The organism is Mucilaginibacter sp. GW821-FHT07G05 (genome assembly GCF_059418565.1).
In genome coordinates this window covers 1-115,343 of the sequence record NZ_JBWKQC010000010.1, presented here as the reverse complement: position 1 = coordinate 115,343, position 115,343 = coordinate 1, and the positions used below count along the sequence as shown (strand labels likewise).

The following is a 115,343-nucleotide window of genomic DNA, read 5'->3' as shown; positions in this document are numbered from 1 at the left end:
CTTCAGGGGGTTGGGGGGAATATCAATTTTTATAGCTATTTTAAGAGCCTTAAAATACAGCGAGGTACGGTTAAACATAAATGCAGCTTACACGGTTAGAAATCAAGGGGTTCAAGAGTTTCGGGGATAAGATCACTATTAATTTTAATGATGGTGTTACCGGTATTGTTGGGCCAAATGGTTGCGGAAAATCAAATGTGGTTGATTCGATACGCTGGGTATTGGGCGAACAAAGCACACGCGCGCTGCGGTCGGAAAAGATGGAGAACATCATTTTCAACGGTACCAAAACCCGTAAGGCAGCCAACCTTGCCGAAGTGTCGCTTACTTTTGATAACACAAAAAACATACTGCCTACCGAGTTTTCGCACATTACTATTACCCGTAAGCTTTACCGTACCGGCGACAGCGAGTACCGCCTCAACGATGTGCAATGCCGATTGAAGGACATTACCGACCTTTTCCTCGATACAGGTATCGGCTCCGACTCCTACTCTATCATCGAGCTGAAAATGATCGACGAGATCATTACCAACAAAGAGGGTTCGAGGCGTAATTTATTTGAGGAAGCATCGGGCATATCGAAATACAAGCTCCGCAAAAAGCAAACCTTTAATAAACTAAAGGACACCGAGGCTGACCTGGAACGCGTGGAAGACCTGCTTTTCGAGATAGAAAAGAACCTAAAAACGCTGGAAAACCAGGCTAAAAAAACTGAGCGTTATTATCGTCTAAAGGATCAGTATAAAACACTCAGCATAATGCTGGCTTCGTTCCGGATAGCTTCGTTCAGTGAATCGCTGGCCAAGATAGAAGATCTGGAACAGGCGCAACGCGGGGATAAATCGGGCATAGTAGCGCAGATAGATACGCTGGAAGCCACCGTGCAGCAGCAAAAACTGGATAGTATAACCCGCGAAAAAAACCTATCGTTACAACAAAAAACCACTAACGAGTACGTATCAAAAATACGTGCTTACGAGAGTGAAAAGAAGATAAAGAACGAGCAACTCAAGTTTCAACAGGATAAAGAAAAACGCTTAAGCGAAGAGCTTGAACGCGACCGTGGTCAGCTGAACCATGTGTTGTACAACCTTAAACGCCTGGCCGAAGAAAAAGCGCAGGAAGATGAAAACCTGCTCACCGTACAAAGCAAGGTTGCCGACCTGAAAGAAGCCGTTGACGAGCTGCGCGAACAGCAAACCAACGACCGCAACCAGCTTACCGAAATCACCAACATCAACAACAGACTGCAAAGCCAGGTATACAAGGCCGAAAAAGATCTTGATATATTGCAGATACAGCAGCAGGCTTTAGAGCAGGAAAGCCAGCGCAATATGGAGGATGCCACCAATAAGGAGGCCGAACTTTCGCATTTCAACGAGGCCGTTGCCGAACTGCAAGGCCGTACCGAAGCTTTAGAAAGCGAATACCAGCAGGCGGTTGATTTTGAAACGAAATTACAGGAGCAAATTGCTGAAACCGAAAGGAACATCGGCACGCTGAAAGATACCATTACCGCTGATAGCCGCAAGCTGGATGCCAAACAGAACGAATATAACCTTACTAAAAGTTTGGTTGACAACCTCGAAGGTTTCCCGGAATCGATACGTTTCCTGAAAAAGAATACCGATTGGGCTAAAAACGCGCCGCTGTTTAGCGATGTGCTTTTTTGCCGTGAGGAATACCGCATTGCCATTGAAAACTATTTAGAGCCACTGATGAACCACTATGTGGTTGACACGTATGACGAGGCTATAAAAGCGATCAACCTGTTGAGCAATGCCACCCGTGGCCGTGCACAGTTCTTTATATTGAGCAATTATACTACCGATAGTGTTGCCGATTCGGGCAGTGTGGATAGTAAATGGATTCCGGCGCTTAGCGTTACCGAGGTGGAGAAACGCTATCAATCGTTATGTAACCACCTGCTCAAAAACGTGTATCTGGTAAACGACGATAACGAAGAAGAACTGAACAGCGCCGACCTGCCGCCCCACGTAATTATACTGGGTAAAAGCGGTAAGTTCAATAAATCAAAGCATACCATGGCCGGTGGCTCGGTTGGGTTGTTTGAGGGTAAACGGATTGGTCGTGCTAAAAACCTGGAGAACCTGCAAAAAGAGATCAAACAGCTCGACGCGCAGGTGAATGCTGCCAAACAGCAACAGGAAGACCTGCAAGGCAAAGTAACTTCGATGAAAGCCGCCGGCAAAGCCAACGAAATTAAACAGCAGCAACAGGAGCTTAACCGCCTGAATACCGAATTTATCACCATAAAAACCCGGCAGGAACAATACCAGGAATTTATAGTGAATAGCCTTAACCGGAAGGAAGATATTGCCCGCAAGATCAACAGCATTCACGAAGAGATGCAATCGCTGCACCCGCACCTTGCCGAGCTGAAAGAGCAAAAGCTGATGCAGAATGATTTGCTGGTAGATAAACAGGCTGAGTTTACCGAACTTACCGAACTGGTTACCGTACGCTCAAACGCTTACAACCAGGAGAACATCCGCTTCCATCAGCAGCAAAATAAAGTATCGGGCCTGATGAAAGATTTGGAATACCGCGAATCGCAGCAAGAAAGCTTGGATACCCGCATCAGGCAAAACAATGCCGAGATGGAAAAGGTAAAGGCTGCCATCCAGGAAAACTTACAGCAATCGGGCCACTCGGATGATGACCTGCTGGAGATGTATGCCCAAAAAGAAGAATTGGAAAAAGCAACTCAGCAAGCCGAGCAGGAATACTACGCGTGGCGGGGCAAGGTGGCTGAAACTGAAAACGAAATATCGGCACTACGCCGCAAAAAAGACAATGCCGAACTGATTGAGAATGAACTACGGGAGCAGCGCAACAGCCTTAAACTGGAACTGAACGCACTGAAAGAACGTTTATCGGTTGAGTTTAACATTGATATACAAGACCTGCTGGAAACCGAAGTACCGGCAGACGAGAATGAAGCCGAACTGCGCGAGAAGACAGAAAAGATGAAAAAGCAGCTGGATGATTTCGGCGCTATTAACCCGATGGCGGTAGAAGCCTATAACGAGATGAATGAGCGTTATACCTTCATCCAATCGCAAAAGAAAGACCTTGCCGAAGCTAAAGCCTCGCTGTTGGCTACCATACAAGAGATTGACGATACGGCGAAAGAGAAATTCATGTCGGCATTTATTATGGTACGCGAAAACTTTATCAAGGTATTCCGTTCGTTGTTTAATGAAGAAGATTCCTGCGATTTGGTACTCACCGATCCGCAACGCCCACTGGAATCAGACATCGATATTATCGCGAAGCCAAAAGGAAAACGCCCGCTTTCTATTAACCAGCTATCGGGTGGTGAAAAAACATTGACGGCTACGGCTATCCTGTTCTCGCTCTACCTGTTAAAACCAGCCCCCTTCTGTATTTTTGATGAGGTGGATGCGCCCTTGGATGACACCAATATCGATAAGTTCAACAACATTATCCGTGCGTTCTCAAAAGATTCGCAGTTCATCATCGTATCGCACAATAAGCGCACCATAGCCAGTAACGATGTTATTTATGGCGTTACCATGGTTGAACCAGGTATATCGCGCGTAGTGGCGGTCGATCTGCGTGAACTGGCTGATTAACAAAAAAGGCGAAAACTTTCGTTTCCGCCTTCAATATCTCTTTTAAATTTGATCAGCCTACTTACGCGGGCGATCAAGCACCATACCTTTAAAGCCATGGTTATTTAAAGCGGCGTTAACCGAAGTCATGCGTTTTAATGATTGTGTGCTTAGCGTACTTTTTTGTTTTGCTATAGCTACGTGGTTTAACGAACCTGTTGTGATATAGCTCAAAGCATTTTTCAGCATTTCTTCATTGGTATCACCAAAATCTTTAGATACATCGTCATTTGCCGCTATACCCGGAAAATCAGACGAGCCAGGTATCATACCCTGATAATAGTTAGCATTGCCTAAAGAATTTTTGGTTTCAAACTGGGCGATATACAGATCGTACTTGCCGATAGGGATAGAGAAAAAACCAACCGGTTTACCATAAGATTGCTCACCTATCACCTTAACATCCATTTGTGGCAACAGGTTGTTAATAGCCAGTTCGCTCGCTGATGCGGTACCACCTGTTACCAGGAAGCAGGCCTTATTTACGTTTAATGTGAGCTTCTTTGAGAAATTACGGGTATTGCTGGCTATGCTGAAATAACCATTAGGTATATTATATATTTGCTCCAATAATGGATATTTTCCGTTTTGAAGATTAGTATTATAATACGTTTTATACATCAGGCTACCATTTTTTGCAGTAGGTACAATAAGGTTAGCCAAATACTCCGAAGTAGCTACAGAGCCACCGCCGTTGTAGCGCAGATCCACTACCAAATCGGTAACACCTGCTGTAACAAACGAATTAAATGCTTCATCAAGCTTTGGAGTAGCATTAGCAGGCACTGTAAAAGTGTTGAATACCACGTAACCAACCTTATGGCCGCCGGTTTCAATTACCTTGTAAGTTAGTACAGGGTTTATAGTATATTCTGCTACCGCTATAGTGGCGTTAAAAGTACTACCGTCAGGCTTTTCGAGGTTAAGCGTAATATTATCGCTCGAATAAAAAGCCGTAACCAATGCGTTATCAGATAATGAAGCGGTTGTGGCACCGTTAACCTTTACAATTTTATACCCGCGTTTTAAACCCGCGGTTGCAGCAGGCGAACCCGGGTAAACATATTTTACATACAGGTTATCATCGGCATTGTAGCGTGGTAAAAAGCCGAAATCGCCATTGGTACCGCCTAACTCGCCGGATACCGAACCATCATCAATAAAAGAATATTTTGAGGCACCGGGGGCATTAACATTATACTCATAAGGTTTTAATGTAGCAGGGTTAATCTTATACTGCGAAATGGCATCTACCTCATTTTGCAAAGCTGCACCATCGCTACTACCGGTAAATGAGCGGGGTTTAAAGGTTTTATAATCGGGCAAAGCATCATACCACAGGTAATCTTCTTTTGAAAATAAAAATACCGAATCCTTTATTTTATCTAATGCCGATCCCGTAGTTGGAGGAATATTGCCGTCACCTTCTTCTACCGGATCAGGAGTATCCTTTTTACTTTTGCTGCAAGCGGCCAACAGCACTACCAGCGCTATACCTGCAAGGCGTAAATTTTTCTTCATTTGTCAGTGTTATAATTTGAATGTATTAACGGAAGATACGAAATATTGTTACATACAGGTTTACAAAAACAACGCAGAACTAAAATAATCTGTTCCAGCGGCTTGCGCGCATAATTCGTCGGCTTCGGAGTTGCCTATCATCACCACATCCCGGCGCTCCAATTGGTGATCTTTTAACAATTGGTTAATAATGTCGGGCTCGGGTTTGGCGCTTACTTCGTCGGCAAAGTAGCAGGTTAAATACGGCTCTAAACCGTTCCACTCGGTATGCTTTATTTTATTGAGTTGCTGCTGCGGGTTGCCATTGGTTACAATGAAGATCTTTTTGCGGTCGACCACAATAGCCTGCAACAAATCGAGCATGTTCTTATACAGTAACAGCATCAGGGGCACCTTGGCGGTTAGCAGCATATCATCAAAGTTGGCGCGGTATTTTTCGTCGACATTAAACTTTTGCTGCAATTCGTTGAATACCTCATCCTTACCTTTTTCTTCGTAGGTTTTAGCCATGAGGCTTACCATGGCTTTGGCATCCCATAGTTCGGTATATTCCAGCAAGTTGGCATACAGGTAATAAACCTGGTACAGGTAATCTTTTTCGGGATAAAGCACATTATCCAGCTCAAATATAAAGGCGGTTTTACGCGGATCTATATCGCTATATTTCATTAGCGGGTGTTAGTATATAAATATTGTATTCGTTAAATAATAGTTCGGCCTCTTTTAAAAGCAGCATTTCTTCCTGTTTTAAAGGATATAATGCTTCAATATCATTATCAAGGCAAAGGGTAAGCATCAGGTGCGCGTAACTGGCCGCCTGCGGATCGGGCAGTTTGATCATAGCGCCGGGTTTCAGCATAAAATCGGGCAGGTCTTTATAGTCGCCCAGTATTACTTGCTTGCCGGTTAATGCATTCTTTATTTTATGCGCTGCCGCAGATGTTGCATGGGTTATTAAGGTATAAGGCATAGGTTACTTTGCAATCAATCCGTCTTTCATTAATACCTTACGGTTTGATAGGGCCGCGAGGTCTTCGTTATGGGTTACGATAACAAAGGTCTGGTTGAAATCGTTCCGCAGCCTTACAAAAAGTTCGTGGAGTTCGCGGGCATTGGTGGAGTCGAGGTTACCTGATGGTTCGTCGGCAAATATCAGTGCCGGATTATTAACCAGCGCCCTTGCCACGGCTACCCTTTGCTGCTCACCACCCGATAACTGGTTGGGTTTGTGGTGCAACCTGTCGCCAAGGCCTAATAGTTCCAATAGTTCTGTAGCCCTTTTGCCTGCTTCAGCTTTTGATTTACCGGCAATAAAAGCCGGGATGCATACATTCTCCAGCGCATCGAACTCGGCCAGTAAGTGATGAAACTGAAAGATAAAACCGATCTCGCGGTTACGGAAACCGCTTAATGCTTTATTGTTCAGTTTATTTACCTCGATATTGCCAATGAAGATACTTCCCGAATCGGGTCTATCCAGCGTACCTAATATATTAAGTAGCGAACTTTTGCCTGCGCCGGACGCGCCAACTATAGTAACAATTTCGCCGCGGTTAACTTCCAGGTCGACACCCTTAAGTATTTGCAGCTGACCGTATGATTTATGTATGGATTGTGCTTTGAGCATGTTGCAAAGGTAAAAATTTAGTGAGTAGTTAATCTGCCCAATTAATGATGGGCTTAAATTAATAAAACAGTAATATAGCCTGTCAGTTTAATCTAACAAATCAACTTAATAACACACTAAACTTTCACTTAATACAAAAAAGTGTAGATTTACCGCAAATACTTTAAAAGACTATGAATATTCACGAATATCAGGGTAAAGCCATATTAAAAAGCTTTGGTGTAAGGGTTCAGGAAGGTATAGTTGCCGACACTGTTGACCAGGCTGTTGAAGCTGCACAAAAGCTAAAGGATGATTATAATTCAAGCTGGGTAGTTGTAAAGGCACAAATACATGCCGGTGGCCGTGGTAAAGGCGGCGGTGTTAAACTTGCTAAAAACCTTGATGAGGTAAAAGAAAAAGCAGGCGCTATTTTGGGCATGCAATTAGTTACTCCGCAAACCGGACCTGAAGGTAAAAAAGTAAGTAAAGTATTAGTAGCACAGGATGTTTACTATCCGGGCGAAAGCGAAACCAAAGAGTTTTACATCAGCGTTTTGCTTGACCGCGCTAAAGGCCGCAACATTATCATGTACTCTACCGAAGGTGGTATGGACATTGAAGAAGTTGCAGAGCACACTCCGGATAAAATATTTAAAGAAGAAATAGATCCTAAAGTTGGTTTACAGGGTTTCCAGGCGCGTAAAATTGCCTTCAACCTTGGTCTTTCGGGCGATGCCTTTAAAGACATGACCAAGTTTATCACCGCGCTTTACAAAGCATATATAGCTACCGACTCATCAATGTTTGAGATTAACCCGGTACTAAAAACATCTGATAACAAAATATTAGCGGTTGATGCTAAGGTAAACCTTGACGATAACGCGTTATACCGCCACCCGGATTATGCCGCCTTACGTGATACTGCCGAAGAAGACCCAACCGAGGTTGAAGCAAGCAAATCAAACCTTAACTATGTAAAACTTGACGGTAACGTTGGTTGTATGGTTAACGGTGCCGGTTTAGCTATGGCTACCATGGATATTATTAAACTTGCCGGTGGCGAGCCTGCCAACTTCCTTGACGTAGGCGGAACGGCTAACGCGCAAACTGTTAAAGCGGGTTTCAACATCATCCTGTCTGACCCTAACGTTAAAGCTATCCTGATCAATATTTTTGGTGGTATAGTACGTTGCGACCGTGTTGCACAAGGTGTTATTGATGCTTACCAAGAAATTGGCAACATCCCTGTACCTATCATTGTACGTTTGCAAGGCACCAACGCTGCCGAAGCAAAAGAACTGATAGATAACTCAGGCCTGAAAGTATTCTCAGCTATTTTGTTAAAAGAAGCTGCTGAAAGAGTTAAAGAAGTTTTGGCTAACTAAAGTTAGATTCGAGATATTAGATGTGAGATAGCATCTTTTTAACAAGAAAAGCCACGCATCAGCGTGGCTTTTCTTGTTAATGTATAATGTTTGCTTGAGAGGGGTAAATATTATAACGTTATACCGACTCACCCCGACATCGCTTCGCTCGTCACCCCTCTCTCCGCAAGCGGAAAGAGGGGTTTTGTTATTATTATTTTTTAATCCCTCTTTACGGCAAAGCCGAAGAGAGGGAGGTCCAGCGAAGCGTAGACCGGGTTAGTTAATTATACGCTTTGCTTAAACCCTTAACTTAGCAGCTATCTTCTTTACAGAGGACTTAGGTGAGGCAAATAATGCATGCGCTCAACCTAAATATTATTGTGTATAAGCGCTCGCTCCGCCATATTCCACTGCACCCACCTTATTATAATCGGGTACAAAGGTATGTTCGCTGCTGATGGCCATATCCAGTTCGTATTGTAATGGATAAGGGGTTTTAAGCAGGCTGCCTATCGGGATATAAGGGAACAGCTGGGCATACGTTTGAATTTGGTTAGGACTTATCCTGCGGTAAATGAACTGGCGATGCAGATCGCAGGGCTTTTGCAGACCTGCCGCGCCAATCATTTGTATGGCGCTGCTTACCGTTAGGTTATGGAAACTGGCCACCCTTGTTTTTTTATCGTCAACCACCAAGCCTTTCATCAGGCTTTTATTTTGTGTGGCTACGCCTGTAGGGCAGGTATTGGTATTGCACTCCAAAGCTTGTATACAACCCAGGGCGAACATCATTCCGCGGGCGCTGTTGCACATATCGGCACCTAAAGCAAAGTTCTTCACCAGGTCAAAACCCGTAGCCACCTTGCCCGAAGCGATCAGCTTGATATGCTTTTTAATGCCGAATCCCGTAAGGGCATCGTACACAAAAGCCAGCGCTTCACGCAGCGGCATGCCTACCGAGTTTGAAAACTCCAGCGGTGCCGCGCCTGTGCCGCCCTCTCCACCATCAACCGTTATAAAATCAGGATAGATCTGTAACGCGATCATCGCTTTACAGATAGCTAAAAACTCACTTTTATGGCCGATGCACAATTTAAAGCCTACCGGTTTACCGCCCGAAAGTTCGCGTAGCTTTTTGATGAACTGCATCATCTCCGTAGGGGTGCTAAACGCGGTATGGTATGGCGGCGATACCACGTCCTCTCCCGTTTCCACCAGGCGGATGCGTGCTATCTCCGGCGTTACCTTGGCCGCGGGCAAAATACCACCATGCCCCGGCTTCGCCCCTTGTGATAGTTTGATCTCTATCATCTTCACCTGCGGTAGTACGGCTCGCTGGGCAAAGGCTTCTTCGTTAAAAGTACCGTTCTTATTGCGGCAGCTAAAATAGCCTGTACCTATCTGCCAAATAATATCGCCGCCGGGTTTAAGGTGATAATCGCTCAGGCCGCCTTCACCAGTATTATGGGCAAAGCCGCCTATTTGCGCGCCGCTGTTAAGGGCCAGTATGGCGTTCTCACTCAGCGAACCAAAACTCATGGCCGATATATTATAAATGCTGGCCATATAAGGTTGAGCGCATTGCTCATTACCCACTTTAACCCGCGGATGCAAATTGAGCTTTGAATGATCGATAGCGGCAATGCTGTGGTTTAGCCACTCGTAACCGTTTTGGTATACATCTAATTCGGTACCGAAGGGGCGGGTATCATCTACCTTTTTAGCACGCTGGTATATTACGCTGCGGTACTGCCTGTTGAATGGCGTTCCGTTGGTATCGCTCTCAATAAAGTACTGGTATATTTTAGGGCGAAGATCTTCCATCACAAAACGCAAATGCCCGAATACCGGGAAGTTGCGCACAATACTGTGCCTCGGCTGAAACATATCGTAAACGCCTAATGCAAAGATGGGTAGCAGTATAACCAGCGCCCAGGCAGCCGGTGGCCAGATAATAGTCCACGCGCCTACCAAACCCAGTATTACAATGGCCGATATAACGAAAAGCTTTCTCATAAATAATAATTAAAAAATGTAAATCTAACCATAAGGTTAAACATTTTATGTACTTATGTGGTTAAACACCTACCCCATTGTCTGGCAAATGTAAATTAGAAAAATCAAATTACGTGTTTAAACATCTATTTGTATATTTGTATCATAAAACAATTTAAAAACAACAATCATTACAATCATGGCAACTACAAAATGGGCATTAGACCCAACCCACTCAGAAGTACAATTTAAAGTAAAACACTTAGTAATTTCAACCGTAACAGGTTTTTTCAAAACATTTGAAGGCACTTTGCAAACCGAAGGTGACGACATTACAGGCGGCGAAGTTGATTTCTCTTTAGATGTTGACAGCATTGCTACCAACCAGGAGCAACGCGATGGTCATCTGAAATCGGCAGATTTCTTTGATGCTGAAAAATATCCAAAGATCACTTTCAAATCAACTGCTATAACCGCGGCAGGTGACGACGAATATAAAGTAGAGGGCGACCTTACCATTAAAGACGTAACCAAACCGGTAACATTAACCGCTGAATTTGGCGGCTCGGCTGATGACTTTTATGGTAATACCAAAGCTGGTTTTGAAGTAACCGGTAAAATTAACCGTAAAGATTTCGGTTTAACCTGGGATGGCGTAACCGAAGCAGGTTCTATCGTTGTAGGTGAAGACATCAAATTGATCTTCAACGTACAATTCGCTAAACAAAAATAATTTTTCTGAAGTTGATATATAGGAATGAGGCCATCTGTTTTGCAGATGGCTTTGTTATTTTAAAACCTTTTTAGGAGTATATTTGCTATACTATTATGTTAATAAAAATATACCCCGAAAATCCTAACCCTAAAGCAATTGAACAGGTGGTGGAAGTACTGCGTAAAGGCGGCCTCATCATTTACCCTACCGATACCGTTTATGGTTTGGGTTGCGATATTACCAACCATCGCGCTATCGAGGCTATTTGCCGCATTCGTAACATCAAACCCGAAAAGGCGAATTTCTCGTTCATCTGTTACGATCTCAGCCATATATCCGACTATATAAAGCCTATCGATAACACCACTTTTAGGGTGTTGAAAAAGGCTTTGCCTGGACCGTTCACCTTTATTTTTAACGCCAGCCACATGGTGCCCAAGCTATTAAGCTCCAACAAAAAAACAGTAGGTATCCGTGTGCCCGATAATGATATTGCGCGAGAAATTGTACGTGTTTTAGGTAACCCTATCCTGTCAACCTCCATTAAGGATGAAGACGAGATCATCGAATACTCTACCGACCCGGAACTGATCTACGAGAAGTATGAAGACAAGGTGGATATAGTGATTGACGGAGGATATGGCGGCAACGTGGCTTCAACCGTAATTGATTGTACATCCGGCGACTTCGAAGTGATACGTGAAGGTAAAGGCGACCTGGAACTGTATCTTTAACTATCCTGTTTAACGGCTTCGTATTTTTCTAACTGCTGTTTTATTTTGCTGTATAGTTCTGTTGTGCTAAATGGCTTTGATACATAATCGCTCATGCCTATTTCCAGGCAACGCTCGTATTCCCCTTTTATGGTGTGCGCCGTCATGGCTATAATGGGTATATTCTTTTTGGCCGATGCCATATTGCGGATGTATACAGTAGCCTCATAACCGTCCATCTCGGGCATTTGCAAATCCATCAGTACAATATCGTAATGGCCTGCTTCTAATTTTTCAACGGCAATTTTACCGTTGTCGGCAATGTCAATTTCAAATTCCTGTTTTTTAAGCACCTTTACCACCAATAACTGGTTAATCTTGTTATCCTCAACTACCAGCACCTTTTTCCCCTTACCTATCCTGTTAAAAATATCCTGGCGTTCAACAACCGCTGTTTCTGCCGGCGCAAAGGGATCTTTCTTTTTAGCTTTTTTAAATGATAACCTGAAATGAAATGCCGAACCCGCGCCGGGATGGCTGTTCAGGAATATGGTACCGCCCTGCATTTCAACCAACTGCTTAACTATACTTAGACCCAGGCCTGTACCGCCAAACTTACGAACGCTACTGTTTATGGCCTGTTCAAACACCTCAAATATCTTATCCTGCTTATCCAGCGGTATACCTATGCCGGTATCCTTCACTACAAACTCAACCACTATGTCATCGGCTGTTTCTTCGGCACATACTACGGAGATGCTTACATCCCCGTTATCGGTGAATTTTATAGCATTTGATATCAGGTTAAGCAATATCTGGTTCAGGCGCACGGCATCGCCAATTAATACGGCAGGTACATCGCTGCCGGTTTGGTAAGTGAGGTTGATGTGTTTTTCAAGCGCCTTCGGCTGCATAATATTATAGGCCGAACTCAGTATATCCTTCAGTTTAAACGGCAGGCTTTCAAAAATGATCTTACCTGCTTCAATACGCGAAAAATCGAGGATATCGTTCAATATCACCAGCAAATTATCGCCCGAACGGATGATCGTCCGGATAAATTCGTGCTGTTCTTTATTCAGCTTTGATTCATCCAGTAAACGCGCGAAACCAAGTATCGCATTCAGCGGCGTGCGGATCTCGTGGCTCATATTAGCCAGGAACAGCTGCTTTACCTTTTCAGATGCCTCGGCTTTTTCCTTCTCACGGGTCAGGTTTTCCTCTACCACTTTAAGGTCGTGAATGTTTTTTTCAAGCTTATCGGTCATGGAGTTGAACGAAGTAGCCAGCTGACCGATCTCGTCACTTGAGTACACCTTAACACGGGTATCTAAAATACCCTGCCCTATCAGCCTGGCCCCGTCAATAATAGCCTTTATACCCCGCTCAATACCATTACTTACCGATACCGTTATAATGATGCTGGTAGTACCAATAGTTAACGAGAGTGTAAGCAGCAGCTTCAACACAATACCCTCGAGCCAGCGGGCACCTTCACCAAGCGTGTAGGAGAATACATCCTCCAGTTTGGTCACCTCGTTGTTCATTGATGCCAGTTTTTGCAACTGCACATCAATTTGCGCTTGCGGGGCGCCTGCCAATATCATGCTATGCATTTTTTCACCAATGGGGATCAGTTGCGACATCATGGCTTCGGCTTTAGACCAGGCGGTGAATGCTTTTTCGAGATAAGATACATCGTGAAAATTCCTGATAAGCCTGATCATGCCGTCAATATCGTCCGGGTGATTACGCCCTTCTATAAAACCCTGGCGGGTGATGGCCATATCGGGCTCTTGTTTAAGCAACTCTTTACGGGCTTTACTATCGCCAAGCGGCACATTCAAAAAATCTTTAAACGCGGTATAATCTTCTTCCTTGTGCGAATAGGCATAAATACGCAGCCTCAGCACAGCGTCCTTCTGCGATTTAGACCACAGGCCCTCACCATTTACATACGAGCGGACAGAAGACAGCGTAGTAATAGCAAACCATAGGGTACACAATTCGAGCGTGATCAGCACCGCCATGATCGCTATTGTGAAATATAGTTTTCTTGATATAGAAATGTCATTCAGCTTTCTTTGCAGAATTGATATCATATCGTGCTTAGATATACGTAAGCAGTACACATAGTGCCTTACCCGTTAATTTTAATTTAGTTAATAGTGATAATATAGGATGTTAATTGATTTCAAACGGCAGATGCATACGGCACCCTAATGTGAAATAAAACTATACTAAAAGAAGGGAAAAAGCAACTTGTTCTGCATGCAGATGACCGTTCATTATAACCATTTTGATATCGATTGCCTAATAATTTAAATAAGCAAACCGATATCAATCTTTGGTTAATAAATATTATGGCCGTATGGATTTCACAAAGGCGGGAATATTTTCGAGGTAATTTTCGGTGCCTAAATGTTTAACAAAAGCACTGCCTACAATAGCGCCGTTGGCATGTTCGCAAGCTTTTACAAAGGCCGCGTTGCCCGAAATACCGAAGCCGATAATAGCAGGATTTTTCAACTGCATGGCTTCTACCCGCTTATAATAATCTTCAATAGCGGTAGATACTTGCAGGCTGCTGCCGGTGATGGATGATGACGACAAGAGATAAATAAAGCTGTTACTTAAATCGTCAATCTTACGGATACGCGCTTCGGCAGTTTGCGGGGTAACCAAAAACACGTTGCTCAGGTTATTATCAGTAAAGTAAGATGAATAGAGTTTTTCGTACTCGTACATAGGCAAATCGGGTACTATCACGCCGTCTACCCCAACTTCGGCGGCTTGCTTGCAAAAACGCTCCACACCATATTGTATAATGGGGTTTACATAACCCATTAATATTACGGGGATGCTTACACGTTTGCGCAGTTCTTTCAATTGCTCAAAAAGGATGTTCAGCGTCATGCCGTTTTCAAGCGCCTGTTCAGAGCTGTGCTGAATGGTTGGCCCGTCGGCAACCGGATCAGAATACGGGAAACCTATTTCAAGGAAATCAACCCCGGCTTTTTCAAGCGCTTCAGCAATATCAACGGTAGTATTCAGTTCGGGATAACCTGCCGTGTAATAAATGGATAACAGGTTATTAGTTTTTGACGCGAAAAGGTTTTGTAAACGATTCATTAATATCCAAAGTGCTTTATGTATGTATCTAAGTCTTTATCTCCCCTGCCCGATAAGCAGATCACCACGTTATCGGTAGGTTTAAAGGTCATTTTTTCGAGGTAGGCTATGGCATGCGCGCTTTCAATAGCCGGGATGATGCCTTCGAGTTGTGAGCATAACAAACCTGCCGCTAACGATTCATCATCGGTAATGCTTACGTATTGCGCCCGGCTGGTTTTGTACAGGTGCGCATGCTGCGGACCAATACCCGGATAATCCAAACCTGCCGAAACCGAATAAGGTTCAATCACCTGTCCGTCGTCGGTTTGCATCAGAATGGTACGTGTACCATGCAGCACCCCTTCGCGGCCTAAAAAGGTAGTAGCTGCCGAGTGGCCACTGTTTACACCTTTACCGGCTGCCTCAACGGCTACCAGCTCTACCGATTCATCATCTAAAAAGTGATAGAACATCCCCATGGCATTGCTGCCGCCGCCAACGCAGGCCATTACATACTCGGGCAATTCCTTACCGGTTTGTTCCAGCAGTTGCTTTTTGGTTTCGAGGGAGATAATGGATTGAAAACGGGCTACCATTTCGGGGTAAGGGTATGGGCCAACTACCGAGCCTATAATATAGTGGGTATCTTCAGGGTTACCTATCCAATCGCGCAGAGCCTCGTTAGTGGCGTCCTTCAAGGTTTTGCTGCCCGATTTTGCCGGAATTACCGTGGCACCCAGCATTTTCATACGCGATACGTTTGGCGCCTGGCGTTCCATATCAATTTCGCCCATGTAGACTACACACTCAATACCACGCAAGGCACATACGGTAGCAGTTGCTACACCGTGCTGACCGGCACCGGTTTCGGCGATCACCCGCTTTTTACCCAGGCGTTCGGCCAATAAAATTTGGCCTATGGCATTGTTTATTTTGTGCGAGCCGGTGTGGTTCAAATCTTCACGTTTGAAAAATATGTTGGCGCCATATTTCTCCGAAAATCTTTTGGCCAGGTATAGCGGCGATGGCCTGCCTACATAATCGCGCAATAGCTGATCGTATTCGTCTTTAAAGCTGTCATCTTCCAACACCTGCAAATATTGCTTGCGCAGGGCTTCAATATTGGGGTATAACATCTCGGGGATATAAGCCCCGCCAAAATCACCGTAATATCCGTCTTCGTTAACTCCGTAATTCATGGGTACCAAGTTCCTTAATTATTTTAAAAGCTGTTCTTAAATCTTCAATATTCTTTACTCCCGGAGCTATTTCAAACCGGCTGTTTAAATCAACACCATACAATTGCGGGTGTTCTATTTTTGCTATCTCACCTAAATTATCAAGGCTTATACCGCCCGATAAAAAGAATGGCACATTCAGCGTGTACTTATTCAGCACCCGCCAGTTAAAAATTTTGCCCGAACCGCCATGTTTATCCGTCTTAGTATCGAACAGAAAAAAGTCGACATGGTTTACATAAGGCTTCAATAGCTCAAAATCAAATTGCTCATCTACACCAAAAGCTTTCAATACGGTTACTTTACCTTTAAACTGCGCGCAAAACTCCGGGCTTTCGTTACCGTGTAATTGTATGGCGGCAAAATCGTATTTGGCAATCAGGTTGGCTATTACCTCTGCTGTTTCATTTACAAAAACGCCTGTTTTTTGTATGGCAGCAGGTATGGCCAGCGTTACCGCTACCGACAATACATCAATATAGCGTGGCGAAGGTTCATAGCATATAAAACCCATATAATCGGGCGCGAGTGTGGTTAGCGCTTCAATATTACCGGGTTCACGCATGCCGCAAACTTTTATCTTCATGGCCTTAATTAGCAATTAAAATTTTGAAACTGTTCAGCGCTTTTTTCGATAGCAGCGACTCTTCGGCCTCGTAAAAGCTATCGGCAAAGCTTTTTTCGGGATTGATGGTTTTGATGGCCAGCGCCGCGTTACACAGCACCACATTGTTTTGGGCCGATGTGCCTTCGCAGTTCAGCACGCTTGTAAATATCCCTGCCGATTCGGCAACGGTGTGCCCGCCTGTAATTTCGCTCGCGTTCAAGCGCTCGAAACCCAAAGCATCTATCTTGTTGATCTTTTCGCCATCTGCCGAAAATGTTTTAAAATCGCCGGTAAGGGAAACTTCATCATAGCCATCCAGTGCGTTTACTATCGTATAGTTAGCATCTGATTTTTGGTACAAGTAGGCATACACCCTTGCCAGTTCGAGGTTAAACACCCCTACTAATTGGTTTTTAGGCTTCGCCGGATTTACCAGCGGTCCCAGCATATTAAAGAAGGTTTTCACACCCAGTTCGCGGCGAATAGGTGCTACAGTTTTCATAGCCGGGTGAAACAATGGCGCGTGCAGAAAGCTAATATTAGCCTTATCGGTACTTTGCCTCAACTTATCCATATCGCTGGTGAACTGGTAACCCAAGTATTCTATCACGTTTGATGAACCGCAGCCCGATGACACACCGTAATTGCCGTGCTTAGCCACCTTATAACCCGCGCCGGCCACCACAAAGGATGCAAGGGTTGATATATTAAAGGTATCCTTACCATCGCCACCTGTACCGCAAAGATCTATCAGCGAATCGGTTTGCAGGTCAACCGGCAGGCAAAGTTCCAGCATGGCATCGCGGAAACCTTCCAGCTCGGCAACGGTAATGCTGCGCATGCAATAGGCCGTCATGAACGCTGCCATTTGCGAGGTGTTGTACGCACCCTGCGCTATGTCGGTAAGTATTTGTTTTGACTGCTCCCTTGTGAAGGTTTTGTGCTCAAATAAATGATTTAATATAGCTTTCATCAGTACCGCTCTCGTTTGGAGATTTATTGTTAATCAATTTCCTGCTGTTATGGCCCTGCCAGGATAAAGGGCATAAAAAAAGGGTTACCTTATGGCAACCCCTCTGTATATTATTTAAAAAACAAACATGGTTTTGCCTTACGATTACTCGTTAAGCCACCACCAGTTGTTGTTTAATACTTTCATTATTTTTTGAATGGCACAAATATGGAAATATTTTTCTGAAAAGCAAGCAGAATGATAATTTTACAGAAACGCTTCAGCAATCCGCAAAAAACACACATGGCCGACCACATCTCCAAAGAAAACCCCGAAGACGATCTTGGCTTTGGCCCGCAGCCCGTACTTAAAAGTCAGCCGCTGTTAAACAAGGATGGTTCGGTAAATATCAGACGCACCGGCATCCCCTTTTTCAACACGGCCGATAACTATCATTCGCTTATTACTATGAGCTGGGCCAAGTTTTGGGCGATAGTATTGAGCGGCTACCTGGTAACCAATTTGATTTTCGCCTGCATATATGTAGCATTGGGCAGCACTTCGCTCGATGGGCATAGCGGCCCAACCATGGTCGACCGCTTTTTGGATGCCTTCTTTTTTTCGGCACAAACCATATCAACGGTGGGTTACGGGCATATCAGTCCGCAGGGAATTGCGGCAAACACCGTAGCCGCCATTGAATCAATGATGGGTTTGCTGGCCTTTGCACTGGCAACAGGTTTGCTTTACGGTCGTTTTTCGCGCCCAACGGCCAAGATCATCTACAGTAATAATATCCTGATCGCCCCGTATCGTGATGGCGGCAAGGGCGTGATGTTCCGCCTGGCTAACTTAAGGCGCAATGTATTGCTCGACCTGGAGATTGAAGTGATCTTCTCTTATAACGAACTTGTAAACGGCAAACCTACCCGCCGTTTCTTCCAACTTGAACTGGAACGCAAAGCCGTAAGCCTGCTCACCATTAACTGGACGGTAGTACACCCTCTGGATGAGAATAGTCCGCTGTACAATATGCCGCCTGCGGAAATGGAAGAAAAGCAAGCAAGTTTTTCGGTATTACTGAAAGCATTTGACGACACCTTTTCCCAAACCATCCACTCCCGTACAGCCTACCGCCATTGCGACATGGTATGGGATGCCAAGTTCGTACCATCATTTGATCGTGATGAAGACGGCCGTATCGTGTTTGATTTAAGTAAGATCGGGAGTTTTATGAAGGGGTAAGTGGTTAGAAGCGTTGGGCGTCAGTTTGTAAGCAAATTCTAATTAGGTTGTGCTTTTGCTGTAATTAACGTTAGTCTGCTCTTGGGCGCAGGGCCCCATTACTTTTGAGGGCAAAAGTAACAAAACCCTTGTCCAGCAAAAGGCTTCTTTGCCGCACAGGCCATACCCTGCAAAGCGTGCAGAACTTTGGGCTGGAACTTTTGCCCCGCCGCGCTATCCATCCCACATGCAACAAGTTCACTATGCCCGCCTTTGCGCTCCAAGCCAACACAGTTCTGCCCGCTTTCACCCGAAGCTGTTTGCTGACGATGAAAAAGCCCTCTCCTTTGGAGAGGCAAACACTCCATTGCGATGAATGAAGCAATAACAAATCACCTTTATTTCAATAACGAATTACGCTCTTTAGCGAACAAATCATACACCTTTCCATCTAACCAGGCCGGTAATATTTTATTGAGTAATACGGTGAGTTTGCCCTGCCTTGTCAAAATTAATGTGCGTGACCTATTTTCAACCGCGTCGGCTATAGCTTTTGCTACCTCTTCGGCGGTCATCATGTTAGCTTCATCGAGGGTGCTTTCACCTTGCGATTCCCCGTTTTTGTTTAAGGCGGTGTTACGGATGTTTGATGCCGTAAACCCCGGAGAGGCGGTTAATACATGAACACCGGTTTTTAAGTTCTCTACCCGCAGCGCATCCAGAAAACCATTCATAGCAAACTTTGATGCCGAATAGCCTGAACGTCCCGGTAAACCTTTATACCCTGCAATGGAGGATACGCCTACTATACTACCCCGGGTTTTCAACATTTCGGGCAGGGCATATTTAGTACAATAAACTGTACCCCAAAAGTTTACATCCATTAACGTTTTTAAAACTTTAACATCGGTATCCTTAAATAAAGCCCGCATAGTTATGCCCGCGTTATTGATCAATATATCAATCCGGCCAAAAGTGGTAATGGCCTGCTTAATTAAATGCGCGCAGTCCTCTTCAACAGCTACGTCGCAGCTAACAGCTAAAGCACGTATAGGATATTGTTTTTCGAGCGATTCGGTGATTTGGCATAAGGTGACATAGCGGCGTGCGCCTAATATAAGATTAGCGCCTCTTGCGGCAAACTCTGTTGCCAATGCTTTACCTATGCCTGATGACGCGCCTGTAATTACAACGATCTTATCTTTCAACTTCATATTGTGCCTGGTACATTTGAGGAATGCCGCCAAGGTTTATTTTTGGCACCTCAAACAAGTATTTGGCTACGAATATAAACATCGCCCCATAAAAATGGCGGACGTAGTTCCAGCTAAATTTATGCGCTTTATGCACATTAAAGTTGATGATATATGTTTTGGGGAAGTAGTAATTTTTAAAACCTTCCATTTTTAAGCGGAAAGAAATATCAATATCGTACCCGTATTTAAAGAAACGCTCGTCGAGCAAACCGGTAGTGTTGAGCGCTTCGCGGCGCAATAAAAAGCAGGCGCCATTTAGTACATCAACCTCGGTAGTTTCAAACTCTTCGGCCCAGTTGGCGTATTTACGGTTGGCGATATGCGATTTCGGAAAATATTTGGCCAGGCCGGTAAATTTAAAAAGTTTAGCCCAGCCCCTGTTAAACCCATATTTTGATGATGCCAGGAAATGTCCCTGCGGGTTAACCATGCGTACGCTTACGCCACCGGCATACTGGTGACTATCCATAAAATTAATTATTTTTTCGAGCGTATCGCTGCCGGTAATCGTGTCCGGATTGATCATGAGGATGTACTCTCCATGAGACACTTTGATGGCCTGGTTGTATGCTTTTGCTACACCTATGTTTTTATCGTTCTCGATAAGCTTTACTTCGGTAAATTCTGCCTTCAGCATGCTTACCGATCGGTCTGTTGAGCCATTGTCAACCACAATTAATTCACAATCAAAACTATTACAAGCTTTAATTAAAGAACTGATTGACTGCCTTAACCAGGCACATACATTATGGTTCACCACAATTACAGACAACTTCATACTTACCGGGTTAGCGAGTTTTCATACGGAACACGTGTAGCGATGGATCGTCCAAGGGTGATCTCATCCACGTACTCTAATTCCCCACCAAAGGCTATGCCACGGGCTATTGTTGAAATGCTTATTGCAAAATGTTTTATCTTTTTATTGAGATAGAAGATGGTGGTATCACCTTCCATAGTGGCGCTCAGCGCAAAAATGATCTCTTTCACTTCGTTACCCGCCAGGCGTTCTACCAGTGTATCCACCTCCAGATCCGATGGCCCTACCCCATCCATGGGTGATATTAACCCGCCCAAAACATGGTATACACCATTATATTGATTGGTATTTTCAATAGCCATCACGTCTCGGGTATCTTCAACCACGCATATCAGGCTTTTATCGCGCCGAGGCGACGAACATATCTCGCACACCGGCTGATCGGCTATGTTATGGCAAACTTTACAAAACTGAATTTCGTTACGAAGTTTGGTAATAGCCTTACTAAACTGGTTAACCTCCTCTTTATCGCGGTTAAGCAGGTGCAACACCAACCGCAAAGCGGTTTTTTGCCCCACACCCGGTAATTTAGCAAACTCGGTAACAGCATCTTCAAGCAACTTCGACGAAAAGTTCATGGCGCGAATTTACGGAAAAGTCTTAGAAGTCGGAAAGACCGAAAGTCGGCAAGTCCGGAAGTTAGAAAGGACGAAAGACATGATAGTTGGAAAGACCGTAATTCTGGAAGTTGAAAAGTGACGACCTTTAGCACTCCTCCGAAAATTAAATTGTTATTTATAGAAAAACTTTCCGACTTTCGAGAAAGAGCTAAAATGCTTCCGGACTTACCGACTTTCGGTCTTCCGGACTTAAAAAACTAAAACACTTCCGGACTTACCGACTTTTCGGACTTCCGGACTTAAAAACTAAATAAAACCCTATGTCGCCCGGTATACTGCTTACTTTTATAATTGGTTATTTTTTAGTGCTAATGGTTATTTCGTGGATCACCTCGAAAAAATCGTCGGATAACGATACTTTTTTTGTAGCCAATCGTAACTCCAAATGGTATTTGGTAGCCTTCGGGATGATAGGCACTGCCCTGAGCGGCGTAACCTTTATATCGGTACCCGGTAAGGTAGGCGCGCCAAACGGCGATCAGTTCGCCTATTTCCAATTCATATTGGGCAACGCGGTAGGCTTTATTATTATAGCGACTGTATTATTGCCGCTTTATTACCGCATGCACCTCACCTCTATATACAGTTATATTGAAGGCGCACTGGGCAAATGGAGCTATAAAACTGCCGCAGGTATATTTTTAATAAGCCGCACAATTGGCTCATCCTTCAGGCTTTATCTCGTGGTGATCGTGCTACAGCGTTTTATTTTCGATAGTTATGGAGTGCCCTTTGCCGCAACGGTGCTGATATGTCTATTGCTGATATGGTCGTACACGTTTAAGGGGGGCTTAAAAACCATTATTATTACCGATAGCCTGCAAACGTTGTTTTTGGTATCGTCGGTTTTCCTGTCTATCTACTTTATTTGCCGCAGCCTTAATTACGATATTTTCGAGGCGGCAGAAGCCATCAAGAACAGCAGCTATTCAAAGGTGTTCTTCTTCGAGAACTTTTTAACCAGCACCTTCCACTTCAGCAAGCAATTTTTAGGCGGATTGTTCATCACCGTAGCCATGACAGGGCTTGATCAGGACCTGATGCAGAAGAACCTGAGCATGAAAACCATCGGCGAAGCACAAAAGAACATGTTCAGCTTTACGGCTATTTTCGTGATCATCAACATCTTCTTTTTAAGCGTTGGTGCCTTACTCTACATTTACGCCAGCCGCAATGGTATCAGCGTTGAAAAAACCGATTACCTGTACCCCACCATCGCCTTAAAATACCTGGGCATACTACCCGCCATGGTGTTTATGCTGGGTTTAACCGCAGCCACTTTCGCCACTACAGATTCGGCCTTAACAGCGCTTACCACCTCTTTTTGTGTAGATTTTTTAAACTTTAATAAACGCGATGATGTGAATAGCAAAAAGATGGTTAATGTGCGCCACTATGTACACATCGCCTTTTCGGGGCTCATGTTTTTAACCATTATCATCTTCAACTCCATTAATAATGATGCTGTGGTTGGCGCAATTTTCCGGGTGGCATCATATACCTACGGTCCGCTGCTTGGCTTATATGCTTTCGGGCTGTTTGTGAGCAACAGGCAGGTAGCTGATAAACTGGTGCCTTTTATTTGTTTAATATCGCCGGCGGTATGCTACTTTTTAAAAGCACACTCGGCCACTTGGCTGGGCGGTTATGTTTTTGATAACGAACTTATTATTGTAAACGGTTTAATTACATTCGCCGGACTATTCCTCACCTCCAAAACCAAAACAACGGTAGCTGCTTTGTAGTTTACTATACTTAAAATACTTTGTGAAAGAACGATATGACTAATGACGAAAAAATAAGACTCGCCTTTGAAAATAAAAACTGGCAGGAAATTAAAGTGACCGACTCCTGGCAGATCTTCAAAATAATGGCCGAATTTGTTGACGGCTTTGAAAAAATGGCCAAAATAGGCCCTTGTGTATCCATCTTCGGTTCGGCACGTACGCATAACGACCATGACTACTATAAAACCACCGAACACATAGCCCGCCTGCTTACAGAACGTGGCTATGGTGTAATATCGGGCGGCGGACCGGGTATTATGGAGGCCGCCAATAAAGGCGCTTACGAAGCCGGTGGCAAATCGGTAGGGTTAAACATCGAGTTACCTTTTGAGCAATTCCATAATAAATATATCGACAGGGATAAGCTGATGGAATTTGATTATTTCTTTATCCGCAAGGTGATGTTTATGAAATACTCGCAGGGCTTTATCATACTGCCGGGTGGTTTTGGTACCATGGACGAATCTTTTGAGGCCATCACCCTGATACAAACCGGTAAAATTGCCCGTTTCCCTATCGTTTTTGTAGGTACCGATTACTGGGGTGGCCTTTTCGACTGGGTAAAACAAAAAATGCTCGACCAGGAAAAGAACATCAGTCCGGATGATTTGAACCTGTACCGCGTAGTTGATACCGCCGAAGAAGCGGTAGAACACATCTTCCGTTTTTATGATAAGTATGTATTGAAGCCGAATTTTTAAGACCAGAATATCATTGCATGAAAAAACCTATAATAATACTTGCCTGCTTATTTGTTTTCATCATAACGGCGTGGGTAGTTGCAAGAATGACTAATGTGATCACCTTTCTGAGCATGCAAGGATATGCGAATAACCCAACACTGCCTTATCAAGGTAAAATGTTTGCAACACGATTGAAAGATCCTGAAAGGGGTAGTTTTATTTGTTTTAAACTTGGCGGTGAATCTTCTGTTTTTAGATGTATTGCCAAAGCAAATGATATTGTTGAAATAAAAGACGCGGTAGTTTACATTAATGGCAAAAAACAAAACGAACCTTTTGTATGGAACGAGTATTTAATTTCAACTGCTCAGCTAAATAGCATACTGGGTTATATAGAAAAAAACAATTATAAAACCGATATTATTAATGATAGTACTAACACTATTATATTAAGTGAGAATGATTTAAAAACGTATCACCTCAACCTTAAAAAGTACATTTTAATGAAAGATACTCTAAGTGCTTTATATCCGGCGTTTAAACAAGCTGGCTATAGCCCTGATAATTTTGGCCCAATAAAGGTACCCGAGAAAAGTTTCTTCGTATTGGGTGACAACAGGCACGAAGCCGCTGATTCAAGATATATCGGTTTTGTTAAAGAAGATGATGTATTTGCCACAGTAATAAATTAGTACTCCTCGGGCATTTCATAAAAAAAGCGATAGTTTTCACTATCGCTTTTTTTATGATTGATTAGCTTGCTTAATTCATACTCACTTTAGGTGCTGCCTTCACCGCTTCGGGGTTACCGGTCATCTCTATCATGTTGCTCACCTCTTCTACAATAGCCTCTGATGAACCTGAGAAACCCACCACTTTAAAGCGGATGTTTCCGTTTTTATCAATGATGAATTTGGTTGGGATACCCTCTACCTTAAATTCAGATACCACTTTACCATGTTTGCCTTCGGATGTTTTATCATCTATCAATACTTCAAATGTGTATTTATTATCATCGATGAATTTCTTTACGCCCGGTAAAAAGTTATCGCCATTTTCCCAGGTATCCACAAACAGGAACTGTACGTTGGCATCTTCCTTAAACTTGGTTACCGCCATTTGCATGCCCGGGAACGAAGCTTTACAAGGACCGCACCAAGTTGCCCAAAAATCAACCACTACTACTTTACCTTTTAAATCGGCCAGTGAAACGGTTTTCCCGCTAAGGTCTTTCAGCGCGAATTTAGGTGCAGGCTCATTGATCATTTGCTTGGCAAGGTCGGCACGTAGTTTTTCTTTAGATGCATTCTCTAACGATGCAAGGTATTCTTCGTAGCCTTTTTCGCCTTTTACCTTGGCGTAAGCCTTTTTAAGTTCTTCTTTTAATATCGCGGAGCTTTTACCATTGGTAATTGATTTCGAAGCGATATCAAGTACCTTATCATTTTGGCCGTTAGCGCCTAATATTTGCACATAATGCTCGGTGATCTCCACATCAGGAGTTTTGTTATTATCGTACACCTCTTGCTGATATTTTAAAGCATCCGCAAACTTGCCTTGTTTAAATAAAATGAAGGCATAGGTATCGGCATCGTTATAATAAGAGCTGCGATTATTCAGTTTAGCCTGTTTTGGCGACGCGTACATAGCACCTTCGCCGCTGTTATATTCGGCATTTAATATATCTAAAGATTGTTTCGACAGATCGGCCGCTATTTCAAGCTTTTCGCCTTTTAGTGCCAAATCCCAGGCGGCGCTGTTTAATGGCGTTGCCAGCGATGCTTTGTTTTTCACCAGTGAAGCCCATTTTTTGTAAGCCTCATAATCACCTGCCTTCAATGCTGCCGATGCCAGCTGCACCCTGAAGTTATCCTGAATGCTGTTCTTCTCATCCTTTTTTTCAGGATATTGAGCGATGTAGGCTTTGTACAACGAATCTTTTTTAGCCAGGTTTTTCTCTGTATTGAAATCAATGCCTAATTCGCCCTTAACAAAATCACCTTTAGGGTATTTAGCTTTTATTATGGCGTTTACCGAATCAGCCTGTGCGGTTTTACGCTGCCTGCTAAATAAAAAGGCCTGGGTCATCAAATCTTTTTCGTTGGTGCTCTTTTTAAGCTCGGCCATTTTTGCTTCGGCCAATGCTTTGGTTGGCGCATCTTTGGCGTTCAGCAAAAACATCATATAGTTGTTGCGATACTCTCTTTCGCTGGCAGGGTATAATGCAAACTCCTGCTTGTATAACGAAGTAACCTTATCATTATCCGCCCCGATCTTGGCAAAGTAGCCACCCATACCCGATTGTATCAGGTAGGCTTCAGAAGCATAAGCGCCCTCAACTGGCTTAGCGCCTTTATATACCGGGTAAACATAACCTTTGGCTCCGTTATCATCTACCTTTTCGCCGCTGCTTATTTTAATAAAGAAGGCTTTGGCTACGGCAGGTATAGTAAACTCACCTTTTAACAGGTTACCTTCGGTTTTCAGGTCGATATCGCCTACCGGGTAAGTTTTATTATCCAGAAAATATACTAAGGCTTCGGGCTTTTCGCCGGCTACGGGTGTACCCGCCGGATCATACGTAAAGCTTACTTTTTGGCCAGCCGCAGGGGTAGCGGTTGATAATTTAAGATGATCGGTTGTTTGCGCGAAACTGCTTTGCGCGGCTACCAGCAAGGGTATCAATGATAAGAGTTTGTAACTTTTCATGAGGTCAACTAATTTTTTAGTGAACTTAGAAAAAATTAAATAATTTTTATCAAAAAACTTTACTTTTTAGTTTATTACTTTGCAGGTTATGGATCAACCTGTACAACAGAAACGCCAGGCCGCTTTAGGCTTTATTTTTGTAACATTATTAATTGACGTTATTGGCCTGGCAATCATTATTCCGGTTTTTCCGAAACTGATAGAGAAACTCATACATGGCAATATCAGCGAAGCTTCCAGAATATCAGGACTTTTACTGGTGGCCTACGCGGTAATGCAGTTTCTATTTTCGCCATTGGTGGGTAATTTGAGCGATAAATACGGTCGCAGGCCGGTATTGTTGTTATCCCTGCTTGGCTTCGGTATTGATTATCTTTTTCTGGCTTTCGCGCCAACTATAGGCTGGCTGTTTGTGGGCCGTATTATAGCAGGTATTACCGGAGCGAGTTTCACCACGGCGTCGGCCTATATTGCCGATGTTAGTCCGCCTGAAAAGCGCGCGCAAAACTTCGGGATGATTGGTGTAGCCTTTGGTTTGGGTTTTATTATAGGCCCGGTTATAGGTGGTATTTTGGGTAAGATAGATACGCACTATCCGTTTTATGCCGCGGCTGCTTTGGCTTTGCTGAATGCGGCTTACGGCTTCTTTATTTTACCCGAATCATTGGACAAAGAACATCGCCGCCCGCTTGATCTTAAAAGATCTAACCCATTGGGCAGCTTGTTACAACTGAAAAAGTATCCGGCGGTTATAGGCCTGGCGGTTTGCTTGTTCATCGTTTACTTTGCGGGGCATGCCGTACAAAGCGTGTGGACGTTTTACACCATGGAAAAATTTAAATGGAATGAGGCCACAGTTGGTTACTCCTTAGGGTTTGTGGGCCTGATGGTGGCCTTGGTGCAAGGCGGCCTGATAAGGATAGCTATACCTAAACTGGGACAGGAAAAAAGTATTTGGATTGGTTTATTATTATACGCGGTAGGGATGTTCTTGTTCGGTACGGCTAACCATGGTTGGATGATGTTTGCCTACCTGGTGCCTTACGCCCTTGGCGGTATAGCAGGCCCGGCATTGCAGGGCGTAATGACCAATGAGGTACCCGCCAACGAGCAAGGCGAACTACAGGGCGGACTTACCAGCTTAATGAGTTTAAGTTCGATATTCGGGCCATGGTTTATGACCTACATATTCTATTACTTTACCAGCCCTAAAGCGCCTGTACATTTACCCGGCGCACCTTATTACGTCGCGTCAATACTGATGCTGATCAGCGCCATACTTGCCATCAGAAGTTTCAGGAAAGAGAAAGCGTAGTAAGCGCTGAATTACAGCATATATTAATCTAACCCGCTCACCCCGCCGGACACCACGAATTTCATTACTTCAGCGGCACTTTTGTTGATGGGTTTAACTTTATCGGCAGCTATAATGATCACCTGCCCGGCAAACGAATAAGATAACGGAAAATATACCGCTACATCGCCAGGAAGATCAAGTGATTTAAGGTCTTTCTTTACCAGGAAGCCAATTTTCTTCAGCCCGAACTCATTTACTTCTACCAAAACAGGTTCGCTGAACTTCTTTTCTTCGCCCACGAAAGCTTCGGTAAGATCTTTTATAGATGAATACAGGAATTTGAAAATAGGCAGGCGGTTTACCCAGCGGTTAAGCCAGCGTTTTATAGGATCGGTAATTACGTTGGTTACTAAAATACCCGCCAGCATAATAATAACGATAACGTTAACAATACCCAAACCCGGAATATAAACCGGCTTGCCGTGCTTATCAGTCCACAGGATATCGCTCAGGTTTAACGCATTATCAATAGATGAAACCGCCCAAAACATTAAAAAAATGGCGGCGCCAAGCGGCACCACAATGAGCATTCCCTTAACAAAGTAATTAAGTAAAGCCCGTCCTAACCTCTTCATGATAATTGTTTAATAACCGCAAAAGTACATTCTTTTAAATTTAATTGAAGAAGTAAAAGATAGCTCTTACAGGAGAGATTGGATTTGTCGCTATTCAAATCAAACTAAGTTCAAAGCACAGATGTTTTTAGAACTTGTTCTTCGAATTAGTTAGCAACACTATGAGCCTATTACTCTTTTATTTTAAGCGAATCAACAGTTGTATAACCTGTATGATGAATAACATAGCAGGTATAAGACGCATGCTTCTTTTCTTTAAGTTCATTAGTCCGGTCGAAATAGCTATCCACATAAAAAACTGAATCATTGATTTGGTTTACGCTTTTTTCCGGTTCTTGATTGAATATAATGGAGTCTTTAGGGCTCGTTTCCCGCCTTATATAATCAAAGGTTAACAGCAACGCCTTTTGCTTGGTAAGGGTATCAGGGGCAAAAGAATATTTTACGTTACTATTGCCGCCGCAGGCAAATAAGAACATAAGGGGTATTGCAATAAAAATTAGTTTCTTCACTATTTATAAATTAAAATTTGCCCAATGTACACCCTGTTATTTAAAATTGCTTAATTTAAATAATATATTTACTTCATGCTCAAATTACACCTAACCGCATCACTATTACTGATAGTTTTCTTACTATCAGCCTGTACAACTACTTATCAAGTATCTGACAATAAATTATCTTACAGGAAAGACATCGACATCGAAATTGTCAAAATCATGGCTACTCCTACACAATCAACGTGGGGAGGTTCATACGCGCCAAAATCTAATAAACTTACGCTGCTCAGAGTTACCATGAAACTTAAAAACAACCTTGCAACCGAGCAGGAAGTAAATTTAAAAGATATTTACTTGGTTGATGCTGATTACAATGTAAAATATAGCGTAGAAAAGATATTTCAGGCTACCACCGTTGTTATTCCGGCACGGGCTAACCTGAAATTGGATGCCAATGAAGAAGTAAAAAGAGTATTAATGTTCACCTATCCCAAAAAACACAGACCCGATATGTTGGAGGTAAACGGCACGCCTTATGCAATCAAATATACCGATATGATAAAAAACGGAGCTTCAGCTAAGTAGCAAGATCCGTTTTCTAAATTATTTAGAAACGCTATTCGTAAAAGTACACCCTTTTTACCCGTTGCGAAACATTGGTTAATATCTCGTAAGGAATAGTGCCTATTTGGGCGGCTAATTCTTCTATTCTTTGTTTTTCGTTAAATATGATCACTTCGTCGCCCTCTTTTACATCGGGCACTTCGCTCACATCAATCATACACATATCCATTGATACATTGCCTACCGTTGGCACCAGCACGCCCTTTACCAGCATGGTGCCTACCCCATTGCCAAACGCCCGCAAGTAACCATCTGCATAGCCTATACGAACTGTGGCAATGCGGCCATCTTTGCTCAAAGTGCCGTTCCGGTTGTAGCCGATAGTGTCGCCGGCCGCTATTTTTTTGATTTGGGAGATACTCGTTTTTAAACTCCCGATAGGTTGCAGCGAGGCATCAGATGCCGGCACAGCGGCATCAATTCCGTACAAACCAATGCCTACCCGCACCATGTCGTACTGGGCACCCGGCCACCTGATGATACCCGAAGTATTGCAAATATGCTTGATTACCGTGTAGCCAAGTACCTCTTCTATTTGTTTAAATGCAGTTTCGAAAGTATTGATTTGCTTTTGAGTAAACTCATCATGCTGTACCGCGTCGCTGGCCGAAAGATGCGAAAATACCGACTGGATACGTACGTAAGGATTATCCTCCAGCATATCGCACAGAGTTTCAATCTCATAGTCTTCAAAACCGAGGCGGTGCATGCCCGTGTCTATTTTTAAATGGATAGGGTAGTTAAAAATATTGCTGTCCTGCACGTACTTCACAAATTCTTCAAATAAACCGAAGCTGTACAATACCGGTTGCAGTTTAAATTCCGTTAGTTTTTCAAACGCGCTTACCTCCGTATTCAGCACCACCAAAGGCAGTGTTATTCCCGCCTGGCGCAGTGCTACTGCTTCGTCGGCATAGGCAACAGCCAGATAATCAACTTTGTTATATTGCAGCATATTGGCCAGCTCGTAGGTACCGCTGCCATACGAAAACGCCTTTACCATGGCCATTACCTTTACACCCGGCTTTAGTTTGGAGCGATAAAAATTGAGGTTATTGAGCAGCGCGTTCAGGTTTATTTCCATCACGGTTTCGTGCGCCTTTTGTACCAGCACCCGGCTTATGCGTTCAAACTCAAAGTTACGCGATCCTTTAAGTAAGATCGTTTCACGTCTGAATCCTAAATTATTAAGCTGTTTAATTAAAGTAATGGTATCGGTAAAGAAATATTTTTCCGGAATATCGAAATATTGCTGATGTGCCACCAACGCCTCCCCTACCCCGATAAACTTATCAACCTGCCTGGCTTTTACCAGGTCGGCCACCTGCCTGTACAATACATCCTGCTGTAAACCCGACTGGTAAATATCACTCAATATCAATGTCTTTTTCTGATACTGGTTTTGCTGGTTTAAAAAGTTCAGGGCTATCTCTAACGATTGTATATCGGAGTTGTACGTATCATCAATCACCGAGCAATCGTTGATGCCATTCTTCAGCTCCAAACGCATACTCACAGGGGCCAACCGTTCTATGCGCTCGTCGGCTGTTACCGGGCTGTAATCCATAGCCAGCATGGTTGCCCAGCAAACAATGGCATTCTCAATAGAAGCTTCATCCCTGAACGGGATAAGGCATTCTATTTCCTCGCCCTTGTAAATGGCCCGCAGGTAATAATTCTTCTCGATAGTGGTTTCGCTGAACACATACAGATCGGCCTGGTTAAAAAAGCGGCTCCATATAAAGCGTTCGGGTGTTTTTATCTCGTCCTGGTAATCCAGCAACTGCTCGTAATTGTGGATGAGTAAACGGCAATTGGCGAATAGCTTCAGCTTTTCACTGATCTTTTCCTCGCGATCATTAAAGCCTTCATCGTGCGCGGAACCTATGTGGGTAAGTATCCCTATCTCGGGCTTAATAATAGCCTCCAGCCGGATCATTTCGCCTGTGGTAGATACTCCGGCTTCGAAGATACCCAAATCATTCCTGTCGTTTATTTGCCATACCGAAAGCGGCACGCCAATTTGCGAATTGTAGCTTTTAGGGTTGCGTACAATGGTTTTATCGGCACTAAGTAATTGATAAAGCCATTCCTTTACAATGGTTTTACCGTTGCTGCCCGTTATACCAATTACCGGTAAATGGAATTGCGAACGGTGATATGCAGCCAGTTTTTGCAGCGCCATCAGTACATCGTCAACCACCAGCAGGTTGGCTTCGGGGAAATAACCCTCGGGTTGCTGCTTCAAAATAAAGTCGCGTACACCGGCATTATAAGCCTCGGCAATAAACTCGTGCCCGTTGCGCCTGCCGCTCAGCGCGAAGAATAATCCGCCTGATGGATTGCTGATTCGGCGGCTATCGGTAAGCAGTATATTGATGCTGTTGTCGTTAACTATTTCGCCTGTAGCGTTTACTATTTCTTTTATCTGGCTGGAGGTATAACGGCTTTTGTGCATAGTGGTACGAATTTGGTTATATTTCTGTACATACAAGAATTTTAGCGAATTTTGGTTTGAATGGAACGCCCGAACGCTATAAAAATTACCGACGAAAAAGTGGCCCTTGCCAAAGCCGAAAGTTACTGTGCTTACCAGGAGCGCTCGCAGCAGGAAGTACGCGATAAACTATATGAATGGGGCTTGTGGACCGATGCCATTGAGCACATCATCAGCCAGCTGATCACCGATAATTTTTTGAACGAAGAGCGTTTTGCCAAAACTTATGCCCGCAGTAAGTTCAACCAAAAACAGTGGGGCAAAATAAAGATAAAACAGGGCCTGAAATTGAAACGCGTGCCCGATGTATTGATAAAAAAGGCACTGATGGGTATTGATGAGGACGATTATTTGAGCACCCTTACCCATATTTTAGAGAAAAAGGCTACCCTGTTAAAGGAAAAAGACAAGTTTAAACGTCGTTATAAACTACAACAATATGCTTTATCACGTGGTTTTGAAAGTGACGCTATATCGGGCATTTTGAAAGTCAGCGACTTATGAAAAACTTTCAAATATTTGCATTTTTTGCTTGCAGGGAATAGTTTTCTCTCTATATTTGCACCCACAAACAGCAAACATCTCGTTTAAAGTTTGAAACACCAATGCGAAAGTAGCTCAGTTGGTAGAGCACGACCTTGCCAAGGTCGGGGTCGCGAGTTCGAATCTCGTCTTTCGCTCAAATCCCTTCGGTTAAATGAAGGGATTTATTTTTAAAAGGTTTAGACACCTGCTCAGATGGTGGAACTGGTAGACACGCAGGACTTAAAATCCTGTTCCCGTAAACGGAGTGCGGGTTCGATTCCCGCTCTGAGTACTGAATGACGTTCAGTCACTGCAAAAAGCCCGAAATTCTAAGGAATTCGGGCTTTTTTGATTTAAAACCCTCCCTATTCTTTCAGTTTTTAGTGATTCTAAGGTCTCAAATTCGGTGCACCTGATTTTAAAAAATTTCGGTGCACCGAATTGGCCTTAATTAATTGATTATCAAGATGTACACATCACGAACATCTTGATAAAAAAACTTGATTAAAGTACCTTTAAAATCAATAAAAAATGGAGACAAAACTGAGCATATTATTTTTCATTCGTTCCGGCAAAGTAACTAAACTGAATTTGATGCCGATTTACCTTCGGGTAACTATTAATGGAAATAGATTTCAGGTCAGTACGCAGCGGTACGTGGAATCTTCAAATTGGCTGGCTGTCGCAGGACGCGTGAAAGGAAAAGGTGACGATGCTGCCCGTATCAATAAATATTTAGACATTATTCGTTCAAAAGTTTACGATTACCATCAGGAATTAGTTCAATCAGGTAAAAAGATTACCGTGGAAACATTCAAGTCACTCTGGCATGGAACAGAAAATAAGCCAGTAATGATCATGGAGCGATTTAAAGAGCATAATGAAGCGTTAGAATTATTAATTGGCAAAGACTTCACACAAAGAACGCTGGATCGTTATAAAACCACTTATGAACATACGAGCGCTTTTTTAGAATACAAATTTAACGCCCGTGATTTCGAAGTAAAACAATTAAATTATGCATTCATAAACGATTATGAACTTTATTTAAAGGCTGTGCAAAATTGCAATCACAATACAACGATGAAATATTTAAGTAATTTCAAGAAGATCGTACTGATATGTAAAAAACGAGGGGACATAAAGGATGATCCGTTCAGCGACTTTAAACTAGCCCGACGCGAGGTTACCAGGGAAATACTTACTGAACATGAGTTACATAATCTGATGAATAAAAAAATCGATATTGTCAGAACTGCACAGGTACGAGACATTTTCATATTCAGCTGTTACACGGGTCTTGCATATGCCGATACAAAAAATTTAACTCCAGCAAATATTGAAATCGGGGTCGATGGTAGGCGATGGATCTTCACCAATAGGCAAAAGACCGGCTCTCCTACCCACATCCCCTTGCTACCAACAGCTGAGAGAATTATTGAAAAATACAGGGAACACCCAAAATGTCTTGCGGAAAACAAACTATTACCCGTATTGAGTAATCAAAAGATGAATAGTTATCTAAAAGAAATTGCTGATCAATGCGGAATCACGAAAGATCTAACATATCACATTGCACGTCACACATTTGCGACGACAGTTACCTTATCAAATGATATTCCAATGGAAACTGTCAGTAAATTATTAGGTCATAAAAGTTTGAAGACGACTCAGCACTATGCTAAAATTCTGGATGTGAAAGTAGGCAGAGATATGGAAAAAATCAGAAACAGGTAAAAGTCCACTGCACAATCCTGAACTTATTTTTTTATCAAATTTATCTTCCACATCCAGAAATTATTTATGCTTCGGATGTCAAAAGATATAAGGTATCAAGTAACGGATTAGTAACATCACAATTATTTGAAATGTTCTTGAAGCCCATACTGGACAGATCTCGAACATTTTCTTGGAAGATTTACGTAAAATGGCGTTTTAAAAATTAGTTCGATGTAGGTAATTAAAGCCCATGCAGAAGAAACAGATCATAAATTTAGCATGATCGAGCAGACGATGCCTTATGGCTCCGGTCCGCCGCCTCATTATCATCCGGATATGGACGAAATGTTCTATATACTTGAAGGTGAACTGACTTTATGGTTGGATGGAAATATCTCAAAACTCGTAAAAGGTTCCTTTGCCAGGATTCTTAAAGAAATGACGCATTACTTCAAGATCACCAGTAAAGAGCCTTGCAAAGCTTTAAATATGTATACTCCCGGAGGCTTCGAGAAAGGCATCATCCGGAACGCCACCAAAGCAGAAACGCTGACCCTGCCACCGGAAGATCTGGTTTATAAGGGAAGTAAGGACAAAGATGATATGCACATTTCGGTGGATCTTTCGCCGGTCAACTTATTTAGGTAGCTCAATTAGATTTTGCTTATTGTGGATTAACAGGATCTTTATACTATGCTTATTTCAATAATTCAAATTCTAATTACTTCCATTACAATAGTTACTACCAATCATCTATTCTATTTATAGATAATTGGTAGCAATTTAATTGGAAAATATACCATAAAGTTATTTAAACTGTCGGAATCGTTCCACCATCAATCACGAACTCTGTTCCTGTAAGATATCCTGCGCGTGGCGAAGCCAAAAATCCTACAAGTTCAGCGACCTCTTCGGGTTGAGCTGGCCGACCAACAGGTATCCCGCCTAATGCGTCCATGATGCTTTTCTCCGCTTCCTCGATGGTTGAACCCGAACTTTTGGAGATCCGTTCCACCATCCTGATGGCTGCAGTCGTTTTTATCCATCCGGGAGAAACAGTCAACACGCGTACGCCTTTAGGTGCAACTTCGTTAGACAAACTTTTGCTGTAATTGATCAATCCAGCTTTGGCAGCGGCGTACGGTAAAGTGGAATCATACAAGGGTAACTTACCCTGGATAGAGGCAATGTGAATGATCACGCCGTTACCGCGTTCGATCATCTGCGGTAAGAATCCCTTATCCAACCGGACGGGTGCCAGCAGGTTCGTGCGGATGGTGGACTCCCAGTCGTCATCCGACAATACGGCAAAGCCGCCGCCGGGAGTTTCGGAAGAACCCAGGTTATTGACCAGGATATCGAGCTTTTCAAATTTGTGAAGCACTTCTTCGGTTACTTTACGTGTATCCTGTGGAAGGCTCAGATCGGCGGCGATAAAGTATAAGCCATCGTTCTTAATTTCGGGTATATTTCTCGCCGTGATGATCACGGTCGCACCAGCCTTAAATAGACGCTCAGCGATCGCCTTACCTGCACCTTTCGTGCCGCCGGTCACTAAGGCGACCTTGCCGGTTAATTCATTATCATAATTAAATTGCTGTTCCATATAGTTCTTGTTTTGTACAAATCTCCGTAGTATGAGCGGTATGCACAATTACGGAATTACGATTCAGATAGGGATAAATTTCACCCATATTGCCGGCAGCCGACCATTGCGTTACATTTGTATATGTATGAAAAGAAGACATTACCTAACTTAAACTGCGGACTCGACCTCGTCGGCGAAGTCTTGTATGGTAAATGGAAGATGCGCTTACTTTGGTTCATTAACGAAGGTCATCAGCGCCCGAGTGAGTTGCAGCGCAAGATCCCTGATGCTTCCAGGCGGGTGCTCAACATGCAGTTAAAGGAACTGGAAGCGCACGAACTGGTTTCCAGGGTTATCTATCCGGTCATGCCGCCTAAGGTGGAATATAGCCTGACCGAATTTGGGCAAACCCTGATACCGGTCATTGGTGCTATCGGTACCTGGGGCGACACACATGAAGAAAGGTTGCGTTCGCTCATCCTAAGATCCATCGGAAGATCAGACATAGGTATCACTCCAAATACAGGATCAAAGTGACCCGCCTTTCGACGGGTTACTTTGGTTCATTTTCAAAACGGATCGGCTTATAAGGTGGCCATATCGATCACAAAACGATATTTCACGTCGCCTTTCATCATCCGGTCGAAAGATGTGGTGATATCTTTGATATCAATCAGCTCAATATCAGCTACGATGTTATTTTCCGCACAGAAATCCAGCATTTCCTGGGTTTCAGCAATCCCTCCCACAGCCGAACCGGCAATGCTCTTGCGGCCTAACTGGAACATGACCACATTTTTAACCTCGAAACCCTTAGGCGGGATACCCACCAGAATATGAACTCCGTTCAGTCTTAATAAAGATCCGTAAAAATCAAAGTCGTGTTCTGCGCTGACCGTATCGATGATGAAATCAAACGAGTTCTTTACCTTTTCTACCTCCTCCGCATTAGTGGTCACCACGAAATGATGTGCTCCCAGCTTTTTGGCGTCAGTCTCTTTTTTAGGAGAGGTACTCAAGACGGTCACTTCCGCACCCAGGGCCACACCGAACTTAACGGCCATATGTCCTAAACCACCCAGGCCTAATACGGCCAGTTTATGCCCTTTGGCAACGCCCCAATGTTTTAACGGGGAGTAAGTGGTGATACCGGCACACAATAAAGGTGCCGCGGCGGCCAGATCCAGCTTCTCGGAAATGTGAAGGGCAAATCCTTCGTTGATCACGATCTGGTTGGAGTAGCCTCCGTAGGTTGGCAAACCGTCATTGTATTTATCTACTGCATTGTAAGTCGGCACCACACCATTTTCACAATAAACTTCCAGGCCTTCGTCACAGTGAGCGCATGATTTGCAGGAATTGGCAAGCGCTCCTACACCGGCGAGATCACCGGATTTGAACTGCTTTACGTGTTCACCGACACTTACCACGCGCCCCACGATCTCATGGCCCGGAACCATGGGAAACAAGCCCGGGAACCATTCATTATTGATCTGTGCCAGGTCGGAGTGGCATACCCCGCAATAGAGTATCTCGATCTGCACATCGTGTGCGCCGACATCCCTTCGTTCAAAGGTCCATGGCTGTAATTCTTCATGAGCGCTTTGCGCTGCGTATCCTTTTGTTGTTATCATTGTATCATTCAGGTGTGTTAAAATTGTGAGAAGAATGCTTTTAGATCCGCAGCATATAATTCCGGCGCTTCCCATGCGCCGAAGTGTCCGCCTTTGGCCATAACTGTATAGCGTTGCAGGTTCAACCGGCTCTCCACCCATTCTTTGGGCGGCACGATCGGTTCTTTAGGAAATTGCGCATAAGCTGACGCCACCTGAAGTTTTGCTGTAGGCTGAAGCCTTGTCCAGTCGTAATAGGTATGCAGGGACGACTGCACCGTATCGGATACCAGGTAGAGCATAATGTGTGTCAGTAACTCATCTTTGGAGAACGTTTCCTCTTTTGCACCGTTATTGTCCGTCCAATCGTTAAATTTTTCGGTCACCCAGGCAGCATAACCGACCGGCGAGTCATTTAAAGCAAAAGCTAAGGTTTGTGGTTTGGAGGCCTGCAATAACAAAAATGCGCCTACCTTCATCAGTCCTTGTGGAATTGCGGCAGCAAACTCCCTGACTGTCGGTGAAGTTTGCAGGATCGGCTCACTCCCGGTGGGAAGCCCAACATCGGTTAAATGTATCGCTTTAACATTTGTAGGATGATTTTCAGCCAGCTGCATGGTAATGGTGCCGCCGATATCTCCACCAGCTGCATAAAAACTTTCATAGCCCAGTTCCTCCGTCACCAGTTCTTTCCAGATATCAGCCGTTATTTCCAGCGGGAAACTATCCGTGAAACCAAATCCCGGCAAAGAGGGAATGATTACATCAAAACTCTGGCTACCATCTTTAGGATCGGTCAGCAAGTCGATCACTTTATCAAAGCGATAAAAGCTGTCGGGCCAGCCATGGGTCAGTATCAAAGGCTTTGAATCATTTCCTTTACCTTTTTGATAGATAAAATGTACCTGGTGCCCTTGGATCTTTATCGTATAGTGATCGAACCTGTTCAATGCCCTTTCCTGTTTACGCCAGTCATAGCTGGTTCGCCAATAGTCGACAAGTTCCTTCAGATAATTAGCGTCGGTGCCTCTTTGCCAGCCGGATTCGGCATGTGCCAGCGAGATATTTGCATTTGCCAGTTTGGCTTCAATAGTATCCAGCACGCTTTGCTGGATGTTAAATTTAAATGATTCCCTTTTCATAGATAGTTGTTGATTGACAGGTGAAATTTTAGACAGTAAAGTCAAGTAAAATTTTTTCGCCCCTGATGGAATGCTCTACAGCTTCCCTGATCGCGCTTAGCGGATAGGTCGCTGCAATAGGCACATTGATCGCGCCTGAGGCGATGAATGAATCTGCTTCCTTAACGGCAGCATCCAGTTTAGGCAGGAATTCCGACAGGTACATCCAGAAACCGTGAACCTTTAACCGTTTGACGATGAGATCAACCTGGCTGACCACCATAGGCTGTCCGCTTAAAATGGCATAAGCCACTAAATGGCTTTCCTGGCCGAGGATCTGGGCCAGTATGGCCGAAGATTGCCCGCCTACTGCATCAAGACCCAATTTGATATTCGCGCCGCCGGTTGCCTTTTTAACTTCATGCACTGTCGTCGGGCTTTCTACCACAACCACGTCCGCACCCGCGATCTTAGCTGCTGCAACCGCTTCCGGTCTTCTAACGATCGCAACGCTTTTTACACCGCGCGACTTAGCTACAGTGATCAGGGTATTGGCCACGCTGGAGTTACCTGCATTCAGGACGATCCAGTCACCCTGCGCTAATTTGACATACTCATCCAATAATAAGATGGCCGTCGGCGGATTGATCGAAGCCATGGCCGCTTGTTTGGGATCTGAATCCGGCGACAAGGCAAATAGTTTTTCGGCAGGCGCTTTTACATATTCGGCCCAGGCATAAGTGCCGAAAGGCAAAACCACCCGGTCACCGACTTTTACCTGATCTACTCCCGGGCCCGCTTCTGTTATCACGCCGACACCTTCGCCGCCGATCACGGCAGGCAATTCCGGTTGTATAAAGTAAATGCCTTTCGCCACCATCAGGTCGCTGAAGTTGACAGGGCTGTATTCCATTTGAATGATCACCTCGCCCGAACCGGGTGATGTAGGTTTTGGAAGGTCTACGAGTTTCAGGTTTTCTACCGGATTCCCGGTCGCTGTTAGTTGAATTGCTTTCATGATTTTTTTGTTCTTAGCGTTAAGTTCCACTACAAAGTCATATTATAGTGCCTGATAAGCATATGTCCTGAAATTTGACGGTGCCATGTAGGCGGTTATTCTTATGAAGTACATTTATTTATAAATTTGCAGTATTGATTTAATACTACAAACATAGACACAAAGTAGTACTAAAGTAATACTACTTTACTTAATGACATTATGAAAACAATTGGAAGCAGGTCGACTTGCCCGGTGGGTTATACCCTGGATGTTTTTGGCGATAAATGGACCTTGTTATTACTGCGGGATATGATCTTCGAGGGCAAAAACTCCTGGCTGGAATGGAAGGCCTCCGCGGAACATATCGCCCCATCTGTCTTATCAGACCGGGTTAACTTGCTGATGGATGAAAACTACCTGATCAAAAAGGTCTCGGAAAGCAATGCCTCCAAGTTTCTTTATTATCTGACCGATAAAGGGCTGGACCTGATACCGCTGATGGTAGAATTAATGGAGTTCGGGTGCAGATATAATCCAAAGGGAGGTTCTGCTTACTGGATGAAAAAGATCGAAGCCAGCAAAAAGAGAACGATCGCGGAGTTACATGAGAAAATGCTGACAGCACGTCAGGAGGCGTTCCCTTCGGTTTGATGCTATGATTAACATAGCGGATGTGAGACTTTATTCCAATCGTATAATTTTTGAAAGATCATGGCCTTTATAGCAAAGTAAAATCGGCCTTTAAAACAAACCGAGCCTACTCAACGAGCGCCTACCTTAGCATCATATTAAAATCAAAAATATGATCGATCACATTATTCTCACAGTAAGCGATTTCGAGCGCTCAGTCGCTTTTTATAATACCATTTTTGAGCCCCTTGGTGTAACCCTGTCAATGGACTTCAAAGGTGAAGATGGCCATCCTGATCTCAAAGGATTTGGTGACAATAAAAGCATCTTTTTCTGGCTGAAGCAAGGAGAGCCGGTTTCCAATGGCGTACATATCGGCTTAATTGCGAAAGACCATGCGCAGATCCATGAATTTCATGAAACGGCTGTTGCAGCCGGAGCGCATATTATCGATGCTCCACGGGTTTTCTCCGAATATTATCCGGGTTATTACGCCACATGGATAACCGATCCTGATGGTTATGAGATCGAGCTTTCACATAAAAGTTAATTAACAGAGTTGAATTAAAATGGAAGCTAATAATTATTACGGTGCATTACAGCACCCCAGGTTCAGGCTTTGGCGCCGCATCTACTGCCACCTATGTGATCAAAGGAATTGACCTCAAAGGAAAAACAGCTATTGTTACAGGCGGTTATGCAGGCATTGGGTTAGAAACTGTAAAAGCATTGGTAGCAGCCGGCGCTACGGTAATTATACCTGCAAGAAATTCAGCGAAAGCGAAAAAGAGCCTGGCTGGAGTATTTAATATAGAACTGGAAACGATGGATCTGATGGACCCGGTTTCCATTGACGCCTTTGCTGCTAAGTTTCTGGCTTCAGGGAGGCCGTTACATTTGCTCATTAATAATTCAGGTATCATGTGATACATCATTTTGAATATTCACCTAAAAACTCAGACCAGTTTATCCTTTTTTCCAAGCACTATTCTATGTGAATTGACATACCTTCAGTAAAAAATATATTTATAATTTAGCAAGCGAAATGCATGAGTATTTTTCTGTTTTTAATGTTTATTATGGTTTCATTTGCCCTAAAGACCACCGGCACCTACACTGCTGATGACATTTTACTTTTCGAAAAAGAAGCAAAGCTCCGCCACGTCTCAAAAAACGAAATGTTACAAGGTAAGGGAGAAACAGCCAAGTCAATTTTTTTCGTGGTTAAGGGGGCTTTGTATCAACATGACCTAAAGGATGAAACTGATGTCAACATCATTGATCTTTACATCGAAAATGAATGGTTTTTAAATTATAAAAGCTTTATTACCCAACAACCGTCAGACACCGCCATCTCCGCATTCACGGATGGCCTGGTGCTGGAAGTTAAAATCGATACCATTCACTATTTAATTGGCCGGTCTTCCTCCTTTCTTCAATTAGGAAGCATATTGGAACGGTCTACTTCACGGGTTCATTTCTTTGATCATTCACTTACGCCATTACAAAAATACCAGCTGATATTAGATAGCAAACCGCTGCTGATACAACAATTCCCATTAAAAATGATCGCATCTTATCTTAAGGTGACACCCGAGACCTTAAGCAGGGTCAGGGAAAAAATTGTAAGGTCAAAAACCGCATCTTGATTTGAATCAAGTGACACAGGGTCCGTTTTCCCTTATTTTTGTTCAACATTCTAACAAAGATCTGTGGAAAATCAATTTCAAAAACTTTCTGGTATTTGCCTGATCATCGGGCCGCTTTTAGCCATCCTGACTATGGTTCTTCACCCAAGCGGAGGGAGTACTGAACATATCCTGAAAATACGGTATGTCATGATGGTATCCCACTCACTGGCAATTTTGAGTTTACCATTCCTTGCATTCGGCTTTTATGGACTTTCTGTTTTTTAATGACGAAAAGCAACATCTCCATCTTTGCATTCATCATCAGTGCGCTCGGTATTATTGCTGCTTTGATCGCCGGAACGATCAATGGCCTGACGATACCGATGTTTTTGTCGAACTTAAGTGGTAAACAGCCAGCCGTAGTTATTGAAAGTGTTGTCAATTACGGGTTGATGATCAGCCGGCCAATGGCTTACATTTTTATCATAGCCAGTTCCCTGGCTATTCTGGTCTGGTCCATCCTGATCATTGTATTTTCCCGCCTTCCCAGATGGATAGGGTATTATGGGGTGCTTTTTATCCTGCTGGCGATAATAGAGCTACTACTCCGGTTTGACTTTGCCAGTCTCTTTGGGTTCAGACTTTTTCTCTTTGCGATGGTATGCTGGATGATCTTTACAGGTTACCTCATGACCACACGAGCGATTAAAGATCACTTCATTGCATCTTCACCTGTATAAAACACCGATCTTTTGCACTAACCGACACTTATTTACATGCTAACTTATATCAATATGAACCATAAAGCAATATCGATCAGGCCCTTCATTGGTGCCGAAAACTTTGAACTTTCGAGAAAGTTTTACCGCGACCTGGGATTTGAAGAAACAGTAATATCACCTAAGATGTCCGTATTTAAAAGCGGAGTAACCTCCTTTTATTTACAAGATGCGTATGTAAAGGATTGGGTAGACAACACCATGATCTTTATGGAAGTCGATGACGTCGAAAGGTTTTGGAAAGAACTCTCTGATTTGAACTTACCGGTTAATTATGAGAAAGTAAGAATAAGCCCTGTCAAAAACTTAGATTGGGGAAAAGAGTGCTTTGTACATGACCCTTCCGGAATACTATGGCATTTTGGTGAGTTTTCCAGTTAGACGGAATGTCCTTGTAAATTAGCTAATAGAACTATGCAAGAAACAGAAGCCGGACAATATTGAGACAACTACGCAAAAGCCTGGACAGTATTATCGAGATCTGGATATGATGTGTACCGGGATCATCTGAATACGCCATCCTTAGTTAAAGATGCCGCCCCATATCCGAGGTCTTTCAGGCATTGATATCGGTTGTGGAGAGGGATCAAATACCCGACTATTAGCTCGCAATGGTGCAAATATTAAAGGTATTGATATTTCCGCACGATTTATCGAACACGCAATATCTCCATTTCTGCCAATTTTGTAACTTCAATTCTCACCAACAGTAATATCGCCTTTGTTCTCACTATTTATTTTTAATTTTTAAGTTCAAAAAATCGTTCATCATTAGTGTCCTTAAGTGTCCTTAAGTGTCTTTAAATATCATTAGATGTCATTATGTGCACTAATTTCGCCTCATTTTTTTTCAGTTACAAATATTCATTTGAGTCACAACCCAGTTACAAAAAAATCCAAACAAACAGCGCCGACCAAGAATAAACGCAAAGAAAAACGCCTCAACTATTTGATAGTGAGGCGTTTATTTGTTTTGTTATATGTTTATTTTGCGATACTTTGCTGCATTATTTGCCGATACAGAAAGTACTTAGGTAGTGATTATCAGTAAGTTATGAGATTTCAGTACCAAATTAGAAACAATTTTTTTGACCTAATTTTAGGTCATTTTTGATACTATCTTGTTACCGGGGTGTGGATAACTTTGCAATAGTAGGCATTATTTTTCCATTTTATACGATCATTACTGTACTTTTTAAAATTTTATTTGAAACCTATTGATATTGACGTGCTCGTGGAAAAGATCGAGCGACTAATTGCTTAGATGATAAGCGTAAATACCGTTTGCTGTTCATCCGACCGGACTTCAATCCTACCGCCGTGGGCTTTAGCGATCTCAGCTGAAATATAAAGCCCCAAACCCAATCCTTCCTTTCCGTCCTCATGGCCTCGGGAAAACGGGAGAAAAAGGGATTTCAGGTTTTGTTCGGGGATAGGTTCGCCGCTGTTGCGGACGTGTAACAGGAATTGACCGTTCTTTATCAACGCCTCCACGCTGACAGGCCGGTCTGCCTGCCCGTGGGTCAGCGCATTGCTGAGCAGGTTACTGAACAACTGAGCGATGCGGGTGGTATCGAGGTCATGCGGGTCGCTGATCTGGAAATTCGTTTCGATGGCGCGTTCCGGCCAGATCAACTGTAGTTCTTCCGTCACATGCTCCAAAACAGGCTGGATCAGGGTCTTTTCTTTACTGAGGAGGATACCGGAACCCATACGGCCGCGGGCAAAATCCATGATGTTGTCGATCAGCCCGATCATGCGGTGGGAAGAATTTAACAGGACATTGGCAAAATGCGCGATCTTATCCGGCCCCAGATCACCACGTTTAAGCAGTTGGGCGACATTTCTTACAGCGCCGACAGGGTTGCGGAGGTCATGGCCCAGAATGGCGATGAATTGTTCGCGCAGTTCCGCCAGGCCTTTTTCTTCCTGCAGACGTTCCTCTGTTTGGGCCAGCTGTTCGGTGGTACTGAGGTGAAAGGCCAGCAGTTCCGCATAAAATTTGAACATGCCCATAACTTCCCGGTTTTTCAGGGCATGGGGTTTAGGGTCGATGGCACAAAGTGTTCCGAAGAAGCGGCCATCTTTGAGCACAATGGGAACAGAAATATAACTCCGTAAACCGTAAATTTCAGGGGTATGGTGATTTCGGTAGGTTTCATCGTTCAGTGCGTCATCAAAGACGACTGCCTCCTCCATTTGACGAACCTCGTGGCAAAGCGTCGTTTCCACTTTTAGTTCGCCGCCTGGTTTTAGCCCGAAATTGATCTTGTCCGCTACCGCGCAGGCGATCCAGCGGTCTTCCGTCACCCTGGCTACTGCGGAATACCCCATGCCGGTAGTACTGCAGATAATATCCAGCAATTCGTCGATGATCGGGATACGCTGTACGTCATCTAGGTCTTTACGAAAGTGTACTTCAAGAAAATCGGTCATTTGCGCAAAAATAAGGTATAAATTATAAAACTCCAATAACCTGCTTCTTATGGCATTAAGGTGATAAGCGATGGCGATTTGCTAACTTCAAATTTACCTCTGGCCAATGTGTGTAATAAATAACCTATCGTAGGGAATAAGCTACAGTTCACCATAAGTCAGCCCCGCAGGTGAGCCTTAATATTCACGGCATGGTATTTAACGGATTTATAGCATGAAAGCAACTGCCATGACCACTGTATTATTAATATCTTTTGACTTACAACCTATGGCTATGCTGAAAAGCGAATTAGAAAATTTAAAAGGCCCGAAAAAAGCGGCATAAAAATATTTACAAACATCTACCTACGAAGAGAGTGCGCTTTTGGGCTCATTTTTTAATTAGTGCGATGCTTAAAACACTAATTATAATGGAAACTCCTAAAAAAATACTGGTCGTCGATGATGACAATGACATCCGCGAGGTGATCCACCTGATCCTGGAAACCGAAGGTTATGCCGTCAATGAGATGGACAATGGCCATGGTATCGCAGCGTTAGTGGAACAATTGCATCCTGATGTGATCCTGCTCGATGTAATGCTCGGCGATATGGACGGTCGGGACATCTGCCGGGAACTGAAAGCCGCTGCCCAAAGCCGGGATATCCCGATCATCATGGTTTCGGCCACGCATGCGAAGGATGTCCTGCAGGACAATGGCTGCCAGGCGAATGATTTCCTGGCGAAACCTTTTAATATTGACGACTTAATCGAAAAAGTTGGCTATTATGCCGCGGCTTAAATACCCCAATGAAAAAGAAAATGAATTTCATGGAGCGGTTTTCCAACTGGGCGACCGCTGCTACCGGCAGTTCGGCGGCATTTATTTTTGCGGCCCTGACGGTTGTCGTCTGGGCAGTTTGCGGCCCTTTGTTTAAGTATTCCGAGACCTGGCAGCTGGTGATCAATACCGGAACGACCATCATCACGTTTTTAATGGTGTTCCTGATCCAGAAATCCCAGAACAAAGATTCCAAAGCGATCCACTTGAAATTAAATGAACTACTGGCTTCGCATGAAGGCACCAGTAACCGCATAGTGGATATTGAGAACCTGACCGAAAAAGAGCTGGACCATTTACATAAATTCTACGCGCAATTATCGGCCTTGGCGGAAAAAGAGGATGATATCACCTGCACGCATTCGATCGACGCGGCCGAAGAAAACCAGAAACGCAAATCCAGCAGGCGTACACCGCTGAAAAAGCAAGCTTAAAGATTTTTTAAGCTTGCTGCTTTTATATGGCCTTTTGTTTCGGGCAGGCGAATAGTGTACCTGCTACGCTGACCCGTGCCATGGCTGATCATGTAGCGAAATGTGACACCACAATTGAGTCAGATACCCGCCAACGACAGCCGCAGCCGGCAGTACATGGACTTTACCTTTCCTTATAATTTCTGAAGCGGCACAGTGTGAACAAACAGCGCAAGAAGGCGGCGCAGGTCAGCGATAATTAATTTGATGATGATTAGCATACGGCTTCCCGCAACGACGGCCTGAGTGCCCGGATCACCGATCTCTTCGGCAGCTTACGTTTTTTGTGAGTGTGTATCGCTTATATAGTTTTTACTTTCTCTGGAACCTGGGGCTGCTGAGGCTGAAACCTGTCGAGCCTTACCTTTTCGGCGGACTGGAGCTGGGTGTATCTATCTTTGCGATTTTTCTTTCGGTTGCGGTCCTGATCAGCCAGCACCGTCAACGTCAGCTCGAAAAAGTGCGCAAAGCCTTGGAATTCAAAACCAATGTGCGTGCGGAGATAGAAATCACCAAGATCCTGCGTATGCTGGAAGTAATTCAGAAAAAGCTCGGCATCGATGCACCTGATGTGGAACTGGAACAAATAAAACAAAATACCGATCTCGATCACATGCATGCGCAAGCGCACCAACAGGCCAAAGAAGATCAGTATAAAATGTTATGCAATTATTGTTTTAGAACCCATACGGCAACCAAACCGGCTTGTACTTTAAATTCTGCCCAGCCGTTCTCGTTAATTGTGATTTCGTCTTCAACTTTTTGCAGCAGGTCTGTCAATATTTTACCGGCAAACCGGCTGCCGATCTCCATATTTTTTGTACCGGCTTCGCCATTAGACAAGATGACCGCGCAACCGGAGTTGGGATGTTCTTCATCGCCTGCACGTGTCCAGCCGATGCAGTTCGGATGATCGAAATAATCGCGCTGTTCGCCATAAGCAAAATGTTTACGCGCATACAGCAAGGCTTCCATTTCGTTGACCTTATCAAGGGTCACCTTGTGGTCTTCACCGTCACCGCCTTTGTCTTTATACCGCGCACCGTACAGATCGGTATAGAATACGCAGGGATACCCCTCGTTACGCAATAAGATCAGCGCATAAGCTAAGGGTCGGAACCAGGCCTGCACGGGTTGTTCCAAAGATTGTAAGGGCTGGGTATCATGATTCTCCACCAGGGTGACCGCCAGACCGGGATTGGTCTGTACGAGTGTGCCATCGAAGATCGTGCACAGGTTATAATTGTTCCCTTCGTTGGAAGCTTTGTGAAAGTTGCCTTGTAAAGGCGCGTCGAACAAAGACAAACGGCCACAGGTCGCTTCGATATAATCCAGCATGGGCTGCAGGTGATAAGGCTCCCAGTACTCTCCTACCGTAAAAAATTCATGGCCTAATTCCGCGCGAAGGTAATCCAGCCATTCATTAAAAAAGGTCGGGTCCATATGCTTAACGGCGTCCAGTCGAAAGCCGTTAAAGCCTACGGTCTCATAATACCATTTGCCCCAGCGTTTAAGTTCTTCGCGCACGTTCAGATTACGAAAGTCGATATCGCAAAGCATTAGGAAATCATAATTACCGTTCTCATCGGACATCACCTGCTGCCAGCCATCACCGGATTCGTTCTGGATGCTGAAAATGGCTGTTTCCTCGGTACGCGCATCATAATCCACACCGGCAAAACACTGGTGATTCCAGATGAACTGCGAATATTGACCCTTGCGACCGGGGAAGGTAAATTTGGTAAAGGCTTCGATCTCGTAGTGATCGCTGATAAATTCATTGCGGTTCTCCGGGTTAACTTTACGAACCGTAATGGTCTCCTTTTCATCCGCGCCGCCCATATGATCCAGCACGATATCGGCATACACCTTTAGACCGGCGGCCTTGGCTGCGGCCACCGCATCGATCAATTCCTGTTTGGTGCCGTATTTGGTGGCTACCGAACCCTTTTGGTCAAATTCCCCCAGGTCGTACAGATCGTAAGAATCATAACCATTGGCTTGATTGCCCGCCATGCCTTTATGAGCGGGTGGCAGCCAGACGGTATCGATACCGATATTTTTCAGGCGTTCCGCTTCAGCCTTGAAATGGTTCCACAAACTACCGTCTGCCGGGTAATACCATTCAAAGAATTGCAACATCGTAAAGTTTTCCATGTATAAAAATGTCAAAAAATAAGGCTGCCTTTCAGCAACCTTATCGATAATTTATAAAGTTATTAAGCTTATTCAGCAACCGCTTCAGCGTTCACCAAACTTTCGGCGATCGCGGTCAGTGCTTCGTCGGTGGCTTTTTCGTTATCCAGCGTTTGCTGTAACAGGTCAGCCACATTCTGGTGTCCCATAGCAGCCGCTAAAGTCCGCAAACCACCGTAGGTAGCGATCTCGTAATGTTCTACTTTCTGCGCGCCAAGGATCAAACCGCAATCTCGGATCATGGTACCTTTTTCCGTATCTTCAATGATACCGCTGGCTTCTTCCAGTATACCGGCCATCGCATCACATTTTTTGGCTGCGGCTTTTTCGCCTAACAGCTCAAAAGCTTTTTCCAAAGTTTCGATATGCGTTTTGGTTTCGCCCAAATGTTTATCAAAGGCTGCGGCCAGTTCGGGGCTGGTTGCCGCTTTCTTCATTTTAGGCAAGGCCGTTGCCAAATGTTTTTCAGCCCAGTAAATGTCTTTCAATTCGTCTACAAAGAATTCGTGGAACTCTGTATTTTCCATTTTGCCTGTTTTTGAGGTCGTTGTTTTCATGGTAATTGATGTTTGTTATGTTATTGTTTTAGTCTTTTATGGTTTTATAATCGCTCCACTGAGCTACGCCTGCCGGTTCGGCATTTTTCTCTTCAGTGCTTTTCACTTCGCTCATTTTTTTGTCCAGCTTTTCCGCATCCTTTAGTTCTTTACTGAAATCATCAGATAGCTTGGTTTGCCCAACTGTCGTCACGGCCTGAGCGATCGGGTCAGCTACGTAAACCCAGTCTTTACCCATATCCGGTATCTCGCCTTCATTCCAGGGTCCTCTGATGGTACCGGCCGATAGATTGTAGACGTTTTGCAGGTAGCGCGGGTCAGCGCCTAATACGCCGGGCGGGAAGTTATCGGGAATACTGTTCAGTGCTGCCTCGAACATTTTATAGTGGGTCACCTCACGGGTCATTAAGAATGACAGTGTTTCGTGAATATAAGGGTCATCGGTAAATTTCATCAGGTGCTCGTAAACCAGTTTGGCCCGCGATTCCGATGCTAAATTCGTACGCAGGTCGACCGTCAGGTCACCGTTGGAATTGACGTAAGAAGCGCACCAGGGAATACCCTGGCTATTGCGTGGGGTTACGCCGCCACCGGTAATAATAGCGAACTGCGGGTTGGCCGACAAAGCCGCGTGGATCACACTTTCTTTTTCGGCTTTGCCATTCATGGCAACCATGAAGTCCGTTTGTTCAGCGGCATCTTTTAGTTCGCCGTTAACTCCTTTTAATAGCATCTGTATGGTGGCGCCGACGATCTCCAGGTGGCTGAATTCTTCGGTAGCGATATCCATCAGCATATCATATTTGTCCGGGTGGGCGGCCTTCGCGCCAAACGCCTGGGTGAAGTATTGCATGGCCGCGGCCAGCTCGCCGTTCTCGCCGCCGAACTGCTCTAATAATAAATTGGCAAAGCGCGGGTCAGGGCGCGACACCCTGGCATTGAACTGCAGGTCTTTTACATGATGAAACATGATTGTAAATTTTAAAGTAAATAATGTGGTAGTTCCCAGGATAACATCCCGGTGAGGAGAGATTATAATGTGTTAATACAACCTCTCTGGATAACTTATGTTTTAACCTGCGCGTAATTATTTTGACTACTAATTTATTATTAGCGGGGCGGCAAAATAATTTGGTCATTGCCAAATCAATTGTCTACCTTTCCTCTTTATTCCACTTTGCCAAGTTTGGAAAATATAGCTTATCAATTTTTAACCTGTATCCTTCACTCATGTCACTAAACACCCAAGCGTTGTTAAAAAACAAAAAGAAAAATATACTGGAACTTTGGATGAAGAACCAGTTGGCCGACGAAGGCTTACGTGAAGACCTGATCAGTAATGACGAACTGCGAAGCCAGTCGGAAGAACTGATCAATGCGTTGGTCAGCAATTTATCCGCTGATAACTTTACCAACTTGGATTCCGACGAGTGGAGCCCGGTGATCGAGATCCTGGGCGGAATTGCCATTACGCGTGCGCGTCAGGGTTTCAGCCCGCGCGAAACCGGTAATTTTGTGTTCTCGCTGAAAGAAGCCATTTTAGATGTACTCCAGCAGGAGATAACTGATGACCCGGCGACGCTTTTCAAGGAAAGTCTGAAAGTCAACCGCATCATGGACAGTTTAAGTGTGGTGACCTTCGAAACCTTTATAAAGGGCCGCGAAGAAGTGATCCTTCGTCAGACGGACGAGATCACGGAAATCTCAACACCGGTGATCCGGGTCTGGGACGGCATTCTGGCATTGCCGATCATCGGTACACTGGATAGCGCCCGCACTCAGGTCGTGATGGAAAACCTATTACAGGAGATCGTGGAAACGGGTTCAAGTATAGCAATTCTGGATATTTCAGGTGTGCCGGCGGTAGATTCGCTGGTGGCGCAACATTTGATCAAAACAGTAAGCGCGACACGCCTAATGGGTGCAGAATGTATCATTAGTGGTATTCGCCCGGAGATCGCGCAAACCATCGTACATTTAGGCATCGACCTTTCCAACATTATTACCAAAGCAACTCTAGCCAGCGCGCTGGCTCATTCATTTAAAGTGATGCGGCTGGAAGTAAAAAAAGTCGGTACAGTTACAAAAATTTAAAATCCTGAGCAATGGATAAAATCCCTATTCTACGGATGGGTGCCTTTTTGCTGGTGACGATACAGGTTGACCTTTACGACCGGCTGGCGCTCAATTTAGAGGCCGACCTGGTACAGATGGTTAACAAAACTAATGCAAAGGGCGTTTTAATTGATATTTCAGCGGTATCCATCGTGGATTCGTTCATGGGCCGGATTATCGGTAATATCGCTAGTATGTCCAAGATATTGGATGCGGAAACAGTGGTCGTGGGTATGCAGCCCGCGGTAGCTATTACATTAATTGAGCTGGGCTTGCCGCTGAAAGGCGTGCACACCGCTTTGGATATGGAAAAAGGCATGAATTTGCTGAAAACCATGATCGACGAGACCGAAGACGAAGCAGACGAAGACCAGACCGATGATGACCTTATCGCTGAGTAAAGATACGATCCAGGTCTTAAAGGAGCAGGATGTGGTTTTTTTGAAGAACCGCATTAAAGAAACGGCCGTCAAGATCAAAATGGGTTTGGTTAACCAGACCCGCCTGCTGACCGCCGCCAGCGAACTGGTGCGTAATATGATGCGCTATGCCGAGGGCGGGGTTTGTATCATCGAGGTGGTGTCCAGTGGCCGCAACAACGGTGTGCGGTTGACATTTTCGGATAAGGGTCCAGGTATTCCCGATATAGCTGCTGCCATGCGCGACGGTTTCTCCACCGGAAAAAGTCTGGGGCTCGGCCTGCCCGGCACCAAACGGCTGGTCAATGAATTTGATATCAAAAGCAAGGTTGGCGACGGAACCGTGGTCACCATTTTAAAGTGGGCCAATGGTTGACGCAACGCATATCAGTTTTACGGCCGATGACCGCAGTTATTTTTCGCTGATCAAAAAAGAGATCCACCGGCTGGCCACGGAAGGCGGGATAGCGCCCGCCCGGATCAACGAACTTGACCTGATCGTGGCCGAAATGACTTCCAACCTCTTTAAATACAGCAACGACGGCGAATTGCTGATGGGTGTCTTTGCCAATGGCGGCAACCCTTATGTCGAGCTGATCAGCATCGATAACGGCCCCGGTATGGTGAACCCGGCCAGAATGATGCAGGATGGCATATCCACCTCTAACACGCTGGGCCATGGCCTGGGCAGTATGAAAAGAATGTCGGACACCTTCGAATTATACTCACAGATCGGCTGGGGCACGATCGTACTGAGCCGTGTGTACAGCGACCCAGATAAGGTAAAGGAAAAGCACCAGGTCATCATGCGCCCAATCGTGGTTGCCAAGCCGGGTGAAAAGACCAGCGGCGACGGCTTTGTTTACAAGAAAACCGATAAGTACCTGAAAATGATGCTAGCCGATGGCCTGGGCCACGGACCCGAGGCCAACAAGGCGGTCAATGAAGCGGCCAATGCTTTTAAGATCTTTCCGGATTACAGCCCGACCGAAACCATCCGCTTTATCCATAACGATATCAAGAAAACCCGCGGTGCGGTCATTAACATACTAGCCTACGATCCCGCGCGCAAGATCTGGACCTTTGCCGGCGTGGGTAACATCGCGGCCCGGCTGTTCGGCCCGGTTAATTTTAAGAACCATATGTCTTATAACGGCATTGTCGGGCATAATATTCCCAATACGATGAATGACCAGGAATACCCGGCTGAAGAATTTAACCAGGTGATGTTATGTTCAGACGGGATCAAAACGCGTATCGAACTGGCCCGTTATCCGATGATGTATAAATACGATTCCACGATCTTAGCGGCAGCGGTCTATAAAGACCATGCCCGGCGCAATGATGATATGTCGGTAATAATTGCAAAAGTAAAATGAATAATGTAGTAGCGATCTCTTTAGAAAATGAGATGGACCTGGTGCTGGCACATAAGCGGTCCATGAGGGTAGCCGAAAAACTGGGTCTGACAGTCGCGACGCAAACGACCTTTGCTACCGCCGTGTCCGAGATCGCCCGTACGGTGATCGAACACACCGATGACGGCATCCTTCATATTGGTCTGGAGCAAAATAAAACCCGCTTCAGCCTGATGGCTACCGTGACTTTTGATAAGGAAATCAGGTTTACCAATGCCGATGCTGGCTTTTATTATGCGCAAAAGCTGTTGCCGGAGTTTGTCCTGACGGAATCGGAGCTGAACAATATGATCACCATGAAGATCGGTTTGCCGCGGTCCTTAAAGCTCGACCCGGTAAAGATCGCGGCACTAAAAAAAGACTTTGAAGAAGAAGCGCCGCTGAATCCCTATGAAGAGATCAAACAACGCAACCTGACCCTGCACCGGCTGGCCAGCGAGAAAGAGGAGGAACTGCGCCAATCCCGGCTGATCGATGAGAAAAAGACCGAATTCATCTCCATCGCGAGCCATGAGTTGAAGACACCGATGACGGTACTCAAAGCTTATACACAGATGGCTAAAGCGATCAAGGACCCGATTCCCGAACACCTTCGCTCGTTGCTGACCAAGATCGACGTGCAATCTAATAAACTGATGACCCTGGTGCATCAGTTACTGGATATCTCCAAGATCGAGAACGGTAATCTGCAATACCATATGCAGCCTGTCGGCCTGAACGCGTTTTTGAATAGCCAGGGAGCTATTATGCGCAATATCTTACCCCATCACGAACTCCATACCGCCTTTTGCGATGATGTGTATGTACTGATCGATGAACTGCGCATGGAGCAGGTCATGGCTAACCTGCTGGGTAATGCCAGTAAATATTCAGAAAAAAATACCCTGATCACGATCAACACCGCCTTAACCGAACCGGGTATGATTACCATAAGTATCAGCGATCAGGGCCGCGGGATGGACGCTGAAACAAGAGCTGCTGTCTTTGAAAAATTCTACCGGGCAAAGGATGTGCTGAAAAGCCACACCGGACTGGGTATGGGGCTTTTTATCAGCTCCAAGATCGTGACGGACCACCAAGGCAGGATATGGGTGGAAAGCAGCCCAGGTAATGGTTCGACATTTAATTTTATGATCCCACTGGTTACCGCATGAAAGGTTGCTAATCTTTGATGACGACGAGGATATTCTCAATATCTGCAGCTTTATCGCCGCAGTCAGGATAGGTGAGCACGATCCAGTCGGCTTCCTCAAGGGTACCCCATGAGGGTGGTATCGCAGCCACGCAAAAGATCAAATGCGACCCGGATCTTTGTCCTATCCCGGTGATCTACTTTTCTGCGAACAGCGACATCCAATCTTTGGGCTGCGGCGGAGGCTGATCATTATTTATCCAAACCCTTCAACCTCGATTAGCTGAAGATAAGGTCTCGTCGGTGGTCTAAAACTAAATCGAAACAAGGGTATGCCTATTATCAAAGCATATTCAACTTGCTTTTTTTTTTTCATGACCTGTAGCACGCAAATCGCCAATCCGGTCAGCAATATCCCAGCGACATATTTTCGGTGCGCTTTAGGCTCGCCCGGCAATCCAAAACCTCCATGGGTACTCATGCCGTATTCCACCGTTGTAAATACATTGCCGTCGCTTAACGCTATTTCATCCGCAGCATTCAGGTATTTACGCATGACCAGTCCGGTGGCTTTGGTCATCAGTTCCGGGAAAAGGGCATGGCCAAATTTTAACAACAGCGAAACGCTGCCCACATAAGTATTGGCCGAGGGCCGCTGCGCAACTTTAACCATCGCCTGCGCGACACGCACCGGGTCATAGACCGGTGGTGCCGGTTTCAAAACTTTACCGGTATAATTGCCTGCATGCTGGATGCCGGGCGTATCCAGGAAAGCCGGGAACAGGTCGCAGATATGGATCTCCGGCCATTCGGTCAGTTCCCCTTTCAAAGCTTCCGACCAGCCGCGCAAGCCGAACTTAGCCGCAGTATAACCCGCCCCGTACGGCACCGGTAAAAAGCCGCCGATGGAAATATTATTGATGAGCGTGCCCCAGCCTTGTTCTTTAAAAAATGGTAGCACCGCGTGCGCGCCGTTCATATAACCCAGGAGATTGGTTTTGATCACCTGCTCATGCACCGCCATCGGCGTTTTGTCGAAATCACCGGCTGCCAGTACACCCGCATTGTTTACCCAGATATCGATCCGGTCCTGCCAGTTCACGGCCGCATTGGCTAATGCGATCATGGCTTTGGCATCGCTGGTATCGGTCACTACAACTAAAGCCTGCGCACCCAGTTCCTCGCATTCCGCTTTAACCTCGTTTAAGGCTGACCCGTTCCGGGCAGCCAGCACCAGGTTGGTTTGATATTTAGCAAATTCCAGGGCCGCTGCTCTTCCGGCACCACTTGATGCCCCGGTGATGACTATCGTTTTTCCCTGCAAACTGATCGTTCTTTTCATTTAAGTGTTTTGCAGAATAACCCGGCCGGGAAACCTAAGTTTTAAAAACAAGTTAAAAAATATAATTTTTATTTAAAATTAACCCAAACTATAAGCGGAAGCTCCTGTTCCTTTTAGACATCAAAATCTGAATTATACTTATGAAAGCAGCAGTATTCCACAAACCCGGCGACATCCGCTACGATACCGTTGAAGATCCGCGCCTGGAACAGGACACGGACGTCATATTAAAGGTTACTTCGACGGCCATTTGCGGCTCTGACCTGCATATACTCAGCGGCGGTGTCCCGCAAACCCACCCGATGGTGATGGGCCATGAATTCATGGGCATCGTTGAAGAAGTCGGCAAAGGCGTCAAGAACCTGAAGAAAGGCGACCGCGTAGTCGTACCATTTCCCATTTCCTGCGGGCATTGCTTTTTCTGCCAGCATGATGCTTCGCCCGCCTGCGAAAACTCCAACTACAAACATTACGGCCCGGAAGGCGATATGGCGGACGGTAAAGGTGCCGCCCTGTTCGGCTACACCGACCTTTATGGCGGTTATTCAGGGGGACAGGCCGAATACGTCCGCGTGCCCTATGCCGACATCAGCCCGCGCGTAGTGCCTGAAAACATGAGCGACGAGCAGGTGCTGTTCCTGACCGATATTTTCCCTACCGGCTGGTCGGCTATCGACTGGGCGCAACTGAAAGGCGGCGAGGTAGTCGCTATTTTCGGTTCCGGCCCCGTTGGCCTGATGGCGCAGAAAGCCGCCTGGCTGAATGGTGCCAGCCGCGTGATCGCCATCGATCCGCTCAATTACCGTTTGGAAAAAGCCAAAGCCGTTAACAAAGTCGAAACGCTCAACCCGCATGAAGTGGACGTGGTAGAAGCCATCCGCGAAATGACCGGCGGCCGTGGTGCCGATGTTTGCGTCGATGCGGTAGGCTTTGAACCTGAACGCGACATCATGGACAAAGCCAAAGCCCTTTTCAATTTCGAGGTCGGCAGCATGAAAGTGCTGGATATGTGCCTGAAAGCCGTACGCCGCTTGGGTACTGTTAGTATCATGGGTGTTTATGGCTCGACCTATGATAATTTCCCGCTGCACCGTGCCTTCGATAAAGGCATCACCCTGAAAATGGGCCAAGCACCGGTGCTGAACTATATCGATCACCTGATCGAACTGGTCAAAACCGAGAAAGTGGTACTGGACGATATCATCACCCATACCTTACCATTAAGCGAAGTGACCCGCGGCTACGAGATCTTTGATAAAAAAGAAGACGACTGCGTAAAAGTGGTACTGAAACCCTGGGAGCAACGCAAGGAAACTGAAAAGACCGAACCGGTGGAGATCAAAAATTAATCAAAGCAAGAATTAATACAAATTATGGAAACGACAGCCACACTGGAAAAAATAGCCACTAAAGCCTATGGTGCCTCAGGCGCACTGATCGGCGGCGAAACCCTGAAACCGATGGACTTTGAGCGCGACGCGCCGCAGGTCAACGAAGTATTGATCGAGGTACTCTATTGCGGCGTTTGCCACTCGGATGTGCACCAGGTAGCGAACGACTGGAAAAACACGCTCTATCCCTGTGTACCCGGCCACGAAGTGATCGGACGTATCACTTTTGCTGGCCAAGCCGTCACCAAATTCAAGGTCGGCGATATCGTGGGCGTAGGCTGTATGATCGACAGTTGTAAAAGCTGTTCGGCCTGCCATGAGGGCGAAGAACAATTCTGCGAACACCCGCACGGACCGACCATGACCTATAATGGCTACTTCGTAGCTGATGAAACCAAATACAATACCTTCGGCGGCTACTCCAATAACCTGGTCGTGAAAGAAGATTTCGTGCTGCGCATCCCGGAAAGCCTGGACATCAGTAAAGCCGCACCCATCCTTTGCGCCGGTGTGACAACTTACTCACCGTTGAACCACTGGGGCGTAAAAGCCGGTGATAAAGTAGCCGTGGTGGGTATCGGTGGTTTGGGCCACATGGGCGTGATGATCGCCAAAGCCATGGGCGCGGAAGTGACCGCCATTACGACCAAAGAAGAAAAACGTTCGGTAGCTATTGAACTGGGTGCCGATCAGGTGATCGTGTCGGAGAACGAAGCGGAAATGAAGCAGTATGAAAAATACTTTAATTTCATTTTGGTAACAATCCCTGATCCGTTCGATATTACCCCTTACATTTCATTGATCCACCGTCGCGGTAATTTGGTTACCGTTGGTTTGCTGGCACCTTATAAAGCGCCGCTGAACAATATGGAACTGGCTTCACAAGCCCGCAGTGTGGGCGGTTCGCTGATCGGTGGTATCGCCGAAACCCAGGAAGTACTGAACTTCTGCGCTGAGCACGGCATTTTGCCGCAGGTAGAAATGATCAATATCCAGGATATCAATGAAGCTTATGAAAAGATCAAGGACGAGGATGTGCGTTTCCGCTACGTGATCGATATGGCTTCTATCAAACAGGAGAGCGAAGCATAATGGCAAAGACCCCGGCAAAACAAAACAAGCAACCCGGTATAGAGGCCAACATGGACCCGACACCGGAATATATTAAAAGCAGCTACGCAGGTTCCAGTAAGCTGCATGATAAAGTGGCACTGATCACCGGTGGTGATTCGGGTATTGGCCGGGCGGTCAGCGTGCATTTTGCGCGCGAAGGCGCGGATGTAGCAATCGTTTATTATGATGAGGATATCGACGCCAAAGCAACCAAATCCCTGGTGGAAGCGGAAGGGCGGAAATGCCTGTTGTTGAAAGGTGATGTCAAAAAAGCTGCTTTTTGTAAAAAAGCGGTGGCCGCCACTGTTTCCAAATTGGGCGGGCTGAATATTCTGGTCAATAATGCCGGGATACAGGTACCCCAAAAAAATCCAAAGGAGATCGACGAGAAGCAACTGGAGGATACTTTTCGCACCAACATTTTTGCCTATTTCCATTTTGCTAACGAAGCGCTGGAATACCTTTCCGAGGGTGACTGTATCATCAATACCACTTCGGTAACGGCTTATCGCTCCTCGCCCAACCTGATCGACTATTCTTCGACCAAAGGGGCGATCACCAGTTTTACCCGATCACTGGCCACGAATCTGACCGATAAAAAGATCCGGGTAAATGCGGTCGCGCCAGGCCCGGTCTGGACGCCGCTGATCGTTTCCACTTTTGATGAGGAGAAGATCAAAAAGTTTGGCAGCGAAACAGCCATGAAGCGTGCCGGTCAGCCTTCGGAACTCGGCCCGGCTTATGTTTTTCTGGCTTCGGACGATGCTTCCTTTATCACCGGGCAGGTCATCCATGTCAACGGCGGAGAGGTCGTCAACGGTTAATTTATTTTATCATCATGTTCTTTTAAAAACAATCTTATAAACACTCCATCACCTATTTATGAAAACCATCGTATTTATTCACGGCATGTTCCAAAACCCCAAAAGCTGGGAAAAATGGATCGCTTATTTTTCTGAAAAAGGTTATAACTGTATTGCGCCGGCCTGGCCGTTGCATGAAGGTGAACCGGCAGATCTGCGAAATAACCCACCAGTTGGTTTGGGCGACCTGCACCTGCAAACCATTGTCGACGAAATGGAGCGCGTCGTTACCGCACTACCGGAGAAACCCATCGTGATCGGCCACTCTGTTGGCGGTTTAATTGTCCAGTTATTAATGGCTAAAGGATTGGTAGACATCGGCGTACCAATCGATTCAGTAGCACCCAATGCCATGCTGGCTTTTGACTGGGGCTTTATGAAGAATAGTGCGCTAATTGCCAATCCATTCAAGGGCAACGAACCTTTTATGATGGACTTTGAAAGTTTCCACGGTTCTTTCTGCAATACGATGAGTGAAGCAGAAACCGAAGTCGCCTATAATGAAACGGCCACACATGACAGTCGCAATGTACTGCGTGATTGTATGGGTGAAGCGGGTCAGATCGATTTGGACCTGCCACATTCGCCATTATTGTTTATCGGCGGTGTGGAAGACGAGATCATTCCTTACGACCTGAACGAGAAGAATGCTAATGCCTATAGCGACGAGGTGAGCATTACGGGCTTCAAATCATTTGAAAGGCGCGGCCACTGGATCTGCGGTCAGGATGGCTGGCAGGAAGTAGCTGAATACATCAGTGACTGGCTGACACAGCACGAATTACAAAAATATCATACTACATCATTAACATTATAAAAACAAATCAAATGAAAGACAACACTATTGAGCGCAGAGATTTTTTGAAAAAATCCATGGCATTAAGCGCAGGCCTGACATTAGCGGGCGGTATGCTACAATCATTTAATGCCGAAGCAGCAACTGTTGTCGACAATCCGATGGCGGCCAACGAAAAGCAATTCCGGATGGGCGTTATTGGGCCGGCCGAGTTATCACTGGCCACCAGCCAGATCGCGGTCAATAAAGCCACCAACAAAAACGCCAAAGAATTCGCCGGTTTTGAACTGGGTGAGGCCATTGCGGTGACGGGTGTACTAAAAGACCTGGGAACACCGGTACCGGCTATGGATGCCAAAGCGAAGGCTACGCTGGAAAAGATCAAATCGACGCCGGCAGGGCCTGAGTTTGATAAAATATATATCAAAGCGCAGCTGGAGAACCACGAGTTTTTACGCGACCTGGCGCAGAATTACATCAGTAAAGGCAAGCTGGCAGGCGCAGCGGAAAATCAGGGCAGACACTTGGCGACCTTATCCCTAGCGGTATTTAAAGAGCACGTGGCGATTACCAGCCGGATTTTGAAAGAACTCGGCGCGTAAAACACAAAACGATGAACGAAGAAAATAAAATCAGCCGGCGACAAATGGTCGCCGGTTTAGGCACGACTTTGGCAGCTGCAGCAGTAGCGCCGGCATTCGGCGCTGTCAACCCTACTACGGAAAACATGGAATTAGAAGACCCTACCACCAAATATCCCAAGCCACCATTCCGGGAGCAAAAACAGGAATGGCCGGGTTTGGCCAGTAAAATGACCCCGAAACCGGATCACGGCGAAACCAGCTATAAAGGTTCGGGCAGATTGAAAGGCCGTAAAGCTTTGATCACCGGCGGCGATTCCGGTATGGGACGCGCCGCTGCGATCGCCTACGCCCGCGAGGGTGCGGATGTAGCCATCAACTATTATCCGACCGAAGAACCGGATGCACAAGAAGTGATCGCACTGATGAAGACGGAAGGCGTGAAAGCGATTGCCCTGCCAGGAGATCTGCGTGACGAAAATTTCTGCAAAAAACTGGTGGAAGATGCGGTTAAGGCGTTAGGTGGTTTGGATATCGTAGTCAGTAATGCCGGCCGTCAGCAAAGTCATGCCTCGATACTGGATATCAGTACCGAACAGTTCGACTGGACGATGAAAACGAATATTTATGCGCCATTCTGGATCATCAAAGCAGCGTTGCCGCATTTGAAACCTGGTTCGGCCATCATCGGTACCACCTCAGAACAGGCTACTGATCCGACACCGGACCTCTATGATTATGCGCAAACCAAAGCCGCGACTACCAACTATATCCGTTCGCTGGGTAAACAATTGGCTCCAAAGGGCATCCGTGTGAACGGCGTAGCTCCCGGCCCGATCTGGACGCCTCTGCAGGTCAGCGGCGGCGCTTCGATGGAAAAGCTGAAACAATTCGGCGGGCAAACGCCGATGGGCCGTCCCGGTCAACCGGCCGAGCTGGCTTCCATCTATGTACAATTGGCCGATCCGGGCGCAAGTTATGCAACCGGCCAGGTCTATGGTTCCACCGGCGGCGCAGGCATGCCTTAATCTCTTTTTATGTTAACGATCATCAAAGATTTGCCTGTCCATGTGCTGGGCATTCGCGCCAGCGGCGAGGTAACGGAGTATGATATGAAAACCGTGTTGCGCCCTGCGCTGGATGAACTGGCGGAACGTACCGGTAAATTGAATTATCTTTTGGTGCTGGATACCGATGTCCAGAATTTCACAGCCGCCGCCTGGTGGCAGGACATGATCGCCGGGCTGAAGCATTTTATCGACTGGAACCGCATTGCGGTGGTTACGGATCAAAAAGCGGTGGAAGTTTTCACAGACCTATTTGAACTGAGCGTGCCAGGCAAGTCTAAAGGGTTCAAGCCTGATGAATTAAATGCTGCCAGGGACTGGGTCAGCCAGACACCGGAGAGCCATAACGCCACCATTAAAAAAGTGGCCCGGATCGCTTTGGGAGCCAACCTGGTGATTGCCGGCATCGGCCATCTGACCTTTGCCCGTAAGGGTTTCCAGGCGCAGGTGCCTAACTGGGTGCCGTTGAAAAAAGATGATACGGTAGTTTATTCAGGTATTGCGGAGATCGCCTTGGGCAGCGCGCTCATCCTAACTCCTAAAAAATATGAGGACGCCTTGGGTAAGCTCGCTGCCGGTTTTTTCGCGGCGGTATTTCCGGGCAATCTTGCTCAGTATGATCACCATCGCATTGCGCTGGGCTTGGATACCGATCAAAAACGTTTTACCCGTTTGTTTTTCCAGCCTTTACTCATCCTTTGGGCTTTAAAAAGCACATCCAAATAACCTATGATATGAAAGCACTATTCATCAACTGTACCCTTAAACGCAAACCTGACTTTTCCAATACCGGCGCAATGGCTGAAAAGGCCGCTGAGCAACTCCGCGCTGAAGGTTTTGACACCGAGATCATCCGCCTGAACGATTATAACGTGCTTACCGGCAACAGCGCCGATGAGGGAGATGGCGACCAGTGGCCGGAGATCCTGGAAAAGATCAAGGCCTGCCAAATATTTGTGATCGCCACCCCGATCTGGATGGGGCACCTGGCCTCTACTTCTCAAAAAGTGATCGAAAGGCTGGATGCCATTTTCCGCGACGAAAGCTTGATGGACGAAAAGACCGGTCAATATATGCCTTACAACAAAGTAGGTGGTTGTTTGGTCACCGGCAACGAAGACGGCGCGCACAGCTGTGCGGCGCAGGTGCTCTGGGCCTTACAGGAGGTCGGTTTTACGATACCTCCGAATGTGAATGCCTATTGGGTAGGCCTGGCTGGCGGCGAGAAAGATTACGTGGAAGCGGGTGGCGAACGTTATCTTTACACCAATAAAAGCCTGCGTTATATGACCGCTAACCTGTCCTTTATGGCGAAACTCCTGGCTGCTAACCCGTTCACGACCAATTTGAATGAAGCAGAAGAAAAGGCCGAAGCGGAAAGCGATAAGGAAGATGAATAGGGTGTTATAATCATTCTGGATTGATTATCGGATTGCAAATTAAATAGCTGAGGTATTTTTAACTCCATTAGCTATTTAATTTGGCTACCGACCTATATTGAGAAAGACATAGGTTAACGTTTTTAATGCTCAAATAAAACGTATGAAAGACTGCTGTAACTTCGAAATTATGGTTTATAATAGTCAAATATTAAGACCAAATTATTTTAATCTCTTGGCAAGTACTTTTGCATCCAAAAAGTACATTAGTGTTAGATATCAGAAGGTTAAAATAATAGAGTAATCGTTCGGAAACAATGATGTCCAGCCCGTAGGGGAAATATCTCGAACTCTTTCATAGGTGATTTGAAACGTTTGGCTGGATAAATCAAGTTTAAACAAGTTTAAAAAATCCTCGAGGGGAAAGACATCGAACTCTTTTGGGTAGATATAATCCAAGCCAAATTTATTGGGGTTCGAGTCCAGTCAAGGGAAAATTTACTAAAAAATGCGAAATGGCCTAAAAACATTGGTTGCATGAGGCCCTTAAGTAACCTGTATTTGGTTATTTGCTATATTTCACCATAAGCATTTGACAATAGGTATTTTGCAAAAATGTAATTAACAAAAAATTATAAATCCGTAACCGTTACGCTGGTTAACGTATCCAATAATTCTTCCCCATAAGCAGAAGCGGGCGACTGGACGCCAGCTTTATAGTCACCATGAATTACACGCGACGCGAGTTCAATTGCTGATAATACAGTAGGCATATATCCGCCTGGCGTTTCAGCTAATGTTCTTACTACGGTGCCATCGGCACCGGTCACCTCTGCGATAAATTTACTTTTTTGTTCAGATTCTTGACTGTCAGTTTTGGGCACTGGTTAAAAAAGACAGTGACTTTACCCACGGTCTTGTATTGAACCTGATTCAAAAAGCTATCGACCAAAAAGAGATCGTTACAGAATCTGACGCCGAAACCATAACCAACTCCATTACCAGCTCCTTCACCGGCTGGCAAGAATCTTACATTAGTTACCAGGATCCGATCAGAATAAAAAAGATGTCCGCATATCTGATTTCCCAGCTTTCAATATAATTTCTGTAACAGAAGATTATATTCAGCTCCTTATTAAACTATTCAATCAATCCAGATCTGCATCAATATGTTCGATCAATCCCGCATCATTTAAACGCATATCAAGCCATCCTGTCTCGTGACCAAAGTCACCTATAAAATCTACTTTTGCCAGTATTTTTCCAGGGCCGGGATGCTCAAATGAGAGCAGTTGGGTCTTTGTATGGTAGCCGATGAAGAACGTAACCATATATTTTTTAACACCCGATATACCCTCAAATTTTTCTCCTACTGAAACATCTTCGATCACGGCATCCGCAGCAAAAAGGTCCAGGACGGCCTCAGTGTCAAAGCGGTTGGTTGCTGCTATAAATTGATGAGCAATTTGCTCAAGTTCTGTATTATTCATTGATGATCTCCTAATTTAATGATTGCCTGAAGCCAAGCGGGGACGTTTTTGTTTTAGTTTTGAACAAGCGATTAAAAGATTGCGGGTGTTCAAAACCCAGTTGGTAAGCTATCTCTGCGACAGAAAGTTCACTCGCACTGAGTAATTCCTTTGCCTTATCAATCAGTTTTGCATGGATATGCTGCTGTGTACTTTGCCCGGTAAGCGTGCGGAGCATATCACTCAAATAGTGCGCTGATATGTTAAGCGCTGTTGCCAGGTCATCCACGGCCGGCAGGCCATTGGTTAAAGGCTTGCCGGTATCAAAATAATCAGCGAGGAGGGTTTCAAAACGGGCAAGCAATTCGCTGCTCGCTGTTTTACGGGTGATGAACTGTCGGTTATAAAAGCGTTTGCTATAGTTCAGTAGTAGTTCCACCTGTGATACCATCACATCTTGACTGATCTGGTCTATAGCGGAATCAAGCTCCACTTCGATATTTTTGAACAGGCCTATAATCACATGCTTTTCTTTGTCGGATAGGTACAAGGCCTCGTTCGCCGAGTAGGAAAAAAAACCATAATTTATGATGCTTTTTCCTAAAGGGTATGCCCTGATAAAATCAGGATGGACGAGTAAGGTGTAACCACCGTAATCTGCTTCACCCTCCAGGGCTGTGATCACCTGGTTAGGTGAAATAAATGATAAGCCACCCTCGTCAAAATCATAATGGCTTTGCCCGTACTTAACCTTGCCGCTATAATTTTGTTTATAGGAGATCTTATAGAAATTAAACAGCATACCTTTTTCCAGTTCGGCAGTATCCGCGGTAATATTGCTATAGTCTACCAGGCTGATCAGGGGGTGCAGCGGCTTGGGCAAGCCCAAAGCCCGGTGCAGTTCTGAGATCGAGTTAAAAATGACTGGTTGTTTAGCGGCTTTCATACGGGCTGCGCAAGTTAAGGTATTTTGTCAGATCAATGCGGTAAGCTTCCGGGCCTTCGGCCAGGCGTTTGGCATACAGCCGTACCGCGTCATTTCCGGCCGGGTAAGTCAACTGGTCTTTGTTGTCGGTTGCAGCGGTATACACCACTTCGGCGATCTTTTCAGCATCGGTAAACTCCATCAGCGTACCATCCTGAAAGCCCTCCATCATTTTGGCCATGGTGGCGGCATAAGCCGGGTCATCAGTAACCTGCATAGCTTTGGTAAAATCGGTTTTGATGCCACCAGGTGCTACGTTCTTGATACCAATGCCAAATTCTGCGAGGTCATAAGACAGGCTTTCAGCTAAACCCTGCAACGCCCATTTTGAGGCATTGTAAATAGCGGACTGGGGGTTTGAGGTCAGGCCGCAAAGCGAGGTGGTATTAATAAACAACCCTTGTTTGCGTTCCCTGAAATAAGCGACAAATGCCCGGATCACTGAAAGTGTTCCAAAAAAATTGGTGTCAAACTGTGCCCATATCTGTTCCTCGGTATGTGATTCGACGGGACCAATTAAACCATAACCCGCATTGTTGAACACAATATCAATACCACCAAGTGCCAATGCATTGGCTACCGTACTTTGCACCTGCGCTGAATCAGTTACGTCAAGCGGTAACAACGTCATATTGGATAATTGGCCAAGTTCGGTATCCTTTTCAGGTGACCTCATGGTGGCGATGACATTCCAGCCTTTTGCCTGAAATAATTTGGCGGTTGCTTTACCTAAGCCGGCCGATGCGCCGGTGATGAAAATCGTTTTCATATTTAATTCCTTTTGTGTAATACAAAGGTCAGGCTTCGCAGCAGCGCCTAATAAACCGAATCGGACCGTATTGTAACCGAAATGAAGTGATCCAATATAAAATATGACATTATTTTAGAACAAGTGTTTTAAAATAACTTTAGGTTTGCGTTGCATTATGGCAAGGAACTTAGCATTTAATGAAGAAGAGGCGACTAAAAAAGCGATGGAACTTTTTTGGAAAAAAGGCTATAGCGGCACATCTATCCGCGATCTGTCTGAAGCCATGAACGTGCACGTTAGCAGTATCTATAATACCCTGGGCGACAAACACCAGTTGTTTGTTACATGTATTCGTAATTACACGCAGGGACGGATGCAGGACGCGTTGGCCCATGCCGCTAAGATCAAATCACCGCTAGAGGCGATCATTAGTTTCATCAATGTTTCGGCCAATACGATCGTTTACAGCGACAATAGCTGCTTAGCCATTAAGACGACTTTCGAGGTAGCTGCCACAGACCCGGATGTTCAGGCTGTGCTTCGTGAAGATAACGATTTTACACATAAATTTTTATCAGAACTGATCAAAAAAGCAATCGAGCTCAAGGAACTTGATGCGGATACAGATGCCGAAACGGTGACCGATTTTATTATCAACACCTTTACCGGCTGGCATGAGTCTTACATTTTGCATAAGGACCCGATCAAGATCATGCGCATGGCCAAATACCTGATCGCGCAGATCTCCCGCTAAAAACATAATATAATTGATGACAATGAATATCACCAAAAGCCGGATCTTATTTTAGAGCAGTCGTTCTAAAATAATCCTGGTAGTAAATAAACTGTCGCCCAAAACGTCTGAAATTTTAGAGCAATTGTTCTAAATCAATTTTTAGAAAGCAAATTTTTAACAACATATATTTTATAATCAACATGGAAAACAAAGAATTGACGGGTAAGATCGCATTGGTGACAGGCGGAACCAAGGGAATAGGAAAAGCGATCGCAGACCGGTTAGCGCAGGCCGGCGCTACCGTAATTATTACTGCCAGGCATGAGCCGGCAAGCAATGAGTACAGGCACCATTTCATTAAAGCCGACCTGGCAAAAGCAGAAGAAGCAACACCTGCTATAGCAAGTATTCTTGAACAATTCGGAACGGTCGATATCCTAATCAACAACATGGGCGGGTCGACCAGCCCCTCAGGCGGTTTCAGCAAATTAACCGATGAACATTGGGAAAATGATCTGCAATTGAATTTGCTGGCTCCCGTGCGTGTTGACAGGGCTATCCTGCCAACAATGCTGGAACAAAAAAGCGGAGTGATCATTCATATCTCTTCTGTAAGCGGGGTGATCCCAATCTGGGAATCATTAGGCGCTTATGCCGTGGCGAAAGCAGCTTTGATTAACTACAGTAAAAGTCTGTCAAAAGAGGTCAGCCCTAAGGGTATCCGCGTGCTGACCGTGTCGCCGGGCATGGTTAAAACCGAAACCATGGGTAACTACCTGCAAACGCTCGCTGATGAAGCAGGCATTACCATAGAAGAAAGCACCGATGCGGCGATGAAAAGTCTTGGCGGTATTCCGATGGGCAGAATGGCCAGCCCCGGGGATGTGGCCGAGCTGGTTGGTTACCTTGTTTCACCCAGGGCATCATACCTGTCCGGTGCCAACTATATCATCGACGGCGGTACAAACCCAACAGTGTAATTCAAAGTTTAAATCAACCATAATTATTAATTAAAATCAAATAACATGAATCAGTCAACGTATAAGATCAGCAGTGAAAGAGAGATCGAGAATTTGATCGCGCATTACACCCACCTATTGGATAAGGGCGACCTTGTCGGGGTCGGCGCCTTGTTTAAACATGGCAGAATAGGTTCACTTGGCCAATATACCGACGGAGCTGACATCGCGGCCATGCTGAAATCTAACCTGCAGATTTATCCTGACGGCACGCCCCAAACCGCGCACGTAACCACCAACACGGTGATCAAAATCAATGAGGATGAGACTTCGGCCACTGCAAAATCATACCTGATCATCTATCAGCAGGATGCTGAGCGGTCATTCCCTTTACAGCCGGTCATGACAGGTACCTATGATGATATTTTTGTTCGTATTGACGGGCAGTGGTATTTCAAGGAAAGAAGCCTTTCCATGGGTTTTGCCGGAGACCTGTCGCATCATGCTAACCCGGATGGGCCATCCGCCAAAATATTGAAAGATAATGAATAAGCAAAAAACGGCCCTGGTCACCGGGGCGAATAAAGGCATCGGGCTGGCCACAGTAGAAGGGCTGGCCCGGCAAGGTTACAAAGTTTGGCTGGGTTCGCGGGATCAATCCCGCGGCCAGGCAGCCGTTGAAAACCTTCGTTCAAAAGGACTGGATGTGCACTTGCTGCTGATCGATGTGTCTGACGACAGCAGTGTGCTGGAGGCCGCACGCGTTTTAACGAAGCAAATTGCACAGCTGGATATTTTGATCAATAATGCAGGTGTGGCACTTGATCTGAAAAGCCTGCCTGGCGACGAAAAAATGGATGTGATCCGGGAAACTTTTGAGACGAATACATTCGGGCCCATCCGGGTAACGCAGGCTTTATTGCCTTTGCTCAAGGCCAGTGCGCAGGCACGGATCGTCATGTTAAGCAGTATCGTGGGTTCAATAGGCCTCAGTTCTGATCCAGATGTCATTTATGGGCAGGTCAATTTTATGGGCTATTCCAGTTCAAAAGCAGCGCTGAATATGATCACCGCCGCATTTGCAAAGGAACTCGGTCCGCTCGGCATTAAAGTATATGCCGTTGAACCCGGACACATCCGTACTGATCTCAATGGAAACACAGGGACGCTGAGCACCGAAGATGGCGCTGCCGTGCCACTGCGGTATGCAACCATGAACCTAGATATTCCAAATGGCGGCTTTTTCGGACCTGACGGCATACTGCCCTGGTAGTAGTAAAGACGATCAGCAATTTTTAAAAATTAGATAATGAACAAATTAGCAAATAAAGTCGCCCTTGTAACGGGCGCGTCAAAAGGCATAGGCGCAGCAATTGCAGCAGCGTTTGCTGTCGAGGGCGCAAAAGTGGTTGTAAATTATACATCAAGCCCGGCAGATGCCGAGAAAGTGGTTAACAGAATTAAGGAAACCGGCGGCACCGCTATAGCCGTACAGGGCGATATTTCCAACCCGGCAGACGTAACCAAACTACTCGAAGCTACTAAGAATGCATTTGGCACCCTGGATATTTTAGTGAATAATGCCGGGGTCTTCCAATATGCCCCGATCGAGGAAGCCACCGTAGCTTCTTTTCACCGGCAATTCGATGTGAACGTTTTAGGGGCTTTTTTAGCTATCCAGGAGTCTTTAAAATTGTTCAGTTATAAGGGTGGTGTTATTATCAACATCAGCTCTGGAGCGAGCAGAACACACGTTCCTACCGGATCGCTCTATTCCGCCAGCAAGGCGGCACTTGACGCATTAACAATTGCATTATCTAAAGAATTTTCAGGCCGGAATATCCGGATCAATTCTCTTTTACCGGGCGCTATAGAAACAGAGGGTACACATAGCAACGGTTTTATCGGCAGTGAATTCGAAGCAAAGATTGTGGCCAATACCCCGCTCGGACGTACCGGTCAGCCGGATGATATTTCAAAAGTGGCCGTATTTCTGGCCTCTGATGACGCAGGCTGGATCACCGGTGAACAAATTTCAGTCTCCGGAGGCATTTTCGGACTCTGATCTAACCCAAACGGGCGTTCCAACACTTAGTTGGAGCGCCCTTTGATAAAACGTTAGGCTGGTAGCAGCATGGATTTGATCAGGCTCCTGAGCGCATCTTTCATGATCTGATCGTTCATTTCCTCATCAATATCTTTGAAATAATAATTAACTGAAGCCAGGCCATGGACAAATGCTATAAAAGTTAAATACTGACGCTGAAATAATTCATCAGACAGTCTGCCGGAGTTGGAAAAGCGATCCATTTCCTCCCGAAAAAGACCAATAAACTTATCCATCCCGGGAAAGGCCTTTTTAACGTCCGATATGCCCGTACCCACGGCATACATCATTTGATAAATTTCCTTTTGATCTACCGCGAAATGCAAATAATTGAATAGCATGTTTTCGATTCTTAAAGCCGGACTATCCTCTGGTTTTAAGCCTCGTTTCAGGCAATCTACCAACATTACATAAACTTGCTTTGATAATTCAATTAATACAGCTTCTTTATTAAGAAAGTAAGAATAGATAACAGGCGGAGTATAATCAATACGTTCGGCAATCTTCCTGATGCTTAAGCTTTCAACTCCCTCCGTTTCTACAATGTCCATCGCCACAGTAAGAATACTATCGTGAACATCTTTTTTCAAGCGTAATATCCGCTCTTTGCTTCCCATAGCTTTTAAATTATAATTTTAAAATTAGTCATATAAAAAAGCAATGGCTATTACTACGAAAAATCTTACTTCCAACTGTTTATAAGATTACCGGAGGATGATTGGACTCCGCTGTCGATTTCAGGAATTCAAGAAATTTTAATTACTATTTTGCCCAGGCTTCCTTTGAAAAGATGCTCGTAAGCCTCAACAGCCTGATCGAAACGATAAACTTTTCCAATAATTGGCTTTATACCTTTTTCAGCAAACAAAGTCACCATATCGCCCAGGGCCTTCAGGTGACCTACTGCAATCCCTTGCAGTTTGATTTGCTTTACCATTAAAGGTATCAGATCGATATTGGATAGCTGGCTGACCAAAAAACCGACCATAGAAATCTGGCCATTGTGCTTAACGGCCTTGATCGATTCATTCAGACCGTCTCCAACAACAACTTCAATGAGATGATCAACACCTTTTCCCCGGGTGAGAAAAAGCGTTTCACGTACCCAATCGGGTGTCTTATTGTAATTGATGACCTCATCTGCACCGATCTGTTTCAGCCTATCCGCTTTTTCATCACTGCTGGTCGTTGCGATCACCCGGGCACCGAACAGTTTGGCGATCTGAATTCCGAATACGGACACGCCGCCTGAACCTTGCACCAATATCGTTTCGTCAGTGTGCAGATCTCCATAATTGACAAGTGCGTACCAGGGTGATAATCCTGCTGTAGGAAACGTACACGCTTCTTCATCGGTAAAGAAGTCAGGAGTACCTATAATACACTGTGATTCCAGCACCATATATTCGGCCAGGCCGCCCTGCAAAGCAGAACCGAGCAGATACTTGTAACCATCCGGCGCTGCCTCACCGTCAAGCCAGTGTGACCACAAATGCGACATCACCCTGTCGCCGGTATTAAAATTTATTACGTCAGAACCTGTTTTGACGATCGTTCCCGCCGCATCCGCTAAAGGGATCAGCGGAAACTCAATATCTACCAATTCATGGTCCACTGTGCCCTTATCCCGGTAGTTGAGCGATACCGCGCCAACTTTAATTAGCACCTCATGAGGTTTTAGTTCAGGAGTATCTATATTATCCAGTGTCAGATTATTTAATCCATAGCCGTGCAAGCGCCAGGCTTTGATTTTTGAAGGTATTTCGATCATTGTTCTTTTATTATTATGAAGACAAAATTAGAACGGCTCTCTTTAAACAAATAGCGGGAATCAAAGAAGAAGCTGTATATTTCAAACTAAAGCATTACTAAAAAAGGCAGTCCCGAATTTCAGAACTGCCTCTTCTCCATCAGGTTTATAATATTACAGCGTGGCCATATCTATAACGAAACGATACTTCACGTCACCTTTTTCCATACGGTCAAAAGCTGTTTTGATATCTTTCATATCCACCAATTCAATTTCTGAAACAATATTATGCTCACCGCAGAAGTCCAGCATTTCCTGGGTTTCCTTCAGGCCTCCAGAAGCCGAACCAACAATACTTCTGCGGCCAAGCTGTAATCCGAAGACCTGTTTGATCTCCAAACCCTTCGGCGGAATTCCCACAACGATATGAATACCATTTAGCCGCAGCAATGAGCCGTAAAAGTCAAAATCGTGCTGGGCACTTACGGTATCAAGGATGAAGTCGAACGAGCTTTTTACTTTTTCAATTGCTTCCTGGTCAGAGGTAACCACAAAGTGGTGTGCGCCTAATTTTTTAGCGTCTGCTTCTTTTTTTGGTGAAGAACTTAGGATAGTAACCTCAGCACCTAAAGCGACCGCAAATTTAACGGCCATGTGCCCAAGACCTCCCAAACCAAGAACTGCCAGTTTGTGTCCCTTTCCCACTTTCCAGTGTTTCAATGGGGAGTATTTAGTAATACCTGCGCAAAGCAGCGGGGCCACGGCAGCAAGATCCAAATTCTTCGGTATATGAACCGTGAATCTTTCATCAGAAACGATGGTGTTTGAATAACCGCCATAGGTCGGCTGGTTGTCGGTATATTTATCCAGACCGTTGTAGGTTGGGATCACGCCATTTTCGCAATAAACCTCCTCACCGTTATTGCAGGGCTCACAATGTCTGCAGGAATTAGCCAGCGTTCCGACCCCGGCAAGATCACCAACTTTAAAACCTTTAACGTGATCGCCTACTTTGACCACCCGGCCTACGATCTCATGCCCAGGCACCATTGGAAAGACACCGGGGAACCATTCATTATTGATCTGCGCCACATCCGAATGGCATACTCCGCAAAATAAGATATCTATTTGTACATCATGCGGACCAACTTCTCTTCTTTCGAACGTCCACGGCTTTAATTCTTCGTTAGCGCTTTGCGCCGCATATCCTTTTACTGTTGTCATTTTACTTATTCTTAAAAATATAAAGCAAAGCTACCGTGAGGATCGGGTTAAAAAATTGCGGGAATCAAATCGAAAATTGGTATTTTCAAATAATCAATATGAATGCATTTCAGGAAAAACCTTCGATTTATTAATTGTAAAATCGAATGATTATTTGATTTTTACAGTTTTTTGTTTGATTAACAATACCTTAAACCTGAGGTTAATGTTATTTTTGAATTGCATTTAAATAATAGTAGTGGGTCAAATAATAGGCATGGAAAGTACAGTTATCGATCTGCATGAAGATCTAAAGACGGACGAGCGGGTCTGGATGCCGGGCGTGATCGGAAAGGATGTTTATCACTTTAATGTTTTCCACGTTAAGCACAACCAGGATGAAAAGTTCAATTGCAAGCCTTTCAACAGAAAATCGCTGTATAAGATTAGTCTGCTGAAAGGCAAAACAAAACTTTATTACGCGGATAAAACCATCGATTTTGATTGCGGGCTTTTGTTTACAAACCCAAATATCCCTTATGCTTGGGACCATTTGGAGTCAGAGCAGGAAGCCTATTTCTGTGTATTCACGGAAGAGTTTTTTGACCAGTTCAACGTCATTAAAGAGTATCCGGTATTTAAACCGGGCAATACACCCTTTTTCAATCTCACCCCAGGGCAATATCAGGTATTTGAGGACATCTTCAAACAAATGCTGACAGAGATCACATTGGATTTCAGTTATAAATATGATTCACTCCGTTCAATGGTCATGCAACTGATCTTCTCCGCACTCAAATTAGAACCTGCATCCTGTCAGAGCTATAAGGATTCCAACGGCTCGCAGCGAATTGTTTCTATCTTTAATGAATTACTTGAACGGCAGTTTCCGCTGGAATCAACAAATCAACGGATGGAATTAAGGCACCCGACTGAATTTGCTAACCGTTTATCTATCCATGTAAATCATCTTAATCACGCCATCAAAACCGTACTGGGAAAAACCACTTCTCAGCTTGTCGCTACACGGGTGATGCAGGAAGCCAGAAGCCTGTTACTTCACACAGACTGGAATATTTCGGAGATCGCCTGGAGCCTGGGCTTTGATGATGTTCCGCATTTTATCAATTTTTTCAAGAAAAATCAGCTGGTAACCCCAAGGTTATTCAGGAAAACGCAATTGGTCTGAGGTTTCTTTGAATTACACATTTTTCTGTTTGATTTACCCTATGCGATAAAAAATCAACGCAATAGCTTTGCCGAAATTAAACAGAACAGAGATGAAAGCATGGCGTATTAACTCCGTATTCAGGGTAGACCAATTAACGTTAGATGATGTTCCAGTTCCGATCCCGGCTGATGATGAGATCCTGATCAAAGTAAACGCAATTTCCCTGAACTTCCGGGACATTGCCATTGTACAGGGTTTTTATTTACCAGACCTGATGCCGAAAGGGTTGATACCGGTTTCAGATGTTTCCGGCACCGTAATTCAAAAGGGTTCTGCCACGTCCCTGTTCAATACCGGCGATCAGGTGATCGTTCACCCATTTCTTACGGTGAACCCGGACGGTTCGTTCGATCACCTTGCTGCCTACGGAGGTCCATTGAACGGCGGGCTTGCTGAATATACGGTGGTAAAAGAAACTGCGCTGATAAATAAGCCTACAAATCTAACAATAGAAGAAGCATCAACCTTACCGATCGCCGCCCTTACCGCCTGGTTTAGCCTGACCAACAAAATGAAGATCAAAGCCGGTGATACGGTTTTGTTTAAGGGCACCGGCGGCGTATCACTTTTCGGTGTGCAGTTCGCCAAAGCTTTAGGGGCACGCGCGATCGTACTCACCAGCAGTGATGAAAAAGGACAACGAATAAAAGATATCGGCGCTGATGAATTTGTTAACTATAAACAACACCTAGACTGGGCAGAAAAGGTCAAAGCATTAACTGGAGGTAAGGGAGTGGACCATGTTTTGGAAGTTGTAGGCGGAAGATCTTTCAATCAGTCGCTTGATGCCATTAGGGAACGAGGGACTATCGTTGTAGTGGGTTTCCTTGAAGATCAATATACAAAGCTTGATTTAATGAAGCTACTGGCCAGCCGGGCGAATATCATTGCGGTTTCCTCTATCGGCGACAGGGAATCCTGGGCTGCCATGATGGAAATCATTGTGGATCATGATATCAGACCAGTAGTTGACAGCGTATATACTTTTCAGGATGCCAAAGCTGCTTTCAAGCATTTGAGCAAGGGGGCATTTGGAAAGATTTTAATTCGTGTATCAGGTTAATACAGTATTCTAAAAAAGCTTCCAACCATTGAATTTAGTCAAAAGCCAGCGCTCAATTGCCCTTCAATGATATCACTTTGAATCAAAGCCCGACTATTTTAAATTAACTATTTAAATAACTGTAAATCAATAAATTAACCATATAGCATCAAGTTATATCGTCAATATATTTGCATCCAAAAAGTACTTCTTTAATTCAGTGATTTATAAAAATTCAACACCAAATAAGGAACATATCCCAATTCCACTTTCGATAATTTTAAAATAACTGGTTCTACGATTTAGAAAGGCAATCTATAATATCTTCAAGCTCAAAAAAATACTTTCCTGGCAAAAACAATTGATTTTTACTGGCAATCAGGCCGCCAGTCTGTCCAAGCATGCTCGGGAAAATGCACAATTGCGCCTGGTCGATTTTGGAATTTGCAGGTGTTTTCACACATCAGATATTATCTTTACTCGACATATTTACCACAAGTACATGCAGAGGCTAAGAGAACATATACAAAAGATCGTACTGCTCAGCGACGAAGAATATGACTTTATATCGAGTCACTTTACTGCAAAAAAATATAAGAAACACCAGTTTCTAATACAGGAAGGTGAATCTGCAAAACATCATTTTTTCATCTTATCAGGGCTAGTGAAACTGGTCTATACGGATGATACAGCGAAAGAGCATATCGTCTCATTCGCCATGGAAGATTGGTGGGAAAGCGACTTCCTGGCTTTCTATACTCAAACACTGTCGACAATGTCACTGATATGTTTGGAAGACACAGAGGTCCTATCTTTAACGCTGGAGAATTACCGCAATCTTTGTGAGCAGTCACCAAAGATGGAAAAGTTTTTTCTTGAAAAAGCAAACTTCGGCTTTCTTGGTGCGCAACGTCGGATTATATCTTTGTTAACTTCAAACGCAAAGCAACGTTACGAACAGCTCCTTAAATTATATCCTGCCCTTGTTCAGCGTGTCCCCAAAAGTCAGCTGGCCGCTTATCTGGGCGTATCCCGCGAAACGCTAAGCCGGTTTTAGTCACACAATAGTGATATACCTCACATCAAAATCGTGAGGTTCGTCAAGAGCTGTTTTCATTTGTTATCCGGATTTTTGCATTATAGATCGATGAACCAAATGAAAAAAACAACAATACTGACAACTCTATTATTGACAATAACTGCATCCGTTTGGGCGCAAACAACAACAAAAAAGATGGAAAAAAGAATAATCAATCCCTGGCAATGGCAGGACAAACGGAGTTATGTCCAGGCCGTTGAAGCCAAAAACGTGGAAAGCACACTATACATCTCCGGACAGACCGCGATAAGCGATGACGGCATATCAAGCGATGAGGATATGAAAACGCAGCTTACCAAAGCATTGCAAAACTTAGAAACTGTAATCAGTAAGGCCGGCTACAAACCGGAAGGCATCGTTCGCCTAAATATTTATACAACATCGACCGCCGAGCTTTGGCCAAATTTTCAAATATTTCAGGATTGGGCTGCCAAAAACGGGGTTAAACAGGCATTAACACTATTGGAAGTGAAAAGCTTGTTTGAAACTTTAAAAGTTGAACTGGAAGCTACTGTCGTTAAGTAAAGTGCGGACTGTAATTGGACGTTGGTAAACCCCGTTCATTAGATCGGGGTTTATTTTTTTTAAATATTGAAACTTAACCAGGTAAACTGCTCAATTATTTGTCAATTCGCCTCATTTAACAAATCGGCATTGCCGTCCAAAAACCAGGAAGAAAATTATGTGCTGACCATTAGCGTTTGTTGATCCACTCGGAGACCCTTTGCAGCGCCGAAGTATCGACGGTTATGCCGATCTCCGCATATTCACTTACACCACCTGTTTTTGCCGGTTGAAATAAATGGTTCAGGCCGGTTAAAGATTCCGCCTGGAAATGGGTATTACCGGCCTTTTGAAGCGCTTTGCGGATACCGTTCAGGTTTTCTTCTGCACTTACCTGCATATCCAGTGAGCCGTTCAATGCCAGCACCGGGCATTTAACCCTGGTCAGGTATACTGAAGGATCAAAATTAATAAAGTAACGAAACCAGGGAAGGGTGAGTATTTTCTCGTTTTGGCTTACCAGGGCGTCCAAATTATCACCGGTTTTTCCGGCTTCCGGGGAATTGCGCAGCGCCGAGTGAAGTAAGGAATCTATCTTTACTTTATAATTCGTTGCCGGCAGGTTTTGATACTGTCTCACGCCGGCGTATATAGCTGCATTGGTCACCTCCGACTTCCTGATCTCTTCAGCAGATGCATGCGCTAACCGCAGTTCGTCAGCATTTTGCCTGACCATTAGCTGGGCAATTGGAATACCCGGGCCGGCCAGCAGCACCATAAAACTGACATTTTTGTTTCGGCTTGCAACGATCGGTGCGATCATCCCGCCTTCGCTATGCCCCATCAAACCGATCTTTAAATTTTTAAGATCTGCCCTTGATTGAATAAAATTAACCGCGGCTTCCGCATCGTCTGCGAAATCAGCAGTGGTGGCTGTATTGAAACTTCCGGTAGACTGTCCGATCCCGCGGTCATCATAACGAAGTACCGCGATGCCCTGTCGTGTCAGCCAATCGCTCCAAACCAGAAATGGACGGTGATTAAATTGTTTGATCTCCTCATTACGATCCTGAGGACCTGACCCGCTGATCAGGATAACAATTTTAGAAGCGGTCCCATTCTTTGGCAAGGTGAGCGTACCGGCCAGTTTGTTGCCTGCTATTTTATTCATAAAAACAATCTCTTCCTGAATATAAGGAAAAGTTGTCGGATCCTGGGGTCTTATGGCTGGTTTTACGATCGTGGTTAACGTTTGAGTTGTTGTCAGCGTCAGCGGAAAACTGCCGGGACCCTGGCTGAATGTCCCAGCGATCTTATTGCTGTCAGGTAAAAAAACGCCCGAATATTTGAAGCCGAACTGAACAGATTCAAGGATCAGTGTTTTATCGGTAAAACTTGTTTTATCGACCTTAAGCCCGGAAGCTCCCTGATCCGGACTGTCCATAGTAGCGCTATACAGTTCCTGCGTTTTAGAGATATGAAAAACTAAGTGTAATTGTGTTCCGGAAACCTGCAGGGTGCCATACCACGTCCCGGCGACATCCTGAGCAAATGCAGTAGCTATGCTCAATGTAAACGCGATCAGCAATATAATTTTTTTCATGGTTTTATGATTTAGGGCAAATATTAGCACTTATTTTTATAAGTCAATTTAATAGTGAAAAGCACCCGAAAAAAAGCAAAAACGTACGTGCCGGTACCGTCGAATTATTTTGCACACCGCCGGCGCTATGTTCACTTCCACACTCGGACTTTGATTCCATTTTAGTTCACCCCGGGGCAAAATTTAACTTCAGATTCTAAAATTACCTCATTATCAATTTTTAAACGATGACATATATCAACAACACGGAAAATTTATGGCTTTTGAAAATGATATACCAGGAAAATAATGTTAACAGCCCGTTTGGGAAGTTTATTTTTCGATAGACACTATCTTAAAAAGCACCCGATATGTATTTTTGCCGGTGCTATGAAGGACAACTTTGGAGAGATCAGGAGAGAAGTAAAACATCTGCACGGGCAGGGCGTTGATCTGCTGAATGCCATGAGAGATGAGCAGTTTCCTGCGCAGATGGAAGAACATTTCACGAAAGTGCTGAACAAAGATTACCAGGAATTCAAACGCAGGTTACCTGTATTCAGGAATACCTATCAAACCTGGTACAGTGAGGCGCTTGCCATTGTAAAAACCTTGCTGCCTTTGCGAAGCAATGACTTCGCAAGGCTTTATGAACGCCCAAAGAACCGTAAGGAGATCACGAAAGATAATTATGTTGTCGAAGACTATCTCAACGGAACGACTGTCACCGCAGGTTTCGATAAGAAAATTGTCGTTGGCCCTGATGCCGCTATCGCTGCTTTTGAGCAGCAGTTCAACATTATAGCTGCCGTCCTGAATACACTTGATTCGTCATTGCTGGATATCCACCGGGAAGTTCAGGCTAATTTGCTGGATGCCGAGCTGGATAAAGCTAATGTCCTGGCAAAAAACAAACATTACCGCGCGGCAGGCGCGTTAGCGGCGATCGTTCTGGAAAAGCACCTCGAACAGATCTGCTTACGCAGGAATCTGAAGGTGACCCGTAAAACCATTTCTGATCTTAACGAAACGCTTAAAAAGAATGAGGTTATCGACTTTCCTACCTACCGGAATATCGGTTTACTAAATGAACTTACCCAGCTTTGTCTTCAAAACAAAAAACGCGAACCCGAACTGGCAGATATCGCGGATTTGATCAACGGAGCTGATAAGGTCATCAAGACGGTGTTCTAAAGAAGCTAAAATCGATCAATGTCTCATTTTTAAAGGGACCAAAATCATTTTTCAATGTTACGAACTGCCGTTGCCAGCCAACAATAAATGAGGGCAAATAATTCTACGTATTCAAAATAACTTTCCTGCTTGTTTATTTTGTAAATAAACTGTGTCTCCAGTTAAAACTCACTTTAACTGGAGTTCAGTATCTAAAATGATAGCAATTTTATTACCGATCAGCTTTTCGGGAAATTTGTATCCGATACCAAAGTCTGAACGATCTATTGTACCGGTAACCTGAAAACCCGCCGTCCTCCTTTTTGACACAGGATTTATTATCGTTCCATTATATACCATCCGCATCGTAACTGCTTTGGATACGTTATGCATCGTTAGTACACCGGTAACGGAATATTTATTTCTACCAGTTCTCGATACGATGCTACTTTTAAACTGAAGAGTTGGATATTTCGCCACATCGAAGAAATCCTCGCTTTTTAGATGTTTGTCACGTGCTTCTATTTCTGTATCAATTGAGGAAATGTTTGCGCTTAACGTTATTATAGCGTCACTAAAATCCGGCTTCGTTCCTTCAACTTTTATTTCAAAGTCTTTAAAGATGCCATTTACTTCTGAGATAAGCATGTGCGTTACCTTGAAGCCCAATCTTGAATGCTCAGGGTCACTTTTCCAATTTTGTGCCGCAGCGCAAAGCGTTGTAATGGCAAGTAAAAATGTTAATTTTAGGTTATTCATGTATCAATTTAAATACTGTAAAACTTTTAACAGCCACTACCTGGCGCAAAATTGGAAATGTGATCCCGATCGGTTATTGCTTGGCGCTCCGGATGCAGATCATGATTTTTAATCCTTGTTGTTATAAAATCCACCATAATATTTGAATGGTGACCAAGCGGGAAGTGTTTCAGGTAATTTAGGAGACAGGTTTTTATATTCGCCCGCACCAAAAACCACTCTGCCGTTCACAACCGTCAATGAAGAAGCAATGGTTTTTATTTCGTCATCTGGAATGGTAAAGTAATCCTTATTGAGCAGGACAAAATCTGCAAGATTACCCGGAATGATCTTTCCCATCTCACGCTCGTGATCTTCAAACCAGGTCGGGGCTATTGTAAACAATTTTAACGCTTCTTCTCTCGTTAAACGATTGTTTTTTGCCAGCACTTCCATTCCTGACACTGACTTGCCTGTAGTCATCCAGCTGATGCCTATCCATGGGTTAAAGGATGCTACCCTGAATGCATCTGTCGTCATCGTAAGCGGAACACCGCTGTCATATAACTCACGTAATCTTGGGGTCTGTGATGCTTTTTCGGCTCCATAGGTTTTGATAAAAGCCTCACCGTGCATGGCCAGTTTTGTATCCAATGCAATACCGCCGCCTAATCTTTTTACCCTGGCAGCGTTCTCCAAAGAAATTGTTTCGGCATGTTCGATACTCCACCGTAAACCGTCAAACGGTGTCTTTTTGTTTATCTCTTCGAGTTCGTCGAGAAACGGGGTAATATTTTCGTCATAGCTGATATGCATTCGGAAAGGAATACCTCTTTGAACGAGTTTGGTAATGTCTTCTCTGATGTAACGGCGCATGACATCCTTATCGATGACAACCGCCGGTCTGTCGAAATTTTCGTGATCATGGAGTTCCATTCTAAGCAGCTCGCCGGCCCCTTCGTATTCATGACCATGCACCATGGTCGGGTGCAGGTTCTCTCCGGGACTAACAGGTGATTTTTTAGTTACCGCGTTGATCTCGGCATCGACCAGGCTACCGCTGCTCGCATCTCCGAACTGCAGATCAATGAATGGCATCCTTACATTTAAACGATTTTCCCTTACCAGTTGCTGTATTGGGGTATGACCGTTCGGATACCCGATCAGGGCCGCACCATCAACAGCTGAAGTAACCCCGAAACGGTTCAGACTATTTATGACATTTGTTATGGAGCTAAGCTGTTCTTCATAGGAGGGCTGTGGTACCATAGCTTCCAATGAGATGAATGTAAATGTATAGCCGTCCACTATCCCTGTATAATTCCCTTTCTTATCCTTTTCGAATACCGTACCCGGCAATGCTGGAAATTTACTGGTACCCACTCCGAATGCCTTCATCGCCAATTCATTCAAAAATGCCCTGTTATAGGCATACTGAACGATAACAGGCCGGTTAGGGACGGCTTTACGAACCTCTTCAAGAGTTGGTAAACGTCTTTCTTCGAACTGGTATGGCGACCAGCCACCGATCACTTTTACCCATTGGCCCTCAGGAGTTCGTTTTGCCTGCTCACTTAACATTTCCAGTGCACGCTTCAATGTCGGTACGCCTTCCCATCTGACATTGTAATTGTAACTCCTGTCATTTAATATATGGAGGTGGGCATCATTGATACCCGGTATCAGGCGTTTACCGCCTGCATCAATTAATTTGGTTCCGTTCCCTTTGAAATTTAATATCTCAACATCTGTTCCTACAGCATAGATCTTACCCCGTTTTACAGCGAGCGCCGAAGCATCGGGTTTTGTCAGGCTCCCGGTGGTGATCTTCGCATTGAACACGATCATATCAGCACCGGTGATTTGTTCTGCGGATTGCGCCCTAGTCTGCATAGCGCTGATCATGGCTATGGCAAAAAAAAATTGTTTTTTCATAAATCGATATTGAATTTTAATTTCTATTATCCCCGGATCAAGTGAAAGGCACGCTGATCGTCAGTTCAAATTTAATTCAGCTCAATTTTTTATAAGATGACAAATGCTTATAAAATTCATCGATAAATATCTACTTGTCACGGAAAATGCCGCCGAACAGATCCATGCCGATTAAGATTTTCGTAGCAAGGCAAAATATGTTTGAGGTAAAAATAATGCGAAGGTAATTAGTGAGGGAAATTGATTGGCTATGCGCCCAATAAATTGGCTTGACGTTTAAGTGTGCTGAGATAAGACGGTCAAACTTAGCGATATCATTAGATATTTCGAAACACCCCAAAAATGAAGTCATCTACTTTCGCGCCTGCTGACCTGCGATATCAATAGAATGCCCAGTGTCAAGTATAAACAAGAAACGTAAAATAGAGCTGGCGGAGATTTGGAACTGATCAAACCTTCGCAAGCTTTCTGTACTACTTTCTAACGTCCGGCCCCATTTACAATGTGATCAGTTCAAGTTCCCCAGCACCGATCTTGAATGTCCTGATGCCTCAGAATTTTATAGGATCGCCTGTCTTTTTAATCTGCTTAACGTTTCTTTAGTGATACCCAAATAAGATGCGATATAATGTTGCGGGAACCGCTGAAGAAAATGCGGATATTTGTTCGCGAATTCCTGATAACGCGACTCCGCTGTAGTGCAGATCATTGAATTTATCCTTCTGTGCAATGCTATAGAGTGCCTGTCATCCATTACCCGGAGCATTTGTGCTAATGCAGGGATCTGATCCGCCAGTTCCAAGATGTGTTTTGAAGTGATGATCAGCATTTCTGTGTCTTCCCAGGCTTGTATATTATAATCTGAAGGCTCATTCGAGATCAAACTTGCCCGGTCATCCGCCCAATAATTTTCAATAAAAAGCTGAACTATCTTTTCGGTTCCCTTATCATCTACACAAAACTGCCGCATCGCACCTTTGGTAATGAAAGCCGTATACTTTGATGCATCGCCAGCCCTTAAAAAATATTGTCTTTTGCGAAGCGTTTTCGGTTGAAATCTACCCTTGATCAAGGCTATTTCTGAATCATTTATTTCTAAGCCTGAATAATCTTTAATGTAATTGATTAAGTTCTGATACATTTATAACACCCCATATGTCGTTCTAATTTACGAATAATTATATAATAAGTTAAAAAAAAGCTCATCCGGTTATCAGTAAGTCTTCGCAATTAGCCGACCGGCCGATAATCCCACGAGGAAGCTTTTTTGGAATCAAGGTCCTTTGGAATTTTTCTTTAATAATAGCGACGAAAGGCGAAACCAATGATCATTTTGATTTGAACGGTAGGTTTGCGCTTTCGCCGCTATGCTCGATGTCAATCGATCTTTAGTATTTATGATCTTCGGGATATTGTCCAAAAATCAGGTTAAAACCTTATTATTTTTTCTCAAAGTGGTAACCGCCAAAATATTTTACCGGCGACCATAACGGCATCGGATCTGCAAGCTTTGGTGAAAGGCTGCTGTATTTGTCTGAGCCGTATACCACTCTGCCGCCAACAACGGTCAGTACCGACTCCAGGTTTTTGATCTGGTCATCCGGCACCGTGAAATAATCATCACTCAGCAGGACAAAATCTGCAAGATTTCCCGGCGCGATACGTCCTTTGTCACTCTCCTCATATTCAAACCAGGCAGCGCCTGTAGTGTATAACCTAAGGGCTTCGTCACGGGTCAGGCGATTATCTTCGGCCAGGATAACGTTACCTGATACCGCTTTTCCCGTCACCGCCCAGCTGATCCCTATCCAGGGATTTCCGGGAGAAACACGGAAAGCATCTGAAGTTAATGAAAGTGGAATTCCGCTGCTCACCAAAGCTCTGAACCTTGGCGTGTACAGGGCGCTATCCCTGCCGTGGGTTTTTACGTAAGCGTCACCGTGAAGCGCCATTTTATCGTCAAGCGCGATACCTCCGCCTAATTTTTTAACCCTTGCGATATTTTCATCGCTGATCGTTTCGGCATGTTCGATGCTCCAGCGCATTCCGTCCAGCGGTGTTGTCTTAACAACGTCTTCCATTGCGTCAAGGAAAGGCGTTATGTTTTCGTTATAAGTGATATGCATACGGAAGGGAATCCTTTTTTGTATAAGTTTACGTACGTCTTCTTCTGCATATTGCTTCATTTTATCTTTTGGAACGATATAGGTAGGCCGGTCGAAATTCTCATGGTCATGGATCTCAGCGCGAAGCACCTCGCCTGTGCCTTCATATTCGTAGCCATGCTCCATGCCGGGGTGCATATTCTGTCCCGGGCTTAAAGGTGAGACCTTCGTGATCCGCTCGATCTCCGTTTCTACCCAATTTTTTTTGGGATCGTAACTGAATCCGAGATCAGCGAACGGAAAACGAATGTTCAATCTGTTCTCTTTAATTAGTGTTTGAAGCGACCTGTGACCATCAGGGTAACCCACCAGGCTCGAGTTATCGATCACCGTAGTAAGACCAAACCGGTTCAGATCTTTGATCAGGTATGCAAAAGAACTAACTTCCTCTTCCGGGTTGGCCTGCGGTAACATGGCATCCAGTCCCAGAAATTGGAAGGTATAGCCTTCGATGATACCTGTATAATTCCCATTCTTATCCTTTTGCAGTACAGTGCCGGGCAATAAAGGGAATTTTGAAGTACCTACACCAAAAAATTTCATGGCGGGTTTGTTAAGCCAGACCTTGTTGTAGGCATACTGAACATACAGAAGTTTGTTCGGTACGGCCTTATTCAATTCCTCAATGGTAGGCAAACGTTTTTCCTGGAACTGGTAAGGAGACCATCCGCCCTGTACTTTTACCCACTGACCTTCAGGTGTTCTTGCAGCTTGTTCAGTAAGCATTTCCAGCGCCCTTTTCAACGTCGGAACATTATCCCACCTAACCTTATAATTGAAACTACGTTCATTCATGGGATGCATGTGCGAATCTTCCAGTCCCGGAATGAGCCGTCTGCCATCTGCGTCAATTAATTTGGTGTGGCCGTCTTTAAGTGCGAGGATCTCATCGTCATTGCCGACAGCGTAGATCCTTCCGGCACTTACGGCAAGCGCAGTGGCTTGGGGTTGTGCTGCTGTCAGGGTTGTGATCTTAGCATGGTAAACGATCAGGTCGGCACCTGCTGATGAATTCCCGGACTGCGCGTGTAAACTAGCCCCGATCAGTACGGAAGTAAGTAATGCAAAAGTTTTTTTCATAGATGTTTCTTTTTGAATGATTAGTGAACTACACTTGCCAAAGGCCAGCTGCCTTTTTGCCTTCCGTTCAGGCGCTTTCCGGCGGCAATACTTTAGTAAGTTACCAATGTAAAAATGCGTCTGATAAGGGCTTGAAGACGATGAGAATTGCTATAAAAACATGTCGACAAATGTCGTTATATATGCACCATCAACTATCCTCGAATGTACCCGGTAACGCCTCCGTATCAACGTTTCGGAAGTTTGAAACGCGAAGTCAGCATCTGTTCTCTATTTAATAAACTGCATATACATTTGTAGTCAGGCAGCGTCCTGCCTGCCTGGTATCATGAATGTAAAAGTAGTTGCCCGTTCCCGGGAGTCAATCGTAACCTTACCCTGATGCGCGGCGGCGATCTCTGACACAATGTGCAGTCCGAGGCCCAGACCTTTCCTGCGGCCCTCTTTGTGACCGGTCTGCGCAAATGGCTGAAATATTCGGGAGAGTTCGAATTCCGGTATTTGATTACAGGAATTTGTAATACTGATGATAAAATTGCCGCCCTGATGGTGTGCCCTGAAACGGATGGGCTGCTCAGGATGTCCATGGGTCAGCGCGTTGGAAAGCAAATTTGCCGCTACCTGCTGAATCATCGTACTGTCACAGTGTACTGTTTCACGAAGGTCAAAATCGCGCTCAACGATCCGTCCCCGGGCGTTGATCAGATGTTCTGAGATGGTTTGCTCTAATTTTTCCTGAAGGCTGGCCTCCGGCTGAATATCTGGCAGCCAGCCGGTTCCTATACGGCTCCGGCTGAACCCCATAATATTATTCACCATAGCGGTCATCCGGTGGCCTGATGACTGCACGATCTGTACCATGTCCAGGATCATTTTATCGTCAGTCCTTTGCGCTATTATTCCGGCAGCATTGGCTATCGCACTTAACGGATTACGAAGATCGTGGCCCAGCATGGCCACATGCAGTTCTCTTAATTCGCAATCCCTGCGGTCTTCAGACCCGTGGATAAAATCGGGCTCCGATTCATATTTCGCGCGCAGATGAAATGCGACCAGATCGGCATAGACACTGAACATTTCCAGGGTTTGCCCGGGATCCAGCGCATTAGGTAGCGTATCCATCGCTACCAGTGTACCGAAAACGTCACCTGTATGCAAACGTATCGGGAAAGATATATAACTCTGAAGACCGAATTGAAGCGGCATACGGTGGGTTGCATAACGCTCATCAATACTGATCTCATCGATAATGACCGGACTGACCTGACTGCAAACATCGTGGCAAATGGTTGTCTGCGATGCTAAAGCATAGCCCGGCTGCAGATCAAGACCGATCACATCATGGATAGCAGTCAAAACCCAGCGCTCGCTGTTCACTAATGCTATTGCAGCGATCCTCATATTGGTCTGTCTGCTGATCGATTCCAGTATGGTACGGATAGCGGGTACTGAAGCAATACGTTTTGCTAATCCGCAGATCTTTTCATCAGTCATAATTTTTTTATTTTTAGCAAGCTTCCCTTGATCCGGTCGCTATGTTTGTAAGTATTTTGTGTTAGCTGCAATGCTACTTTCTGACAACCTCTGCCAATTCCATAATATTCCCCCAGGGGTCCTGGAAGAAAGCCAGCTTACGTTTTATTTCAGGAACATAGAAAGGTTTTCCGAGGATGCGCACACCCCGTTTTTTAAGTTCGGATACAACCTTGTCCACACTATTAACATCCATGCAGATATGATGAAAACCACCGTCCTCTAAACTTTTACTCAGGTCTTGATAGACTTTAACGGGTCGCAATTTTCCGCCTCCCAGGATCTCGATCCAAAATGAATTGGTGTTAGGTGGAGCCAGATAAGCTAACTTTTCGTCTGCGAACGGCCATTCATGGATCACTCTGAAGTCGAGTTTTTCGGTATACCATTTAATGGCTGCTGCATAATCAGGCACCCGTATAGCGACGTGGTTCGCGTTAAGTTCAGCTAAAGGACTTTTAGGATTGAGAGCGGGCAATTTGAGTCCGGGATCACGGTTTTGTGCAGCTGCGGTCGTATGTGTCAAAAACAATACAAGGATGAATTTTAGTGAGTTGAGCGTAATTTTCATTTTAGTTTTCAGTGAGATTGATTAGCAGTACATGATAGTTAGTCCGTTAGTCTGTCGGCTAACACGGGTTCAATATTCCAGAATATAGATCTTCTTCCGTTCGTAGTCCCAGACCGTTTTGTATTGTGACAGGAACCGGTACCCAATGGTCATCAAATTGGCCTCGGTAATTTCCAGGTCTCTTCTGATCGTACTGCTACCTTTAAGGGTAGCAGATTCCACTCCTTTTAAAGCAGTTTTAAATTTGCCGTCCATTATTATATTTTTGACGGCCAGCAACGTATCGCCGTAACTGTCGGTGCCGGAACGAATGATAGTCCCGCTATTGTTCAATTTGTTGCCGGAAAGCGCGTCCAGTTGTAAAAATCCGTTCTGCCCCGAGTCAAATTCGCCGATAACATCGACCCCGTCTATTTTTAACCTGACCAGCGGGTGATTTTCCTGTTTTCGGACCTCAAAATTGATGACCGCCAAAACTTTTTCATTTGCCAGGAAATCTTTGGACCTGCTGCGCTCCGGCGAATTTTTATAGAAGGTGACCTTTCTATGCAGATAGTCTATTTTAAAAAGGTATCCTTTAAAAAATTTATACCCGATGTAGCCGATCATATCCGGCGTTATGTTCTTCTGTATGAAATCATGATTTCCGCTGGTGATGTTTTCCAGGTTACGGTAAGTAATTCCGTTTCCAAACCTGATCTCTCTGATGGTATCGCTCACATTGGTTCTGTAGGACTCACCGCTGCCGGCAAGGCCGTTCCCGTGTGCTTTTTTAGCCGGCAGTTTGACCAGGTTATCATTCAGGATAATGGTTGTTCCAAAACCTGTATCGAACATAAATTTACCGTCAATGCCGTTGACAGTTGCGGGGATAAAAGGATAAACGTTGATCAGCGTTAAAGGAAAAACGACAACATCACCCTGTAGCTCCGGCGTTCTCTCAAATACCTGTGCGCTTACCAGTGTTGCTGAACAGGATTGTAAAAGTGCGACCAACCAAAAAGATAATTTTAAACGTGACATGTATACAAATGATTATGAAATGTTGGATATGAACTTGCCTCGGCTTGCAGCTATTTTACTTCCGCTAAATATTTATGCACGAAACTGATCGCCATAGATCCTTCACCCACGGCTGATGCCACTCGATTCATGGCTCCGGCCCTGACGTCGCCTGCGGCAAAAATGCCGGGACAACTTGTTTCCAGCAGGTAAGGATTACGCTTTTGTTTCCAGATCTTGGGATAATCGGTACGGGACGTCAGATCTCGGCCCGTTTGTAAGAAACCCTTATCGTCTTTCACAATATCAAGTGTTATCCAATCGGTAAATGGCTTGGCTCCAATGAAGATATAAAGCGCGTCAGCGGAAACCTTAGTTGTCGCCCCGGTCCCGAATGAGCGGATATCAAGGCTTTCCAGCTTGTCGGAACCATAAGCAGCGGTAATTTCTACTTTCGGCATGACATGAATGTTGTTTTCAGCTGCGATCTGATCGATCAGGTAAGCTGACATCGTTGAGGTCAGGTCCTCTTTACGGATCAGTATATAAACCTTCCCGGCAAATTTAGAAAGGTACATCGCCGCCTGTCCGGCAGAATTTCCCCCTCCAACAATGTAAACGTCTTTGTCTTTGCAGGCTGTGGCTTCGGTCATGGCTGCTCCGTAATAAATTCCGGCCCCTGTAAATTCAGCGATACCCGGCGTGTCAAGTTTACGATAATCAACACCGGTAGTGATGACCACGCTCCTGGTAATGATCTCTTCGGCGTTATCCAGGATGATTTTTTTATAGCCGTCCTTCTGCTCGATCGACCGAACGGATTGCGGCGACAGGAATTCGGTACCTAACCGGGTTGCCTGCGTCATCGCGCGATGGGTCAGTTCTGCTCCGCTTAAACCGGTTGGAAAGCCGAGGTAATTCTCAATGCGTGAACTGGTTCCAGCCTGTCCGCCCGGGGCGCGTCGTTCTATCAGGATGGTTTTCAAACCTTCTGATGCTCCATAAACACCGGCCGCCAGCCCTGCCGGTCCGGCACCGATAATGACCACGTCATAAACATCCTGACGTTCCCGCTGAGGGTTCAATCCTATGCTACCGGCAAGTTCTGCCAAACCGGGTTTGGTAAGGTAACTTCCGTCCTCTAAAAAAACGACCGGCAGATCGGACTCCTTAAGGCCATTATTGATCATTAGTTTTTGCCCGTCCTTATCCGTTTTGTAATCCAGCCATTGGTAAGGTACAAGGTTGCCGGCCAGAAAATCCTTCAGCTCATGGGAGCTTTGAGAGAACTGATAGCCGATCACCTTGATGCCTTTGAAAACGGGATGGTAATCGCATTGCCACTCATGTAACAGGTCGTCGATGACAGGGAACAATTTTTCTTCAGGCGGATCCCAGGGTTTGACCAGATAATAATCGAGTTTTACTTCGTTAATGGCCTTTATTGCTGAATCTTTGTCAGAATAGGCGGTCAGCAGTGCACGTTTTGCATCAGGAAAATATTGCATCGCTTTAACCAGGAACTCAACGCCCTGCATTTCAGGCATGCGCTGATCCGCAAGGAACATGGCTACGGCATCGCCCCGGTTATTTAATTCCCGCAGGTTCTCCAGGGCTTCGTTTACGATAGTTGTACTCAGTATCCGGTAACGGTCTCGGTACCGGCCTTTCAGGTCACGGGTGATGGCCCTTAATACCTGGGCGTCATCGTCTATACAGAATATTATAGGTAAACTCATAAGAGCGTTTGTATTAGTGTGAATGAATAAATTTTGTTAACCATTGATGGGAAACTCCACAATGAAGTCCGTTTGTCCCGGTTTCGATTGAACTTTGACGGCGCCTTTATGTTGTTTTACGATCCGCATCACGACATCCAAACCCAGCCCGGTACCTTTACCAATCTGCTTCGTCGTAAAAAAAGGGTCAAATATGCGGGTCCTGACATCATCAGGGATGCCCGGCCCGTTATCAGAAATGGTGACGCGTACGCAATCTTTAGCCCGGCCGGTGGTAATGGTCAGCCGGCCACTACCCTGAGCTTCCATGGCGTCAAGTGCATTATCTAAAAGGTTGGTCCAAACCTGGTTCAGTTCACCGATCAGCGCATTGACCTCCGGCAGCCCGGTGTCAAAGTGCTCAATGATCTGGACATGCCCGTTTCTGATTTTATGCTGAAGCATAGTCAGCGTGCTGCGTATACCATTGTGAATATCCGCATATTGTTTGCCGTGCCCCTGATCCATGTGCGTGAACGTTTTCACGGCGCCTACCAATGCAGCTATCCGGCCGGAGGCATCCTGGATGTCCGCTACTATTTTCTCGGTCACCAGATTATTATTGATCCAGCCGAAGACCGCTGAAACCGCTCCTTCAGGAATATGGGCTTTTATTTCATCGAGATCTTCGACATCAAATCCGAAATCGACCAGGTTTTCGGCAGCCTCAGCCGGTTTCTCAACGCCGTGATCATCCAGCCAGTCCGACAGATCATCCTCTAGGGAAGACCGGTCCATCATATTCAATACCGGCTTTTCCGGTTTTGCCAGTGCACCGAACAATTTATCGGTTACATAAGTGACATCTGCTGCATTCAGCCGAAGGGACATGATCCGTTTAAATGCATCGGGCACCAGTTTAAGATGTTTTAACAGCGAGTCCGATCCCCTGACAACAGCGGCCGCAGGGTTGTTAAGTTCGTGTGCCAACCCTGCCGACAGCTTGCCAAGAGCCATCATCTTTTCGTTTTGCTGTTCAAATGCGGTGGATTCCCGTATGCGGTTAGCCATCACATGGACCAGGGCCTGGGCGAGACCAGATTGAGTCCTGATCATCTCGTCCAGTTGTTCGAGCGGGAACTGCAGATAGATGAGGTCTTCCACGACTTCAGTTACGAGGATGGCGACCTTGCCCCGTGAATACGGTAAAAATCCGCCAATGGCCCCGGCCTCGAATATTCCCGCCTCCTGCAATTCCTGCCCGCGCGGTATGCACAGCATCAGTTTTCCTGATAGAACTACAAAGGGTCCGGGCATAGGATCGTCGGGCCTGAATAAGACCGAACCGGCCTGCAGTTCGAGGATCTCACTTCGGTCAACGAACCACTGCAGCTGATCATCAGGGACATCTTTCAAACTTTCAATGGCTCTGAGCCAGTCAACGGTTACATTTTTCATAGGAGGAGACGATTATGATATCTAAACTTAAATGAGCAGTACCTTACCGCTGCGCCCGGACTCTTTAGACCTTCTGATAGCAGATGCAAAATCAGAAAGCGGAAAAGTGCTGTCGGCCCTTAGGTTGAGAGACCCGTTCATGATCAGTTCAAAAAGATGATAAACAAAAGCGGATTTACGCTCGTAGCTGTTCTCGTTCAGCCAGTGCAGGCTGGTGTAACCTGTTATGGTTAGCTTTTTACTGATAAATTCCATTGGATCTGCGATAACAGGTTCACCCGACAGATCAGAGAAAAGAAGCATCTTTCCACCGAAACAAAGCGTTTTGGCCGCGAGGGAACCGAGTCGCCCGCCGACGGGATCGATCACCCCGTCAACACCGGCTCCTTTGGTGAGCTGTTCAGTGATTGTAAGGAGATCGTCTGTATCAGGATTAACAACGAAGTCCGCACCCATGGCCCTGATATGTTCTTCCGCCACCATATTTCTCACCAGGTTGATCAGCTTGATGCCTTTGATCCTGGCAAACTGGATCAGTAACTGGCCAATATTGGTCGATGCAGCGGTACTTAATAGCCATTGACCTTCTCTGACTTTGAGGATGTCTTCCAGCATGATCAGACAGGTTAGCGGATTAAGGGTCAGCGCAGCCTGGATATCATCTATACCATCAGGTACCGCGATAAACTGGTCCGGACGACCGGTGACATATTCCTGCCACGTACCAGGCATATCTACGGGGGTCGGGATGACCCGCTGGCCTTCTTTGAACGGCACGGAGCTGCTGCCGGTTGCTGTTACCACGCCAACGCCCTCGTATCCCGGAACACGGGGGGGTGACAGAGCATCGCCGCCGCTGCCATTGATCAGCGCAAGTTCGTAAGGATTTACCGGCCTCATGATCATGCGTACAAGCAATTCGTCGTAAGCCGGCTCCGGAACAGTTAACTCATCCGTCTTCAGAACCTCAATCGGATCGCCATATTCCTGAAATATCAATCTTACCATTTTATCTCTGCAGATCATTTAACATTTTTCCAGGCCGTGATCTCCTCTTCAGCGAAGTACAATTGCTGTTCTTCCGTATAGCGTACAAGATATTTGCCGGTCGCCTCATCATAAAAAACTACAGTTCCGTATGTCCATTGCATCGGCCCGCTGATCGCCGATACCCCATCGCCGACGCTAAACTTTAATTGCTTTTTCATCATAGCTGTGATTTCTGATCCTGAAGATCCTTTAATATTTATGTGCTCTGTTAGCTCTTTTTTATACCCGCGTGAAGATTTTACAATCGGCTTTAAAATTTCCTTACGGAACAGTTCCATTGTTGCTTACTAACCCTTAGATCTTTGTTTTTCATAATCGATCTTGCCGTAATCCCCATTATAAAAATCCCGGTAGGCAATGGCTGTGTCCAGCTTTGAGTTCATTACGAACGGCCCTTCTGCGAAGATTGGTTCGTCATAAGCTTCTCCGCCGAACAATATGAAATCGCAGGCTTGCTGGGCTTCGTTCTTCAGCTCTATACAGCCTTCCTTCCTGTCAAACTCGATAAAATCTCCGGCGTGAAATTTCTCATCATTGATGATTCCACCCATTTCAGGAAGATAGGCGGCTACTTCCCGCTCATCGCCAAACGCAATCTCAAAATCCGCGCCTGCCTGCAGCTGGATATGGTAGAGGAATTGTTCTGAGTAATTGGGTATCGGCGAACTGAGTTCCCCAAATGTTCCCGCTATGACTTTGATAAATCCCTTTCCATCCGGCAGATCTTTACGCGGCACGTCATCACCTTCAATGGCAAGATAAGCCGGCTTCCCTGCTTTGATCTCTGAAGGCAAATTGATCCAGAACTGGAAAGCATGTACCAGTTTGGTGTCTGACCGGGAATCATAATTTAACGTTTCGTCGTGAATTATACCGTTGCCGGCATTCATCCACTGTACGCCGCCGGAATGCACCTTGGCATAGTTGCCCGCGCTGTCAAAGTGTTCATCCTCGCCGTTTAGTATGTAGCTCAGTGTGGCAATACCGCGATGCGGGTGCGCACCGGTGCCTTCCTTATTGATCTTGGTCTGGATCCTTGGTACGATATGATCAAGGAACACGAACGGACCTACTGCGTCAGCATATCTGTTGGGTAGCATTCGTGAAATTTCCAGATGGCCAATATCTGCTCTCTGACCCTGGGTTGAAAAACTGCTTTTCTTCTTCATAATAATTCGATCGTGCTCGGTTAAATTTTTTCGGAAGATCCGGATGATGAAGGATTACTGGGCTGCCTGTTGACCAGCGGTATGACCTTGCTGCCGATCAGTTCAATGGACCGCAATAACTGCTGGTGCGTCAGGCCCGCAATATCCATTTGGAAGGTAAAAACGTCAATGCCACCGAGCGCTTCACTGTGCCTTTTCAGCTTTTCAGCAACCGTTTCCGGACCACCGACCACCAAAACTCCTCTTGGCGCCACGCCTGCATCGAACTGTGCTTTGGTTACCGGCGGCCAACCCCGTTCACGGCCGACTTTTGTCCAGTTTTCTACGTAGCCCGGGTAATAGTCAGCGATCGCTGATTCATCAGTATCACCGACATAGCCAGGCGAATGCAGTCCTACCTTTAATTCTTCAGGTTTGAATCCGGCTTCGGCGCCCGATTTGCGATAAAGGTCGACCAAAGGCCGGAAACGCTCTGTCTCCCCACCGATAACCGCCACCATAAGCGGCAGGCCCAGCATCCCGGCACGTACGAACGATTGGGGCGTACCGCCTGCGCCAACCCACACCGGCAACTTTTTCTGTACAGGACGCGGATAGACGGGCTGGTTATTTAATGCAGGCCTGAACTTTCCTGACCAGGTAACAAATTCCTCATCCCTGATCTGTAGCAGCAGCTTCAATTTTTCTTTGAAAAGCGCATCATAGTCATTGAGGTTAAAGCCAAACAAGGGAAAAGCTTCCGTAGCCGAACCGCGTCCGGCAATGATCTCGGCCCTCCCTTTAGAAATGATATCCAGCGTTGCAAATTGTTGAAAGACCCGAACCGGGTCGGATGTACTTAACACAGTCACCGCGCTCATCAGCCGGATCCTTTTGGTACGGGCAGCCGCAGCTGCCAGGATGACCGCCGGAACTGAGTCCAGGTATTCTTTTTTGTGATGCTCGCCAATACCGAATACATCAAGTCCGGCTTCATCTGCCGCTACAATACGATCCAGCAGTTGCTCCATCGCATCAATATGGCTTAACTCGTTGTTTCCGTACATTGCCGAGGCAAAACTGTCTATACCTACTTCCATTTTATTCATTATGATTTAAATTATGTGCTGTCGTTTACCGGTCAAAGTCCTGATAAGTGTAACTGGTCGGTGTTTCAGGAAAGGGCATTGGGCGGAGGTCCGCCAGCCGGTTTTGAATGACCTTCAGGTAAAGGAATGAATGCTTCGTTATCCGTAGGTGGCAACAGGATCCTTCCCTGCATCCAATCTTCTTTTGCCTGTTCGATCCTTTCCCTTCTGCTCGATACAAAATTCCACCAGATATAACGCTCGCCCAAATGTTCACCGCCCAGCATCATCAGCGTCGTACGTTCCTGAGCTACAATAACCGGATCGACGCCGGAACTGAATACCAAAAGCTGGCCGGCAGTATATCTTGTTCCGCCTACCGTAACGCTTCCGTTGACGATGTAAACACCTCTTTCGCTATGCCCTGTAGGAATGCCGAATCGGGCATCCTGTTCAAGAACCACATGCAGGTAAAATAATGGTGATGTGGTTTTCACGCCGCTTTTCAGGCCGTACGCTTCTCCGGCGATCAGGCGCATCCATACTCCCGTATCTGTAAATACCGGCAGCTGATCTGGTTGATAATTATGAAAGCTGGGTTCTGCTTCTTCCTCCTTTTCAGGCAATGCCACCCATGTCTGTATCATTTCCAGGCTTCCGCCTGCTCGTATCGCCGGATCTTCAAATCGTTCACTATGCGCGATTCCTTTACCCGCTGTCATCCAGTTGACCTCGCCGGGTTTGATCGCCTGCTCGACACCAAGCGAATCCCGGTGCATGATCTCTCCGCTGAACAGGTAGCTGACGGTAGACAGACCAATGTGCGGATGAGGCAGCACATCCAGGTTACTATGAATGGTGGCCGGAATACCGATCGGACCACCGTGGTCCATAAAAATAAAAGGCCCGACCATGCGTCGGAGCTGGTAAGGCAAAAGTCGCTTTACAACAAATCCGGGTATGATTTCTGCCTGACGTGATGAAATGACGATGTCCAGCATATGATGATCTTCCTATAATTGAAAATTTTTGCCTTATGGTAGCGGCGACGTCCCGTGACCGGAACATCGCCTTACCGGTGATTGTTGTTATTGTTCGGGTACAGGTGTTTTTAACAATTGTTGTTCCCACGCATAAGCTACGCCAGTAACACCGCAATGCTCGACCATCAAACCGGCCAGCAGGGCGGCTGTATCCAGACGCGCCCAGTCGCGCTGCCATTCGGATATGACTGCAAACCAGTTAATCGGTGTAACACCGTGTTGTACCATACGGCGAACAGCCATATCGTGAGCCTCCAGCGATGACGACCCGCAGGCATCCGTCACCACGAATACATCATAGCCCTCAGCCGCTGCTTGAATGGCAGGCATGGCTACACATATATCGGTCCATAACCCGGCAATAATTAGTTGCTTACGGCCGCTCTTGGCAACAATGTCAGTCACATTAGGATCCTGCCAGGTATTGATCCACGTACGATTGATGGGCTTTTGCTCAGGAAAAACCTCCTGGATCTGTTTAATGATCAGGCCTCCGCGTTCTTCCACAACGGTTGTCAGGATGGTTGGTACGTTAAAGATCTTTGCGGCTTTTGAAAGACCTGCGACATTATTAATGATCATCGTCGGCTCATGACTGTTCAAATTAGTGAATTGGAACGGCTGATGATCGATCAGCACAACGATACTGTCCTCCGGACGCAACAGGGCCTCAAGCCCTTTTTTTTGAATGTTTGACATGTTTTGATAATTGAGATTGTTATTAATAATTAATCCTGATACCGTATATGCATGACATCAGCCTTTAAAGGGAATATGAAGGTGAAGGTCCCGGAAAGGCCAGTCCTATAAAATTCTGAAGATGATGTTGAAGGCGTAGCCGACCTCGTGACTGATCCTGACATTGTTTTCATAAATGGTATGCTTGATGTAGATGGGACAATTTTAATGATCCTGTTATTTTCAAAAGATGATATATGTTTAATAAAGTCGTAGACATTAGTCTATAAAAAATTCAGCTGCGTAACGTTTTTTAAATCTAAAAAACCCATAACTATCATATTATCAATTATTTAAAAAATATTTTTGATGACATGATTGAATTAAAATTTCATTTTGGTTTATATTTACACGACTATCAATAGTATTAAAACCGTTAAAAGATACCGGGGCCTGCTTATGTACAATACCTATTTTGACTACCTCAAAAAATTCAGCAATATTCCTCTTTCAGGTGAGGACAAGGCGATGATCCGGCGGAATTTTACGCCATTAAGGCTTAAAAGAAAAGAATATCTTTTGCAGGCCGGCGACATTTGCATGAACTATGCATTCATTGTTAAGGGTGCTATGCGAATGTATTCGGTGGATAATAAAGGACAGGAGCACGTTATCAGACTTGGCCTGGAGGAATGGTGGATGGGCGACCGCGAAAGTTTTTTCACCCGTGTCCCGAGCCGCTACCATATCGACGCCCTGGAACCCTGTGATCTGCTTTGCATTAAAAGAGAAGGGGACGCCGAGCTGCTGCATAATGTTCCGGCATATGTCGAAATGAAAAGGATGCTTGATCAGAATATGGAGATAGCTCATAACCGCCGGCTCACCTCAGCTTTGACCGATACCGCAGGTAAGCGGTATGCAGATCTGGTAGAGCGTTATCCGGCATTCGCCGATCGTTTTCCGCAGCATATTATTGCATCATATCTCGGCATAAATAAAGATACATTAAGCCGTGTCAAACGCAAACTAAAGCTGAAATAGTAACTTTCCATTGTTCCTTCCCCATATTTAAGTAGACCTATATCTACTTCTTTTCTTTACAATTGTCATCTTTCTGAAAGCTCCCTGTTGCGGAGATTTGTGCATCTGCTTATGGATCGATCATCCGGTGTAGCCGCCCTGGCCACGCTATGAACACTCGTTTTATAAGTCTGCAAAAATCAAGCATATGTTTATGAACACACGCATAAATACGAAAAGGGAAGAAAATAACTCCCGTGAGCAGGGATCAGAAATCCGACCGGCTGCATTTTCAGGCAGGGGGCCGGCGCAATTCAGATACAGACAGCCCGAATCACTAAGGCATTTTCCGTATGACAAATCCGCAAAATCCATCGGAAAAACATTCACGATCATCACTATCAACTAAACCGGGGCAGCCCGGACCACATAAAATGGAAAATACAAAAATTGTTTTTACAGATCAAGTCCACGGTGAGGTGCAGCTCTTTTCGGACGAAGTACAGGCAGGAAAAATGAACCTGGCCATGACAGGGGGCCGGTTAGCGGTATTCCATACCGAGGTTTACCCCGAGTTCGAAGGCAAAGGCTTCGCAAAATTACTGTTGGCCGAACTTGTCGGTTATGCCAGAGAAAAAGGTTTGAAGATCATTCCGCTCTGTCCATATGTGAACGCGCAGTTCCAGCGTCATCCGGCAGAATATGAAGATGTGTGGAGTAAAGACTGGCACCAATGAAATATTTACTGGAACATCCTGTAAAAGGGATCATTGGCAATGAAAAATTTTTGACCGCAGTTCATTGGCGGAACGGCGTGATGATCACCGACGAACCGGAAAAACTGGGTGGCAAAGACCTGGGTCCCGACCCGTACACACTATTGTTGTCCGCTCTCGTATCCTGTACGCTGGCCACCTTAAGGATGTACGCAGACCATAAAGGTCTGTCCATGCCGGAGATCAGCGTTGAAGCGAACATGTTCCAAAAAATAACCAGCGAAGGAACCGTCATGCACATCGAACGGCATATAACTATCCCGGAAGTTTCGGATCAGGAACTGCAGCAGCGGCTAATACATGTAGCGGAGAATTGCCCGATATCGAAAATACTGAAAGGAAATATCAGCATCACATCAGAATTAAGGATTGCCGGAGCGATAAGGCCTCCGGAAAGCACGGATCAAATATAAATTGACAAAACGCACGACAGATGAAAATAAGATTTCTACTTCTGATAGGTTTTTTAACATGCTCAAAATTCTCCCATGCCCAAAATTTCAGGCTGCTGCGTTTTGAGGAGGACTATTCCTATTTAAAGGATAGTACCAGAACATTCTACAATAAACTGAAATACCAGCCGCTTTCACCAAGCGGAAATACTTATCTGTCCTTCGGCGGTGAAATGCGGGCTGAACTGGACCGGGCTTCAAACGAAGACTGGGGCGCAAGGGGCCTCGGCAGCGATGTTTTCCTGCTGCAGCGATACCAGCTTCATGCTGATCTGCACATAAGTGACAGGATCAGGGTCTTCGGCCAATTGAGAAGCGGCCTGGAAAACGGACGCAAAACCGGACCAAGGCCGATCGATGAAGACCAGCTGAACGTTCAGAACCTGTTCGTAGACCTCATCCCGTATCAGCAAGCTGATCGCAGGCTGACCATCCGGCTGGGCCGCCAGGAGCTGCAGTACGGCAGCGGCCGTTTGCTCGACGTCCGTGAAGGCCCTAACCTTCGCCTTTACTTTGACGGGGCGAAGGTTGCCTACGCTTCCCCGAAGTGGAATGTAGATGGCTTTGTGATGGCGGCGGGCAATGTAAAAACCGGCGTCTTTGATAACCCGGTAAACCGGAGATCCAGCCTCTGGGGTGTTTACAGCACGCATGCAGCTGCTAAAATGTTCAATATCGACCTGTATTATCTGGGCATCCACCGGGCTGAGTCCGGATTCGATGACGGTATCGCCCCTGAATCGCGGCATACCCTGGGCACCAGGATCTGGGCCAACGGAACTGAACTGCTTTATAATTTTGAGATCGGTTACCAGGTGGGCAAGTTCGGGATGTCGGATATACGTGCCTGGGGCGGTTCAATGGATATCGGTTATCGCTTTGCCAATGTGAACGGCGCGCCGACTGTAAAACTCCGCAGTGATTTCATCTCAGGGGATAATACGAAGGGAGATGGAAAACTGGGCACCTTTAACGCATTATTTCCGAACGGCGGTTATTTCGGTATGAATCCCCAGGCTGGTCCCGGAAACCTGCTTTCCCTGCACCCTAATCTGACCTGGAGCCCGGCCGGCAAGGTGCTGCTCTCTTTAGAAACGGTTTTCTATTGGCGTCAATCCCTGCAGGATGGTATTTACCGTCCGGATGGTTCACTCAGCCTGGGTTCCTCCAATTCAAACAGCCAGTACATCGGCACAGCCTATGTGACTACGGCATCCTGGCAGATCAGCCGGTTCCTGAGCTACAACGCCGGTGTGCAATACTTTAAGACCGGGAATTTTATTAATGATGCGGTTCCGCAGCACAAAGACGGTTTTTTTATCAGTTCACTTTTAGCATTTAAATTCTGACAGTAGATGCATGAAAAATTGCTGTTTATTCTGGCGCTTCTTTTTGCAGTGATGCTCCTGGTTATGCTCGCTCAGAAGATACGCATAGCCTATCCGATCTTTCTTGTGCTGGCCGGATTAGGTATCGGTTTTGTCCCCGGCATTCCGGCAATAAAATTGGATCCCGAAATGATCTTTCTGATCTTTTTGCCGCCCCTACTGTATGAAGCCGCCTGGTATACATCCTGGAAAGAATTCAAAAGATGGAGCGGCGGTATCGCCCTGCTGGCCTTCGGGCTGGTGTTCATCACTTCTTTAGCGGTTGCCTATGCTGCACATTACTTTATTCCGGGATTTACACTGGCCATGGGCTTTCTTATCGGTGGTATCATTTCCCCGCCGGACGCGGTAGCGGCCACCACGGTCTTAAAAGGGATCAAGGTCCCCAATCGGACGACGACGATACTGGAAGGAGAAAGCCTGGTAAATGACGCATCTTCCCTGATCGTTTTCCGTTTTGCGCTGGCGGCTGTTCTTACCGGGACTTTTTCGCTGCAGCAGGCGACCGGACAGTTTTTTATGGTCACAGGTATGGGGATCGTTACAGGGCTGGCCGGTGCACATATCATGTATGCTATTCATCGCTTCCTGCCTACTTCACCCTCTATTGATGCCACATTAACGGTAATGACGCCCTATATGCTTTTCCTTTCGGCAGAGCATTTTCATTTTTCCGGGGTCATGGCTGTAGTGAGCGGTGGCCTGTTCATGTCTTTCCGGGCCCATGAAATGTTTAAGACCGGCAGTACAAGGATGAACATGACCGGTGTGTGGCACACGCTCGTGTTTGTCATGAACACGCTGGTATTTATCCTGATCGGCCTGGACCTGCCTGATATTGTGCACAGCCTGGGCAAGATGTCACTCGCGATCTCAATCAGGTATGGCCTTTTTATCAGCATAATAGCGATCCTGATCAGGATCCTGTGGGTTTACGCTACCGTATACGTGCCCCGTTGGTTCAGCAGAACGAAAAGGCTGACACCATCGCCCGGCTGGAAACATCCGCTCATCATTGGCTGGGCCGGTATGCGCGGTGTGGTATCGCTGGAGACTGCCTTATCCATACCGATTTACATGAATGACGGCAAAGCTTTTCCTTACCGCGATCTCATCATTTTTATCACTTTCATTGTGATCTTCATTACCCTCGTTTTTCAGGGACTCACCCTGCCTGTCATCATCAGGCTGATCGGCATCACCGAGCTTGATCCGATACTGCCTGACCACGAACAGCATGCCGGCATCAGGCTCAGGCTGGATGCAGTAGCGTTAAAAAGGCTGAACGCACGCCATATTTCGTCGAGCACCAATAGCCTGGTAAAGGCTTACGCAGAAAAGCTCAAACGGGAGATCGAAGGCAATAAGATCTACCTGGATTCGGTCGAAGTATGTGTCAATAGGAATGCAGAACGGGACGAATTTCAGCAGGTGATGGCTGACATACATGATCACCAGCGACAGGAACTTTTTAAAATGAAGAACGAAAAAACCTTTACCGATGAAGCGTTACGCAAAGCCGAACATTTACTCGATATCAATGACCTGCGGGTATCTGAAAACACCCTTTGAACGGTCCATATTACCTGACTATTTAAAACAACTCTATATCTCCATATTATGAACGACGTAAATAACGAAAATTTGACCGGCGGGTCCAGAAAAGAATTTATTAAAGTAGCCCCTAATGTGCGCCTGCATATTACCGATATCGGCGAAGGCAAACCGCTCGTCCTGATTCACGGCTGGCCGTTGAGTGACGCCATGTATGAATACCAGTACCAGTATTTTGTGGAGCGGGGCATCCGCGTGATCGGGGTCACCCTGCGCGGTTTCGGCAAATCGGCCAAACCGTACGGACCATACAATTATGAGATCTTCGCTGCCGACATTAAAGCCGTGCTGGAAAAACTGGATATTAAAGATGCCGTGCTTGGCGGCTTTTCTATGGGAGGTGCTATCTCTATTTATTTTGCCAGCAAATATAAAGGGGAGCATATCAGCAAACTGGCCTTATTCGGGGCAGCAGCCCCGATCTGGACGCAACGCCCCGATTTTCCGTTTAATGTCACTCAGGAAGCCGCCCAGGCGCTGATCGACCTGAGCCGGGTAGATCGTCCTAAATTATATGAGGATTTTGGCGCGATCTTCCCGGCCAGCGAGACCTCGGTATCTCCGGGAATGGCAGCCTGGCTGGGAACCATTAACTGGGAGGCCTCACCTTACGCCGCTACACAATGCCTCATCGCGCTGAAAGATACGGACCTGCGCCCGCAGTTGGGAGACATCAGTATCCCAACCGTAATATTCCATGGTCGTTATGACAAGATCTGCGATTTCCAGCTCGCGGAGCAGATGCACGAGGGCATTAAAGATTCGGAACTTATCGCTTTTGAACATAGCGGCCACGCACTGTTTCTTGAGGAAACCGAAAAGTTCAATCAGGAACTTGAAGAATTTATATTAAGCTAACTGACCGTTTGCAGTTCACTCCCGGATGTTTCTCCGGGAGTGATCCCGGTCTCGATTTATACGAAGATGATAACCCGAAAAAACTTATTCCTGCTGTCGCTGATCTTTTCGCCGGCAAGTCTTTTTGCCCAGATCGGCAAGGTGATCGTTCCGCCAGGAGCCGACAGTGTGAGAGCCGGCGTGCACCCGGCCTATAACGATGTCAACGGCATCCATCGAATTTTCTTCGGGGAGAATTATCGCAAAGACTGGTCAATACCTGTAAAATTGCCGGTACTGCGCGTATCGGCCCTTTATGGCGGCCTGACCCCGGTCAGAGAGGGTGGCGGAATGCAGTCAAAGTCCCTTCGGCTGACAGATCCGTCCGGCAAAGAATGGGTGCTCCGCAGTGTTGAAAAAATTCCGGACAGGGTCGTGCCGGAAAACCTGCGCGGCACATTTGTGGTCGACTGGGTCGGCGATGAATTCAGCGGACAAGAGCCTTTTTCCGCGCTGGTCGTTCCTCCGCTGGCTAAAGCAGCTCGTGTACCGTATTCCAGTCCGATCATCGGCGTGGTCGCGGATGATCCGGCGCTCGGGCAGTACCGGCAGCTATTCACGGGGATGATCTGCCTGCTGGAAGAACGCGATCCGGCCGGACCCTCGGATAATACGATCAAGTTTGAAAAGGAACTGATGCAAAGCCACGATGCGCGATTCGATGGTGAGCAGTTCCTGCGCGCACGCCTGCTTGATCTTTTGCTGGGTGATTGGGACAGGCATGAAGACCAGTGGCGCTGGGCGGTTACGCGTGACGGCAGTGCCCGAAAATATATCGGCGTACCCCGTGACCGGGACCAGGTATTTCACATTAATAATGGATTCTTCCCCTGGATAGCCTCCTTACCCTGGATCAATCCTGCTTTGGAAGATTACAACCCTAAAATACCACGCGTGAAATTCAGCCTGTTCAAGACTAAGTTTCTCAAAGCTTATCCGGATGCACAGATCAGCTATGCAGACTGGATGCGAATCACACAGGAGTTTGTTAAAGCAGAAACTGATGATGTGCTGGAAGCCGCTTTGCGGAGATTGCCGGCCGAGATATACCGGCTGCGGCACAATGAGCTATTCAGCAAGATGCGGGAACGCCGCAACAGCATCCCCAAAGCAATGGCTCAATACTACCATTTTATCTATCGGATCGCCGACCTCCGGCTGAGCGATAAAAATGAGCAGGTGACGATCAGCGACGGCCCGGATAAAGGCCTGCATGTGCTCGTTGAAAAATCCGCAAAGGATGGCAGTATCCGGGGAACCTTGATGGATATGACCTATGATCCAAAGATCACCTCGGAATTGCGCTTGTATACTTCTGCAGGTAATGACCGGATCATCATTGATGCACCCAATTCCAGTGTCCGAATCCGTATCGTAGACAGTACCGGAATTAAATCTTTTGATGTGCGATCAGCTAAAAAGCCGGTACATATTTACGGAGGGGTCGATAGTTCGGTGTACGGTGGAAATACCGGCCGGATGCGGCTCCACCTTACTACCGATACCCTCAACCGAAAATTCATACCGACCGATCCTTACAATGTCTGGATGCCGCTGGCGACGGCCAATATCAACCGGGACGACGGCTTTCTTTTCGGCCTCGGCTTCCGCTATACCGGGCATGACGGATTCCGGAAACAGCCTTATACGACCATTCAGCAGTTGATGCTCACCCATTCGTTCTCGACAAATGCTTTCGGCATCAATTACTCCGGACAGTGGCGGGAAGCGATCGGCAAGGCAGACCTAACTCTGGATTTCGTAGCGCAGGCACCTGATAATTCGCAGAACTTTTTTGGTCAGGGCAATCATACGCTATTTGACAAAACCGGCGATTACCGTCGATTTTATCGTGCGCGCTACGATGTTTACCACCTTAACCCGGCTTTGCGCTGGCAGACCGGCAGGAACAGCAGCCTGAGTATAGGTCCTTCCCTTCAGTTTTATCAATTTGATGCTGAAGACAACATCGGCCGCTCAGTTACGCGGCCGGGACTGATCCGTAGTTACGACAGCACTACTTATGAAAAAACAAAGCTTCATGCCGGCCTGCTGCTCAATTTTCTTCAGGACCGCAGGAACAATACAATTCTTCCAAGCAGCGGATATTTGCTCACGGTCAGGCTTCAGGGTTACGCGGGACTGAATAATGCAGCCCGTTCCTATGCACAGCTGATGCCCTCTTTTACCATTAACGGCAAAGTTGACCCCAGCGGGCGCCTTACCGTCGCTGACCGGATAGGCGGCGGCGTAAGTGTGGGTAAACCGGGCTTTTACCAGTCGATGTACCTCGGCGGACAGGGAAACCTGCTGGGATACCTGAAAAACAGGTTCGCCGGCGAACATATGGTCTATAATAATTTCCAGGCACGCCTTCGTATAGCCAATATTGCCGGCTATATCCTACCGGGGCAGCTGGGTTTTACCGGTTTTTTTGATACGGGCAGAGTATGGCAGTCAGGGGCCAACACAGACAGCTGGCATTATGGTGAGGGCGGCGGCTTCTATTTTTCGCCGGCAGGACTGGGCGTCGTGCAAATACTGGCGGGACATTCCGGCGAAGGCTGGTACCCCTATATCTCACTTAATTACCGGCTGTGACCGGGCTTTATTTAAACGATATCATTATGAGCAAGAAAAAAGAACAGGTTAAATTCCTGAAAAAAAAATTCGCATCGGTCATTAAGGCTTTTGAAAAGGAAAAAGATAAAAAGAAGCGCAATGAGGCTTTTGATTTTCTGAGCGGTCGTATTGCTGAGTTCCGGCTGCGTACGAACGAAGCTGCTGACGAAGCCGGAGCTGATAAAACCGCCGGCGAAATTGCCGGTCTGCAGCCTTCCGTTGGTGGCATACAGCCCTCACCGGCTCTTGTCGAAGAGCTCAGGACATCACATCACCCAACACAGCAATAAAATGGAAAAGAATGTACTGAATGTTTATGAATCCGCGCTGGGTTATCTGAGCAGTTACTACTCATCGTTTTCCGAGGATAACTTCAACTTTGGTTTGTCATTATGTACACGGATCTCCCGTGAATGCAGCAAGATCGCCAAAGACGAAAAACTAAAGGGTTTTGACCTGGGTAATGCGCTGCTGGCCTGCTGCTTTCGTTATGCCGGGGTGACCAATATAATGATGCTGGAGGACACCGGCATTAAACTGCTGGATGATTTTACCGCGCAGGCTGATTATCCGGGTGATCAGCTGGAGGTTGTTCACGAACTGATCAGCAGGCACCTGCGTAATGAGGTTCCCGTAACCATACTGGAAAAAGTGGTGTGGGATGCGCTGGATTTCCGGCTCGCCACGGACGATCTTCTACTGCATGTGGTTTATCTGAAAGATGAGATGAACAGGCTTAATGATGAACAGTACGATGAATTGGCCATCCTGACCAGGCTGCGGGAAGAATTATCAGGAACACATTGCTATACGGAATATGCGAAAAAGAACTATACCGATGAACTGCTCCGCAATAAAAATAAAGTGGCCAAGCGCATCCAGCGGCTGTCCGGTGAACCTGCTGCGGGAAAAGGCAGTACGTCGGTAATGTCAGATAAAGAAACAGAAGACTTGTTCAAGATCGCGTTCCGTAATTATGTGAAGCTGGTCGATGTGGCGGATTCCAAAGCAGGCCTGCTCATCCAGGTGAACTCGGTCCTGATATCCGTAGTGATCGCATTTACCATGAGCCGCACCGAAAAATATCCGATGCTGATCGTTCCCATATTCATTATCCTGGCGGTGGCCTTTGTCACTATCCTGCTTTGCATCCTGGCCAGCCGGCCGCAGCGTAACTCCTACATCCAGGACCGTTCATCCAAAAGCTATCAGACCTTTTTCTTCGGCAGCTTCGATCTGGTCGGCACGGAGTTTCGCGACGCGGATTTTGATAACTATTCAGTGCAGCTCGATAGCTTTCTGAAAGGCGGTAAAGAACAGGTTTATAACGAAATGTACAAAGAGGTCTTTAATGTGCGGAAAGTGCTGAACAAGAAATTCACTTTTCTCTCTTACGCGTACATGGTTTTTATCGGCGGTCTGGCGGTTTCTATAGTGGCCTTTTTTATTGCTACGAGGTAGTTCCGGACGGATCATCGCTCCACCGGCAGCAGTCTTCATTGACAATTGTCGCTATGATTTAATAACATATCTCATCGCCTTTCAGGCGCTGACGATGCATTTTTACATATCAAACAAAAAAACATACTTATGAAAGTAGGATTTATTGGTGCGGGCCATATCGGAAAAGCACTCGCAAAAAAATTTGTTAAGGCTGGATATCAGGTAATCATTTCAAATTCAAGAGGAGTTGAATCATTGCAGCCGCTGGTGCAGGAACTTGGCGAACTGGCGACTGCCGGCACAAGCGAAGATGCTGCAAATGCAGATCTGGTCGTTCTTGCCGTTATGTGGGATCAAACGGCCGGTGCGCTGGAAAAAGTAAAAGAGCAGCTGGCTGGAAAGATAGTGATCGACACAACGAACAATATGCATAGCGGTCCGGCTGACAAACCAACAAGCGCTGTGATCTCTGAACTGATTCCGAACGCGAAGGTAGTTAAAGCCTTTAATACCCTGATCGCGGCAACGCTCGACGCAGAGCCTGCCGTGAATGGCGGTAATCGCGTGATCTTCTACTCAGGTGACCACCCCTCCGCAAAGGAAACGGTCGGAAAGATCATCGCGAATCTGGGATTTGCGGCAGTTGACCTGGGCGATATCAATCAGGCATCACCGTTAACTGAAATATTTAAAGCGCTCTCTGTTTTAAACCTGGTCAGCTATCCAAATTGATTGCGTGCGAATTATTAAGAAATTGCGAACGAAGATTTAATTCTCCCGCATAGTGACATGTGGGCGTGACGATCAAAAGGCGCTAGTGAACTAAGGGCTGATATCGGTCAGCCCTTGGAATTTTGTATCTGTTGGCAGGGGAAATCAGCTATGGATAAAATTGCAGATATGAATAGGAAAAAAATAGTTATATGCGGAGCTACCGGAAATCAGGGCCGTGCCGTAACGACCGCTTTACTGAAGACTGGCCTATGGGATGTGACCGCCCTGACGCGGGATCCCAACTCCGCCGCAGCACTGAAGCTGGCCGGACAGGGTGCCAGGATCGTTCAGGCAGACCTGGAAGATATGGGTTCATTACTTGCCGCCTTTAATGGTGCTTACGGAGTATTCTGCCTAACCCAGCCCTGGTCCTATGAGCTCGGCCGGTTCGATACGAACGCTGAGATGCGACAGGGAAAAAATATAATTTGGTCCTGCCTGGAAGCCCGCGTGGAACAGGTCGTCTACAGTTCCGTGATCAATCTGGCGGGAGCTCCTTCCGGCGTGTCGTGGATAGACAGTAAGCTGATAATCGAAGAATTATTCACCCGTTACTTCCCGGGCGGTGTCATTGTGCGTCCGGCCCTTTACATGGACAACATCGGCAGCGATGTCCTTAAGATCAGCGGTAATCGTATCGTCGAACGATTCAGCGCTGATGCCACGGTCCCGTATGTGGCGCTGAGCGATATCGGCGACTCGGTCGCAGAAATATTCGCCTCGCCGGAACTGTTCAGGGGTGAAAAGATCACGCTGGCAGGTGACCTGGTCAGCGGCAGGGAGATCGCATCGATCTTATCAGCTGCTGCCGGCAGGAATGGATTCCGGTATGAGGCCGTGAATGAACTTAGTTTGCGGCTGTGCAGGCCGAGATTTTTTTTCATGCGCAGGTTCTTTGAGGCACAGGGTAAATTATTGCACAGGGATAGTTCCCTTACATTGACCCACTATCTGATGCCTCAGGATCCGGTCAGTGCGGAGGAATATTTACGCGCCGCAGCAATATTCAAAGGATGGTCAGAGGGTAGTAACCTGATCCCGACCGGTTAAGGTCGGCTCTTCCTTTACGAAAGTTTTACCGGTCAGATCACCGTACGATGATGCTTTGCCCAACTGATCATCTGTTCCAGCAAAGGGTACAGTGACCTGCAGTATTCCGTTGCAAGATATTCGATGATCTCCGGCGGACCTTCATCGACAGAACGTTCGATGAGCTTGTTCAGCTCCATTTCCCGGAGTTCTTTGGATAGCATTTTGAAATTGATGCCTGGTATCGCCCTAGCGATGTCGCGGTACCGGTGGTGACCGTTGAGAACAGCGACCATGATCTGCAATTTCCATTTGCCGCTGATCACATATAGCGTGTCCTGGATATAATTGAGCTCATGCTGGCTTTCTATGTTACAGATGTAGTTATCAGCTACTGTCATTTTTCTCGTGCTTACCTCGGGTTTAGCGGCAGCAAATATACCTGATACGGCTTGTAATTTTGCACTGCTAAACCCTTCAGGGAAGTCATAAATTAAAATATAACCTTCATATGAAAATTGATAACACAGCATCCGGTAGTTATCCCGGGGAATTCAAAACAATCAGTATAAACGTCGAAGCCGGTGTGGCCAGGGTAACGATCAGTAATCCGCCTGTCAATGTGCTCGACGTCACTTTGATGGGTGAGATCAGGACGTTCCTGAAAAAAATAGCGGCCGATGATACCATCCGGGTAGTGGTGTTTGATAGCGCCAACAAGGATTTCTTCATCGCCCATGTGGATATGACGCTTATCGATGCACCGCATGCCTTCGACGGGATCGCCGCCGAGATACCTGAAGGAATGAATGTATTTCAGGGTTTTGGTGAAATGCTCCGCCGGCAGCCACAGGTAACGATCGTTAAACTGGCAGGTATCGCCAGGGGCGGCGGCGCGGAATTCGTAACAGCTGCTGACATGTGCTTTGCCGCCCGGGAAAGCGCCGGGCTTGCGCAGTGCGAAGCTTTGATGGGCATAGTTCCGGGTGGCGGCGCGACACAGTACCTCCCGCTGAAAATGACCAGGGGGCGTGCCCTGGAAATATTATTGGGAGCAGACCTGATCGATGCGGACACCGCGGCTCAGTACGGCTGGATCAACCGCGCAATGCCGGCAGCGCAGCTCGGCGAATTTGTAGACACGCTCGCCCGGAACATCGCCGCCCTGCCGGAAGGCGTGATCAGGGCCGCCAAAATCGCCGTGCCCCCTGCAGACCTGGGCCAGGGATATCTGCGGGAACATGAGGCCTGGGCCGGCCTGTTTGCGCTGCCTGCGGCTGAACAACTGATCCGCGGCGGCATGAAAGTCGGAGCCCAGACCGTGGATGGTGAATTAAAGCTCGAAGAATTGTTAAGGGAACTGGCCAAAACGATCTGATGATTTTTATACATTTTATTTCGTTTGGACACGTACAAGGTTTGCACCGGCTGGTGCAAACCTTGTTTTTTTTAAAACATAAGCAGAGGGCCGCCGGGTTGCATAGACAAAACGCCCGTTCACATAATAGAGTTTACCGCGGGGCATACCCGGGCTACTTTTGTTCTGGTTCTGGGAAGCCGCATCCGGTCATACACTGATACGGCGGCGGACAGGGAACCGTGAAACATCTATTGATCATATCAAAAAAAAAGAAAATGAAAAAGGCAACCGTATTTACGCTGATCACTTTCCTGATAATGGGAATGTTGGCGGCATGTTCAACTCCGAAGTATTTCGGGAAAACGTATACCCCGACTTCGAATGTCGATGTCTATCTGGCTAAAGAAGACGTCAAAAAAAATTACACCACAATGGGCACTACCGATGTCGGTAAAGGCTTTGGCTCACTGGAAGCCGCACAGCAAAAGGTGATCGAATTAGGAAAGGCCAAAGGGGCCGATGGCGTCATCATGGTCCTTTCGGAAGAAGTAGTGAGTACGCAGCAGACCGGCACGGGTGTGGTCAGCCGTTCCAACAGGAAGAATGTGACCGGTACCAGCAGCTCGTCCACGGTGGACATTAAACAGAAAAAAATAAGTGCTACCTTCATTAAATACGAATAAGGCGCATCTCTGTTCAGGGGCCTGGTTAACACAGATAACATGTACGATTCGGTATTGAAATTCTTTAAAATGAATTGCAGGCGATTACTGTTGCTTACCGTATTCTCGCTGTTCATTTATGGTGCTTTCTTTATGTTATCCTATTTGGTTACCCCGGACAAAACGGTCCAGAATTTTGCGGGCGAAAATGGGCTGGCCCTTGGCCTGCTGAATTTTGTAGCAGAATCTGTCGTCACCCATTATGTCCTAATCTTTGTGGTGATCCTGCCCGCGATGCATGGACAGCGCAGCCGCCGGAGTGCCCTCCTGATCACGCTGTTGCTGTTTCTGGTAAAGTTCTCGGTCAACTATGGCACCTACCTGTATGAGAGCAGCAGCGAAAATGCCGCTGCTGCCAGGTTGTCTGAACATTCACTGGGCTGGATCCTGGTCATTTCTTATCTGTTCACGCTGATCAGCAGTTTATCCGTTGCGCTGCTGGTGGAATGGGTAAATAAAAGCAAGGAGCGTATCATGCTGCAAAAGCAAAAGACCGAAGCAGAACTGATCGCGCTGAAACATCAGATCAACCCGCATTTCCTCTTCAACTCGTTAAGCTTTATCTACGGGAAGGTGATCAAAGTCGACAGGGTAACCGCAGATTCAGTGCTGATGCTCGCCAATATCATGCGGTACGCTTTAGGAACAAGTGAAAGTGCAGATGGTAAGGTCAACATTATGGATGAGCTCGAACATCTGAAAAATGTGATCGAGATCAACCAGCGCCGCCACAACCACGGCTTGAATATCCGTTACGAAGAGCAGATAGATGACCAATCCATCAGGATACTGCCGCTGATACTGATCACGCTGGTCGAGAATGCTTTTAAGCACGGTGACCTGCATGACCCCGAACATCCCTTGCTGATCCGGATCAGCACCCGGGTCAATGAGCTCACCTTTTTTATCGAGAACAAAAAAGGCAGGGGTATAAAAGAGCTCTCCAACGGCGTTGGCCTGCAAAACATCCGGCAGCAGCTGAAGCTGACCTATGAAAGCCGTTCATCTTTTAAGGTAAAGGACAGCGGCGATATTTTCAGAGTAACGATAAATATAAAATTTGCACTATGATAGATTGTGTGATAGTAGATGATGAGCAGCATGCGATCGACCTGCTCGTTCAGCATATAAGCCAGGTGCATTTTCTGCGGGTGGTGGGCACTGCGACCAATCCCATAAAAGGACTGGCTATGATCGCTGACCTGAAACCGGGCCTGGTATTTCTGGACGTACAGATGCCGCACCTTACCGGCATCGAAATGCTGAAGCTGATCAGTAAAGACAGCCATATCATCATGACCACCGCCTATAAGGAATATGCCCTGGACGGCTTTGAACATGCCGTGGTGGATTATCTGCTGAAGCCGGTCCAGTTCCTTCGGTTCCTCAAGGCGGTCAACCGTCTGTGGACCATTCACAGCAATGTCCGGCCGCCCGCAGAGCAGGATCATTACGTATTCGTGAAAACGGAACAGAAAGGTAAGCTGCTGAAGATAGATTCCCGCAGGATCACCTATATCGAAGGACTGAGCAACTACGCCATCATTCACATGGATGACCAGAAAAAGATTACGACCTATCTTAAACTGAAAGAGCTTTCAGAAAATTTGTCTTCCAGGGGCTTTGTCCGGATCCATAAATCATTTATTATTTCGCTCAGCCATCTGACCGCGATCGAGGGAAACATGGTGAGGATATTAGATGAAGAAAAGCCGATCACTATCGGTGAGGCTTACCGGAAAGATTTCTTTGAATTCATCAACAGCAAAATGTTATCCATGCCGCCTGATAACACGGTCAATTAACAGCGCAATCATCACCATTTACCAGGGTTAATAATTTAATTAGCCTGCCTGTCAGCTCCTGCCGGCCGTATGGATCATGGCCGTGCTTTGCCATGGCCTGCGGTCAGGGATGCTTTGAACCGGCTTAAAGATCAAAAAACATGAATATGAAAAACAACACTTATAACTTCCGGAAAGCCGGAATGATCGGCCTGAAAGGGCTATTTATTTTTATTTCCTTATTGACAGTTGCGTCCCGGGCATCTGCACAAAAATCATTGATCACCGGTGCGCTTACAAAAAACGGCGTAGATCAGTCTTTCTTAGATCCGGCAAACCTGAGAACCCCTGCTGACCGGGCATTCGATCTCAGGGAGTCGACCACGGCCGCCGGTAAAACGAAAGTTATCCAGGCAAAATTTGATCCATCCGGAGCTCCCTATGAAAAATGGACAGTGGTTTCCGTGGACGGCAAAGCGCCTTCAAAATATGAAACCAACATCTTCCGGAGCGCCAGGGAAAAGCCCCCGGTAGATAAACCGGATAATAATACCTACAAAATAGACAGTGAAACTGCGGATCAGTTGGTCATCAGCTATAAACTTGATGCCGCTTCGATACCCAGAGATGCGCCATTCCTGAAAGATTGCCGCGCGGTGCTGACCGTCGATCTGAAAACAAGGCAACTAACCCAGCTGGCGCTTGTCAATGAAAAACCGGTCAAGATCGGTCCGCTCACAGCGAACAGGTTTGTGATACTGACCAAATATTTTTATGATAATTCGGCGAAACGTTATTTTCCTTCAGGTGATAATCTGAACATGGAAGCAGCTTTTTTGGGAAAAACGATAACAACGCAGGTAGAGACCGTCTATTCCAATTATACAAAAAGCCGGTAAAGAGTATCTTATTTAATTACCGCTGATCCATAGAATCTGATGTTACTTAGGGAACAAGCATTCAGCTACAGGGCGTTAAAGCGTTATACCCTTCACGGCCTGTCTTGTTCAATGGCGGGCCAAAAGCTCGCCCGGGCACGATGTATCCGTTTTCTCGATCAAAACAACCGCCTTTTCACGGTGTTTTTCATGGTGAAGTACTAAAATATTACAGAATATGACAGACAATAAAGCAATACTTTTAAAAGCCAACGAACATGTTACCAGTGGTGACCACGAAGCCTTCCTTGCCCTGTGCACCGAGGATGTGATCTGGGACTTTGTAGGCGATCAGGTACTATCCGGCAAACAGGCCGTGCGCGATTATATGAACGCTGTTTATACGGAACCTCCTGAGTTTGATGTACAACAACTGATCGGCGATGGCGAAGATGTGGTAGCCGTTGGAAGAATAAAGCTGAAAGACGGAAACGGCGGCACTACTACTTCCGATTACTGTGATGTCTGGAGTTTTCGCGGGGGCAAAATGGCCGCTTTGAAAGCTTTCGTTTCCGAAGTCGTGTCCTGATCAAAATTGACAGCAACGGCTGCAGCCGTTATCAAAAGAAATATCCCGGTAAAGGTCGAAATAGGACTAATTTTCGCTGAAAGAGTAGAACTATGTCTACAATGCAGGTCTGAAATTATTGTGATCTTTGTAGACTTTTATCATCAAAAGAAAATATGGGTATGTAAAGCCTTAAATTGCTAGTAATCAAGACCGGCAATTGTGGCGACTTCAAATTCATATTTGCGCGAAAGGCCTTATCTTTGATGTATAAAACGACAAATATCTAATAATATTAACGACTACTAAAAGCGCTGGGTGGGCGATGTTTAATAATGCACGACGTATTATTTGACTATTTAAAAAAATTCAGGTCAGGGCCGCTGACCGAACTGGAAAAAGAACTGATTAAAAAGGCATTCATTCCTTTTAAGCTACGAAGGAAACAATACCTGCTGCAGGCAGGTGACCAATGCAAAAACTTTGCTTTCGTTGTCAAAGGTGCGATGCGGCAGTATTCCGTAGACGATAAAGGTACGGAACACATGGTACGCCTTGGCGTCGAGGAGTGGTGGATGGGCGACCGGGAAAGCTGGGTCATGTGCACGCCGAGCATCTACCATATCGATGCCTGGGAAGATACGGAAATGTTGCTGGTCTCCAGGGCAAACATTCTGGACCTGCTGGATAAAACGCCTTTTATTTATGAGATGATGCGGCAGTTGGACGAACGCAACAATATCGCCAATCAGCGCAGGCTTAATTCCTCCATAAGTGCTCTGGCAGAACAAAAATATGTAGATTTCGCGGCTTGCTATCCGGGACTTATTGCCAGATTCCCCCAGCATGTCATCGCCTCATATCTTGGGATGAGCAAAGACACCCTGAGCCGTGTGAAAAAGCACATGCTCCAAAAAAGTAAGAATGATCCATTCGGATAAAATAATGTAGGCCTTTTCTGCTTTTTTTATTTGTTTACTTCAGGTCGTTCACTTTCCAAACCGTTTTTTATTCCGGCCTTCCCCGTTTTTGCCCGGATCAAATAACGGTTTTTTAAGTATTTTTACTTCAGCTATTATCATATATGTATTCCAGGCAGATCAAATTCTTTATCGCACTTTCCGGTCTCTTTCCGATCCTGTTCATCTTTTGGCTGGTTGGATTACTGGAGCAATGGGATACGCTTCGTTTTTATATTGACACGAACGATCTGTGGAACGGCTTTAAGATCTTCATTCACCTGCACTGGCTGTTATTGCTGTTCCTTGCGCTGATCTGTCTTTGCAGATTCCTCCTCAATTATGCGCTGAAGATCCTGCCGTCCAAATCATTTGAGACCAAATCGATCAAGCCGGCGGATCCGAA

General features: G+C 45.7%; 117 protein-coding genes, 2 tRNA genes and 1 pseudogene. 69 read left to right on the top strand and 51 right to left on the bottom strand.

Annotated features, from left to right (window positions below; genetic code table 11):
* The first annotated feature begins 80 nt into the window (after positions 1-80).
* Positions 81-3,623, top strand: coding sequence for a chromosome segregation protein SMC (smc, locus tag AC07NA_RS21925; RefSeq protein WP_494899780.1), 3,543 nt, complete (start codon positions 81-83; stop codon positions 3,621-3,623).
* A 57-nt stretch (positions 3,624-3,680) separates the two neighbouring features.
* Here the strand turns inward: smc and AC07NA_RS21920 are convergent, their stop codons facing one another.
* The 4 genes from AC07NA_RS21920 to AC07NA_RS21905 are packed head-to-tail and all read right to left on the bottom strand — an operon-like array spanning position 3,681 to position 6,810.
* Positions 3,681-5,183 carry a S41 family peptidase gene (locus AC07NA_RS21920; RefSeq protein ID WP_494899778.1) on the bottom strand — a complete coding sequence of 501 codons (1,503 nt, stop codon included), beginning with the start codon at positions 5,181-5,183 and terminating at the stop codon, positions 3,681-3,683.
* A gap of 60 nt (positions 5,184-5,243) precedes the next feature.
* The gene (locus AC07NA_RS21915) at positions 5,244-5,852 is read right to left on the bottom strand and encodes an HAD family hydrolase (RefSeq protein WP_494899776.1); all 609 of its coding nucleotides are present in this window, start codon (positions 5,850-5,852) and stop codon (positions 5,244-5,246) included.
* Positions 5,842-6,153, bottom strand: a complete 312-nt coding sequence (locus tag AC07NA_RS21910; protein WP_345209890.1) for a hypothetical protein — start codon at positions 6,151-6,153, stop codon at positions 5,842-5,844. Before AC07NA_RS21910 ends, AC07NA_RS21915 begins: the two co-directional genes overlap by 11 nt.
* Before the next feature lie 3 nt (positions 6,154-6,156).
* Positions 6,157-6,810, bottom strand: coding sequence for an ABC transporter ATP-binding protein (locus AC07NA_RS21905; protein WP_494899774.1), 654 nt, complete (start codon positions 6,808-6,810; stop codon positions 6,157-6,159).
* A gap of 173 nt (positions 6,811-6,983) precedes the next feature.
* Between AC07NA_RS21905 and sucC the strand changes: the two genes are divergently transcribed.
* On the top strand, positions 6,984-8,177 hold the full coding sequence (gene sucC / locus AC07NA_RS21900; RefSeq protein ID WP_345209892.1) for an ADP-forming succinate--CoA ligase subunit beta: 1,194 nt from the start codon (positions 6,984-6,986) through the stop codon (positions 8,175-8,177).
* A gap of 357 nt (positions 8,178-8,534) precedes the next feature.
* Here sucC and AC07NA_RS21895 read toward each other — a convergent pair whose 3' ends face one another.
* The gene (locus AC07NA_RS21895; protein ID WP_494899771.1) at positions 8,535-10,175 is read right to left on the bottom strand and encodes an FMN-binding glutamate synthase family protein; all 1,641 of its coding nucleotides are present in this window, start codon (positions 10,173-10,175) and stop codon (positions 8,535-8,537) included.
* A 178-nt stretch (positions 10,176-10,353) separates the two neighbouring features.
* On the opposite strand from AC07NA_RS21895, the gene AC07NA_RS21890 reads away from it, so the two are divergent.
* Entirely contained in the window at positions 10,354-10,887 is a 534-nt protein-coding gene (locus AC07NA_RS21890; RefSeq protein ID WP_345209894.1) for a YceI family protein, read from the top strand.
* A 95-nt stretch (positions 10,888-10,982) separates the two neighbouring features.
* The gene (locus AC07NA_RS21885) at positions 10,983-11,603 is read left to right on the top strand and encodes an L-threonylcarbamoyladenylate synthase (RefSeq protein WP_345209895.1); all 621 of its coding nucleotides are present in this window, start codon (positions 10,983-10,985) and stop codon (positions 11,601-11,603) included.
* Here AC07NA_RS21885 and AC07NA_RS21880 read toward each other — a convergent pair.
* From AC07NA_RS21880 to trpD, 5 genes are all read right to left on the bottom strand, one after another.
* Positions 11,600-13,612 carry an ATP-binding protein gene (locus tag AC07NA_RS21880; RefSeq protein ID WP_494899770.1) on the bottom strand — a complete coding sequence of 671 codons (2,013 nt, stop codon included), beginning with the start codon at positions 13,610-13,612 and terminating at the stop codon, positions 11,600-11,602. The two genes, AC07NA_RS21885 and AC07NA_RS21880, sit on opposite strands and share 4 nt — an antisense overlap.
* 331 nt (positions 13,613-13,943) lie before the next feature.
* Positions 13,944-14,714, bottom strand: a complete 771-nt coding sequence (gene trpA, locus AC07NA_RS21875; protein WP_494899769.1) for a tryptophan synthase subunit alpha — start codon at positions 14,712-14,714, stop codon at positions 13,944-13,946.
* A complete protein-coding gene (gene trpB / locus AC07NA_RS21870; protein ID WP_494899767.1) occupies positions 14,714-15,895 on the bottom strand; it encodes a tryptophan synthase subunit beta in 1,182 nt (393 codons plus the stop codon). The genes trpA and trpB overlap by 1 nt, the downstream gene beginning before the upstream one ends.
* On the bottom strand, positions 15,879-16,520 hold the full coding sequence (locus AC07NA_RS21865; protein WP_494899766.1) for a phosphoribosylanthranilate isomerase: 642 nt from the start codon (positions 16,518-16,520) through the stop codon (positions 15,879-15,881). The genes trpB and AC07NA_RS21865 overlap by 17 nt, the downstream gene beginning before the upstream one ends.
* Positions 16,521-16,524: 4 nt before the next feature.
* Positions 16,525-17,514, bottom strand: coding sequence for an anthranilate phosphoribosyltransferase (gene trpD / locus AC07NA_RS21860; protein ID WP_494899765.1), 990 nt, complete (start codon positions 17,512-17,514; stop codon positions 16,525-16,527).
* Positions 17,515-17,751: 237 nt separating this feature from the next.
* Between trpD and AC07NA_RS21855 the strand changes: the two genes are divergently transcribed.
* On the top strand, positions 17,752-18,738 hold the full coding sequence (locus AC07NA_RS21855; RefSeq protein WP_494899764.1) for an ion channel: 987 nt from the start codon (positions 17,752-17,754) through the stop codon (positions 18,736-18,738).
* Positions 18,739-19,115: 377 nt separating this feature from the next.
* Here AC07NA_RS21855 and AC07NA_RS21850 read toward each other — a convergent pair whose 3' ends face one another.
* From AC07NA_RS21850 to recR, 3 genes are read right to left on the bottom strand one after another with little or no spacing between them, the layout of a single operon-like run.
* Complete coding sequence (locus AC07NA_RS21850; protein ID WP_494899763.1) at positions 19,116-19,931, bottom strand: SDR family oxidoreductase; 816 nt, start codon at positions 19,929-19,931, stop codon at positions 19,116-19,118.
* The gene (locus AC07NA_RS21845; protein WP_494899761.1) at positions 19,915-20,751 is read right to left on the bottom strand and encodes a glycosyltransferase family 2 protein; all 837 of its coding nucleotides are present in this window, start codon (positions 20,749-20,751) and stop codon (positions 19,915-19,917) included. Before AC07NA_RS21845 ends, AC07NA_RS21850 begins: the two co-directional genes overlap by 17 nt.
* A 2-nt stretch (positions 20,752-20,753) precedes the next feature.
* Positions 20,754-21,371 carry a recombination mediator RecR gene (recR, locus tag AC07NA_RS21840; protein ID WP_494899759.1) on the bottom strand — a complete coding sequence of 206 codons (618 nt, stop codon included), beginning with the start codon at positions 21,369-21,371 and terminating at the stop codon, positions 20,754-20,756.
* Between the two features lie 302 nt (positions 21,372-21,673).
* Between recR and AC07NA_RS21835 the strand changes: the two genes are divergently transcribed.
* Genes AC07NA_RS21835 through lepB form a run of 3 tightly spaced genes read left to right on the top strand, consistent with a single transcriptional unit; the run spans position 21,674 to position 24,575 of the window.
* Positions 21,674-23,158 carry a sodium:solute symporter gene (locus AC07NA_RS21835; protein ID WP_494899757.1) on the top strand — a complete coding sequence of 495 codons (1,485 nt, stop codon included), beginning with the start codon at positions 21,674-21,676 and terminating at the stop codon, positions 23,156-23,158.
* 35 nt (positions 23,159-23,193) lie between these two features.
* On the top strand, positions 23,194-23,901 hold the full coding sequence (locus AC07NA_RS21830; RefSeq protein WP_345209906.1) for an LOG family protein: 708 nt from the start codon (positions 23,194-23,196) through the stop codon (positions 23,899-23,901).
* 17 nt (positions 23,902-23,918) lie between these two features.
* Positions 23,919-24,575, top strand: a complete 657-nt coding sequence (gene lepB / locus AC07NA_RS21825) for a signal peptidase I (RefSeq protein ID WP_494899755.1) — start codon at positions 23,919-23,921, stop codon at positions 24,573-24,575.
* Between the two features lie 70 nt (positions 24,576-24,645).
* Here the strand turns inward: lepB and AC07NA_RS21820 are convergent, their stop codons facing one another.
* Positions 24,646-26,592, bottom strand: coding sequence for a TlpA family protein disulfide reductase (locus tag AC07NA_RS21820; protein ID WP_494899753.1), 1,947 nt, complete (start codon positions 26,590-26,592; stop codon positions 24,646-24,648).
* 88 nt (positions 26,593-26,680) lie between these two features.
* On the opposite strand from AC07NA_RS21820, the gene AC07NA_RS21815 reads away from it, so the two are divergent.
* A complete protein-coding gene (locus AC07NA_RS21815; RefSeq protein ID WP_345209909.1) occupies positions 26,681-27,907 on the top strand; it encodes a TCR/Tet family MFS transporter in 1,227 nt (408 codons plus the stop codon).
* 23 nt (positions 27,908-27,930) lie between these two features.
* Here AC07NA_RS21815 and AC07NA_RS21810 read toward each other — a convergent pair whose 3' ends face one another.
* Together AC07NA_RS21810 and AC07NA_RS21805 are read right to left on the bottom strand one after the other, a co-directional pair.
* Complete coding sequence (locus AC07NA_RS21810) at positions 27,931-28,524, bottom strand: DUF502 domain-containing protein (RefSeq protein ID WP_345209910.1); 594 nt, start codon at positions 28,522-28,524, stop codon at positions 27,931-27,933.
* A gap of 170 nt (positions 28,525-28,694) precedes the next feature.
* The gene (locus tag AC07NA_RS21805) at positions 28,695-29,036 is read right to left on the bottom strand and encodes a hypothetical protein (protein WP_494899750.1); all 342 of its coding nucleotides are present in this window, start codon (positions 29,034-29,036) and stop codon (positions 28,695-28,697) included.
* 207 nt (positions 29,037-29,243) lie between these two features.
* Between AC07NA_RS21805 and AC07NA_RS21800 the strand changes: the two genes are divergently transcribed.
* Complete coding sequence (locus AC07NA_RS21800; RefSeq protein ID WP_494899748.1) at positions 29,244-29,609, top strand: hypothetical protein; 366 nt, start codon at positions 29,244-29,246, stop codon at positions 29,607-29,609.
* Positions 29,610-29,640: 31 nt separating this feature from the next.
* Here AC07NA_RS21800 and AC07NA_RS21795 read toward each other — a convergent pair whose 3' ends face one another.
* Complete coding sequence (locus tag AC07NA_RS21795) at positions 29,641-32,106, bottom strand: bifunctional UDP-N-acetylmuramoyl-tripeptide:D-alanyl-D-alanine ligase/alanine racemase (protein ID WP_494899746.1); 2,466 nt, start codon at positions 32,104-32,106, stop codon at positions 29,641-29,643.
* A gap of 60 nt (positions 32,107-32,166) precedes the next feature.
* On the opposite strand from AC07NA_RS21795, the gene AC07NA_RS21790 reads away from it, so the two are divergent.
* The 5 genes from AC07NA_RS21790 (at position 32,167) to AC07NA_RS21770 (ending at position 35,037) form a co-directional block, all read left to right on the top strand.
* Positions 32,167-32,649: a regulatory protein RecX gene (locus AC07NA_RS21790; RefSeq protein WP_494899744.1), complete on the top strand. Its 483-nt coding sequence runs from the start codon at positions 32,167-32,169 to the stop codon at positions 32,647-32,649.
* Between the two features lie 103 nt (positions 32,650-32,752).
* Positions 32,753-32,825, top strand: a tRNA-Gly gene (locus AC07NA_RS21785).
* Positions 32,826-32,877: 52 nt separating this feature from the next.
* Positions 32,878-32,962, top strand: a tRNA-Leu gene (locus tag AC07NA_RS21780).
* Between the two features lie 239 nt (positions 32,963-33,201).
* Positions 33,202-34,407: a site-specific integrase gene (locus tag AC07NA_RS21775; protein WP_494899743.1), complete on the top strand. Its 1,206-nt coding sequence runs from the start codon at positions 33,202-33,204 to the stop codon at positions 34,405-34,407.
* A gap of 261 nt (positions 34,408-34,668) precedes the next feature.
* A complete protein-coding gene (locus AC07NA_RS21770; RefSeq protein ID WP_494899741.1) occupies positions 34,669-35,037 on the top strand; it encodes a cupin domain-containing protein in 369 nt (122 codons plus the stop codon).
* Positions 35,038-35,200: 163 nt separating this feature from the next.
* Here AC07NA_RS21770 and AC07NA_RS21765 read toward each other — a convergent pair whose 3' ends face one another.
* Positions 35,201-35,995, bottom strand: a complete 795-nt coding sequence (locus tag AC07NA_RS21765; RefSeq protein WP_494899739.1) for an SDR family oxidoreductase — start codon at positions 35,993-35,995, stop codon at positions 35,201-35,203.
* A 123-nt stretch (positions 35,996-36,118) separates the two neighbouring features.
* Between AC07NA_RS21765 and AC07NA_RS21760 the strand changes: the two genes are divergently transcribed.
* Entirely contained in the window at positions 36,119-36,514 is a 396-nt protein-coding gene (locus AC07NA_RS21760; protein ID WP_494899737.1) for a winged helix-turn-helix transcriptional regulator, read from the top strand.
* Positions 36,515-36,561: 47 nt separating this feature from the next.
* Here the strand turns inward: AC07NA_RS21760 and AC07NA_RS21755 are convergent, their stop codons facing one another.
* The 3 genes from AC07NA_RS21755 to AC07NA_RS21745 are packed head-to-tail and all read right to left on the bottom strand — an operon-like array spanning position 36,562 to position 39,729.
* Positions 36,562-37,611: an NAD(P)-dependent alcohol dehydrogenase gene (locus tag AC07NA_RS21755; RefSeq protein ID WP_494899735.1), complete on the bottom strand. Its 1,050-nt coding sequence runs from the start codon at positions 37,609-37,611 to the stop codon at positions 36,562-36,564.
* Positions 37,612-37,628: 17 nt separating this feature from the next.
* Positions 37,629-38,732, bottom strand: a complete 1,104-nt coding sequence (locus AC07NA_RS21750; RefSeq protein ID WP_494899733.1) for an epoxide hydrolase family protein — start codon at positions 38,730-38,732, stop codon at positions 37,629-37,631.
* A 28-nt stretch (positions 38,733-38,760) separates the two neighbouring features.
* Entirely contained in the window at positions 38,761-39,729 is a 969-nt protein-coding gene (locus AC07NA_RS21745; protein ID WP_494899731.1) for a zinc-dependent alcohol dehydrogenase family protein, read from the bottom strand.
* Between the two features lie 201 nt (positions 39,730-39,930).
* Between AC07NA_RS21745 and AC07NA_RS21740 the strand changes: the two genes are divergently transcribed.
* The 8 genes from AC07NA_RS21740 (at position 39,931) to AC07NA_RS21705 (ending at position 43,442) form a co-directional block, all read left to right on the top strand.
* Complete coding sequence (locus AC07NA_RS21740; RefSeq protein WP_494899730.1) at positions 39,931-40,362, top strand: winged helix-turn-helix transcriptional regulator; 432 nt, start codon at positions 39,931-39,933, stop codon at positions 40,360-40,362.
* Between the two features lie 151 nt (positions 40,363-40,513).
* A complete protein-coding gene (locus AC07NA_RS21735; protein WP_494899729.1) occupies positions 40,514-40,891 on the top strand; it encodes a VOC family protein in 378 nt (125 codons plus the stop codon).
* Between the two features lie 41 nt (positions 40,892-40,932).
* Positions 40,933-41,268: an SDR family NAD(P)-dependent oxidoreductase gene (locus AC07NA_RS21730; protein WP_494899728.1), complete on the top strand. Its 336-nt coding sequence runs from the start codon at positions 40,933-40,935 to the stop codon at positions 41,266-41,268.
* Positions 41,269-41,390: 122 nt separating this feature from the next.
* Entirely contained in the window at positions 41,391-41,990 is a 600-nt protein-coding gene (locus AC07NA_RS21725) for a Crp/Fnr family transcriptional regulator (protein WP_494899727.1), read from the top strand.
* 63 nt (positions 41,991-42,053) lie between these two features.
* Positions 42,054-42,257, top strand: a complete 204-nt coding sequence (locus tag AC07NA_RS21720; RefSeq protein WP_494899725.1) for a hypothetical protein — start codon at positions 42,054-42,056, stop codon at positions 42,255-42,257.
* The gene (locus tag AC07NA_RS21715; RefSeq protein WP_494899724.1) at positions 42,257-42,712 is read left to right on the top strand and encodes a hypothetical protein; all 456 of its coding nucleotides are present in this window, start codon (positions 42,257-42,259) and stop codon (positions 42,710-42,712) included. Before AC07NA_RS21720 ends, AC07NA_RS21715 begins: the two co-directional genes overlap by 1 nt.
* 54 nt (positions 42,713-42,766) lie before the next feature.
* A complete protein-coding gene (locus tag AC07NA_RS21710; RefSeq protein WP_494899723.1) occupies positions 42,767-43,132 on the top strand; it encodes a VOC family protein in 366 nt (121 codons plus the stop codon).
* Between the two features lie 151 nt (positions 43,133-43,283).
* On the top strand, positions 43,284-43,442 hold the full coding sequence (locus tag AC07NA_RS21705) for a class I SAM-dependent methyltransferase (RefSeq protein ID WP_494899722.1): 159 nt from the start codon (positions 43,284-43,286) through the stop codon (positions 43,440-43,442).
* A 569-nt stretch (positions 43,443-44,011) separates the two neighbouring features.
* On the opposite strand, the gene AC07NA_RS21700 is transcribed toward AC07NA_RS21705, so the two are convergent.
* Entirely contained in the window at positions 44,012-45,187 is a 1,176-nt protein-coding gene (locus tag AC07NA_RS21700) for a GAF domain-containing sensor histidine kinase (protein ID WP_494899720.1), read from the bottom strand.
* 410 nt (positions 45,188-45,597) lie between these two features.
* On the opposite strand from AC07NA_RS21700, the gene AC07NA_RS21695 reads away from it, so the two are divergent.
* The 3 genes and pseudogenes from AC07NA_RS21695 to AC07NA_RS21685 all read left to right on the top strand — a co-directional run.
* A complete protein-coding gene (locus AC07NA_RS21695; protein WP_494899718.1) occupies positions 45,598-45,969 on the top strand; it encodes a response regulator transcription factor in 372 nt (123 codons plus the stop codon).
* Positions 45,970-45,977: 8 nt separating this feature from the next.
* A complete protein-coding gene (locus AC07NA_RS21690; protein ID WP_494899716.1) occupies positions 45,978-46,442 on the top strand; it encodes a low affinity iron permease family protein in 465 nt (154 codons plus the stop codon).
* Positions 46,443-46,767: 325 nt separating this feature from the next.
* Positions 46,768-46,983, top strand: a pseudogene (locus tag AC07NA_RS21685) (DUF1003 domain-containing protein); the annotation flags it as partial.
* A 167-nt stretch (positions 46,984-47,150) separates the two neighbouring features.
* Here AC07NA_RS21685 and AC07NA_RS21680 read toward each other — a convergent pair.
* The 3 genes from AC07NA_RS21680 to AC07NA_RS21670 form a co-directional block, all read right to left on the bottom strand.
* On the bottom strand, positions 47,151-48,638 hold the full coding sequence (locus AC07NA_RS21680; protein ID WP_494899714.1) for an alpha-amylase: 1,488 nt from the start codon (positions 48,636-48,638) through the stop codon (positions 47,151-47,153).
* A gap of 68 nt (positions 48,639-48,706) precedes the next feature.
* Positions 48,707-49,234: a YciE/YciF ferroxidase family protein gene (locus AC07NA_RS21675; RefSeq protein WP_494899712.1), complete on the bottom strand. Its 528-nt coding sequence runs from the start codon at positions 49,232-49,234 to the stop codon at positions 48,707-48,709.
* Between the two features lie 28 nt (positions 49,235-49,262).
* Positions 49,263-50,204: a manganese catalase family protein gene (locus AC07NA_RS21670; RefSeq protein ID WP_494899710.1), complete on the bottom strand. Its 942-nt coding sequence runs from the start codon at positions 50,202-50,204 to the stop codon at positions 49,263-49,265.
* A gap of 122 nt (positions 50,205-50,326) precedes the next feature.
* On the opposite strand from AC07NA_RS21670, the gene AC07NA_RS21665 reads away from it, so the two are divergent.
* Genes AC07NA_RS21665 through AC07NA_RS21645 form a run of 5 tightly spaced genes read left to right on the top strand, consistent with a single transcriptional unit; the run spans position 50,327 to position 54,340 of the window.
* Positions 50,327-51,328, top strand: a complete 1,002-nt coding sequence (locus AC07NA_RS21665) for an STAS domain-containing protein (RefSeq protein ID WP_494899708.1) — start codon at positions 50,327-50,329, stop codon at positions 51,326-51,328.
* Positions 51,329-51,339: 11 nt separating this feature from the next.
* On the top strand, positions 51,340-51,750 hold the full coding sequence (locus tag AC07NA_RS21660; protein WP_494899707.1) for an STAS domain-containing protein: 411 nt from the start codon (positions 51,340-51,342) through the stop codon (positions 51,748-51,750).
* Positions 51,728-52,144 carry an anti-sigma regulatory factor gene (locus tag AC07NA_RS21655; protein ID WP_494899705.1) on the top strand — a complete coding sequence of 139 codons (417 nt, stop codon included), beginning with the start codon at positions 51,728-51,730 and terminating at the stop codon, positions 52,142-52,144. The genes AC07NA_RS21660 and AC07NA_RS21655 overlap by 23 nt, the downstream gene beginning before the upstream one ends.
* Positions 52,137-53,147, top strand: coding sequence for an ATP-binding protein (locus tag AC07NA_RS21650; protein WP_494899703.1), 1,011 nt, complete (start codon positions 52,137-52,139; stop codon positions 53,145-53,147). The genes AC07NA_RS21655 and AC07NA_RS21650 overlap by 8 nt, the downstream gene beginning before the upstream one ends.
* Complete coding sequence (locus tag AC07NA_RS21645) at positions 53,144-54,340, top strand: ATP-binding protein (RefSeq protein ID WP_494899701.1); 1,197 nt, start codon at positions 53,144-53,146, stop codon at positions 54,338-54,340. Before AC07NA_RS21650 ends, AC07NA_RS21645 begins: the two co-directional genes overlap by 4 nt.
* Before the next feature lie 234 nt (positions 54,341-54,574).
* Here AC07NA_RS21645 and AC07NA_RS21640 read toward each other — a convergent pair whose 3' ends face one another.
* Positions 54,575-55,660: an SDR family oxidoreductase gene (locus tag AC07NA_RS21640; RefSeq protein WP_494899699.1), complete on the bottom strand. Its 1,086-nt coding sequence runs from the start codon at positions 55,658-55,660 to the stop codon at positions 54,575-54,577.
* 140 nt (positions 55,661-55,800) lie between these two features.
* Between AC07NA_RS21640 and AC07NA_RS21635 the strand changes: the two genes are divergently transcribed.
* The 8 genes from AC07NA_RS21635 to AC07NA_RS21600 are packed head-to-tail and all read left to right on the top strand — an operon-like array spanning position 55,801 to position 62,871.
* Complete coding sequence (locus AC07NA_RS21635; protein ID WP_494899697.1) at positions 55,801-57,009, top strand: zinc-dependent alcohol dehydrogenase; 1,209 nt, start codon at positions 55,801-55,803, stop codon at positions 57,007-57,009.
* Between the two features lie 24 nt (positions 57,010-57,033).
* Positions 57,034-58,143 carry an NAD(P)-dependent alcohol dehydrogenase gene (locus AC07NA_RS21630; RefSeq protein WP_494899695.1) on the top strand — a complete coding sequence of 370 codons (1,110 nt, stop codon included), beginning with the start codon at positions 57,034-57,036 and terminating at the stop codon, positions 58,141-58,143.
* Entirely contained in the window at positions 58,143-58,988 is an 846-nt protein-coding gene (locus AC07NA_RS21625; RefSeq protein ID WP_494899694.1) for an SDR family oxidoreductase, read from the top strand. The genes AC07NA_RS21630 and AC07NA_RS21625 overlap by 1 nt, the downstream gene beginning before the upstream one ends.
* 58 nt (positions 58,989-59,046) lie before the next feature.
* On the top strand, positions 59,047-59,844 hold the full coding sequence (locus tag AC07NA_RS21620; protein ID WP_494899692.1) for an alpha/beta hydrolase: 798 nt from the start codon (positions 59,047-59,049) through the stop codon (positions 59,842-59,844).
* A gap of 11 nt (positions 59,845-59,855) precedes the next feature.
* Positions 59,856-60,425, top strand: a complete 570-nt coding sequence (locus AC07NA_RS21615) for a DUF4142 domain-containing protein (protein WP_494899690.1) — start codon at positions 59,856-59,858, stop codon at positions 60,423-60,425.
* 11 nt (positions 60,426-60,436) lie between these two features.
* Positions 60,437-61,432, top strand: coding sequence for an SDR family oxidoreductase (locus AC07NA_RS21610; protein WP_494899689.1), 996 nt, complete (start codon positions 60,437-60,439; stop codon positions 61,430-61,432).
* Between the two features lie 9 nt (positions 61,433-61,441).
* Complete coding sequence (locus AC07NA_RS21605) at positions 61,442-62,197, top strand: STAS/SEC14 domain-containing protein (protein ID WP_494899688.1); 756 nt, start codon at positions 61,442-61,444, stop codon at positions 62,195-62,197.
* A gap of 8 nt (positions 62,198-62,205) precedes the next feature.
* Positions 62,206-62,871 carry a flavodoxin family protein gene (locus tag AC07NA_RS21600; protein WP_494899687.1) on the top strand — a complete coding sequence of 222 codons (666 nt, stop codon included), beginning with the start codon at positions 62,206-62,208 and terminating at the stop codon, positions 62,869-62,871.
* Between the two features lie 611 nt (positions 62,872-63,482).
* Here the strand turns inward: AC07NA_RS21600 and AC07NA_RS21595 are convergent.
* The 4 genes from AC07NA_RS21595 to AC07NA_RS21580 form a co-directional block, all read right to left on the bottom strand.
* A complete protein-coding gene (locus AC07NA_RS21595) occupies positions 63,483-63,734 on the bottom strand; it encodes a hypothetical protein (protein WP_494899685.1) in 252 nt (83 codons plus the stop codon).
* A 264-nt stretch (positions 63,735-63,998) separates the two neighbouring features.
* A complete protein-coding gene (locus AC07NA_RS21590; RefSeq protein ID WP_494899684.1) occupies positions 63,999-64,340 on the bottom strand; it encodes a nuclear transport factor 2 family protein in 342 nt (113 codons plus the stop codon).
* A 10-nt stretch (positions 64,341-64,350) separates the two neighbouring features.
* Positions 64,351-65,265, bottom strand: a complete 915-nt coding sequence (locus AC07NA_RS21585; protein WP_494899683.1) for a helix-turn-helix domain-containing protein — start codon at positions 65,263-65,265, stop codon at positions 64,351-64,353.
* A complete protein-coding gene (locus AC07NA_RS21580) occupies positions 65,252-66,073 on the bottom strand; it encodes an SDR family oxidoreductase (RefSeq protein WP_494899682.1) in 822 nt (273 codons plus the stop codon). The genes AC07NA_RS21585 and AC07NA_RS21580 overlap by 14 nt, the downstream gene beginning before the upstream one ends.
* A 157-nt stretch (positions 66,074-66,230) precedes the next feature.
* On the opposite strand from AC07NA_RS21580, the gene AC07NA_RS21575 reads away from it, so the two are divergent.
* From AC07NA_RS21575 to AC07NA_RS21555, 5 genes are all read left to right on the top strand, one after another.
* On the top strand, positions 66,231-66,809 hold the full coding sequence (locus AC07NA_RS21575; protein WP_494899681.1) for a TetR/AcrR family transcriptional regulator: 579 nt from the start codon (positions 66,231-66,233) through the stop codon (positions 66,807-66,809).
* Positions 66,810-66,991: 182 nt separating this feature from the next.
* A complete protein-coding gene (locus AC07NA_RS21570) occupies positions 66,992-67,771 on the top strand; it encodes an SDR family oxidoreductase (protein WP_494899679.1) in 780 nt (259 codons plus the stop codon).
* Between the two features lie 45 nt (positions 67,772-67,816).
* A complete protein-coding gene (locus AC07NA_RS21565) occupies positions 67,817-68,302 on the top strand; it encodes a nuclear transport factor 2 family protein (protein ID WP_494899677.1) in 486 nt (161 codons plus the stop codon).
* Complete coding sequence (locus AC07NA_RS21560; protein ID WP_494899675.1) at positions 68,295-69,023, top strand: SDR family oxidoreductase; 729 nt, start codon at positions 68,295-68,297, stop codon at positions 69,021-69,023. Before AC07NA_RS21565 ends, AC07NA_RS21560 begins: the two co-directional genes overlap by 8 nt.
* 36 nt (positions 69,024-69,059) lie before the next feature.
* Entirely contained in the window at positions 69,060-69,815 is a 756-nt protein-coding gene (locus tag AC07NA_RS21555) for an SDR family NAD(P)-dependent oxidoreductase (protein WP_494899673.1), read from the top strand.
* A gap of 53 nt (positions 69,816-69,868) precedes the next feature.
* Here the strand turns inward: AC07NA_RS21555 and AC07NA_RS21550 are convergent, their stop codons facing one another.
* The 3 genes from AC07NA_RS21550 to AC07NA_RS21540 all read right to left on the bottom strand — a co-directional run bounded on the left by AC07NA_RS21550 (position 69,869) and on the right by AC07NA_RS21540 (position 72,831).
* The gene (locus AC07NA_RS21550) at positions 69,869-70,474 is read right to left on the bottom strand and encodes a TetR/AcrR family transcriptional regulator (protein WP_494899671.1); all 606 of its coding nucleotides are present in this window, start codon (positions 70,472-70,474) and stop codon (positions 69,869-69,871) included.
* Between the two features lie 128 nt (positions 70,475-70,602).
* A complete protein-coding gene (locus AC07NA_RS21545; RefSeq protein WP_494899669.1) occupies positions 70,603-71,628 on the bottom strand; it encodes a zinc-dependent alcohol dehydrogenase family protein in 1,026 nt (341 codons plus the stop codon).
* A 153-nt stretch (positions 71,629-71,781) separates the two neighbouring features.
* Positions 71,782-72,831: an NAD(P)-dependent alcohol dehydrogenase gene (locus AC07NA_RS21540; protein WP_494899667.1), complete on the bottom strand. Its 1,050-nt coding sequence runs from the start codon at positions 72,829-72,831 to the stop codon at positions 71,782-71,784.
* Positions 72,832-73,087: 256 nt separating this feature from the next.
* On the opposite strand from AC07NA_RS21540, the gene AC07NA_RS21535 reads away from it, so the two are divergent.
* Entirely contained in the window at positions 73,088-73,999 is a 912-nt protein-coding gene (locus AC07NA_RS21535; protein ID WP_494899665.1) for a helix-turn-helix domain-containing protein, read from the top strand.
* Positions 74,000-74,090: 91 nt separating this feature from the next.
* The gene (locus tag AC07NA_RS21530) at positions 74,091-75,104 is read left to right on the top strand and encodes a zinc-dependent alcohol dehydrogenase family protein (protein WP_494899663.1); all 1,014 of its coding nucleotides are present in this window, start codon (positions 74,091-74,093) and stop codon (positions 75,102-75,104) included.
* 274 nt (positions 75,105-75,378) lie between these two features.
* Here AC07NA_RS21530 and AC07NA_RS21525 read toward each other — a convergent pair whose 3' ends face one another.
* A complete protein-coding gene (locus AC07NA_RS21525) occupies positions 75,379-75,543 on the bottom strand; it encodes a hypothetical protein (RefSeq protein ID WP_494899661.1) in 165 nt (54 codons plus the stop codon).
* Positions 75,544-75,585: 42 nt separating this feature from the next.
* Here AC07NA_RS21525 and AC07NA_RS21520 point away from each other — a divergent pair, with 42 nt between their 5' ends.
* Positions 75,586-76,140, top strand: a complete 555-nt coding sequence (locus tag AC07NA_RS21520) for a Crp/Fnr family transcriptional regulator (RefSeq protein WP_494899659.1) — start codon at positions 75,586-75,588, stop codon at positions 76,138-76,140.
* Between the two features lie 177 nt (positions 76,141-76,317).
* Complete coding sequence (locus AC07NA_RS21515) at positions 76,318-76,707, top strand: RidA family protein (RefSeq protein WP_494899657.1); 390 nt, start codon at positions 76,318-76,320, stop codon at positions 76,705-76,707.
* 169 nt (positions 76,708-76,876) lie between these two features.
* On the opposite strand, the gene AC07NA_RS21510 is transcribed toward AC07NA_RS21515, so the two are convergent.
* Positions 76,877-78,289 (bottom strand): alpha/beta hydrolase family protein, encoded by a 1,413-nt coding sequence (locus AC07NA_RS21510; protein WP_494899655.1) that lies wholly within the window; start codon positions 78,287-78,289, stop codon positions 76,877-76,879.
* A 369-nt stretch (positions 78,290-78,658) separates the two neighbouring features.
* On the opposite strand from AC07NA_RS21510, the gene AC07NA_RS21505 reads away from it, so the two are divergent.
* Positions 78,659-79,462, top strand: coding sequence for a hypothetical protein (locus AC07NA_RS21505; protein WP_494899653.1), 804 nt, complete (start codon positions 78,659-78,661; stop codon positions 79,460-79,462).
* A gap of 168 nt (positions 79,463-79,630) precedes the next feature.
* On the opposite strand, the gene AC07NA_RS21500 is transcribed toward AC07NA_RS21505, so the two are convergent.
* The 15 genes from AC07NA_RS21500 to AC07NA_RS21430 form a co-directional block, all read right to left on the bottom strand.
* Positions 79,631-80,200 (bottom strand): YceI family protein, encoded by a 570-nt coding sequence (locus AC07NA_RS21500; protein ID WP_494899651.1) that lies wholly within the window; start codon positions 80,198-80,200, stop codon positions 79,631-79,633.
* 108 nt (positions 80,201-80,308) lie between these two features.
* Positions 80,309-82,114, bottom strand: a complete 1,806-nt coding sequence (locus tag AC07NA_RS21495) for an amidohydrolase (protein WP_494899649.1) — start codon at positions 82,112-82,114, stop codon at positions 80,309-80,311.
* A 559-nt stretch (positions 82,115-82,673) separates the two neighbouring features.
* Complete coding sequence (locus AC07NA_RS21490; protein ID WP_494899647.1) at positions 82,674-83,255, bottom strand: Crp/Fnr family transcriptional regulator; 582 nt, start codon at positions 83,253-83,255, stop codon at positions 82,674-82,676.
* A 298-nt stretch (positions 83,256-83,553) separates the two neighbouring features.
* On the bottom strand, positions 83,554-85,359 hold the full coding sequence (locus AC07NA_RS21485) for an amidohydrolase (RefSeq protein WP_494899646.1): 1,806 nt from the start codon (positions 85,357-85,359) through the stop codon (positions 83,554-83,556).
* A gap of 300 nt (positions 85,360-85,659) precedes the next feature.
* Positions 85,660-86,853 (bottom strand): GAF domain-containing sensor histidine kinase, encoded by a 1,194-nt coding sequence (locus tag AC07NA_RS21480; RefSeq protein WP_494899644.1) that lies wholly within the window; start codon positions 86,851-86,853, stop codon positions 85,660-85,662.
* A gap of 73 nt (positions 86,854-86,926) precedes the next feature.
* On the bottom strand, positions 86,927-87,463 hold the full coding sequence (locus tag AC07NA_RS21475) for a VOC family protein (RefSeq protein WP_494899643.1): 537 nt from the start codon (positions 87,461-87,463) through the stop codon (positions 86,927-86,929).
* A gap of 69 nt (positions 87,464-87,532) precedes the next feature.
* Positions 87,533-88,486 carry a pepsin/retropepsin-like aspartic protease family protein gene (locus AC07NA_RS21470; RefSeq protein WP_494899642.1) on the bottom strand — a complete coding sequence of 318 codons (954 nt, stop codon included), beginning with the start codon at positions 88,484-88,486 and terminating at the stop codon, positions 87,533-87,535.
* Between the two features lie 50 nt (positions 88,487-88,536).
* Positions 88,537-90,204, bottom strand: coding sequence for an NAD(P)/FAD-dependent oxidoreductase (locus AC07NA_RS21465; protein ID WP_494899641.1), 1,668 nt, complete (start codon positions 90,202-90,204; stop codon positions 88,537-88,539).
* Positions 90,205-90,240: 36 nt separating this feature from the next.
* Positions 90,241-91,641 carry a sensor histidine kinase gene (locus tag AC07NA_RS21460; RefSeq protein WP_494899639.1) on the bottom strand — a complete coding sequence of 467 codons (1,401 nt, stop codon included), beginning with the start codon at positions 91,639-91,641 and terminating at the stop codon, positions 90,241-90,243.
* Positions 91,642-91,668: 27 nt separating this feature from the next.
* On the bottom strand, positions 91,669-92,667 hold the full coding sequence (locus AC07NA_RS21455; RefSeq protein ID WP_494899637.1) for a zinc-dependent alcohol dehydrogenase family protein: 999 nt from the start codon (positions 92,665-92,667) through the stop codon (positions 91,669-91,671).
* The gene (locus tag AC07NA_RS21450) at positions 92,664-92,969 is read right to left on the bottom strand and encodes a hypothetical protein (RefSeq protein WP_494899635.1); all 306 of its coding nucleotides are present in this window, start codon (positions 92,967-92,969) and stop codon (positions 92,664-92,666) included. The genes AC07NA_RS21455 and AC07NA_RS21450 overlap by 4 nt, the downstream gene beginning before the upstream one ends.
* 9 nt (positions 92,970-92,978) lie before the next feature.
* A complete protein-coding gene (locus AC07NA_RS21445; RefSeq protein WP_494899634.1) occupies positions 92,979-93,860 on the bottom strand; it encodes a pirin family protein in 882 nt (293 codons plus the stop codon).
* A gap of 20 nt (positions 93,861-93,880) precedes the next feature.
* The gene (locus AC07NA_RS21440; RefSeq protein WP_494899632.1) at positions 93,881-94,948 is read right to left on the bottom strand and encodes an LLM class flavin-dependent oxidoreductase; all 1,068 of its coding nucleotides are present in this window, start codon (positions 94,946-94,948) and stop codon (positions 93,881-93,883) included.
* 65 nt (positions 94,949-95,013) lie between these two features.
* A complete protein-coding gene (locus AC07NA_RS21435; protein WP_494899630.1) occupies positions 95,014-95,928 on the bottom strand; it encodes a pirin family protein in 915 nt (304 codons plus the stop codon).
* An 87-nt stretch (positions 95,929-96,015) separates the two neighbouring features.
* Complete coding sequence (locus tag AC07NA_RS21430; RefSeq protein ID WP_494899628.1) at positions 96,016-96,669, bottom strand: hydrolase; 654 nt, start codon at positions 96,667-96,669, stop codon at positions 96,016-96,018.
* A 438-nt stretch (positions 96,670-97,107) separates the two neighbouring features.
* Between AC07NA_RS21430 and AC07NA_RS21425 the strand changes: the two genes are divergently transcribed.
* The 11 genes from AC07NA_RS21425 (at position 97,108) to AC07NA_RS21375 (ending at position 108,687) form a co-directional block, all read left to right on the top strand.
* Positions 97,108-97,692 carry a Crp/Fnr family transcriptional regulator gene (locus AC07NA_RS21425; RefSeq protein WP_494899626.1) on the top strand — a complete coding sequence of 195 codons (585 nt, stop codon included), beginning with the start codon at positions 97,108-97,110 and terminating at the stop codon, positions 97,690-97,692.
* A gap of 413 nt (positions 97,693-98,105) precedes the next feature.
* Positions 98,106-98,408: a GNAT family N-acetyltransferase gene (locus AC07NA_RS21420; RefSeq protein WP_494899624.1), complete on the top strand. Its 303-nt coding sequence runs from the start codon at positions 98,106-98,108 to the stop codon at positions 98,406-98,408.
* Positions 98,405-98,860, top strand: a complete 456-nt coding sequence (locus AC07NA_RS21415; protein ID WP_494899623.1) for an OsmC family protein — start codon at positions 98,405-98,407, stop codon at positions 98,858-98,860. The genes AC07NA_RS21420 and AC07NA_RS21415 overlap by 4 nt, the downstream gene beginning before the upstream one ends.
* 20 nt (positions 98,861-98,880) lie before the next feature.
* Complete coding sequence (locus AC07NA_RS21410) at positions 98,881-100,248, top strand: alginate export family protein (RefSeq protein ID WP_494899622.1); 1,368 nt, start codon at positions 98,881-98,883, stop codon at positions 100,246-100,248.
* A 6-nt stretch (positions 100,249-100,254) separates the two neighbouring features.
* Entirely contained in the window at positions 100,255-101,859 is a 1,605-nt protein-coding gene (locus AC07NA_RS21405) for a Na+/H+ antiporter (protein ID WP_494899620.1), read from the top strand.
* Between the two features lie 48 nt (positions 101,860-101,907).
* Complete coding sequence (locus AC07NA_RS21400; protein ID WP_494899618.1) at positions 101,908-102,759, top strand: alpha/beta fold hydrolase; 852 nt, start codon at positions 101,908-101,910, stop codon at positions 102,757-102,759.
* A 66-nt stretch (positions 102,760-102,825) separates the two neighbouring features.
* Positions 102,826-105,399, top strand: a complete 2,574-nt coding sequence (locus tag AC07NA_RS21395) for a BamA/TamA family outer membrane protein (protein WP_494899616.1) — start codon at positions 102,826-102,828, stop codon at positions 105,397-105,399.
* A gap of 26 nt (positions 105,400-105,425) precedes the next feature.
* Positions 105,426-105,710 (top strand): hypothetical protein, encoded by a 285-nt coding sequence (locus tag AC07NA_RS21390; protein ID WP_494899614.1) that lies wholly within the window; start codon positions 105,426-105,428, stop codon positions 105,708-105,710.
* 1 nt (position 105,711) lies between these two features.
* Entirely contained in the window at positions 105,712-106,881 is a 1,170-nt protein-coding gene (locus tag AC07NA_RS21385; RefSeq protein WP_494899613.1) for a Pycsar system effector family protein, read from the top strand.
* 129 nt (positions 106,882-107,010) lie between these two features.
* Positions 107,011-107,595 (top strand): NADPH-dependent F420 reductase, encoded by a 585-nt coding sequence (locus tag AC07NA_RS21380; RefSeq protein ID WP_494899612.1) that lies wholly within the window; start codon positions 107,011-107,013, stop codon positions 107,593-107,595.
* Between the two features lie 150 nt (positions 107,596-107,745).
* Entirely contained in the window at positions 107,746-108,687 is a 942-nt protein-coding gene (locus tag AC07NA_RS21375; protein ID WP_494899611.1) for an NmrA/HSCARG family protein, read from the top strand.
* 32 nt (positions 108,688-108,719) lie between these two features.
* Here AC07NA_RS21375 and AC07NA_RS21370 read toward each other — a convergent pair whose 3' ends face one another.
* Positions 108,720-109,199, bottom strand: a complete 480-nt coding sequence (locus AC07NA_RS21370) for a winged helix-turn-helix transcriptional regulator (protein WP_494899609.1) — start codon at positions 109,197-109,199, stop codon at positions 108,720-108,722.
* Between AC07NA_RS21370 and AC07NA_RS21365 the strand changes: the two genes are divergently transcribed.
* From AC07NA_RS21365 to AC07NA_RS21330, 8 genes are all read left to right on the top strand, one after another.
* The gene (locus AC07NA_RS21365; RefSeq protein WP_494899607.1) at positions 109,178-110,044 is read left to right on the top strand and encodes an enoyl-CoA hydratase/isomerase family protein; all 867 of its coding nucleotides are present in this window, start codon (positions 109,178-109,180) and stop codon (positions 110,042-110,044) included. The genes AC07NA_RS21370 and AC07NA_RS21365 overlap by 22 nt on opposite strands.
* A gap of 257 nt (positions 110,045-110,301) precedes the next feature.
* A complete protein-coding gene (locus AC07NA_RS21360) occupies positions 110,302-110,709 on the top strand; it encodes a hypothetical protein (RefSeq protein WP_494899605.1) in 408 nt (135 codons plus the stop codon).
* 39 nt (positions 110,710-110,748) lie between these two features.
* Positions 110,749-111,819 (top strand): sensor histidine kinase, encoded by a 1,071-nt coding sequence (locus tag AC07NA_RS21355; RefSeq protein ID WP_494899603.1) that lies wholly within the window; start codon positions 110,749-110,751, stop codon positions 111,817-111,819.
* Positions 111,816-112,553 (top strand): LytR/AlgR family response regulator transcription factor, encoded by a 738-nt coding sequence (locus AC07NA_RS21350; protein ID WP_494899601.1) that lies wholly within the window; start codon positions 111,816-111,818, stop codon positions 112,551-112,553. The genes AC07NA_RS21355 and AC07NA_RS21350 overlap by 4 nt, the downstream gene beginning before the upstream one ends.
* Before the next feature lie 146 nt (positions 112,554-112,699).
* Entirely contained in the window at positions 112,700-113,431 is a 732-nt protein-coding gene (locus AC07NA_RS21345) for a hypothetical protein (RefSeq protein WP_494899599.1), read from the top strand.
* Between the two features lie 217 nt (positions 113,432-113,648).
* Positions 113,649-113,999 carry a nuclear transport factor 2 family protein gene (locus AC07NA_RS21340; RefSeq protein WP_494899597.1) on the top strand — a complete coding sequence of 117 codons (351 nt, stop codon included), beginning with the start codon at positions 113,649-113,651 and terminating at the stop codon, positions 113,997-113,999.
* Positions 114,000-114,313: 314 nt separating this feature from the next.
* Entirely contained in the window at positions 114,314-114,919 is a 606-nt protein-coding gene (locus AC07NA_RS21335; protein WP_494899596.1) for a Crp/Fnr family transcriptional regulator, read from the top strand.
* Between the two features lie 143 nt (positions 114,920-115,062).
* Positions 115,063-115,343: hypothetical protein (locus AC07NA_RS21330; protein WP_494899594.1), on the top strand; the 281-nt coding region annotated here is incomplete at its 3' end.

Coding starts and splice junctions, on each gene's coding strand:
- smc (WP_494899780.1), top strand. CDS start 81: ATGCAGCTTACACGGTTAGAAATCAAGGGGTTCAAGAGTTTCGGGGAT.
- AC07NA_RS21920 (WP_494899778.1), bottom strand. CDS start 5,183: ATGAAGAAAAATTTACGCCTTGCAGGTATAGCGCTGGTAGTGCTGTTG.
- AC07NA_RS21915 (WP_494899776.1), bottom strand. CDS start 5,852: ATGAAATATAGCGATATAGATCCGCGTAAAACCGCCTTTATATTTGAG.
- AC07NA_RS21910 (WP_345209890.1), bottom strand. CDS start 6,153: ATGCCTTATACCTTAATAACCCATGCAACATCTGCGGCAGCGCATAAA.
- AC07NA_RS21905 (WP_494899774.1), bottom strand. CDS start 6,810: ATGCTCAAAGCACAATCCATACATAAATCATACGGTCAGCTGCAAATA.
- sucC (WP_345209892.1), top strand. CDS start 6,984: ATGAATATTCACGAATATCAGGGTAAAGCCATATTAAAAAGCTTTGGT.
- AC07NA_RS21895 (WP_494899771.1), bottom strand. CDS start 10,175: ATGAGAAAGCTTTTCGTTATATCGGCCATTGTAATACTGGGTTTGGTA.
- AC07NA_RS21890 (WP_345209894.1), top strand. CDS start 10,354: ATGGCAACTACAAAATGGGCATTAGACCCAACCCACTCAGAAGTACAA.
- AC07NA_RS21885 (WP_345209895.1), top strand. CDS start 10,983: ATGTTAATAAAAATATACCCCGAAAATCCTAACCCTAAAGCAATTGAA.
- AC07NA_RS21880 (WP_494899770.1), bottom strand. CDS start 13,612: ATGGCGGTGCTGATCACGCTCGAATTGTGTACCCTATGGTTTGCTATT.
- trpA (WP_494899769.1), bottom strand. CDS start 14,714: ATGAATCGTTTACAAAACCTTTTCGCGTCAAAAACTAATAACCTGTTA.
- trpB (WP_494899767.1), bottom strand. CDS start 15,895: ATGAATTACGGAGTTAACGAAGACGGATATTACGGTGATTTTGGCGGG.
- AC07NA_RS21865 (WP_494899766.1), bottom strand. CDS start 16,520: ATGAAGATAAAAGTTTGCGGCATGCGTGAACCCGGTAATATTGAAGCG.
- trpD (WP_494899765.1), bottom strand. CDS start 17,514: ATGAAAGCTATATTAAATCATTTATTTGAGCACAAAACCTTCACAAGG.
- AC07NA_RS21855 (WP_494899764.1), top strand. CDS start 17,752: ATGATAATTTTACAGAAACGCTTCAGCAATCCGCAAAAAACACACATG.
- AC07NA_RS21850 (WP_494899763.1), bottom strand. CDS start 19,931: ATGAAGTTGAAAGATAAGATCGTTGTAATTACAGGCGCGTCATCAGGC.
- AC07NA_RS21845 (WP_494899761.1), bottom strand. CDS start 20,751: ATGAAGTTGTCTGTAATTGTGGTGAACCATAATGTATGTGCCTGGTTA.
- recR (WP_494899759.1), bottom strand. CDS start 21,371: ATGAACTTTTCGTCGAAGTTGCTTGAAGATGCTGTTACCGAGTTTGCT.
- AC07NA_RS21835 (WP_494899757.1), top strand. CDS start 21,674: ATGTCGCCCGGTATACTGCTTACTTTTATAATTGGTTATTTTTTAGTG.
- AC07NA_RS21830 (WP_345209906.1), top strand. CDS start 23,194: ATGACTAATGACGAAAAAATAAGACTCGCCTTTGAAAATAAAAACTGG.
- lepB (WP_494899755.1), top strand. CDS start 23,919: ATGAAAAAACCTATAATAATACTTGCCTGCTTATTTGTTTTCATCATA.
- AC07NA_RS21820 (WP_494899753.1), bottom strand. CDS start 26,592: ATGAAAAGTTACAAACTCTTATCATTGATACCCTTGCTGGTAGCCGCG.
- AC07NA_RS21815 (WP_345209909.1), top strand. CDS start 26,681: ATGGATCAACCTGTACAACAGAAACGCCAGGCCGCTTTAGGCTTTATT.
- AC07NA_RS21810 (WP_345209910.1), bottom strand. CDS start 28,524: ATGAAGAGGTTAGGACGGGCTTTACTTAATTACTTTGTTAAGGGAATG.
- AC07NA_RS21800 (WP_494899748.1), top strand. CDS start 29,244: ATGGCTACTCCTACACAATCAACGTGGGGAGGTTCATACGCGCCAAAA.
- AC07NA_RS21795 (WP_494899746.1), bottom strand. CDS start 32,106: ATGCACAAAAGCCGTTATACCTCCAGCCAGATAAAAGAAATAGTAAAC.
- AC07NA_RS21790 (WP_494899744.1), top strand. CDS start 32,167: ATGGAACGCCCGAACGCTATAAAAATTACCGACGAAAAAGTGGCCCTT.
- AC07NA_RS21775 (WP_494899743.1), top strand. CDS start 33,202: ATGGAGACAAAACTGAGCATATTATTTTTCATTCGTTCCGGCAAAGTA.
- AC07NA_RS21770 (WP_494899741.1), top strand. CDS start 34,669: ATGATCGAGCAGACGATGCCTTATGGCTCCGGTCCGCCGCCTCATTAT.
- AC07NA_RS21765 (WP_494899739.1), bottom strand. CDS start 35,995: ATGGAACAGCAATTTAATTATGATAATGAATTAACCGGCAAGGTCGCC.
- AC07NA_RS21760 (WP_494899737.1), top strand. CDS start 36,119: ATGTATGAAAAGAAGACATTACCTAACTTAAACTGCGGACTCGACCTC.
- AC07NA_RS21755 (WP_494899735.1), bottom strand. CDS start 37,611: ATGATAACAACAAAAGGATACGCAGCGCAAAGCGCTCATGAAGAATTA.
- AC07NA_RS21750 (WP_494899733.1), bottom strand. CDS start 38,732: ATGAAAAGGGAATCATTTAAATTTAACATCCAGCAAAGCGTGCTGGAT.
- AC07NA_RS21745 (WP_494899731.1), bottom strand. CDS start 39,729: ATGAAAGCAATTCAACTAACAGCGACCGGGAATCCGGTAGAAAACCTG.
- AC07NA_RS21740 (WP_494899730.1), top strand. CDS start 39,931: ATGAAAACAATTGGAAGCAGGTCGACTTGCCCGGTGGGTTATACCCTG.
- AC07NA_RS21735 (WP_494899729.1), top strand. CDS start 40,514: ATGATCGATCACATTATTCTCACAGTAAGCGATTTCGAGCGCTCAGTC.
- AC07NA_RS21725 (WP_494899727.1), top strand. CDS start 41,391: ATGAGTATTTTTCTGTTTTTAATGTTTATTATGGTTTCATTTGCCCTA.
- AC07NA_RS21715 (WP_494899724.1), top strand. CDS start 42,257: ATGACGAAAAGCAACATCTCCATCTTTGCATTCATCATCAGTGCGCTC.
- AC07NA_RS21710 (WP_494899723.1), top strand. CDS start 42,767: ATGAACCATAAAGCAATATCGATCAGGCCCTTCATTGGTGCCGAAAAC.
- AC07NA_RS21705 (WP_494899722.1), top strand. CDS start 43,284: ATGCCGCCCCATATCCGAGGTCTTTCAGGCATTGATATCGGTTGTGGA.
- AC07NA_RS21700 (WP_494899720.1), bottom strand. CDS start 45,187: ATGACCGATTTTCTTGAAGTACACTTTCGTAAAGACCTAGATGACGTA.
- AC07NA_RS21695 (WP_494899718.1), top strand. CDS start 45,598: ATGGAAACTCCTAAAAAAATACTGGTCGTCGATGATGACAATGACATC.
- AC07NA_RS21690 (WP_494899716.1), top strand. CDS start 45,978: ATGAAAAAGAAAATGAATTTCATGGAGCGGTTTTCCAACTGGGCGACC.
- AC07NA_RS21680 (WP_494899714.1), bottom strand. CDS start 48,638: ATGGAAAACTTTACGATGTTGCAATTCTTTGAATGGTATTACCCGGCA.
- AC07NA_RS21675 (WP_494899712.1), bottom strand. CDS start 49,234: ATGAAAACAACGACCTCAAAAACAGGCAAAATGGAAAATACAGAGTTC.
- AC07NA_RS21670 (WP_494899710.1), bottom strand. CDS start 50,204: ATGTTTCATCATGTAAAAGACCTGCAGTTCAATGCCAGGGTGTCGCGC.
- AC07NA_RS21660 (WP_494899707.1), top strand. CDS start 51,340: ATGGATAAAATCCCTATTCTACGGATGGGTGCCTTTTTGCTGGTGACG.
- AC07NA_RS21655 (WP_494899705.1), top strand. CDS start 51,728: ATGATGACCTTATCGCTGAGTAAAGATACGATCCAGGTCTTAAAGGAG.
- AC07NA_RS21650 (WP_494899703.1), top strand. CDS start 52,137: ATGGTTGACGCAACGCATATCAGTTTTACGGCCGATGACCGCAGTTAT.
- AC07NA_RS21645 (WP_494899701.1), top strand. CDS start 53,144: ATGAATAATGTAGTAGCGATCTCTTTAGAAAATGAGATGGACCTGGTG.
- AC07NA_RS21640 (WP_494899699.1), bottom strand. CDS start 55,660: ATGAAAAGAACGATCAGTTTGCAGGGAAAAACGATAGTCATCACCGGG.
- AC07NA_RS21635 (WP_494899697.1), top strand. CDS start 55,801: ATGAAAGCAGCAGTATTCCACAAACCCGGCGACATCCGCTACGATACC.
- AC07NA_RS21630 (WP_494899695.1), top strand. CDS start 57,034: ATGGAAACGACAGCCACACTGGAAAAAATAGCCACTAAAGCCTATGGT.
- AC07NA_RS21625 (WP_494899694.1), top strand. CDS start 58,143: ATGGCAAAGACCCCGGCAAAACAAAACAAGCAACCCGGTATAGAGGCC.
- AC07NA_RS21620 (WP_494899692.1), top strand. CDS start 59,047: ATGAAAACCATCGTATTTATTCACGGCATGTTCCAAAACCCCAAAAGC.
- AC07NA_RS21615 (WP_494899690.1), top strand. CDS start 59,856: ATGAAAGACAACACTATTGAGCGCAGAGATTTTTTGAAAAAATCCATG.
- AC07NA_RS21610 (WP_494899689.1), top strand. CDS start 60,437: ATGAACGAAGAAAATAAAATCAGCCGGCGACAAATGGTCGCCGGTTTA.
- AC07NA_RS21605 (WP_494899688.1), top strand. CDS start 61,442: ATGTTAACGATCATCAAAGATTTGCCTGTCCATGTGCTGGGCATTCGC.
- AC07NA_RS21600 (WP_494899687.1), top strand. CDS start 62,206: ATGAAAGCACTATTCATCAACTGTACCCTTAAACGCAAACCTGACTTT.
- AC07NA_RS21590 (WP_494899684.1), bottom strand. CDS start 64,340: ATGAATAATACAGAACTTGAGCAAATTGCTCATCAATTTATAGCAGCA.
- AC07NA_RS21585 (WP_494899683.1), bottom strand. CDS start 65,265: ATGAAAGCCGCTAAACAACCAGTCATTTTTAACTCGATCTCAGAACTG.
- AC07NA_RS21580 (WP_494899682.1), bottom strand. CDS start 66,073: ATGAAAACGATTTTCATCACCGGCGCATCGGCCGGCTTAGGTAAAGCA.
- AC07NA_RS21575 (WP_494899681.1), top strand. CDS start 66,231: ATGGCAAGGAACTTAGCATTTAATGAAGAAGAGGCGACTAAAAAAGCG.
- AC07NA_RS21570 (WP_494899679.1), top strand. CDS start 66,992: ATGGAAAACAAAGAATTGACGGGTAAGATCGCATTGGTGACAGGCGGA.
- AC07NA_RS21565 (WP_494899677.1), top strand. CDS start 67,817: ATGAATCAGTCAACGTATAAGATCAGCAGTGAAAGAGAGATCGAGAAT.
- AC07NA_RS21560 (WP_494899675.1), top strand. CDS start 68,295: ATGAATAAGCAAAAAACGGCCCTGGTCACCGGGGCGAATAAAGGCATC.
- AC07NA_RS21555 (WP_494899673.1), top strand. CDS start 69,060: ATGAACAAATTAGCAAATAAAGTCGCCCTTGTAACGGGCGCGTCAAAA.
- AC07NA_RS21550 (WP_494899671.1), bottom strand. CDS start 70,474: ATGGGAAGCAAAGAGCGGATATTACGCTTGAAAAAAGATGTTCACGAT.
- AC07NA_RS21545 (WP_494899669.1), bottom strand. CDS start 71,628: ATGATCGAAATACCTTCAAAAATCAAAGCCTGGCGCTTGCACGGCTAT.
- AC07NA_RS21540 (WP_494899667.1), bottom strand. CDS start 72,831: ATGACAACAGTAAAAGGATATGCGGCGCAAAGCGCTAACGAAGAATTA.
- AC07NA_RS21535 (WP_494899665.1), top strand. CDS start 73,088: ATGGAAAGTACAGTTATCGATCTGCATGAAGATCTAAAGACGGACGAG.
- AC07NA_RS21530 (WP_494899663.1), top strand. CDS start 74,091: ATGAAAGCATGGCGTATTAACTCCGTATTCAGGGTAGACCAATTAACG.
- AC07NA_RS21520 (WP_494899659.1), top strand. CDS start 75,586: ATGCAGAGGCTAAGAGAACATATACAAAAGATCGTACTGCTCAGCGAC.
- AC07NA_RS21515 (WP_494899657.1), top strand. CDS start 76,318: ATGGAAAAAAGAATAATCAATCCCTGGCAATGGCAGGACAAACGGAGT.
- AC07NA_RS21510 (WP_494899655.1), bottom strand. CDS start 78,289: ATGAAAAAAATTATATTGCTGATCGCGTTTACATTGAGCATAGCTACT.
- AC07NA_RS21505 (WP_494899653.1), top strand. CDS start 78,659: ATGAAGGACAACTTTGGAGAGATCAGGAGAGAAGTAAAACATCTGCAC.
- AC07NA_RS21500 (WP_494899651.1), bottom strand. CDS start 80,200: ATGAATAACCTAAAATTAACATTTTTACTTGCCATTACAACGCTTTGC.
- AC07NA_RS21495 (WP_494899649.1), bottom strand. CDS start 82,114: ATGAAAAAACAATTTTTTTTTGCCATAGCCATGATCAGCGCTATGCAG.
- AC07NA_RS21490 (WP_494899647.1), bottom strand. CDS start 83,255: ATGTATCAGAACTTAATCAATTACATTAAAGATTATTCAGGCTTAGAA.
- AC07NA_RS21485 (WP_494899646.1), bottom strand. CDS start 85,359: ATGAAAAAAACTTTTGCATTACTTACTTCCGTACTGATCGGGGCTAGT.
- AC07NA_RS21480 (WP_494899644.1), bottom strand. CDS start 86,853: ATGACTGATGAAAAGATCTGCGGATTAGCAAAACGTATTGCTTCAGTA.
- AC07NA_RS21475 (WP_494899643.1), bottom strand. CDS start 87,463: ATGAAAATTACGCTCAACTCACTAAAATTCATCCTTGTATTGTTTTTG.
- AC07NA_RS21470 (WP_494899642.1), bottom strand. CDS start 88,486: ATGTCACGTTTAAAATTATCTTTTTGGTTGGTCGCACTTTTACAATCC.
- AC07NA_RS21465 (WP_494899641.1), bottom strand. CDS start 90,204: ATGAGTTTACCTATAATATTCTGTATAGACGATGACGCCCAGGTATTA.
- AC07NA_RS21460 (WP_494899639.1), bottom strand. CDS start 91,641: ATGAAAAATGTAACCGTTGACTGGCTCAGAGCCATTGAAAGTTTGAAA.
- AC07NA_RS21455 (WP_494899637.1), bottom strand. CDS start 92,667: ATGATCTGCAGAGATAAAATGGTAAGATTGATATTTCAGGAATATGGC.
- AC07NA_RS21450 (WP_494899635.1), bottom strand. CDS start 92,969: ATGGAACTGTTCCGTAAGGAAATTTTAAAGCCGATTGTAAAATCTTCA.
- AC07NA_RS21445 (WP_494899634.1), bottom strand. CDS start 93,860: ATGAAGAAGAAAAGCAGTTTTTCAACCCAGGGTCAGAGAGCAGATATT.
- AC07NA_RS21440 (WP_494899632.1), bottom strand. CDS start 94,948: ATGAATAAAATGGAAGTAGGTATAGACAGTTTTGCCTCGGCAATGTAC.
- AC07NA_RS21435 (WP_494899630.1), bottom strand. CDS start 95,928: ATGCTGGACATCGTCATTTCATCACGTCAGGCAGAAATCATACCCGGA.
- AC07NA_RS21430 (WP_494899628.1), bottom strand. CDS start 96,669: ATGTCAAACATTCAAAAAAAAGGGCTTGAGGCCCTGTTGCGTCCGGAG.
- AC07NA_RS21425 (WP_494899626.1), top strand. CDS start 97,108: ATGTACAATACCTATTTTGACTACCTCAAAAAATTCAGCAATATTCCT.
- AC07NA_RS21420 (WP_494899624.1), top strand. CDS start 98,106: ATGGAAAATACAAAAATTGTTTTTACAGATCAAGTCCACGGTGAGGTG.
- AC07NA_RS21415 (WP_494899623.1), top strand. CDS start 98,405: ATGAAATATTTACTGGAACATCCTGTAAAAGGGATCATTGGCAATGAA.
- AC07NA_RS21410 (WP_494899622.1), top strand. CDS start 98,881: ATGAAAATAAGATTTCTACTTCTGATAGGTTTTTTAACATGCTCAAAA.
- AC07NA_RS21405 (WP_494899620.1), top strand. CDS start 100,255: ATGCATGAAAAATTGCTGTTTATTCTGGCGCTTCTTTTTGCAGTGATG.
- AC07NA_RS21400 (WP_494899618.1), top strand. CDS start 101,908: ATGAACGACGTAAATAACGAAAATTTGACCGGCGGGTCCAGAAAAGAA.
- AC07NA_RS21395 (WP_494899616.1), top strand. CDS start 102,826: ATGATAACCCGAAAAAACTTATTCCTGCTGTCGCTGATCTTTTCGCCG.
- AC07NA_RS21390 (WP_494899614.1), top strand. CDS start 105,426: ATGAGCAAGAAAAAAGAACAGGTTAAATTCCTGAAAAAAAAATTCGCA.
- AC07NA_RS21385 (WP_494899613.1), top strand. CDS start 105,712: ATGGAAAAGAATGTACTGAATGTTTATGAATCCGCGCTGGGTTATCTG.
- AC07NA_RS21380 (WP_494899612.1), top strand. CDS start 107,011: ATGAAAGTAGGATTTATTGGTGCGGGCCATATCGGAAAAGCACTCGCA.
- AC07NA_RS21375 (WP_494899611.1), top strand. CDS start 107,746: ATGGATAAAATTGCAGATATGAATAGGAAAAAAATAGTTATATGCGGA.
- AC07NA_RS21365 (WP_494899607.1), top strand. CDS start 109,178: ATGAAAATTGATAACACAGCATCCGGTAGTTATCCCGGGGAATTCAAA.
- AC07NA_RS21370 (WP_494899609.1), bottom strand. CDS start 109,199: ATGCTGTGTTATCAATTTTCATATGAAGGTTATATTTTAATTTATGAC.
- AC07NA_RS21360 (WP_494899605.1), top strand. CDS start 110,302: ATGAAAAAGGCAACCGTATTTACGCTGATCACTTTCCTGATAATGGGA.
- AC07NA_RS21355 (WP_494899603.1), top strand. CDS start 110,749: ATGTACGATTCGGTATTGAAATTCTTTAAAATGAATTGCAGGCGATTA.
- AC07NA_RS21350 (WP_494899601.1), top strand. CDS start 111,816: ATGATAGATTGTGTGATAGTAGATGATGAGCAGCATGCGATCGACCTG.
- AC07NA_RS21345 (WP_494899599.1), top strand. CDS start 112,700: ATGAAAAACAACACTTATAACTTCCGGAAAGCCGGAATGATCGGCCTG.
- AC07NA_RS21340 (WP_494899597.1), top strand. CDS start 113,649: ATGACAGACAATAAAGCAATACTTTTAAAAGCCAACGAACATGTTACC.
- AC07NA_RS21335 (WP_494899596.1), top strand. CDS start 114,314: ATGCACGACGTATTATTTGACTATTTAAAAAAATTCAGGTCAGGGCCG.